This window comes from Polaribacter irgensii 23-P, from assembly GCF_000153225.1.
Lineage (GTDB): Bacteria > Bacteroidota > Bacteroidia > Flavobacteriales > Flavobacteriaceae > Polaribacter > Polaribacter irgensii.
Genome location: NZ_CH724148.1, coordinates 2,598,968 through 2,714,310, shown reverse-complemented (window position 1 = coordinate 2,714,310; position 115,343 = coordinate 2,598,968). Strand labels below are relative to the sequence as shown.

The following is a 115,343-nucleotide window of genomic DNA, read 5'->3' as shown; positions in this document are numbered from 1 at the left end:
CTCATAACGGTGTCTATGGCGTTCGCTGATAAATTCAGATTGATACGCATTGTATATTTTAGAATCTTTTTTCAACTCACAATCCCAAGCACCCAGGCGCATGGTTCCCCCTTTTTCTGTGATTCCTTTTTGGCTTTCCATTAAATTTATCACAGGATGTTTTGTGTTCTTGTTCATTTCTGTTGAGCTCGCATTTTCTAGTTTTAAAATAGTTCTAGAAAACTCTATAACAGCCATTTGCATCCCAAGACAGATTCCGAAGAACGGAATGTTCTGTTCTCTTGCATATCTTACCGCTCTTATTTTTCCTTCAATTCCGCGATCTCCAAAACCAGGAGCCACTAAAATTCCGTTGACACCTGCTAGTTTTTTTTCAGCATTTTTTGGCGTCAACTCTTCGGAGTGCACCCAGCGTACTTTTACTTTCGTTTCGTTTGAGGATCCCGCATGAATAAATGCTTCGGTAATCGATTTGTAAGCGTCGTGTAATTCTACATATTTACCAATTAAGGCTATTTCTACTTCAGATTTTGGATTTTTATGCTTTTTTAAAAATTCATTCCAAACTTTCAGTTCTGGTTCTCCTTTTGATGACAGTTTTAGCTTGTTCAAAACAACGGTATCTAAACCTTGTGCCAACATAAGATTTGGTACGTCGTAAATAGTTTCAGCATCTATGGATTGGATCACATCCTCTTGTTTTACATTGCAAAATAAAGCAAGCTTTCGTTTGATATCGTCAGAAATTTCGTGCTCCGTTCTACACACTAAAATGTCTGGACTAACACCACTTTGCATCAACATTTTTACCGAGTGTTGTGTTGGTTTTGTTTTTAATTCTCCTGCAGCAGCTAAATAAGGTACAAGTGTCAAGTGAATTACAATGGCATTTTCAGAGCCTTTTTCCCATAGTAATTGACGCACAGATTCTACATACGGCAACGATTCGATATCGCCAACAGTTCCACCAATCTCTGTAATTACAATATCATACTCACCAGTTTCGCCCAAAAGCTGCACTCTTCGTTTGATTTCGTCTGTAATGTGCGGAATTACTTGTACTGTTTTTCCTAAAAACTCTCCTTTGCGCTCTTTGTTGATCACAGATTGGTAAATTCTACCCGTGGTCACATTGTTCGCCTGCGAAGTAGGGATGTTTAAAAAACGCTCGTAATGACCCAAATCTAAATCGGTTTCTGCACCATCATCCGTTACATAACATTCACCATGTTCGTATGGATTTAAAGTTCCTGGATCTATATTAATGTAGGGATCTAATTTTTGAATCGTTACAGAAAAACCTCTTTCCTGTAATAGTTTTGCTAAAGATGCTGCAATAATTCCTTTGCCAAGGGATGAAGTTACGCCTCCTGTAACAAAAACGTATTTAGTGTTGCTCATGGTGTTGTTAGGTTTGGGCAAAAGTACTAACTCTAATATTTATCACAAGTAAAAAAGGTAAAAACATTTGTATTTTGTCTTTTTTTATAAAATTTAGTAAAAGTACGCGCTAGGATAAAGGACAATGATTTTTTTTAAATTCAAATTAGGCAAATGGATATTAGTGAATTTTGATCCTTCTACAAATACTTTTTTTACATTTACAATAATTGAATTCAGGAGGTAAAGAATTGCATTATTTAGTAAATTTACTTTTTGTTAAACTATTTAAAAAGGTACATACTTCGTTATTTATTAGACTGGAAATACAGTAAAATTGGGGTTTTTTATGAATGTTTTTAGAGCCAAAAAGAGCAGAAATAAGGAAAGTATTTTTTTTTATTTTTTTTTCAAATAGTGTTTGCCAAAAATAAAAACAATTGTATATTTGCCCACGCTTAAAAGAAGTATTGTTCTTTAAGCAATAAATAGTAATTAAAAAGACATTTTTAAAAATACACATAATGCCAAAAAGAACGTACCAACCATCAAAGAGAAAGAGAAGAAACAAACACGGTTTCAGAGAAAGAATGGCATCCGCTAACGGGAGAAAAGTATTAGCAAGAAGAAGAGCTAAAGGAAGAAAGAAAGTATCTGTGTCTTCAGAATTTAGACCAAAGAAATAATATAATGATTAACAATTGTTAATGATTAAGGTGTTACTATTTTTAGTAACACCTTTTTTTGTATCCAAGCGCTAATTATTTTTACAAACGAATAAAATACAATTACCTACCATGCCAAAAAGAAAAGATCTTAATTCTGTGCTAATTATTGGGTCTGGTCCTATAGTTATAGGTCAAGCGTGCGAGTTTGATTATGCAGGTTCACAATCTTTACGTTCTTTGAGAGAAGACGGGATTGAAACCATTTTAATCAATTCCAATCCTGCAACTATTATGACAGATCCGTCGATGGCGGATCATATTTATCTACTGCCTTTAACAACAAAATCAATTATTCAAATTTTAAAAGAACATCCTCAAATTGATGCTGTATTGCCAACAATGGGAGGTCAAACGGCCTTAAATCTTTGTATTGAGGCAGATGTCAAAGGAATTTGGAAAGATTTTGATGTAACGCTTATTGGGGTAGATATTGCTGCGATTAACGTAACGGAAGATCGGGAGCAGTTTCGGGAGTTAATGTTGAAAATTGGGGTTCCAATGGCACCGCAAGCAACGGCGACTTCTTTCTTAAAAGGAAAAGAGATTGCGCAAGAGTTTGGTTTTCCTTTAGTGATACGCTCTTCTTATACTCTAGGTGGAGCAGGAGCTTCTATTGTTTATAAAGCAGAAGATTTTGATAACTTATTAAGTTATGGTTTAGAGGCATCACCAATTCATGAGGTGATGATTGACAAAGCTATGATGGGGTGGAAAGAATATGAGTTAGAATTATTGCGTGATAAAAATGACAATGTAGTAATTATTTGTTCCATTGAAAATATGGACCCTATGGGAATTCATACTGGCGATTCTATCACAGTAGCGCCAGCAATGACACTTTCTGATAAAACATATCAGAAAATGCGAGACATGGCGATTCACATGATGCGCTCTATTGGCGACTTTGAAGGAGGGTGTAATGTACAGTTTGCAGTTTCACCAGATGAGAAGGAAGATATTATTGCGATTGAAATCAATCCAAGAGTTTCTCGTTCATCAGCATTGGCGTCAAAAGCAACGGGATATCCAATAGCGAAAGTAGCTACAAAACTGGCAATTGGGTACTCTTTGGATGAGTTAGACAACGTAATCACGAAATCTACTTCTGCTTTATTTGAGCCGACTTTAGATTATGTAATTGTAAAGATACCACGGTGGAATTTTGATAAATTTGAAGGTTCAGACAGAACTTTAGGATTGCAAATGAAGTCCGTTGGTGAGGTGATGGGAATTGGTCGTTGTTTCCAAGAAGCATTGCACAAAGCAACGCAATCTCTAGAAATAAAGAGAAACGGATTGGGTGCAGACGGGAAAGGATATACGGATTACCATCAAATTATAGAAAAATTAACCAATGCAAGTTGGGATCGTGTGTTTGCAATTTACGATGCGGTTGCCATCGGAATTCCGCTAAGTCAAATTCATGATATTACAAGAATTGACATGTGGTATTTAAAGCAATATGAAGAATTATTTCAACTTCAAAAAGAAATTGCTACTTACACAATAGAGACTATTCAAAGAGACTTACTGCTAGAGGCCAAACAAAAAGGGTATGGAGATAGACAAATAGCACATATGTTGCGTTGTCTGGAAAGTGCGGTTTTTGCGAAGAGAGAAGAGCTAAAAGTACAGCGCGTATTTAAGTTAGTAGATACTTGTGCCGCAGAATTTAAAGCAAAAACACCTTATTATTATTCAACTTTTGAAAACGAGATTGAAAGTGCAACGGGAGAAATTATTATTGCAAATGAGAGTATTGTAACAGATAAGAAGAAAATTATAGTTTTAGGTTCTGGCCCAAACAGAATTGGACAAGGAATTGAGTTTGATTATTGTTGTGTGCACGGCGTTTTAGCAGCAGCAGAGTGTGGTTACGAAACCATTATGATTAATTGCAATCCTGAAACAGTTTCTACCGATTTTGATACCGCAGACAAATTATATTTTGAACCCGTTTTTTGGGAACATATATATGACATTATTCGGCATGAGAAACCCGAAGGTGTTATCGTACAATTAGGCGGTCAAACAGCACTTAAATTAGCAGAAAAATTAACTAAATATGGCGTTAAAATTATAGGGACTTCTTTTGAAGCTCTTGATTTAGCAGAAGATAGAGGAAATTTCTCTACCTTATTAAAAGACAATAATATTCCATATCCAGAGTTTGGAATTGCAGAATCTGCAGACGAAGCTTTGGTTTTAGCAGACGAATTAGACTTTCCAATTTTAGTTAGACCTTCTTATGTTTTAGGTGGACAAGGAATGAAAATTGTTATCAACAAGGAAGAATTAGTTGTCCATGTGGTAGATTTATTAGGAAGAATGCCAGGAAACAAACTATTGTTAGATCATTACTTAGATGGTGCAATAGAAGCGGAGGCAGACGCAATTTGTGATGCCGATGGGAATGTATATATTATAGGAATTATGGAGCATATCGAGCCTTGTGGTATTCATTCTGGAGATTCTAATGCGATGTTGCCAGTTTTCAATCTTGGTGATTTGGTCATGCAGCAAATTAAAGATCATACGCACACCATTGCTAGAGAGTTAAAAACAGTTGGACTGATAAATGTTCAGTTTGCAGTTAAAGACGAACTTGTCTATATTATTGAAGCAAACCCAAGAGCCTCTAGAACGGTTCCTTTTATCGCCAAGGCGTACAAAGAACCGTACGTGAATTACGCTACAAAAGTAATGTTAGGCCATAATAAGGTAACAGATTTTAATTTCAACCCGCAGTTAGACGGGTATGCTATTAAGCAACCTGTATTTTCTTTTAACAAATTCCCGAATGTAGATAAAAAATTGGGGCCTGAGATGAAGTCTACGGGGGAAAGTATTTTATTTATCGACAGTTTGAAAGACGACGCTTTTTATGACTTGTATGCAAGACGTAAAATGTATTTGAATAAGTAATAATTTACAGATTGGTTCAAAAAAAACTTCCAATTCTCTAATGAGATTTGGAAGTTTTTTTTGAAGTTGAATTTGCTTATTTATTTTGTCTATTAAATTTAACATTACTTTAAACAAAATTAATGTTCAAGTAACAATTTAAAAAATATCTTTGAATTCAATTAATAACTAAACTATATATTATGAAGACTAAGAATTTATATTTAGCGGCTGTAGCCATCGGATTTTTTGCAATGACATCATGTAAATCTACAAAAACTGAAGAGGCAAAAGATGAAACAGTAGCAGTAGTTACAGTAGTACAAGGACCTAATATTGTTGGAGTAGCGGCAGGAAACGAGAATTTTTCGACTTTAGTAGCGGCAGTGAAAGCGGCAGATTTAGTTGAAACCTTAAGTAGTGAAGGGCCTTTCACGGTATTTGCTCCTACGAATGCTGCTTTCGCAAAATTACCTGAAGGAACAGTAGCTAGTCTACTAGAGCCTGCAAACAAAGGAACTTTAACAGGGATACTAACACATCACGTGGTTGCAGGAAAGTTTGATGCAGCAGCTGTTATCGCAGCGATTAAGGCAAATGAAGGAGCTTTTAAGGTAACAACAGTTCAAGGAGGAACACTAGTAGCTTCTTTAGATGGTGCAAATGTTATTTTAACGGATGAAAATGGAAACGTTGCAACTGTAGTGATTGCAGATGTAGCAGCTTCAAATGGTGTGATACATGCAATTGATAGTGTTGTAATGCCTAAATAAGGTATCGTATTTTAAAATTTTAAAAAAGTCTTCAAGAAATTGAAGACTTTTTTTTGTTTACAGCACAATCAATAGTAAATGTAAGAAGCAGCAATCGAGTTATTTACTTAGGAAATTCAATTTTAGCGTTACTCTTAGCCAAAAGTGGCAAGTAGTCTTCGGTTTTGAATGCTTCGCTGCTAAAACGAGAAGTTCTGTGGCTCCCTTCTTTTTGTCGTGTAATTGATCTTGCATAGCGCCTAATCTCATCTTTGTTCGTTAAAATTATTCCAGGTATCGGAGTGCTTTTTCCATGATCATCTTTTGCCACCATGGTGAAATAAGAAGAATTGCAGTGTTTGGTTTCTCCGGTTCTAATATTTTCAGATTCTACACGCAATCCAACAACCATAGAGGTACGACCCGTATAGTTTATTGAAGCCTTTAAGGTTAATAATTCTCCTACATCAATGGGATTTAAAAAGTCTACCTTGTTAACGGAAGCCGTGACACAATAATTGCTAGAGTGTTTAGATGCGCAGGCAAAAGCAATTTGATCCATTAGATTTAAAATATGACCACCATGTATTTTTCCTCTAAAATTAGAATGAGAGGGCAGCATCAACTCTGTAATTGTTAATTGTGATGCTTCGATACTTTTGAATTTTTTAATCATTTATGTGTTTTTGCAGTGATACTGACGTTAGAGCACTTCTTTTTTGTACAAGAAGTTGGCAGACTCATTTTAGGATTGTTAAGAACTGAGTGCCTTTTATGCATCGCATTCTTTGTTACTCAAAAATACGAATCTATTTTTCATAAAAGATAAAATTCCATTTCCTTCTCAGGAAATTTTTAGACGAGGTAAAATTCGGAAATTGTTTCTTTAATCGAGTTCTTTTTTTTTGATAAAATAGTCAATACATTGCTTTTTAAAAGTTTGTAGGTTAGACATGATGTTTTTATCCCTTACAAGTGATGTTCTTTTTCTCTTTAAGTCTATATAGTTCTCGTATAAAATTATAGTTTAAAAACTACTTTTTATTTAATTATTTATATTTTCTTTTAGTACAAATACGCAGAAAAATATGGTAAAAATCGATTGGAATTATAATTTAAATCCAATTGCAACTGCAATTCGTGCACTAAATGCAAGCAGAGCACTAAGGATTGTAGATATTGTAAATTGGACTTGTAGTAGTGTTCACAATTTGGCACGTAAAAATGTTGCTAGCGAAGAATTTAACAGTGGATTGGCTTCAAATACTATATCAGATCTATTTTATTACACAATTTTTGTAATCGGTTCAGGCCATTATGTTCGCATTTCCATTATATAAACATGTACGGAACGATTACCTTAGTAGTTGAGGGATCCCTAAGTATTTACTCTTTCGAGATATTGGGAACGATTGACATATCCAAATTCATCTGAAACGATACTTTCGATCGCCTTTGAAATTCGAGATGTGGAAAAACATAATATTTAAGTTTACAATTTTTTAGGTAAACAATTGTGAGCAAAGCGAATGTCTAAAGAAGATACTTCTTTAATCGCCTCAGAACTAAACAATAGAATTAATGTGGCTAGAATTACCTCTTTTGAACGGTGAAAATGCTATTACAAGGCGTTCTATTAAATTCTACTTTAAACAGACAAACAACTATTGTTTCGCTTTAAAGAGAGGAAAGAGATGAAAACTATATTTTTAAAATAGGTCAGAAGGCCACACAGATACGTTTTAGAATATCAAAAGCTGATTGTATTTTTTTGCAATCGGTTTTTTTTATTCGCATTTTAGAGTAAATTTGTAAGCTTTAAAAAAAAACAAAATGAATTATGTGTTATTCGATAGTGATGTAAGAACAGCACTATTACCCTTTACCCATACTAGACCTGTTGGAGATATTAGAATCGGTATTCTAACTATTAGAGAAAAATGGGAAAAATATTTAGGTTTGACAACAACAACAATTACTGCAGCACATTTAGAGGAAAAGTATCCAATGGTAGAAATGGAAGAAAACATTCTTATCAATGCTTCTTTTTGTCCCACAGCAGCTTTGGTTGATATGGTGAAAAAGCTCGCTAAGAATGAAGCCATTTTTAAAGGAGAGGATGTCATTGCTTTTTATACTACAGACCAACAAGAAGAAGTGAATTTTGACAGCTACACGCAATTTGAGTTTGAAGAAGAGTTGATTCAAATAAAAAATACGTGGGATATTTTTTCAAATAATGGAAAAGCAATTCAGCAAGATTATGAGTTGGTTACTGAAGATAGAACTTCAGAACCGATACCAGCGGGAGTGCAAGTTTTGAATAAAGAAAATATTTTTATAGAAGTTGGCGCAGAAATATTGTTCGCAACCTTAAACGCTTCTGAAGGACCAATTTATATTGGTAAAAATGCACAAATTATGGAAGGGGCGAGCATTCGCGGCCCTTTTGCAATGGGGGAAAATTCTGTCCTGAAAATGGGTGCAAAAATTTACAAAGACACAACACTTGGACCGTATTGTAAAATTGGAGGTGAGGTAAGCAATGCTGTTATTTTTGGATATTCCAGCAAAGGACATGATGGATATCTAGGTAATTCGGTGATTGGCGAATGGTGCAATATTGGCGCTGGGACAAGTACTTCGAATTTAAAAAACAACTATGCTGAGGTAAAGTTATGGGATTACGAAACTGGACGCTTTGCAAAAACAGGATTACAGTTTTGTGGTTTAATGATGGGAGACCACTCTAAGTGCGCTATTAATACGATGTTCAATACAGGAACTGTAATAGGAGTAAGTGCTAATATTTTTGGGAGTGGCTTCCCTAGAAATTTTGTTCCTTCTTATAGTTGGGGCGGTGCTGCTGGTTTTGTAACCTTTCAGATGGTCAAAGTATACGAGGTAGTGATTGCTGTAATGCAGCGAAAAAGCCTGACTTTTGAAGAAATAGATCAAAAAATATTGGATGCTGTTTTCGAAGAAACAAAGCAATACCGGACTTATTAATCTTCTAAATTTAGAAGTACATCGAATTTATATTAAAAACCCTCAAGCTTCTGCTTGAGGGTTTTTAAGTTTATAAGTAGTCGTGTTTATAATGCCCCCCATTCTTTTAAAGAGGCAGTATTCATTTTGACATAATCTTCATTATTTGCAATTTTAGCATATTTTATAGATGCCTTCGCAGCAGAAATTGCAGTTTTAGTTTTTCCTGCTTTTGCATGAATTAGAGATTGTTGTCTTAAATACCAAAATTTAGGGGCGTCAGCGGTCATTTCAACAGCTTTGTCAATCCATACCTGTGCCATATTCATGTCTTTATCTGTTTGTAGGTAGTACACAGCTGCACCAAACATATCGTTAGCAGAAGGTCCGTTCATTACTTGGGTAATACTTTTTGAAACCATCATATCTGTGGGTGTTTCGAGTTTGAGCCCCACATACGTATTTTCCCACATAATCCCTAAAATTGCAGAACTGTTTGTTAAATTATCAAAACCAATGGTGAGTGTCTCAATATTCATAGTGAGGTTCTGAGTAGGAACATTTACTTGAGCAGCTACTTTTGTTCTATCCCAGTTTTCTGGGTTTCCCCAATTACCAGCATCTTTATATAAAATAATATCCCAGGTTTCCTTGCCAGGAATAGTATACAAAGCATAGGTCCCTTTTTCTAAAGAATTTCCATCGATGATGAAGTCCGTAGAAAACGTTAATTTGGTATTTTCATTTGCGCCTGTTCTCCATACTTTTCCATATGCTGCCAAATTGCCAAAGATGGTTCTGCCTTTCATGCTGGGTCTTGAATATTCTAATGTAATGTCTGTCAAACCAACTTTTTGTTCTATTTTTTGTCCAGGACTTGGTGCTGGAGTTTCAATTTGTGCGCTTGAAATTGAACTGATGCCAATTGCAAATAAGCATGCTATTATTTTTTTCATAAGATGTTGTTTTTTAATTAATATTCTCAAAATTAAGCTTTCATAAAACGATAAATGTTAACGATATCTTAAAGTAAAGCGCAGTATCTTTGTATTTCTTGTGGTTAGAAGGCTTTATTATTGCAGTCTAAAGACATTCGAATCTGACATCTAGGCTTAAAAAATATTTAAAATAATGTTGAAAATGAAAAAATATATTTCGGAATTTATAGGTACGTTTTCCATGATTTTTTGTGGTACTGGCGCTATGACGGTAAATGAAGTAACTGGTGGCGAAGTTACACATGTAGGAATTGCAATTACTTGGGGTTTGATTGTAATGGCGATGATTTATGCTTTTGGAGAAACTTCAGGAGCTCATTTTAATCCAGCGGTAACAATCGCTTTTGCTTTTGCCAAAAAGTTCTCTTGGAAGGAAGTACCGAGTTATATTATTGCGCAGCTTTTAGGTGCTTTTGCTGCGAGTATGGTCTTGTGGTACTTATTTCCAGGGAGTGAGACACTTGGAGCCACCATTCCTACTGTTGATGTTGGTAGGGCTTTTGTCTTAGAGTTGCTGCTTACTTTTTTCTTGATGGTTGTAATTATCAATGTATCTACTGGAAGTAAAGAAATAGGAATTATTGCAGGAATTGCCGTTGGAGCAGTGGTGCTTTTAGAAGCCATGTTTGCAGGGCCAATTACCAATGCTTCTATGAATCCAGTGCGTTCAATTGCGCCAAATGTTCTTTCTGGAAATACAGCAGGACTTTGGTTGTATATTGTGGCTCCAATATTAGGGGCAATACTTGCAGTAGTCTCTTGTAAACTAATAAAACACGACAATTGTTGTGATGAAGTAGCTTGCTAGTGCAGGTTTAAGTGTAATTTATTTTAAGAAATGAGAAATGTTAGTATTTTAGGTTGCGGCTGGTTGGGAGTTCCTTTGGCAATGTCGTTTTTAGAGGCTGGTTTTCAAGTCAAAGGTTCTACTACTTCAGAAAAAAAAATTAGTGATTTAGAGCTTTTGGGAATTGAAATGCATTTGTTGAATATTTCTGAATTCAAGGGGTTTGACACTTTTTTAGAAACAGATATTTTAATTATTGCAATTACGTCTAAAGATATCGACGCATTTAAAAATTTGATTTCTCAAATTCAGAATTCAGCCGTTCAGAAAGTTATTTTTATTAGCTCTACGTCTGTTTATGGGAGTTTGAATCGAGTCATGACGGAGGAAGATGCGGTCTTAATAAACCCACTCACAACCATTGAGAACCTATTTAGAGAAAATACTTTTTTTGAAACAACAATTCTTCGTTTTGCTGGGCTATTCGGAGGTGATCGACATCCTGCAAATTGGTTCAAAGACGGCCGAAAAATTTCACAGCCAGAAGGATTTGTAAACATGATTCATCGGGAAGATTGCATTGAAATAATTCATTTGATTATTGTTCAAAATTGTTGGGGTACGGTATTCAATGCTTGTGCTAATCACCATCCTACAAGAAGGGCATTTTATACAAATGCAAAGTTAAGTAGAGGTTTTAAAGCTCCAGAATTTGAAGAAAATCAAGAGTTCCAGTGGAAAATAGTTTCTGCTGAGAAAGTACAATTGCTACTCAATTATACTTTTATCCATGATAGCTTATTGACCCTAAAAGAGTGAGATACTGCTCTTGAATAAGGGGGCGCTTTTAAAAGTGCATGGAAATACATATTTCCTAAAAGATAGGATTTTTATTTTGAGGAACTCCAGTCTTCGTTTCAGAAAAGAAAGTACTGCGCTTTTATCGACAATAGTGTTTTTTAAGGCTTTATAAAGCCATATTTTCGTTTTCGTATGTATCTGAAACAAAGACCAAAAGCACCTAATATGGCCAGCGGTAAGAACACATTTAAAAATTGCCAAAAAAAGCGTTCTTTATAGGCTATTTGTTTATCCAACATGCGTATTTGTAAAGACCTATTTCTAAGATTTAACAAACCGATATCGTCTAATAAGTAGTCTACAGCATTTAATAAGAAGTCTTTATTTCCAAATTGTTGATTTGTCCATTTGTCACGGGACAAACTGTAAGGTTGCTCTTTTAGTATTTGATTCCTCCCAACATCACCGTCTGAAATAACAATCATTTTATTAAATTTAGATTGAATTTTAAAAAGGGAAGTTCCAAAGGGTTTTATTCTGTTGCTATAAGCAGAATTAAAGTTTCCGGATAAAAGCACCCCAAATAATTGATTTCCGCTGTTATAATCGCTTTCAACAACTTCTTCGGCAATTGCTTGTATTGCAATTATTTTTGGAGTCCCAACTTTCTGTGTTAAAGGGGAACTTACCAATAACGGAGTTTTAATAATGTTATTTTTTAAAGTATCTATTTGATTCGCAAATTGTAAACGCACGGGCAAAATATTTTTTGTGATGGGACTGTCGGGGTTGCCTTGCGCTAGTGGATGGTAGTACCAATCTAAATTTTTAAATTGTGCCTGTTTGCCAATGTTGCCTGTTGCCACTGGGATTTTTGCAGCATATAAATCCTTAATAATGCTATTGTTTATTCGAATTCCGTACGAAAATAGCAAGTCAGTAAGCCCAAGATCTATCGGGTATGCCAACATATTACCAGTATTTTCCAAATTATCTTGATCTGCTTGCACGTTGTCAAGCATCCACAATGTTTTCCCGCCGTTTACAATGAATTGATCGATAATAAATTTCTCTTTTTCTGTGAATTTTTCAGTTGGTTTTGCGATGATGGCCAGGTCAAAATTTGACAAGTTTTTTAAAGTTTGAGGCGCCGTTATGGAGTGGGCATCTAAAGAGAATTTTGCCAAGTTGTGTTTTTTTGCAACGGCACTTAAAAAGCTGTATTGGTATCGGTCCGTCAATTCTCCGTTTCCTGAGAGAATGGCTATATTTTTACGCTTTTTCTGTGTTACTGTTTGTATGGCACTTGAAAATTCATATTCTAAATTATCAATAGCTTTTTGCAGTTGTTCGTCTTGGGATGCCACAATAGAGGAGGGCAATAGTGAAACTAGGGTTGTTTTTTTTCCAAAGCTTATCTCTGCCCATGGGAAGATGATCGCTTCAGACATTTTACCATCTTCTTCTATGGTTAATTGACTCGGGAGCATTCCTTTTTTTATTAAGGCCGCTCGTTGGTTATCTGGGTTTTTAAAATTAATTTTAATTTTTTGATTTAAAGAGGCTAATTCTTCCAGATATTGTTTTGTTTCTGCTTGCAACCTTTTAAATTCTGACGGAAAATCACCTTCTAAATATACCTGAATAAAAAGGGTTTCATCCACTTGAGAAACAAGAGTTTTTGTCGTTTCAGAAAGGGTATATCTTTGGTCGGAAGTAAAGTCAAATCGTTTGTAATGGGAGTGACTGAGAATGTTTAAGATTAGTAAACTGACAATTAAAAGCGCTATTGTTTTTGTGTTTTTATTCGTTTCTAAATGCCTTTTAGTTAAGAATAAAAAGAAAGTGGTGATACTTACAAAATAGAGTAGGTCTCGCGTGTCTAAAACGCCAAGAGAAATACTTTTATAATGTGCATGAATACCAATTTGTTGCAGTACTGTATTTTGGTCCAAGGAGTTTGCAGCGCTATCGAAACCATAATACAAGACAAAAGTGCTCAAGACAGCAAGAATAAACGCTACAATTTGGTTTTTAGAGAGTATGGAAGTAAAGATACCAATTGCAGTATAGGTGCTAACTAAAAAAAACAAACCGATATAAGAACCTAGGGTGCTTGCGAAGTCAAGATTTCCAATTGGATTGCCCAATTGTGATACGGTAAATGCGTAGGTAAGTGTTGGAATGATCGCTGTTAAGACTAAAAGAAGTACAGCTGCAAATTTCTCCAAAACAATGTGCCAGTGGGATATTGGTTTTGTCTTTAAAAGTTCGATGGTTCCTGTGCTATACTCCTCTGCAAAACTTTTCATGGTGATTGCAGGAATGAGAAATAAAAAGATCCAAGGTGCTAAAGAGAAAAAAGCGTTTAAATCTGCAAAGCCGGCATTTAATATGTTAAAATCGTTTTTAAAAATCCATAAAAATAAACCGTTCAGTAACAAGAATACACCAATTACTAAATACGCAATAGCACTTGCAAAAAACGAGTTGAATTCTTTTTTTAAAATGGCAAACATTTCTATTATTTTAACGGTGTACTTTTTTCTTGAAGGTTTCTTTATTTTCTATCGAGTAATATCCAGCACTTTTTAATTGTTATGTAAGGCAGGGTTTTCAAGGCGATAAATCCTATTATTTTCAAAGCCAACATCGCTTCTTTCTATCTGGAGTTTAAAAGCGTGTTTCTGTAACAACGCAATAGAGGCACTATTATTTTTATCGGTAAAAGCTTCGATCGTTTTTAAATTCATTTTTTGAGAAGTGAATTCTAAGACTTTTTGAAAAGCCTCACTCATAAAGCCTCTTTCTTGGAAGTTGGGATGCAGATCATACCCAATTTCCGCATACTTTTCTTCAATATTAAAATTTTGTAAACCAATACTTCCTATGATTTCATTGTTTTCTTTAGTAGCAAGACCCCAAAAGATACCGACAGCTTTTTGCGATAAGTTTGTTGTGAAATCGACAAAAGCTCTTGCCTCAGAAAGGTTATTTAGGAGTTTTCGGGTAATAAAAGTATTCACTTCTTTGTTGGTTCTAAGTCCAAAAATTGCTTTTGCGTCGGAGATTTTTAATGCTCGTAGGACTAATCTTTCTGATGTCAACTCAGGAAAAGGACTAAAATCTAAGTTCATGTATTGTTTTTAAATTTACGGTAAACATACTTTTTTGTCAACACTCCAAGCTTCTGGTTTGGCATTAAACATTACCTTGATTTTTGTCCATACCCCTGTAAATAATTCAGATTTTCGGTATTGTTCTAAGTCATCGGTTGTATTCCAGTAAGAATAGGTAAAAAAAATTTCGGGATTATTTTTGTCTTGATAGAGCTCTAACAATTGACAGCCTTTAGAGGCGCTGATCGCTTTCTTTTTTTCTTCAAAGATTGCTGAAAAGGTTGTGATATATTCTTGATGAAATTGCATCTTTACAATTCGTACAAACATATGTTAGTTTAAGATGGTGAATTCTGGATCTGGTGCATTCGTAAAGTCAATGGTGACGGTATCTCTGTATTCTAATCCTAGCAAGGAGCAAGCGCCGCCGACTGTTTTTAAATTACTTCTGTATATTGCAATTTCGATGTAAGAAGCGGAGTTGAAAAGGGCCAGCTTATGTCCTTCATATTGTTGATTGCTATAGGTCTTGTTGCTGACTACCTCGTTATATTTTGTGAATATTTTAGAAAAAGAATGCTTCTTTGCACTCATTTTAAAGTTTCTTCCTTTTCCAATTTCTACGAACATTTTTTTGCTAATATTGGTAATTACATTTCCATAATTATCGATGGAAACAATGCCTCCTATGATTTGATTTTGTTTTTGATTTGTCTTGGGTTGAATTTCTGTAATTTTTTTAAAATCCTTAATTTCTTTGCCAATTACCGTTAAGTTTCCCCCTCTGGCGATAAAACAAGCCACTTGCACAAAAACATCTAAAACTGGAAAGCTACTTTCGACTCTGTCGTGAATATTAATTTCTACTATTTTGCTCGGTTTTATTTCTGAGGTAATCATCGATACAATACCATTGTCTGGGCATACAAAAAAATGACCATCTAGTTCTAAAGCAATGTGTCTGTGTTCTTCGCTTAATTCAGAATCTACTCCAACAATATGTATGGTTCCCTTTGGAAAGCTCTTGTAGGAGTTTTTTAGAACATAGGCAGTTTCAGTAATATTGAACGGAGATATTTCATGGGTTATGTCTACAATTTTAGCATCGGCAAGTTCTGTGTAGATGGCTCCTTTTACAGCACCAACAAAGTGATCTTTTGTTCCGAAATCTGTGGTTAAAGTGATTAGTGCCATGGATTCATTACTGTGGATTAAGGGTGTAAACTTTTACAAACATTTAACGCAAATCTAATCAATTTAGAAATTTAATTCGTTATTTTTATTTGAAATAAACTTGGTATTAATCTATAAAAAACAAACATTTGAACGAACGCGTTATAGCATTAGAAGAAATCAATCCAACAGACTTTTTTGGAGCGCAAAATAGTACCATTGAACAGCTTAAAAAATACTTTCCTAAAATTAAAATTGTTGCACGAGGGTCTCAGTTAAAGATTTATGGAGCAGCAGATCTCTTAGATGAATTTGAAATTCGCGTTGAGCGCCTCATAAAATACTACAATCGCTACAACAAGCTAGATGAAAATAGTATCGAACAGATTTTGACCTCCACGGGGAATGAAGAAAAGTCATCAGCCTCTAAAAACATAAAAGATGTTTTGGTGCACGGTGTCAACGGGAAGTTGATAAAGCCGCTAACATCAAATCAACGTAAAATGGTAACGTTGATGGGTAAAAATGACATGCTGTTTGCAGTGGGGCCAGCTGGAACGGGCAAGACATATACTGCGGTTGCATTGGCAGTAAAAGCGCTGAAAGAGAAAGAAGTTCGGAAAATTATATTGACAAGACCTGCTGTGGAATCTGGTGAAAACTTAGGGTTTTTACCAGGAGATTTGAAGGAAAAATTAGATCCCTATATGCAGCCTCTGTACGATGCATTAAGAGACATGATTCCGCATGAAAGGTTAGAGTCGCATATAGAGAAAGGCATCATACAAATTGCTCCTTTGGCTTTTATGCGCGGCAGAACTTTAGACAATGCTTTTGTTATTTTAGATGAAGCGCAGAATACGACGCACAACCAGATGAAGATGTTTCTAACACGAATGGGTAAAAGTGCAAAATTCATTATTACCGGAGATCCAGGCCAGATTGACCTGCCAAGAAAGCAGGTTTCGGGCTTAAAAGAGTCTTTATTGGTTTTAAAAGATGTAGAAGGAATAGCACAGGTATATCTCGATGATAAAGATGTGGTACGCCATAAGTTGGTAAAGCGCATCTTGAGCGCTTACAAAAGCATAGAAACAGAATAGTAAGTTGTTTTTAGTTGTTGGTTTATAGTCTTTAGACTATTTTTGCCTTCGACAACAAAGAACCAACAACTAACAACACGGTATTCATGAATACAATTAATGAAACTAATTTTAAGTTTCCCAATCAAAAGTCAGTTTACAGAGGCAAGGTCAGAGAGGTGTACAATATTAATGATTCACTTTTAGTGATGGTTGCAACCGATCGTCTTTCTGCTTTTGATGTTATTTTACCGAAACAAATTCCGTTTAAAGGTCAAATATTAAATCAGATTGCAACAAGAATGATGAATGATACAGCAGCGATCGTTCCAAACTGGTTGTTGGCAAATCCAGATGAAAATGTTGCAGTGGGCCAATTGTGCACTCCTTTTAAAGTAGAGATGGTAATTCGTGGTTATATGTCTGGTCATGCGGCCAGAGAATATGCCGCAGGAAAAAGAATGCTTTGTGGCGTTCCAATGCCAGAGGGATTGAAAGAAAATGATCAATTTCCGTTCCCAATAATTACGCCTTCTACAAAAGCAGATAATGGCGATCATGACGAGGATATTTCAAGGGAAGCGATTTTAGCACAAGGAATTGTTATTGAAGCTGATTATCTTATTTTGGAGAACTACACCCGCGCCTTATTTACAAAAGGCACTGAAATTGCCGCAAAAAGGGGGCTTATTTTAGTAGATACGAAATACGAATTTGGGAAGACAAACGAAGGTGAAATTGTGTTGATAGATGAGATACACACACCAGATTCTTCTCGTTATTTTTATGCGGAAGGGTACCAAGAAAGACAAAATACAGGTGGATCTCAAAAACAATTGTCAAAGGAATTTGTAAGACAGTGGTTGATAGAAAACGGATTTCAAGGGCTAGAGGGACAAAAAATACCCGAAATGTCTGATGCTAAAATCATCGAAATTTCTAACAGATATATAGAGTTATACGAACAAATTGTTGGAGAACCTTTTGTAAAGGCAGCAACAGAAAATGTGTTGGATAGAATTGAAAAGAATATCAACTCTTTTCTATCAAACTAAAAAAATAAGTATTATGATTATAGAACCAAGAACGAGAGGATTTATCTGTCTAACTTCGCATCCAACGGGGTGTGAGCAAAACGTGATCAATCAAATAGCACATATTACATCCAAAGGAAAAATTGACGGCGCTAAAAAAGTACTTGTATTAGGCGCTTCTACCGGTTTTGGATTGGCATCAAGAATTACAAGTGCCTTTGGGTCGGAAGCAGCAACAATTGGTGTTTTCTTTGACAAGCAACCAACAGTAGGAAGACCAGGTTCTCCTGGATATTACAACACTGCCGCTTTTGAAAAGCATGCACATGCTGCAGGTTTGTACGCAAAAAGCGTGAATGGAGATGCTTTTTCAAATGAAATAAAGGACCAGGTAGTGCAATTGATTAAAGAGGATCTTGGCCAGATTGATTTGGTCATTTATAGTTTGGCATCGCCAGTAAGAACACATCCAAACACTGGAAAAAGATTCAAGTCGGTATTGAAACCTATTGGAGAAGTTTTTACAAATAAAACCGTGGATTTCCATACAGGGGCGGTCTCAGAAATTTCTATAAACCCTGCGGAAGGAGACGATATTGAAAATACGGTTACCGTAATGGGAGGTGAAGATTGGAAAATGTGGATGGATGCTTTACAAGCTGAAAATTTACTTTCTGAGGGAGCTATCACAGTTGCATACTCATATATAGGTCCAGACGTTACTAGACCTGTATACAGAAATGGAACGATAGGTGCTGCTAAAGATCATTTAGAAGCTACTGCTTTTGCTATTACAGATGATTTAAAGTCGATTGGAGGAAAGGCTTATGTTTCTGTGAACAAAGCATTAGTGACACAAGCTAGTTCTGCAATTCCAGTCATTCCTTTATACATTTCTTTATTGTATAAGATTATGAAAGCCAAAGGAATTCACGAGGGCTGTATTGAACAAATGCAACGTTTGTTTAGCCAGCGTTTGTTTGGAGGTGATTTAGCGCTGGACGAAAAAGGAAGAATTAGAGTAGATGATTGGGAAATGCGCGCAGATGTACAAGCAGAAATTGCGGAACTTTGGAAAAAAGCAACTTCAGAGAATCTTCCAGAGATTGGAGATTTGCAAGGGTACAGCGACGAGTTTTTTAGCTTATTTGGTTTTAAAGTGTTGGGAGTAGATTATGACGCAGATGTAAACGAAGTGGTTGTAATTCCGAGTGAACAATAATTTTAAGAACCTACAAGTCGGAACTATTTTAAAAAAAACAGTTCCGACTTGTAGTATAGATATCAGAATTTGAAAGCAGTCACGATCAAACAACTCAAAGATGAATTATCTCATAAATCGACTTTAGATTTAAAGGAGTTGTGTTTGCATTTGGCGCGCTTTAAGAAGGAAAATAAGGAGTTACTGACCTATTTGTTGTTTGAATCTCAAGATGAAGAAACATATATTCAGACGATAAAAGAAGAGGTATCTATTCAATTCTCTGAAATCAATACAAATAGTTTTTTTTACATTAGAAAAAGTACGCGAAAGATTTTAACAGCGATAAAAAAACACATTCGCTATTCAAAAAAAAAGGAAACAGAAACAGAGTTATTACTCTATTTTTGTAAACAGTTGAAAGAATTTAATCCCTCTATAAGTCGAAGTACCCGACTTCAAAGTATTTTTGATACGCAGGTGCGCATGATTAAAAAAGCAATTGAAAAGTTACATGAAGATTTGCAATATGATTTTCAGTTAGAACTCGATGAATTATTAGAAAATGAATAAAGAAAGACCCATTTTACAAGATTTAATTAAAGAGAATATGTCTGCAGTTGAGTTGTTTCAAAATCAAACATTGCGGCCGATTATTAAGATGCAACACGATTTGTTGATTTCCGCTTTTAAAAATTATATCGCTAAAAGAAAAATAGATTTTTTGAGTCTTACAGCCCAGAAACAGCGCAGTAAAACAAAAGCAATTTTCGTAAAAGATATCAATTATAAAAACCTGACTTTAGGAATGATTATTGGTTCTTTTTCGGCGGATGAATTTGCGCATTACAGTACAACTTCTTCAGAATATAACAAAAGAATTATACAAATTGTAATTCAAAGAATGCAAGACAGTTTGGCGGAGATCGTGTAAGGAAAAAAGATGTTTTTATACAACAGCTATTTTTTTAGTTTCCTACGTAGCCTTGTTTTTTTTGGCTAGAAGTTGCTTTTGGTATTTTCCTTGTACGATGTCTACAAGAATTAAGATAGCCAATACAAAATAAAAAGTTGTGTTACTCATGGGCACAATTTCGTTTCCAAAAGATGGAGATGTGCTTAATGACCACCTTCGGTCACTAGCATAATGCCAACAATAAATAAGATAAACAGTCCGAGAACTTCATACATTCTACTTTTTGTTAAAAATACGGAGATTCTATCTGCCAGCAGAAGCATTAATAGTCCACTGATGATAATCGCAATTGCCATTACAATAAATGCTATCGTTGCGTTTTCGATTTCATTTATCAGTCCAATTGCAGCTAGGATAGAGTCAAAAGAAAAGACTAAATTCATCAAAACGATGCTGGTAATTGCAGCATTTGATGACTTTTTGTTTTCAGAATCTGCGATGTGATGGTGCTCTAAATCTACAGCGCTAATCATATGCCAAATTTCCTTGATAGCCGTATAAATTATAAAACCTCTTCCTAACAACACAATGATGCTGTGTCCATTAAAAGCAAATTATACAATGTTTTTAATGTATCCTGTTAAAAAAGAAAAGGGCTCTTGGAAAAAATCAATGATAGACACAAGTTTAAACAGGAGCACAATGCGCAATACAATTGCAATTAAAATTCCGTTTTTCCTTACTTTTTTTTGAGCTTCTTCAGGTGCTTTTTTTGATTCTAAAGAAATATACAGTAAGTTATCGAAGCTAAGAACAGCTTGCAGTAAAATCAACATGATCAGTGTGAAAATAATTTCTAACAGATCTCTTTATTGTTTTGCTATTTTTAGAACTCAATTATATTTGAATTGTTGAAATTGTGCAATTTTTAATAGGTGCGTTTAAAGAAAAGATAAGAAGCACACGCAATGGTTAGCGGTTGAGTTTTTTTTAGTTTCAATACTTGCTAAAAAAGATATTTCCATAAAATGCGAAGCGCAACAAAAGCAATGAGTAGTGCTGTTGCTCTTTTGAGTTGAACAGGCGTGTAGTATGTATTGCGAATTCTCCCGCCAATTTGTCCGCCAATAAAAACCGTAACTAATAAAATAGCAGTTAGGTTTCCATCTAAATAAAAGTCAGGATTCGCATATTGACCGAATACGCCAGCCAATGAATTTACTAAAATAAAGACACTGGCAGTTGCTGCTATCTTTTTTGGACTGTCCCAGTTTGTGAGGTGTAATAATGGGGCTAAAAAAATACCACCGCCAATACCTACCATTCCAGAAATAAAACCAATAACACCGCCTAAGCCAATATTTTTCAATGGTCTTGAAGGGGCATGTTCGTTTTTTGAAAGGATAATTTGTTTTAAAAGCCACATAGAACTTGCGGCAAACAGAAGGGTGCTTCCTAATAAAATAAAAAAGAATTGTTGATTTATTTTCACATATCCACCGAGGAAGGCAAAGGGAACACTGCAAAGCACTAAAGGAAAGATTTTTCTCCAATTTATCTGTTTCTGTTGGGAGAAGAAGAAAACATTGCTAGAAACCACAACGATATTGCAGAGTAAAGCCGTTGCTCTTATTTGTGTAAAGACAATACCTGTAAACGCTAAAATTGCCAAGTAACTAGAACCTCCGCCAAAACCGATCGTTGCATATAAAATTGCCACAATAAAAAACAGTAAAATTACAGCCCAATTATTTAAAATTGATTCAAAAATGATTTGAATATCCATAAAGCAAATATAATTTTCTATTTTTAAAAATTATTAGAATCAACGAAACTAATTATGAGTAATTACCACATCAAACATTTAGAGGAATATTATCAAGTATATCGGAAGTCTATAAGAGAACCTGAGAATTTTTGGGAAGAAATTGCGGAAGAGCACTTTGTGTGGCGCAAGAAATGGAATTCTGTTTTGGAGTGGGATTTTAAAATACCGGAAGTAAAATGGTTTTCAGGTGCAAAATTAAATATTACAGAAAACTGCATCGATAGGCATTTGGCAACAAGAGGAGATAAAACCGCTATTTTATTTGAGCCTAATGATCCGAAGGAAGCAGCAGAGCACATTAGCTATACAGAGCTTTCTAAACGTGTCAATCAGTTTGCAAATGTTTTAAAAGATAAAGGCATTCAAAAAGGAGACCGGGTTTGTATTTATGTTCCCATGATTCCAGAATTAGCCATTGCAACTTTGGCATGTGCAAGAATTGGAGCCATTCACTCTGTTGTGTTTGCAGGTTTTTCAGCTGTGGCGCTGGCCACAAGAATAAATGATTCAGATTGCAAGATGGTGATTACCAGTGATGGTTCGTATCGGGGTGCAAAAATCATCGATTTAAAAGGTATTGTAGACGAGGCTTTAGAGCATTGTCCTGGCGTATCCACTGTTTTGGTAGCAAAGAGAATTCATTCAGAAATTTATATGAAAGAAGGTCGTGATCAGTGGTTGCAACCTTTGTTAGACACTGCCTCGAATGTATGTGAAGCAGAAATAATGGACGCAGAAGATCCGTTATTTATTTTATACACTTCAGGTTCAACAGGGACGCCAAAAGGAATGGTACACACCACTGCAGGGTACATGGTGTACACTGCCTATACTTTCAAAAATGCTTTTCAATACAAAGAAAATGATGTGTATTGGTGCACGGCTGATATCGGCTGGATTACAGGGCACAGTTATATTGTTTACGGACCATTAGCAAATGGTGCCACGACCCTTCTGTTTGAAGGCGTTCCAAGTTATCCTGATTTTGGACGTTTCTGGGAAATTGTAGAAAAGCACAAGGTGAGTCAATTTTATACAGCACCCACCGCAATTAGAGCTTTGGCAAAGCACGGCACTGAAGTTGTAGATGCTTACGACCTTTCTTCCTTAAAGGTTTTAGGCTCCGTAGGGGAGCCAATAAATGAAGAAGCTTGGCATTGGTATAACGACAATATTGGAAAGAAGAAAAGTCCGATTATAGATACCTGGTGGCAAACAGAAACAGGAGGGATGATGATTACTCCAATTCCATATGTTACGCCTACAAAACCAACCTATGCAACCTTGCCTTTTATTGGCATTCAACCCGCGATTGTGGATGAAAAAGGAAACGAGTTATCGGGAAATCAAGTAGAGGGACGACTGTGTATTAAATTTCCATGGCCAAGTATTGCAAGAACTATTTGGGGAAACCACCAAAGGTATAAAGAAACCTATTTTTCAGCATATAAAAACATGTACTTTACAGGAGATGGTGCATTGAGAGATGAGGTAGGGTATTACCGAATAACGGGTAGGGTAGACGATGTAATTATTGTTTCTGGGCACAATTTAGGTACGGCGCCAATAGAAGATGCTATTAACGAACATCCCGCGGTTGCAGAATCTGCAATCGTAGGTTTTCCGCACGATATTAAAGGAAGTGCATTGTATGGGTATATTACACTAAAAGATATCGGAGAAAGCAGGAGCCAAGATAATTTGCGAAAGGAGATCAACCAATTGATTACAGATCGTATTGGTCCGATAGCCAAGTTGGATAAAATTCAGTTTTCAGAGGGATTGCCAAAAACGCGTTCCGGAAAAATTATGCGCCGTATTTTGCGTAAAATTGCCTGCAATGAAATGGATAATTTAGGCGATGTTTCTACCTTGTTAAATCCTGAGGTTGTGCAGAGTATCATTGACAATCGTTTGTAGAGGTGTTTAAGTATAATAATCTGTTGAGAACGTTATTGCTGTCACAAATATTGTAGCTTTTTATCGCACATATTTTATAGCAGCACATAATTGACAATTTTTTGTAAAAATGTCAGAATTCTTTTGATTGGCATGTATATTGATTTGTAATTTAAAGTAATTTTAAACTACATCATGCAACATTTAAAAGAGACAAAACAAGATAAAAAGAAACCAAAAATTTCAATTCTTAAAGCGTTTAAAACAATTATTTGGCCAAAACGGAAATTGGTATTTATAGGCTTGATATTAATTGTATTGAGCAGGCTTTCAAGTTTAGTGGCACCTTTAAAAATAAAAGAATTATTAGATGAGGTCATTCCTAATAAAGATTATGAGGCTTTGTATGCCTTATTGTTGGTTGTTGGAGCGGCAATATTGCTGCAATCGGTAACTTCCTTTTTATTGACGCGTATTTTAAGTGTACAAGCACAATATTTAATATCAGAATTAAGAGCACAAGTTCAAAAGAAAGTACTGTCTTTGCCCATTCGTTTTTTTGACAATACAAAATCTGGCGCATTGGTTTCTAGAATTATGACCGATGTAGAGGGCGTTCGGAATCTAATTGGTACGGGTTTAGTGCAGTTAGTAGGAGGTACAATAACGGCGATAATTTCTATGTTTTTGTTAATTAAAATTAGTCCTTCCATGACCTTTTTTGTGCTCGTTCCTATCGCAGTTTTTGGGGTAGTTGCTTTAAAGGCCTTTAAATACATTCGTCCGATTTTTAGAAATCGAGGGGTAATTAATGCGGAAGTAAACGGAAGATTGGTAGAAACCTTGTCTGGAGTGCGGGTGATTAAAGCTTTTAATGCAGAAGCGCAGGAAAACGAAACTTTTGAAAAAGGTGTAGATAAATTATTTCAGAATGTAAAAAAGAGTTTGACAGCAACTGCAATTATGACAAGCTCTGCAACTTTTCTGTTAGGGATTGCTTCTACGGGAATTATGGGAATTGGTGGTTATAAAATTATGTCAGGTGAACTGACGTTTGGGGATTTCTTATCGTTTACTTTTCTATTGGGCTTAATGATTGCTCCGATCTTACAAATGAGTAATATCGGAAGTCAATTGACAGAAGCGTTGGCTGGTTTAGATCGAACCGAAGAGCTTATGAACATGCCAGCTGAAGAAGATGATGAAAATAGAACAATAAATTTAAAAACGATTCAGGGAGAAATTATTTTCGACAATGTTTGTTTTTCATATGAGGCAGGAAAAGAGGTGTTGAACAATATTAGTTTTCAAGTTCCCGCAGGATCGGTAACCGCATTGGTTGGTAGTTCTGGTTCTGGGAAATCTACAATTGCTGGGTTGTCAGCTACCTTTTTAAATCCAGAATCAGGTAAAATAACCATCGACAATCAGGACATTGCGCAAGTAAAACTCTCGAGTTACCGAAAGCATTTAGGAGTTGTATTGCAAGATGAATTTTTATTTGAGGGAACCATTAGAGAAAATATTTTATTTCCAAGGCCAGATGCAACTGAGCAAGAACTGCAAAGTGCAGTGAAAGCTGCCTATGTAAACGAGTTTACAGATCGATTTGATGACGGGTTGGATACATTGATAGGAGAGCGTGGCGTAAAGCTCTCTGGAGGACAGCGGCAAAGATTGGCAATTGCAAGAGCAATTTTAGCCGATCCAAAAATTATAATCCTAGATGAAGCAACTTCTAGTTTAGATACTGAAAGTGAGTCTTTAATTCAGCAAAGTTTGTCAAAATTGGTGAAAGACAGAACTACGATTGTGATTGCGCACAGATTGAGCACGATAAAACAGGCAGATCAGATTCTAGTAGTAGAGGCAGGTAGTATTGTAGAAAGAGGAACCCATGACGAGTTGATTGCAGCTGCTGGGCGGTATTTTGATTTATTCACCTATCAATCAAAAATATAAAGGGTCTTCTTTTTGTAAGTAGTGCTTTTATAAGCGACCTAGAATATTAAACAGACTCAAGAAATGAAAAAGGTACTTTTATTAGCCTGCATAATTATTGCATTCTCTTGTAAAAAAGAAACTACAAAGGCAGCTGAGAATAAGTTTTCAATAGCAGGAGCGCCCAATGCATTCCCAATTGAGCTTGGCAAGGTTTTTAAAAAGCACGGGAGCTTGAATGCTTGGAAGGAAGCACAAACACTTTCCTTTAATAAAGGAGAGGAAGTGCACATAGCAGATCTAAGGTCTCGAAAAACAGTGGTGACTGCGCCTAATTATTCTATGGGTTTTGACGGCAGAATTGTTTGGCTAGACGAGCTTGAAAAGGGAATGTATAAAGGAAACCCTGCTTTTTACTACAATTTATATTTTTATTTTTATGCAATGCCCTTTGTATTGGCAGACAATGGGATCAGATACGAGAAAGTGTCAGACTTGTCGTTTGAAGGGGTGCAATATCCTGGATACAAAATTTCATATAAGGGGAACATTGGATCTTCTCCAGATGACAATTATATCGTGTATTACCATCCAGAAACCTTTCAGATGGAGTGGTTGAAATACACGGTTACGTTTAATTCTAAAGAAGTAAATACAGAATATCACTTGATCAAGTATGATGTATGGGAAAATACAGGAGGTTTGGTATTGCCAAGCGAAATAACTTGGTATCAAATGGATGCTCGCGGGATGCCTTCAGAAGCTGCAAGAGCTCCTGTGAAATTTACATTTCCATTGATTAGTAAAGCAAAACTAGCAAACTCTTTTTTTGAAAAACCAGTGGGTGTTCAAAAGTAATTTGTACGTATTCTGAATAACTGTGTCTATCCCTTAGAAGCTTACTTGTTCTCTATGGAGCGTGTACTCATGCTAAATGCTTTATGATTTTATCATAAACAGCAGCATAATAGCCATGAAACTGAGGCAATAAGACGTTTTTAAAGTTATTTGTTTTTTTTAAAACGTCAAGATCCCACAATTCTAAACCGTCAACTTCTTCCTTTTGCATGGTTAAAGAAGCAATATCAACTTTTAATTCTGCAATAAAAACATGATGGTGCTCGTTGTCTTGAATTCCGTTTTTGTGCTTTACTTGATGAATTCTAGTCGCAATTTTAAACAAGTCTTCATTTTCTAGCTTTAAACCGATTTCTTCTAAAATTTCTCTTTTTGCGCCTTCTAAAACGGCTTCCCCTGCGCCAATATGTCCCGCAACAGAAATATCCCAAATGCCTGGAAATACCTTTTTAGTGAGGGCTCTTTTTTGCAGTAGTACTTTTTTATCGGATGTAAAGAACCAAATATGTGCTGTAGCATGAAACCACCCGTTCTTATGTGCTTCCGATTTTAAGGCCGTTTTTCCAGTTGGTTGGCCGTCAGGAGTCAATATATCTATAAGTTCATCCATTTTAAAGGCAAGATAAAATACAATTGGTTAGTTTTTTAAAGTCTTCTTTTGTATTGTATAAATGACAAGAGAGACGAATATAATTTCCTCTAAAAGAGATAAAAATTTGTTCTTTTAGTAACTCTTTTTTTAACTGTTCAACATCTAATTTACTGGGCAATTCTACGCCAAATAAATGATGGGAACGAAAATTACTATCTTCAATAAAACAGCCATTTTCTTTTAATGTAATTATTGCTTCAGAAGTAATTTCTTGGCAATATGCATGAATCCTTTCGGGTATCCAAATCAAAATTTGCTTCAGCGCTTCAATTTGCATTTTTATATAAATAAAACTTGCGTGTTCTCCTGTAGAATATCTATTTGCTAAAGGTTTGTATTGCGGCTCATAAGTAGCTAGATTGCCCATGTTTTCGCTATTCAATCGATTGGACCAGTTCTCTTCAATTGGACTTCCGTTATCGAAGTATTCTCCAAAATATGCATAGCCACAACCATAAGGTCCAAACAACCATTTATAGCCAGCACAAATTAATGCATCTGGTTTTATTTCTTTCACAGAAAAAGGCAATACGCCTACGGATTGACTCCCGTCAACAATTAGTAAAGCTTTGTATTTTGTTGTTTTTCTTCTAACGGACTTTAGATCAAATAAGGTTCCATTAGCCCAGTGAATATTTCCTAAAGTAACAACAGCAGTCGCGTCAGAGATCGATTCTAAAATAGCCTTATTCCAGTTTTCACCTCTGTTTAATTTTGAATCAGGCATGGAAACTATTTTAACTTTTGCACCAAATTTCTTTGCTAATTTTTCCCAGACATAATAATTACTAGGAAATTGTGCGTCAATTAGAAGAATCTCATCGTTCTTTTTTAAGGTGATATTATTAGCTACGGTTGCAAACCCGTAAGAGGCGGAAGGAATATTTGCAATTCTGTTATAATCAAAAACATCAACGAGCTCTGCAAAGAGTTTCTTTACCTCTTTTACAGGTTCGAAATAACTGTTTCCAATAATTTTATAGGGATGGCTTTTTTCTAAAACACCTTCAATTCCTGCTTTTTCGATTGCTTTGAAAGAGGGTGATTGACTTGCAATATTTAAATACGTTATTTCTTCTGGTACACTAAAGAGATGTTTTTGGTTGTTTAGTTTCATTAATTACGAAATAATTACGTTGAGCGTTCTGCTCTTTGTCATGAAGCATACTATAAGTAAAAAGTACATCGAGAACATTAAATGCAAACGTTCTCGATGTACTTTTTTCTGTCTTTAACGTTTACTTAAACCGACAGTATCTAATAAGTTTACTATTCAAAATAAGAGAAAGTCTCTCCGCCTTTGATATTCAATAGTGTTTCATAGATCATTTTAATTACATTTTCTACATCTTCTCGATGTACCATTTCTACAGTGGTGTGCATGTATCTTAATGGCAACGAGATTAACGCAGAGGCAACACCGCCATTGCTATATGCAAACGCATCTGTATCCGTTCCTGTTGCTCTCGACAACGCAGAGCGCTGAAAAGGAATTTTATTTGCTTCTGCAGTTTCTGTAATTAAATCTCTCAATTTTTGTTGTACGGCTGGTGCATATGCAATTACGGGTCCTTTTCCTAATTCTAAAAGTCCTGCTTTTTTGACATCGATCATTGGGGTTGTAGTGTCATGGGTAACATCGGTAACAATAGCAACATTAGGCTTTATAGTTTGTGTAATCATTTCAGCTCCACGCAGTCCAATTTCTTCCTGAACAGAATTTGTGATGTACAATCCAAAAGGCAATTCCTTTTTATTTTCTTTCAACAAGCGAGCGACCTCGGCAATCATAAAACCTCCCATTCTGTTGTCCAAAGCTCTGCAAACAAACTTATCTCCGTTTAAGATGTGAAATTCATCTGGATAGGTAATGACACATCCTACGTGCACGCCTAACTTCTCAACCTCTGATTTTGTGGCACATCCTGTATCGATAAAAATATTTTCTGGTTTTGGAGCTTCTTCATGCGCTTTGTCTCGTGTATGAATTGCTGGCCATCCAAAAACACCTTTTACAATGCCTTTTTTAGTATGAATATTCACGATTTTACTGGGTGCAATCTGATGATCTGAACCCCCATTTCTAATCACGTATATCAATCCATTATCAGAAATATAATTTACATACCAAGAAATCTCATCTGCATGTCCTTCAATAACTACTTTGTATTTTGCTTCTGGGTTGATCACACCAACAGCAGATCCATAGGTATCTGTAATAAAAGTATCAACATACGGTTTTAGGTATTCCATCCAAATTTTTTGACCTTCCCACTCGTATCCTGTAGGAGCAGCATTATTCAAATATTTTTCTAAAAATGAAAGCGATTCTTTATTTAGTATTGTTTTTTTTGCCATTGTATTTTTTGTAAAATTGATTAATTGCTTCAATTGCGTAAAATTAAAGCGATTTTTTGTGATTTCTATTAAAAAAATCACAAAAAAATGTAACAAAAGAGCTTACTTTTGTACTTATTGCCAAAGTCAAAACTATAAAAAAAAACCAGATGAAATTAGTAATTAAGAATCTAACGAAAACATACAAAAATGGTGTGAAAGCCATTGATGATTTAAGCATAGAAATTGGTACTGGAATGTTTGGTTTATTGGGTCCTAATGGAGCTGGAAAGTCTTCATTGATGCGAACGATTGCCACTTTACAAAGCCCAGATTCGGGTATTATTACTTTTGGAGATATTGATGTTTTGGAAGACAACATGTCCTTGAGAAAAGTGCTGGGTTATCTGCCACAGTCTTTTGGTGTATATCCAAAAATGTCTGCAGAAGAGTTGTTAGATTATTTTGCAACATTGAAAGGAATTTCAAATAAGGTGGAGAGAAAAGCGATTGTTAAAGAAGTTTTAGAAATCACGAATTTATACGAGGTAAGGCATAAAAATGTTGCTGGGTATTCTGGCGGAATGAAACAGCGTTTTGGCATTGCACAATTACTTTTAAACAACCCAAAGTTAATTATTGTAGATGAGCCAACAGCAGGCTTAGATCCGGCAGAGAGACAGCGTTTTTTAAATGTTTTGCGCGAAGTGGGCAGCAACTGTACGGTAATTTTTTCAACGCATATTGTCGAAGATGTTAAGGAATTGTGCAATGAAATGGCCATTTTGAATGGAGGGAAGATTCTCAAGCATGCTACACCGCAACAAGCTACAAAAGAGCTAGAAAATACTATTTGGACAAAAATTATTGAGAAAGATGATTTAGAGGAAAATATGAAGTTATACAATGTCTTATCTCGCAACTTTAATCCAAACAACACGCTAAATATTAGGGTGCATGCAGTAGTAAGACCTTCTGACGACTTTGTGGTGTCAGCACCACAATTAGACGACGTGTATTTTATAGCTTTAAAACAAGATGAGCCCGTTTTAACCAGTTAAAAGCAGTTCTTAAAAATTCAGAATTTTAACTTTTAATCAGATTTTAGTTTTACCGGCCTACGCACATTTCCTAATACTTCTATTTATGTTTTCAATTATTTTCAAACAAGAACTCAAATATTGGTTTAACAAGCCTGTATTTTACATTTATGCAATTATATTTTTGTTGTTATCATTTTTGATATCTGCAACAACCGCCGGTATTTGGGACGGTATTACAGGCACAACGGGATCTTCTCAGATCGTAAATTCTCCAATTAAGGTAAATGGCCTGTTGAATGCATTTACTGTTTTCATCTTTTTTTTATTTCCTTCTATTATCGGAGTTTCTATTTATCGAGATTTTAAAAGCGAAATGCACACGATACTATATTCCTATCCATTTACAAAAATGGATTATTTATTCGCTAAGTTTTTTAGTGGAATCGCAGTGGTCTCTATTATTGTTTTTGGAATTGCATTGGGAATGATTATCGGCTTTCGTTTTCCTGGCACCAATAGTGCTATTGTGGGTGACTTTAGTTTGATGCCGTATGTACAATCCTATATCGTTTACATTATTCCGAATGTGCTCTTTTTTGGTGCAGTAGTTTTTGCAGTGGTTACTTTTTCTAGAAATATAGCTGCAGGTTTTATTACGGTCATTTTATTATTATTTGTGCAAGGTGCGATTTCTAGTATTTTCTCAGAGCCAGAACATGCAACTTTATTAGCTTTTTTAGATCCTTTTGGGACTTCAGCTGCGAGTTATTACACGAAATATTGGACAGTATTTGAGCAAAATGAATTGCAAGTTCCTATTAAAGAACTTATTGTTTATAATCGGTTATTGTGGTTGGTTATCTCCTCTTTGATTTTTGGGTTGGTGTATAGATATTTTAAATTTAATCAAAATGCCGTTGTAATTTCACTGAGAAAAACAAGCGGAAAAAGGTTGATTAAAACAAATTTTAGTGGAATTACTAAAATAAAGTTGCCAAAAGTAACTCAAAATTACTCCTTTATTCAGAATTTAAAAACGATGTGGCGTTTGTCTAACCTCGATTTTAAATATATTTTTCGGAGTTTACCATTCCTCTGTATTCTTGTTGTGGGCGTATTATTGTTGGTGGGTACGTTGTTTAGTTCTGGCCAAATTTTTGGAACAAATACGCTACCAGTAACTTGGCAAATGTTAGCTGGTGGAGACGTTTTTAGCCTATTAGTTTTAAATGTTTGTACTTTTTTATACACAGGCATATTGGTGCAAAGAGCCAGAACGGCGCGCATCAATCATTTGGTTGATACTACACCGATACCAAATTGGACTTTATTGTTCTCTAAACTCATTGCTGTATTAAAAATGCAATTTGTTTTATTAGCGGTCATAATGGTTTCTGGAATGCTGTTTCAAATCTATCAAGGATATTTTGACTTTGAAATCGGTCATTATTTAAAGGAATTGTATGGTTTGAAGTTCTTGAACTATTTAATTTGGGCACTGTTGGCAATTTTTATACAAACATTGGTTAAAAATCAATATTTAGGGTTCTTTATTTTATTGATAATCGCGATTGGAATTCCGTTTTTATCGCTTGTTGGAATTGAAAGTTCTGTTTTAAAATACAATGAAGGTCCTGGTTTCAGCTATTCAGATATGAATGGGTATGGCTCTGCATTGTCAAGATATCTATGGTATAAGTTGTACTGGGTTTTAGGAGGTAGTGTTCTTTTAATTTTAAGTATCCTGATGTGGGTAAGAGGATTGCCAAATTCTTTTGCAGAGCGCGTATATATTGCAAAAGAAAGATTTACAGTAGCAAATAAGGTAAGTTTAGCGCTTGTTTTAAGTGCTTTTTTAAGCTTGGGGATTGTTATTTTTATAAAAACAAAGCCGGACAGAAAAAATTCAGCTTCTAAACAAGCAGAGTTAAATGCAGTACAGTGGGAAAAAACTTACAAAAGGTATGAAACTTACAAACAACCGAGGGTGGTTGCAGTAAATGCTGAAGTCGCTCTTTTTCCAAAACAAAAAACATATGAGGCAAGTGCCGTATTTACTTTGGTGAATAAAACAAACGAGGCTATAGACAGTCTCTTTTTAAATCACAATGCTTTAGAAAGTTCATTTGAATTCAACAGGCCAAACACATTAGTTTTGGAAGATACAGTATTTCATTTTGACATCTACGCGTTTGACAAGCGGATACCTCCTGGAGACTCTTTGCAACTTACGGTGCATGTTAAGAGCCAAAAGAACACCATGTTTGAGCGAAAATCTCCGATTATAGCGAATGGAACATTTATAAATAATGCGTCCATGTTTCCTACCTTAGGGTATACCTCTAGGGGAGAGCTAAGAGACAATAAAACACGAAGAAAATACAACTTAGCACCGAATAACCTACGTCCGAGTCCTTCAGACTCTACAGCTTTAGGAAATACGTATATTTCTAAAGATTCTGATTGGATTGATTTTGAAGCTACGGTATCAACATCAGAAGATCAGATCGCAATTGCTCCGGGTTATTTGCAAAAAGAATGGGTGAAAAACGGACGTAAATATTTCCATTACAAGATGGACAGCAAAATTTTGAACTTTTACGCGTTCAATTCGGCAAGATATGAGGTTAAAAAAGAGCTTTGGCAAGGCATCAGTTTGGAAATTTATTACCACAAGCCACATGCTTATAATTTGGACAGAATGTTTAAAGGGATGAAAGCTTCACTTGCTTATAATGCCAAGAATTTTAGTCCATATACACACAAACAGCTTAGAATTATTGAGTTTCCGAGAACTGCCGGTACTTTCGCTCAAGCTTTTGCAAATACAATTCCATTTTCTGAGGGCTTTGGTTTTATTGCAGATGTAGCAGAAGATAATGAAGATGGGGTTGATTATCCTTTTGCCGTTACAGTGCACGAAGTAGCACACCAGTGGTGGGCGCACCAAGTAATTGGAGCCGATGTTTTAGGCGCAACTATGTTGTCTGAAAGCATGTCTGAATATGTTTCTTTAAAGGTTTTAGAGCACCAGCACGGGAAAGCGAAAATGCGTACCTTTCTAAAAGAGGCATTAGACGGATATTTATTGCAGAGAACGGGCGAAACAAAAAGAGAAAAGCCGCTCATGTATAACGATGGTCAAGGATATATTCACTACCAAAAGGGGTCGATGGTTTTTTATGCTTTAAGTGATTATATAGGAGAAGAAAAGTTAAACGCAGCCTTAAAAGAGTACGTTCAAAAAGTAAAGTTTCAAGAGCCACCGTATACAACTTCTATTGAGATGTTGGAATATATTAGAGCAGTGACACCCGATTCTCTGCAGTATGTTATTAAAGATATGTTTGAAACCATAACGCTTTATAAGAATAGAATTGTGGAAGTGAAGTCTACAAAATTAGAAAATGATACCTATCAAGTAGATATTGAATTTGAAGTGTCTAAGTATAGAAATGATGAAAAAGGGAAGAAGTATTATGGAGAAAAAGTAGGAGATACTTTAAGTTATCAATCCGCTCAGATGAGCACTGCGCTTTTGTCGGTTCCTTTGGCAGATTATATAGATGTTGGTGTTTTCTCAGAAGAAGAAGTAGCTGGTAAAAAGAAAGAGAAGCAACTCTATTTTAAAAAGCATAAGATAACCCAAATTCACAATAAAATTACGCTCATCGTTGCTGAAGAGCCTTTGGAAGTTGGAATAGATCCGTTTAATAAATTAATAGATACCAAGTCTGATGACAATCGCAAGAAGTTCTAATTTATTTTGTCATTATAGGAGCTCGCTTTTTAAGCAGTTGTAAGAGAATGGTATGCAAGTGCAGGTATTTTTAGACTCGGACAATTAAACGAATAGAGAAACTATGAAATCAGTTTATGTCATGAACAATAGTAACAAAATAAATGTTATTTTTATATTTTAAATTCCACTACAAATGATATTTAAAAGACTGAAGCATGCCGTCCTAAAAAATAAATTTGATACTTTATTAGCGCAAACTGAGGTTGATCGAACCATTTCTTCATATAAAATTCAATCTGTTGGAATTATTACTTTAGAAGAAATTTCGTCAAAAATAGATTTAGAGCGTGAAATAGCCGCTGTCTTAGGTATTAAAAATGCAAAGATATACAGTTTTCGTAAATTTAGTAAGACGGATGTGTTTTCATACAAACACTTTACCGAAAATGACATGAGTTGGAGCGGGAGGTTTACAAACACTAATTTCCAGGTTTTTTTAGAGGAGCCTTTAGATTTGATAATTGGGTATTTTCAAAGGCATAATATTTTTTTAGAAACTGCTATATTACAATCCAAGGCGCATTTTAAAGTTGGTTTTTCGGGAGTAAATTCTCAGCTATATGAAATAGAAATATCGGAGAAAATAGAAAACACGATGGCTTATACTTCAGAGTTGAAAAGGTATTTGAAAATTGTGAATAAACTTTAAAATTAAACTTTCCTTTCAAAATTGTGTATTCTTCCGATCCTCTGATAAATCCATTCAAAAATCAATCTTAATAGTGTAGTTTTGTCCCTCTAAATAATCAGTACGATGCAAAAATTTGTAGGAATGGGAGTTGCTTTAGTGACCCCTTTTAAAGAAGATTTAAGTGTAGATTTTAAAGCACTCACACATTTGGTAAATTTCAATATTGAAAATGGAACGCGCTATTTAGTGATCAATGGTACTACTGCAGAAAGTGCCACTATTAGTTTAGAAGAAAAATTACAAATTACAGCATGTATTGTAGCGGCGACGGCAAATAGAGTTCCTTTAGTTTTAGGGATTGGTGGAAACAATACGTTGGCAGTTATTGAGGAAATAAAAACACTAGATTTAACTCATATTGATGGTGTTTTATCGGTTGTACCATACTACACTAAACCTACCCAAGAGGGGTTTTATCAGCATTTTAAAGCCATTTCTGAAGCTACTGAAAAACCAATTATCTTGTATAATGTTCCTGGAAGAACTGCAAAAAACATGGATGCGTTCACAACAATTCGTCTGGCAAAGGATTTTAAAAATATTGTAGGGGTAAAGGAAGCGGGCAATAATATGCAACAATATTTAGAGTTGTTAAAAAACAAGCCAGCTGGTTTTTTGGTGATTTCTGGAGACGATGATTTGGCATTAGGCATCACATTGGCAGGTGGAGCAGGTGTGATTTCTGTAATTGGACAAGCGTATCCAAAAGAGTTTTCTCAGTTAATTAATTGTGGTCTGAAAGGTGAAAATAAAGAGGGATATGCCATTCATTTTAGGTTGATGACCATTATCGATGCAATTTTTGAGGAAAATAATCCTGCTGGAGTAAAGACAGTGTTAAAAGAATTAGGAATTTGTGGCAATGAAGTTCGCTTACCATTGGTAAAGGCATCTGCACAACTTGGTGAGAATATTGCTAATTTTGTGAGCTCTTTTAAAGCTTAATGATCTCAAAAAAACGGGAATTTCTTTTTGTTTTGTTTGAAAAGTAACAACCTTACAGCGGTGAATTTAACTTTTAGGTTTGTTTTTAAAAGATTTTCGCAAAGTGAAAGTAACTGTATCAGAAAACCTTTTATTAATCCATATTTAATTACTAATTTTGCAAGATGCATAAATTTAAAACTTTAGCGTATTTTCTAGTATGTTGTTCACTTATGTATTCCTGTAGTGAATATCAAAAGGTATTGAATAAAGGGGCAACAGAAGAGCAGTATAAAATGGCTGTAAAAATGTATGAAACTCAGAATTATGACAAAGCGATTCGTTTGTTTGAGAAAGTCACACCTTCATACAGGGGAAAGCCTCAGATGGAGCGCATTGAATTTATGGTTGCACAATCCAATTTTAACGAAAAAAATTACAGCATAGCGGGCTTTTATTTTAATCGTTTTACAAACAACTTCACCAAAAGCTCAAAAAAAGAGGAAGCAGCTTTCTTAGCGGCGTATAGTTATAAATTAGCATCTCCAAGGTTTAGTATAGATCCAACAGAGACCAACAAAGCATTGGACGCTTTTCAAAGTTTTATTAATACATATCCGAATTCAGATAAAATAATAGAGGCAAACAAATACTATGCTGAAATTAGATCAAAGCTAGAGAAGAAGTACTTTGAAATAGCAAAAACGTACTACAAAACAGCTGATTATGATTTAAGAAATTACAAAGCGGCAATTCAAGCTTTTGATAATTTATTAGAAGATTTTTTAGGAACGAAATATAAGGAAGAAGCATTGTATTTTCAATTAAAAGCGGCACACGATTTTGTTTTGAAAAGCACTGATAGACGAAAACTAGAAAGAATTGAAAGTGCTGTAGAGGCGCATGAAAGGTTGCAAAAGAGCTTTCCAGAATCTATATATACGGAAGATGCAAACGCAATGTTAGCAACGTTACAAATCGAGAAAACAAGAATTGATGTCATCGCTGCAGAGCGTGAAACATCGCAAAATTTATTAAAGCAATAATTAACTAGAGATGGATTATAAAGAAACAAAAGCACCGTTAAGCACAATTACATACGACAAGAATGAAATTGAAGCGCCAACACAGAACATCTATGAAGCAATTTCGATTATCGCAAAAAGAGCAAATCAAATTAATTCTGATATTAAAAATGAATTAGTTGAGAAACTAGAAGAATTTGCTACGTACAACGATTCTTTAGAAGAGGTTTTCGAAAATAAGGAGCAGATTGAAGTTTCTAAGTTTTATGAAAGGTTACCAAAACCAACTGCAATGGCTGTTGAGGAATGGTTAAAGGGTAAAGTATACCACAGAACACCAGAAACAGAGTAATGTCTGTCTTAAAAGAAAAGAAAATTCTTTTAGGAATCACTGCAGGAATTGCAGCATATAAAACGGCTAGTTTGGTCCGTTTATTTATAAAATTGGGCGCAGAAGTCAAAGTTATTATGACTCCTGCGGCTAAAGATTTTATAACACCTCTCACTCTTTCTACTCTTTCGAAAAATCCTGTTCACTCATCTTTTTATCGTTTAGAAGATAAAAACGAAGTTTGGAACAATCACGTAGAATTAGGACTTTGGGCAGATTATATGCTCATTGCACCTGCCACAGCAAATACCTTATCAAAAATGGCAAGCGGTACCTGCAATAATTTGTTGTTAGCGACCTACTTGTCAGCGAAATGCCCAGTCTATTTTGCGCCTGCCATGGACTTAGACATGTATGCACATCCCTCATCCAAAGAAAGTTTGAAAAAATTACATTCTTTCGGTAACGTGATAATTCCCCCAACATCGGGTGCGCTTGCAAGTGGTTTAGAGGGAGAAGGTAGAATGGCTGAACCCGAAGATATTGTATCGTTTATAGAATACGATATTCTTGACAAGTTGCCCTTCAAAGGAAAGAAGATATTGATTACTGCGGGCCCTACTTATGAAGCCATAGATCCAGTTCGTTATATCGGAAATCACTCTTCAGGGAAAATGGGCTTTGCAATTGCAAATGCTGCAGCCAACTTGGGTGCGCACGTATATTTGGTCTCAGGACCTACAAATCAGCAGATACAGCATGCGAGAATTCATAAAGTGGATGTCGTTTCTGCTGAAGAAATGTATCTTGCTGTTCATGCGTGTTTTAAAGAAATGGATGTTGCGATATGTGCTGCTGCTGTAGCCGATTACAAACCAAAAATTACGGCCACTAAGAAAATAAAAAAGACTGCTGAACCGTTAGAGATTCAGCTAACCCCTACAAAAGATATATTGGCTTCTTTAGGTGTCCTTAAGGAGCACCAATTTTTGGTAGGTTTTGCGCTAGAAACAGACAATGCGCTAGAAAATGCAAAAGCAAAGCTAAAAAAGAAAAATCTAGATTTAATTATTTTAAACTGTTTGCAGGATAAAGGTGCAGGTTTTGCAACAGACACCAATAAAATTACTATAATTGATCAGAATTTGAACACTATAAACTTTGAATTAAAGTCAAAGTTGGCCGTTGCTGAGGATATTATGAATGAGATTGTTTTGAGGGTATTAAAATAATATGCTTAAATGAGGGGTTTATTTCCTGAAAGAAGTTTCGTTCTTAAATAATTAGAAGCCAATCTAATTTAAGAATTTATGCATAAAATAGCAGTACTTTTTATCGTATTACTTTCAGCTTTTCGCTTAAGTGGTCAAGAACTAAATTGTTTAGTTACCGTTAATTCAGAACAGATCGCTGGATCAAATAAACAGGTATTTTCAACACTACAGCGGGCGTTAAATGAATATATAAATCAAACTGAGTGGACGGATAGGGCGGTAAAACCAGAAGAGCGCGTAAATTGTGCAATGACAATTATTATTACTGCGAGAAACAACAATAACTTTTCAGCCACATTACAAGTGCAGTCGACAAGGCCAATCTACGAATCTAGTTATGCATCGCCAATATTGAATATTAAGGACAGCGATTTCAATTTTAAATACAACGAATTTGATCCTTTAATCTATAATAAAAATACTTTTGATAGTAATTTAGTTTCTACGATTGTATTTTATGCACATATAATTTTAGGGATTGATGCAGATACTTTTGCTTTAAATGGTGGAGAGAAAGAGTTAGAAGAAGCGCAGAATGCAATGTTGCAAGCACAGCAAAGTGGTCTTGCTGCTTGGCAAAATGTGGTTGGTAAGCAAAATAGATACGCATTAATTGATAATTTATTAGCGCCAAAATTGAAAGAGTATCGGCGTGTATTGTACGGGTATCATCGAAAAGGCTTTGACAATCTAATCCATTCAAAACCAAATGCAAAGCAGAATATTGAAGATAGTATTATTGCACTAGAAGAACTTTATAATAAAACGGTAGGTAATTACTTAATCCGATTGTTTTTTGATGCGAAATCCGACGAGATTGCAAGTGTCTATTCTGAGGTTTCTAAAACTAGGAAAAAACAACGTTTAATTGCAGTATTGCGAAAAATCTCTCCAAACAATAATTCGAAATGGAGAAAATTAGAATAAAATCGGAAATTTAAGGCGTCTTTAAGTTCAAAGGATAAGAAAATAATGGGCTATCTTCAAGGCCTTTATTTGTCTTGTTTGGAGTCTCATACTCAGTTTATATAGGAGTAAATATGGGCAGAAAAGATTATTTAATAGAGATGTTAGGGTATGAACTATATGTTGTTCTTCTTTACTTCTATATCAGTAAAATCCTAAAAGAAATTAGAAGACCAAAGTAAACTCGTCGATATCCCATAATTTGTTCTCGAATTCTAATTCAAACTTTGTTTAATAGTATTAAAATTTTCATTAATTTTATCTTCTAAAAATAAGCCAACTTGCTCACACAACTTTCTATCAATAATTACGCATTAATCGATCATTTAAGTATTGATTTCTCTTCAGGGTTATCTATAATCACAGGAGAAACAGGTGCGGGTAAATCTATTTTATTAGGCGCATTAGGCTTAGTTTTAGGAAATAGAGCCGATTTATCTTCTTTAAAAGATACAGCTACAAAATGTGTAGTAGAGGCAAAAGTGGCGATTTTAAATTATGATTTAAAAGATTTTTTCAACGCCGTAGATCTAGACTACGAAGCAGAAACCATTATCCGTAGAGAAATTCTTCCTTCGGGGAAATCTAGGGCTTTTGTGAACGATACACCTGTTACGCTGGCTGTGCTCAATGAATTAAGATCGAAGTTGATAGATGTGCATTCGCAGCACCAAACCATGCAATTATCAGATGCAAAGTTTCAATTTGATATTTTAGATGCATTGGCTAAAAATACAAGTCGATTGGTTACTTATCAAACAGATTTTATGCAGTTGGCGTTGCTTAGAAAGGAGTTACTAGTTATAGAGACTTCCCAAAAAGAAGCAAATCAGCAGTATGACTATAATTTACATTTATTTACAGAATTAGAAGAGGCCGCTATTAAAGTATCAGAACAAGCAGCGCTTGAAGAGAAATTAGATAAATTAAATAATATAGAGGATATTAAATTAAATCTATCTGAAAGTTTAGCGCTTTCTATAAATGAAGAAGTTGGCATTCAAAATTCGTTGAGTTCTTTAGTGTTTAAAATTTCTAAAATAGCCTCTTTTTCAAAAGAATATCTAGCTTTAGCTGATAGGGTAACCTCTGTTAAAATCGAAATGGATGATATCGTATCTGAATTAGAAAGTGCAAATGAAAATGTTTCCTTTGATCCAGAGGAGGCTGAAAAAATTAACGACCGATTGCAGTTATTGTACAACCTTCAAAAGAAGCATTATGTAAATTCAAATGAAGAACTGTTGATTGTTTATGAGGAATTATCTGACAAAGTGAGGCAGGTAGAGTCCGCGGAAAGTGATCTTCATCAGAAGAGATTAGAGATTGAAGCGGTTTCAAAAAAATTAGATCATGTCGCAGAAAAAATTTCAAAAGCACGGACAGTCGCAATTCCTAAATTAACAAAGGCATTGGAATTTTTATTAAGTGATTTAGGAATGGGCAATGCACGCTTTTCAATTAAAGCAATAGCTACGAGCTCTTATTTCACGAATGGTAAAGATACTTTAGAATTTCTTTTTTCCGCAAATAAAGGAGGTAATTTTGGGGAGCTTAAGAAAGTTGCTTCGGGGGGAGAATTGTCGCGAATCATGTTGTCTGTAAAAAAGGTTCTTTCAGAAAATATTCAATTACCCACCATCATTTTTGATGAGATCGATACAGGGGTTTCAGGAGAGGTTTCTAACAAAATTGCCGCCATCATGCAACAAATGAGTTCGAATATGCAGGTGATAGCCATTACCCATTTACCTCAAATTGCCGCAAAAGGAAGCAGTCATTACAAGGTGTATAAAGAGGAGATAAATGGAATAACAACTACTAATTTAAAACAATTGTCTGCTGAAGAACGCATTATTGAGATAGCAGAGATGTTGAGTGGAAAAGAGATTTCTGACACAGCACTGACGCATGCCAAAGAACTGCTGAATTAGGCATTATTTTGTGAAAGCGGCAAATAGGATAATAAATCGTTTTTGCATTTTAACGAAATAAGCAAGGTACCCGATGGCATGAAGGAAGAAAGCAATGCGATTAAGACTACAAAACAAATATCTACAAACTAAAAATTAATAAATTGTATAATTTACTAAAAGGGAAAAAAGGCATTATTTTTGGCGCTTTAAATGAGCATTCTATTGCTTGGAAGACAGCTGAACGCGCACATGAAGAAGGAGCGAAGTTTGTATTAACAAATGCACCAGCATCTATAAGAATGGGAGAATTAGACGTTCTAGCAAAAAAAACAGGTTCACAAATCATTGCCGCTGATGCAACCTCCATTCGTGATTTAGAACACCTTGTAGAGAAATCAATGGACATTTTGGGAGGTAAAATTGACTTTGTTTTGCATTCCATAGGCATGTCGGTAAATGTTAGAAAAGGAAAATCCTATACAGATCCAAACTATGACTTTACTACAAAAGGATGGGACGTGTCTGCAGTTTCTTTTCATAAAATGTTGAATGTGCTATATAAAAAAGAGGCTATGAACGATTGGGGAAGCATTGTCGCTTTAACGTATATGGCCGCACAAAGAGTTTTTCCAGATTATAACGATATGGCGGATAATAAAGCTTATTTAGAGAGTGTTGCACGCAGTTTTGGTTATTTTTTTGGAAGGGATTATAAAGTACGTGTAAATACAATTTCACAGTCTCCAACGCCAACAACAGCAGGGAAAGGGGTGAAGGGCTTTGATGGTTTTATTGCGTATTCAGAGAAGATGAGTCCCTTAGGAAATGCAACTGCCTTAGAATGCGCAGATTATACCATTTCTATGTTTTCAGATTTAACTAAAAAAGTAACTTTGCAAAATTTATTTCATGATGGAGGGTTTTCTAATATGGGAGTTAGTGATGCTGTTCTAGAAAATTTTGAGTAGTATTCTTTAAAAGTTGTGAGAAATTATTTCTTATTAAAAATTATAAAATGCACATCTGTATAGGTTTGCATTTTTTCTTTTTTTACATTTACTAACTCATTTTAAAATTAGCGAATTCTGAAACTTAACTTTTCCATAATCATTCCAGTGTTCAATCGTCCAAAGGAAGTGGAGGAGTTGTTAGAGAGTCTTGTAGCACAAACGTTTTTAGATGATTTTGAAGTGTTAATCATCGAAGATGGTTCAACTGAAAAAAGTGAGGATGCGATCGCTAAATATAAGAAACGATTGCGTTTACGATATTTCTTTAAAGAGAATAGTGGTGCTGGAGCAAGTCGGAATTTTGGGATGCAAAAGGCATCTGGAAATTATTATATTATTTTGGATTCTGATGTTATTTTGCCAAAACACTATTTATCAGAAATAAAAGAAATATTAGAAAGCGCTTTTACAGATGCATTTGGTGGTCCAGATGCGGCGCATACTAGTTTTACCACCCTACAAAAAGCAATTAATTATGCCATGACTGCTGTCTTAACAACAGGAGGAATTCGTGGAAAGAAAAGTAGTGTTGTAAAATTTCAACCAAGAAGCTTCAATTTCGGACTTTCGAAGGCTGCCTTTGAAAAGACAGGTGGGTTTTCTAGAATGAAAAATGGAGAAGATATCGATTTAACTTTTAGACTTTGGCAAAAAGGATTTGAAACGCAATTGATAGAAAGAGCATTTGTGTATCACAAACGCAGAGCTTCAGTTCAACAGTTCTTAGAACAGACCTATGGTTTTGGCACTGCAAGACCGCTTTTAAATAAAAAATATCCGCAAACAGCTAAGCTTACTTATTGGTTTCCTAGTTTATTTATTATCGGGCTGTATGCAAGTCTTATAGTAGTTTTCTTTGGGTATCCGCAGACACTTGGTTTCTACTGTTTATACTTTTTCACGATTTTTTTGGATTCCTTACTTCAAAACAGAAATTTAAAAGTCGCTTTTTTGAGTATTATCGCAACGTATATTCAATTTTTGGGTTACGGTTTAGGCTACTTAAAGTCTCAATTTTTGTCTAAAAATACAGGGTTTTAGTTAACCGACACCTTTCTTAAATATTTATTCACCTTTTTTGTATCGTTTGTGTTTCGGTAAAGGCCTCGATATTTGAGTTGCTGTTATAAAACTTTTTAAATTCTACAAAATGCAATGTGTACATTTTTTCAGCTATCTTAAGGAAGGTTCGTGATAAAGTTAGATTGCTATTGCGCTAATCTTTTGTTACTTTATTGTATTCATTGATCATGAAATATGCCCATACAACCACGCACACAATAACGAAAGCTGAAAAACAGAGTACAATTTTATCTATGGTCATTGTGTATGAGTTTTATATAAATCATTACGCCTAGCAAAGTGGGGGCCCAAAGTCCAATAAAAAGGCCACGAAGTCTATCTCCTGACAAAAAGAAATATTCTGCAACAATAATGATTACAACGCACAAGCTGAGCATTATGAAGTTGGAGATACCTAATTTTCTAATAAATTTCATGAAATTTTTATTTTTTATAAAAATAATTTAAATTCTTTCATTTTTAGAGTAATTGGAGTACTAAGTTTTAAAAAATAATTTTTTTTAATGGTTATTTAAGATTAAATTGTGAACCAGAACAATACAGCCTGCTTTTTTTTAATTGTAAATATCTGAATATTAAGTTTTTAATATGTATAAATACCAAACAACTTATTTCGATGAATAGATATATTCAAACACTCTTAATCGCATTTGCATTGGTACCTGTAGCTTTGGACTGTAGTGCTCAAGAAGTGCCACCTATTGATGTATTTTCTACTGAAGATTATGGGGGTGGAAATCAAAATTGGTCGGTTTCGCAAGCAAATAACAAATATATCTATGTTGCAAATAATAAGGGTTTATTAGAATATAATGGTTCCAATTGGGAATTGTATCCCACACCCAATGAAACCATCATGAGGTCTATAAAATGTATCGGTGATAAGGTATTTACAGGTTTCTATAGAGATTTTGGTTTTTGGAAAAAAAACAAACATGGTTTTCTAGAGTACACGTCATTGGTGAAAAAGAAGAGCATAGAGATGTTCGAGGATGAACAAATTTGGGAGATTATAGAATCAGATGGATGGGTATTATTTAAATCTTTGCAACGTATTTATTTATATAATCTTAAAAATAGTTCTTTCAAAATTTTAGAGGGTACTGGTGTGTTGGCTAAAATTGCTAAAGTAAAGGATGTGGTCTATTTTCAAGACATGGATACCGGTGTCTATAAAATTGAAAATGGAGCGCCTGTATTAGTTTCTAATGACGCAGTGTTTAAGGAAAATAAACTTACAGAAATTTTTTACAAAAAGAATAAGATCTTTTTTTTAACACAAAAACAGGGTTTTTATTTTTTAGAGAACAACAAGCTTAAACAATGGGATATTGCAGCAAACTTTTATTTACAGAGCAAAACAATTTACAGTGCAGAAGTGTTGGATGACGGAAGTATTATTTTAGGTTCAATTTCTAATGGTCTTATTTACTTAACAAGTTCGGGGGAGATAGATGTTCAAATAAATCAAAATTTAGGCTTGAGCAATAACACTGTATTAACTGTTTTTGAAGATATAGACAAGAATATTTGGTTGGGTTTAGATGACGGAATTAATCTTGTTAATTTTGATTCTTTTCTTAGAGTATACGTCAATCAAAAAGTTTTTTTAGGAACTATTTATACTGCTATTATTTTTGAGGGATCTTTGTATTTAGGAACGAATCAGGGCTTATTCTTTAAAGAATACAATACGAAAGATCCATTTAAACTTATAAGCAATACACAGGGCCAAGTATGGAACTTAAGGGTGCTTGATGGCACACTTTTTTGTGGACATGATTCAGGTACTTTTATCGTAAAAAATCATAAGGCGAATTTAATTTTTAGCGTCCAGGGAACTTGGGATTTTAAAAAATTGGGTGAAAATTTGATAATTCAAGGCAATTATGACGGTTTATATATTTTAGAGAAAGAAAAAAATACTTGGCGTCTTCGTAATAAAATCAAAGGTTTTACAAATTCAGCTCAATATTTTATTGTCGCGCAAGATGGAGATATTTTTGTAAATCACGAATACAAAGGTGTCTATAAACTAGAGACAGATGCTGCATATACAGTAGTATTAAAAACGGAAAAAGATACGTCTGTAGAAAAAGGAATTCACTCAAGTATTTTAAAACACAATAATGATGTGTTTTATGCGACTAAAAAAGGAGTCTATAAATACGACTTTGAAAAGAGTGCGTTTACTTTAGACAAGAGCTACAGCGCGCTAATACCTCAGGACATTTTCGTTTCAGGTAAGCTAATTTTAGATGGCTATTCCAACAAGTTATGGTCCGTGACCAATGCGGGTTTGCGGTTTTTAAAGCCAGGTAAATTGAGTGATAAAGCAGTGTTAGTAAGTATCCCTATTAAAAGGGCTTTATTTAGAGGGCCTGCGGGGTTTGAAAGCATTATTCATTTAGAAAATGAAAAGTATCTTGTTGGTACGATAACGGGGTATTTAGTGGTGGATTTAAATCAGATTACGCGCGCGAATAATTTAGAAATTAATATTACACACATTGTTAATTATGAATTAAACGAGTCTCGAGTGAATAGCTTCTTGCACAAAGATGTGAGTTATGAGAATAAGGATAATAATTTAAAATTTTTCTATAGTGTCCCTTATTTCGATAAAACTTCGAATATTTTATTTCAACACAAGCTTGAAGGGTATAATAGTAAGTGGAGTGCTTTTGAAAGTTCAAATTCTACTTTGTTTGAAAACTTGCCCTTTGGAGATTATAAATTTATGGTAAGGTCAATGGTAGCAGGGAATTTAACTTCCAATGTAGCAGCATTTAAATTTAGTATTGAAAAGCCTTGGTTTTTATCAAATATTGCAGTTTTTTGTTACGTCATTCTTTTTTTGACTTTCATATTTATTTGGTATGTTTTATCAAAAAAATATTATAATAATAAACAAGGAAAATTGCTTTTTAAGGCAAAAAAGGAATTAGAATTAAAAGAGTTAGAAAGTTCGCAGAAAATCATTAAACTAAATAATGATAAATTAAGGAGCGACATTGAAACCAAAAACAGAGAGTTAGCTACTTCTACAATGAGTATTATTAAAAAGAACGAATTTTTGAGTTCTATAAAAAATGAGCTTCTTGAGACTTCAGAAAAAGACTTTTCGAAGGTGGTTACTATTATCGACAAAAACTTGAACAATACAGACGACTGGAAATTATTTCAAGAGGCTTTCAATAATGCAGATCGAAAGTTTTTAGATAAAGTAACAGAAAAGCATCCCGGTCTAACGCCAAACGACTTGCGATTGTGCGCTTATTTGCGCTTGAACCTTTCCTCTAAAGAAATTGCCCCTCTTTTAAATATTTCTCCAAGAAGCGTTGAAGTTAAAAGGTATCGATTGCGTAAAAAAATGAATCTTAACCACGATGCGAATCTAGCGAATTATATTATTGAGATATAATCTTATTATAGCGCTTCTTAGAACCATACATTAACAATACAACGACCTTTTATTTTTATTTTTACGTCAATTAAATTTTCAAAAAAAAATAGATAACTTATTGTATTTTAGATATTAACGTGCGTTGTATGTTTTTTGTATTGGTTGTGTTTATAGATTTTACAATTATTTAGCATTAAATTTATGAAAAATATAAATTTCTTTATGAAAGGACAAATTATAGGTTTACTCGCTCTTGCCATGAGCTTTGTAACAGCTGCACAAACTATTAATATCGAGGGAGTAGTTAAAGATGCGGCCAATGGAGACGTACTTCCAGGAGTAAGCATCACAGTGAAAGGTACCGTTAGAGGAACGCAGACTGATTTTGACGGTTTTTATAGTCTGAAAGGCGTTGAAAAAGGGGTAATTCTACAATTTAGATATTTAGGCTACAAGCTGAAGGAGGTATCAGCAGTTGTTACCTTGACAAATGTTTCTATGCAAATAGAGGCAGAGTCTCTAGACGAAATTGTAATCATAGGGTACGGTAAGCAACGTAAAAAAGAGTCTACAGGAGCAGTTTCTGTGGTGGATGCAAAAGCGATTGCAAAACTAAATCCTACAAGAATTGAGCAAGCTTTGCAAGGACAAGTTGCAGGTGTTAATATTACGTCTTCATCGGGAGCTCCAGGTAGCGGTTTGAATATTAGAATTAGAGGAGTTTCTACGAACGGGGACAACAGACCCCTCATACTCGTGGATGGAAATCCAATTACAGATTTGTCTGTGATTAATCCAAGTGATATAAAGAGCATCAACATATTGAAAGATGCTACTGCTGGTATTTATGGTGTGCGGGCAGCAAATGGCGTTATTCTAATAGAGACTAAAACGGGTAGAAAGAAAGCACCTCTTAAAATAAACATTGAAAATTATTTCGCATTTCAACAGACAAGTAAAAAATTGGATCTTTTAAACGGTGTTGAATTTGCAAATTATGTGAATGAAGCAACTGGGAAAGGTATTTATTTTATACAACCAGCTTCAGGAGAGATTTACAATACAAAGCAGAGTGCTACAGTGCCGCTTTCGACCACGGATTGGCAGAACGAGGTTTTTCAAACAGCACCTATGTTCAATACCAATGTAAGTGCAAATGGAGGTACAGAAAAATTAGCTTATTCTTTTGGAGTATCTTATTTAAATCAAGAGGGTGTTGTTGGGTTGGAAAAGTCAAACTTTAATAGATTGACAGCGAGAACAAGTCTGCAGTATAGTGTTACAGATAGGTTGAAGATTTCGGCGACAGCAATTTATACCCATTCTAAGAAAAATAATTTACCCGAGGGTGGTATTGGAGCGATCCTTTACAATGCTGTGAATTCAGATCCATTAACAGGGGTAAATGATCCAACTGAACTTGCAGATGCTGGCTTTGAAATCTTAAGAAATGGGTATGGAATTGTAAATACAACGGCCATTGAGGTTTCTAATCCAATAGCCCAAATATCAAATGCTTACAATATTGCTTTGGTCGATAGAATTAGTCCTACCTATGGAGTTGAATATAGTTTTTTAAATAATTTTACATTCAATTCTAAAAATCAATTTAATCATACAAAGGTGTATAGCGATATCTTTAATCCTTTGGCTTACTATGGTGTTGGAAAATCAATTAATAGAACCACGACCAATGAGGTGATAAAGAATGTAGACATTTATGAAGATTACACGTTGAGTAATTTTATTACTTACACGAATTCTTTTAATGATGCACACAATGTAACCGCTTTATTTGGTTACGAAGTTTTAAATACAAAAGGACAATTTACTGGTAATACAGGACAAACTTTACGAAACGGTAGTAACGATTTTAACGACGCACAGTTAGAGAATTCAGAAGTAGTTTTACCGCGTTTTCAGCCTGATGTGATTGAGAGAGGTGGCGATATTTTCGAAAATCGCTTGTCTTCTTTTTTTACTAGAGTTCAATACAATTACAAAGAAAAGTATTTACTTTCCGTTGTTTTTCGTAGAGATGCTTCGTCAAAGTTTGGCCCTAATAACAGGGTGGGCTATTTTCCATCAGCTTCTTTTGGATGGAATGTTTCAGATGAATCTTTTCTTAAAGACAATTCAGTTATTAGCTCTTTAAAGTTAAGAGGAAGTTATGGAACGATTGGAAATGATAGAATTTCAGACTTTGGTTTTGTTGCAAGACTAGACGGAGAAGGAACATATAGCAATAATAATGAGGAAACTATTGAAGACCTGTTGGTCGGTGTTGCTGAAGGTAGATTAGCAAATCCAGGAATTAAATGGGAAAACCAAATTACTGGAAATATCGGTTTTGATATGGGTTTGTTCAGTAATAAAGTTCGGATCACGGTAGATGCCTATAATAAAAAGACAGAAGACTTATTAATTGCAGCGCAAATATCGGGATTAACAGGTGTTGCAGGGAACGGCGCCTCTGCTCCGTTTATCAATGCAGGAGATGTTGTAAACAGGGGGTTGGAATTTCAAATAGCTTACAATAGCAACCTTAGTGAAGATTTTAATTTGAATTCAAGTTTCAATTTTTCAACTTTAGAAAATGAAGTCACTTTTGTAGGTGGATCCTCTGGTTTTGAACAAGGTGGTGCATTTGGTGTGGGAACCGGTATTATTACTTCAAGAATGGAAGTAGGATTGCCAATTGGGTATTTCTATGGGTATAAAACCAACGGAATTTTTCAGAATCAAGAAGAAATAGACGTGTTAGACGCAGCGTCTGCAGACAACCTATACCATAAAGGAGCGGGAGTAGGAGATCTAAAGTTTGTAGATACCAACAAAGATGGGGAAATAACAGAAGCGGATAGAACCTATATTGGAGACTACCTTCCAGATGTTACATTGGGATTTAATCTTGGATTTACTTATAAGAATTTCGATTTCAATAGTGCTGCTTTTGCGTCCGTGGGCAATGATATGGTACGTGATTACGAGCGTTTAAATGTGTATGCAAATAAAAGCAGTGTGGTATTAAATAGATGGACTCCAAACAATCCTAGCAATACGGTTCCAAGGGCAACCTCTGGTGCCTCTATTAATACTGATAATTTTTCTGACTATTTTGTCGAAGATGCTTCCTATCTAAGAATTCAAAATATACAAGTAGGGTATACTTTTTCTGAAAGTATCGTTTCTAAAATAGGTTTGGATAAATTGAGATTATACGCTTCGGCAAACAACATTCATACGTTTACAAATTATACGGGTTTTGATCCCTCTGCAGGTTCTGGCGCTCCTATTGGAGGCGGAATTGATAGAGGTTTTTACCCAGTTGCGAAAACATATATACTAGGACTTAATTTAAATTTTTAATTAGCGATTTATGAATAAAATAAAAAATAAAATACGTTTTTCGAGTGTATTAATTCTTTTACTGATGATGGGTTGCGATAGTTATGTGGAGCTAGAGCCTCGAGGAGAAATTTCTTCGAATTACTTTAACAGTGAAGAGGAATACGAAAAAGCGCTAATAGGAGCGTATGACATGTTGCAAATTACTTTTTGGAATACACTTTCAGCAACAATGGCTTCTGACGATATTATCGCTGGTGGTGATCCTTCTAATGAAGACCAACCGACTTTGCAGCGAATTGATAAAATGGGGCAAACACAGGAAGATAATAATCAGTTAAGAGATATTTGGGGCTTTATGTATGCAGGTATTAATAGAGCGAACTATATCTTAGAATTTAAAGATAAAACAGCATTCAGTGGCAGGGACGAAATTATTGCGCAAGCTTATTTTTTAAGAGCTTATTTTACTTTTGAGTTGGCAAAGTGGTTTGGAGACATCCCATTATCCACGGAAAAGCGCGATGGTGTAGAGAGAATTTTAAACAAACGTACGTTTGTAGGGGAGGAATATACAATCAATCGAGTGGGAAGTATTGCCGCAGTATATAGTTTGATCGAGGAGGACTTAAAAGAGGCTATCGTAAACTTACCAGAAAGTCAAGTAGAGAAATACGAGATTACTAAAGGCGCAGCACAAGCTTTATTAGGAAAGATTTACTTGTATCACGGAAAATTCGACAACAGTAAATTTTCAAAAGCAGCTGTCGTATTTAATCAAGTTATTAATAGTGCCAAATACCAATTGGCAGACTATAATGTCTTGTTCACACCTGCAGGAGAAAATGGGGTAGAGGCTGTATTTGAAATACAATACACAAATGTTGAAGGTGCGAGTTGGGCTTGTATTCAGTGTAGTGAGGGAAATTATATGCCAAAGTTTAATGCGCCAAGAGATTTTTCAAATGCAACTTATATGAATGGTTGGGGTTTTAGTTTGCCTACACAAGCACTTTTTAATGCTTTTAAGTCAGGAGACAAACGCAGGGATGTAACGATTTTAGACTTAAGAGGAGAGACTACATATGCTCTCAGTAGAGAAAATACAGGGTTTTTTACAAAAAAATACCTCCCTACAAAAATTGATGAGGCGGATCGTAACGGAAGTGATCCCTTAAATTTCCAAAATAACTACAGGTCCATTCGATATGCAGATGTTCTGTTAATGCAAGCAGAAGCTGTTGTGCAAAGTGGTGGTGCAAGTGGTGAAGTTTCTTTAAATAAGGTAAGAGCAAGAGCTTTTGGCAACAGTAGCCATGACTTTCCATATAATGGTGAAAGTAATTTGTTGGATGCCATCTATGCAGAACGAAGAGTAGAATTGGCTGGTGAAGGACACCGTTTTTTCGACTTGGTAAGAACAGGCAGAGCAAAAACGGCTTTTGATGCGTATAATAGTTCGAAGGCATCAAATGCTAACGCTATTAATTATGTAGAAAATAAAAATGAAATTTTTCCAATACCATTAGTTGAATTAGAATTGGCGAATGCTGTTGCGCGCTGGGGGCAAAACCCTGGTTATTAGAAGTTATTTAAATACGTGAGTAATAGATTGGTAAATAAATAAGTATTAATTTAAAATTAAAATCGATGAGTTTTTTAAAAAAAGGGATGTACGCATTATTATTTGTAGGATTAGTGACTGCCTGTGGGGGAAGTGACGACGAACCAATGCCACTAGTAGCTCCGACAATTACAGTTTTAGATTTCACCGCAACGGCGAGTGGAGATGGTACCATTATTTCAGTTTTACCGAGTTCTGTAGGAGGGACCTCTTATGCTGTAGATTTTGGAACTGATGCTACGGATGACGTGATTGAAACAGCAGGTGCGGCTGTAGAGTATGATTATCCAAATGTAGATGGTTCAACAAGCTATAGTATTGTAGTAACTGCTTCTGCAGTTGGAATGGCTGATGTCTCAAAGACAACGCAGGTTGCTGTTGTATTTGTGGCACCTACATCACTTGTTAACTTTGAAGATGACGCAGCGGTTGCAGTAGCGCCTAAGGTTAAAGATGGTATTACAATGGTTATTGGAGCAGCAACAATGGGTTCAGATTATGGGAACGTAGGAAAAATAACGTATCCAGAGGATGCAGGAGGTTACCAGCAGGTGTATTTGAGATTGGCAAAGCATGTTGATTTGTCAACTGAGAGCACGCTTTCTTTAGATATTTACCAGGAAGCAAATACTGCGGCGACAAAGGTTTTGTTAAAATTAGAAGATATAAATGTAGCAACCAAAGCGGAAACAGCTTGGGATAAAATAGAGGTTGAAGTGATGACCGTTGCTTCAACAGAGGCAGGATGGCAAACAGTATCGTTTGATTTTACAGAAGCGATAAGATCAGGTGATGGTGCGGGTGATGTATTAGATTTAACACAATTTGCTACGATTGGTCTTTTTATTGGAGTGGATCTTACAGATGGATCTTCAGTTGCTGGTACATATGAAGTAGACAATATAAGAGGAGGGGTATTTGGTTCTGCAGTATTAGATACTGACGGTGACGGTGTACTCGATAATTCTGATGATTGTGCTACAGAAAGTGGTACATTGGATAATGGATGTAATGCTCCAACCGGTCCAGAAGAGTTTGCAATGCTAGATTTTGAAGATTTTACGCTGCAAGGTGGAGGTTTTGGTGGTGCTAAATTTGATGTTATAGACAATCCAGATACATCTAACACATTAAATACATCAGCTAAAGTGCTCAGGTACATTAAAAATTCAGATGAGACTTATGGAGGTTTTGCTATTCTTTTAAAGAATCCGATAGATATGACTGTAAAGAAGAAATTTTCTTTAAAGGTAAAGGCACCGGCAGCAAGAGCAGGAGATGAGTTTTTATTTAAACTTGAAAATAAGGATGATCCGGCTATAAATAGTGAAGTTAGAGTAGCTATTGCGGCAGATTCAGATTGGCAAACAATTACTTTTGATCATACTGCAGGAACAGGATCATATCAAAAGTTAGTTGTAATAATTGCTAACGGAGTTGCTGCAGACGGTTCAGAGGATTGGACTTTTCTTATAGATGACATGCAACAATTAGATTAATTTTTATAAAGTTTTTAAATCACCTATATTTAGAAGTATAGGTGATTTTTAATAAAAAGACATCTGGTAAAGATTCTTTTTTAAAATATGTTTAAATGAAACACTACAAACAACTTTTAATTGCATCAATCATTATAATTACTTTTTCTTATTGTTCAGAAAATAGTGAAATAAAGGAAGAAGAAGAAGAAGAAGAAACCACCTATGCAGCAGTTGCACCTTTTTATCCAATTGATTTTGAAATAATGGGATTTGGATCAGATTGGGTCTGGAATATTTTTGAAAATGGCAAAAATAATACGTTAGAAATAGCAGACAATCCAGATACATCGGGTATTAACAGTTCTGCAAAAGTAGCAAAATTCACTGCTTTAAAGGCCGGTGAAATGTATGCAGGTTGCGAGACGAAACACGGTGAGGGTATTGGTTCTTTTAGATTTGATAGTACAAACAGTATTGTAAAAATTTTAGTATACAAAACAAGTATAAGTGATGTTGCTTTAAAGTTTGCAGAATATGCTGCACCTGGTCAAGGAGCAGAAGCGCAGCCACCAGTGAAGGTTGCGAATACAAAAATTAACGAGTGGGAAGAATTAACTTTTGATTTATCAGGAAGCATTGGAAAAGGAGCAACCTTGATTATTGATCAAATTATCATTTTTCCAGACTGGACATCCAGAACGTCAGATACTATTATCTATTTTGATAATATAACGTTTGGAAGTAATTAAAACATTAGAAATTGAAATACAAATTAACTTACTATGTCATTTTATTGATGCTAATTTCTTGCGGTAATAGCGAAGAAATCATTCAAGAACAACCTGAAAGTTATGATCCAATAACAGCAGATGCAAGAAATCTTATTTGGTCAGACGAGTTTGATACAGATGGCAGTCCATCCTCAAAAAACTGGACTTATGATATTGGAAACGGCAATAATGGTTGGGGAAATGGAGAACGTCAGTTTTATACAAGAGCAAACGCTTCTTTAACACATGGAGTATTAAAAGTTACTGCGAAAAAAGAGACCTATCAGGGTTTTAAATATACTTCAGCAAGATTAAAAACACAAAATAAGTTCTCCTTTACCTATGGAAGTATTGAGGTACGTGCAAAATTACCAAGTGGTGGTGGAACATGGCCCGCAATATGGATGTTGGGTGATAATATTACGTCGGCGGGTTGGCCATCTTGTGGAGAGATCGATATCATGGAGCACACGGGTAATAATCAAGGAGTGACTTCCAGTGCGATACACAACGCGTCTGGATATGGAGACACACCGTATGTGCATCATTTAGAAAGGGTAAGCGACGTGTCAACAAATTTTCATGTTTACGGGCTAGAATGGACCCAAGACAAAATTGATTTTATAATAGATGGTGTTGTCCATTACACGTACAATCCAATAAACAAAACAAACGCTAATTGGCCTTTTAATAAACCTCAATTTATAATTTTAAATGTAGCCATGGGGGGTGCTTTAGGTGGAACAATTTCCGGAGATTTCACAGAAAGTGCTATGGAAATAGATTACGTAAGGGTGTATCAATAACCTTTTCTTCTAACTATTTATTTTAAAAATTAGGAAAATAATAAAAGTAAAGGTTCAAATAATTTATTTGATTGGTATGCTTAGTGCTAAAAAATGATGCTATTTTTATGAAGAGTAATTTTCTTGTTTTTTTAACTTTTTTACTTGTGTTCTCGTCGTGTGAGCAGAAAAAAACGGTGGTTATTTTAAAAAGTAATCTCGGTACAAAACTTCAAGTAAATGGTGAGGATTTTATTGTTAACGGAATGAATTGGGACTATTTTCCAATAGGAACAAACCATACTTATAGTCTATGGAAACAAACAGATTCTTTTATAAAAAGAGCTCTAAGTGAAGAAATGACTTTACTGAAAGAGATGGGGGTCAACACGATTCGGGTATATACAGGCATACAACCGAAGTGGATTCGATACATTTATGAGAACTATGGTATCCATACAATGTTAAACCATCCTTTTGGTAGATACGGCGTTTTGGTAGATGCAAAGTGGCTAGAGGTGACGGATTACAGCAGTATTGCAGTGCAAGAAGTATTGCTTGCAGAAGTAACACAGCTTGCAGAAGAATATAACAATACACCGGGTTTACTACTATACCTTTTGGGGAACGAAAATAATTACGGTCTTTTTTGGGCGGGTTCAGCAACAGAGGATTTTCCTGAAGGTGACGAGGCTAAAAGAAAAATAGGAGAGAGAAGAGGCAGGCCTATGTATAAATTAATGAATGAAGCTGCTGTTATAATGAAGCGTAAAGATAAAAATCATCCTATTGCGATTTGCAATGGAGATTTATTATTTCTAGATATTATTGCAGCGGAATGTGAGAATGTTGACATTTTAGGAATTAATATGTATCGTGGAAAATCTTTTGGAGATACTTTTCAAAGAGTAAAAGAGGAATTAGACAAACCGATTTTATTTACAGAGTTCGGTGCAGATGCCTTTAATGCTGTTACCAGCTTAGAAGACCAGAAAATGCAAGCTTTTTACTTAGTAGAAAATTGGAGAGAGATTTATGAGAATACCGCTGGTATGGGCAACGCGAGTAATACGATCGGGGGCTTTACTTTTCAGTTTAGTGATGGGTGGTGGAAATACGGCCAGACCATAAATTTAAGTATTCATGATCAAAATGCATCTTGGTTAGGTGCAGGTTACGATTTAGATTTACAAGAAGAGCAAAACAATATGAATGAAGAGTGGTTTGGTATTTGCGCTAAAGGACCATTGAATAAAGAGGGATTATGCACTTTATACCCAAGAGCAGCCTACTATGCGTTGCAAGATGTTCATAAACTAAATCCTTACGCTTCTAAAATAGATTCAAATAGCATCTCTAAACATTTTAATACCATACAATTAGAAAAATATGTATTAAAAGTAAATAAGCACGTAGATATTGTAAAAAGAGAAGAACTGAAGTAAAGAACAGGTTTAAGATATAAAAGGATAAAACATATTAATTAGAGACTCTTCAAAATACGATTAGGGTTTCGTTGAATAAAAATTTTAATGACAAAAAAGACTATTTTTTTAGGGAAAAATAAAGCAGATTTTCAATCTCAAGAGGTGACAGGTAAAATGATTCATTTTGAAAATGAATCTTATTATAAGATTGCTAATAGTAATGAAATGAGACCTTTTTTTATGAGTCTAGTTTCAGATTCCAATCACTGGATGTTCATTTCTAGTAACGGTGGATTAACTGCTGGAAGAAAAAACAGCGAATATTCGCTGTTTCCATATTACACAGACGATAAAATTACAGAAGCTGCAGACAGCACAGGTAGCAAGTCTATCTTTCAAGTTGTAAAAAATGGAAACGTTTACTTGTGGGAACCTTTTTCTCAGCGTCAAGTTGGTTTGTATGCAACAAGACAAAACTTATATAAAAATAGTTTTGGTAATAAGGTTGTTTTTGAAGAAGTGAATGAAGATTTAGGAATTACTTTTAGATATCAGTGGAGTTCTACAGACACTTTTGGTTTTGTAAAAAAGTCTACGTTAATAAACCATTCTTTAGAGAAACTAGCCGTTACTTTTTTAGATGGATTACAGAATATTATTCCTTCAGATGTTGAGACAGACTTACAGAATTCTAGAAGTAATTTAGTGGATGCCTATAAGAAGAGTGAACTGCAATTGCCATCAGGTATGGGTGTATTTGCCTTAAGTGCAATAATTGTAGATAAAGCAGAACCTAGTGAAGCTTTAAAGGCAAATATTGTATGGTCTTTGGGTGTGAAAAATGCAACTTACTTGCTATCCTCACTACAGTTAGATAATTTTAGAAGAGGGGAAGAGATACACCAAGAAGTGGACATAAAGGCAGAAAAAGGAGCCTATTTTATTAGTGCTGATATCAGCCTAGAACCCAACGAAACCAAGGAATGGCATTTTATTGCCAATGTTAATCAAACCATTGGTGATATTCAACGGATTTCGAAAGCAATTCTTCATGATCAAAATTTAGGGAACAGCATTCAAGAAGATATTGCGTTGGGAACTAAAAGATTAATTGCGTTAACAGGAGCTGCAGACGGTCTGCAGGTAACTGAAGATCCATTAGTTAGTACAAGACATTTTGCAAACACACTTTTTAATCTAATGAGAGGTGGAACTTTTGATGACGATTATAATATTGAAAAGCAAGATTTTATAAAATACATTGCAAAGGCGAATAAGAAAGTTATTAAGAAGAAAGAAGAGCTATTAAATGATTTACCAGAATTATTTAAACTAAATGCGATTCTTGAAATTGCAGAAAATGACGAAGATCAAAATTTTAAGAGACTTTGTTTTGAGTATTTACCATTAAAATTTAGTAGAAGACACGGAGATCCAAGCAGGCCATGGAACAAGTTTTCTATCAATACGAAAAATGAAATAGATGGTTCTAAAGTTTTAGATTACGAAGGGAATTGGCGAGATATTTTCCAAAATTGGGAAACATTAGCACATTCGTATCCTGCCTTTATAGAAAGTATGATTCATAAATTTTTGAATGCAACAACTTTTGATGGTTACAATCCGTATCGCGTAACAAAAGATGGTTTTGACTGGGAGATTATTGAAGAAAATGATCCGTGGTCTTATATCGGGTATTGGGGAGATCATCAAATAATTTACCTCTTAAAGTTTTTAGAGTTTATTGAAAATCATTATCCAAATCAGTTAGAAAAAAGGTTTGCTGAAGATATTTTTGTGTATGCGAATGTGCCCTATAAGATAAAAGATTATCAAAGCATCTTAGCCAATCCAAAAGACACCATTGAATTTGATCATGAGTTGGATGCGAAAATTCACCAAAAGAAAGAAGAACTAGGAGCAGATGGGGCCTTGTTAAGAGACGAAAATTTCTTTATTTACAAAGTAAATTTAATAGAGAAATTACTAGCAACGGTATTAGCGAAGGTATCTAACTTTATTCCTGAAGCAGGTATTTGGATGAACACGCAACGCCCGGAATGGAATGATGCAAACAATGCGCTCGTAGGGAACGGTGTCTCTATGGTGACCCTTTATTATTTAAATCGGTTTATCAATTTCTTTGAAAAGTTAGTCTTAAAATCAGCAACCGAAGAAGTTGAAATTTCATCAGAGTTGGCAACTTTCTTTAATGAAGTAGTAACAACATTCAATTTAAATAAAAATATATTGACTGGTGCTGTTTCAAATGTGCAAAGAAAGACCGTGTTAGACGGTTTAGGGGAAGCTGGAAGTGCGTATCGAGCTGCGATCTATGAAAACGGATTTTCGAGTAACCGAAGTACCATTAAAAAAACTGCGTTGGTAGCTTTCTTTTCGATCACAAAAGAATATCTAGAACATACTATTAAAGCAAACAAACGTTCAGACAATTTATACCATGCCTATAATTTAATGACGGTAGAAAATGATTCAGAAGTTTCTGTTTCGTATTTGCCAGAAATGTTAGAAGGTCAGGTGGCCGTTTTGAGTTCGGGATATCTATCATCTCAAGAAGTCTTAGATGTTTTAGACGGAATGAAGTCGAGTGCTTTGTTTCGCAAAGATCAATACAGTTATATTCTATATCCAAATAAAGAATTGGCGCGTTTTGATGAGAAAAATGTAATTTCTAAAACTTCTGTAGACAATTCTCAACTATTAACAAGGCTGATCAGTAACCACAATACTCAAATAATCAATCAGGATGCTTCAGGTAAATATCATTTTAACGCGAATTTTAATAATGCAGCTAGAGTAAAAGAAGCTTTTGAGGAATTGCCGGAAGAGTATGCAAGCTTATTAGAACATGATTCGAAATTAGTGTTAGACATTTTTGAAGAGGTTTTTAATCACAAAGCATTTACGGGTCGTTCTGGAACCTTCTTTGGGTATGAAGGTTTAGGATCTATCTATTGGCACATGGTTTCAAAACTATTACTAGCGGTGCAAGAAAATTGTTTGATAGCAGTTCAAAATAATGAAAGTGATACTTTAATAGGAAAACTTTTTGATCATTATTATGAAATGCAAGCAGGTGTTGGGGTGCATAAGTCTCCCCAGTTATACGGTGCCTTCCCTACAGATCCGTATTCACATACTCCAGCAGGAAAAGGAGCACAGCAGCCAGGAATGACTGGTCAAGTGAAAGAAGATGTGTTATGTAGAATAGGAGAGTTGGGTGTTTTTGTAAGAGTAGGTAAAATTATTTTTAATCCAAGATTGCTAAAAGTATCCGAGTTTGTAACGGTTTCTAAAAATTTCAAGTATACCGCAATTAATAAAGAAGAGCATACTATCGAGTTATCTGAAGGCACACTTGGTTTTACGTATTGTCAGGTACCTATTGTGTATATAAATACGGCAATACAAGGCGTTAAAATATATTATAGTGATGGAATTATAAAAGAAACTAAAGAGCTTGTTCTTGACGAAAAGGACTCGAAAATAATTTTCGAGAGAACAGGAAAAATTGCCAAAATTGAAGTTGCTGTTACCAAATAAGCGACCGTTGTATAAAATATGAAGATGTGTTTTAAAATATTTATAGCTGTATTTGCTTTCATTTTTGTTGTGGGATGTAATTCTAAAAAGAAGGCCAAGTCGGCATCTGCTTCTAGCGGAACAATGTCTGCAGCCACTATTTTAGGGAATCCGGAATATCTAGCAATTTCTTATGGAGGCTATCGGTATATAAATCACGATTTAGAACCTACAATAGCAGAGCTGAAAGAAGATATGACATTGTTAGCAGCAATGGGGGTGAAAATTCTTAGAACGTATAAAGTGCATCTACCACAAGCAGGAAATATACTAAAGGCTATTTCAGAATTAAAAAAGAAAGATGCTAGTTTTGAAATGTATGTAATGTTAGGAGCTTGGATAGATTGCAAAAATGCGTGGACTGAAAGAGCACCAGATCATGAAAATGAAAGTGAAAGAAATGCAATCGAAATTGCAACTGCCGTGGCACTGGCAAAACAATATCCAGACATTGTTAAAGTAATTGCAGTGGGTAATGAAGCCATGGTAAAATGGGCCACAAGTTATTACGTGCAGCCGAGGGTTATTTTAAAATGGGTGCAGTACTTGCAGCAGTTAAAAAAATCTAAAGTGCTTTCTAGAGATGTATGGATTACTAGTTCAGATGATTTTGCTGCTTGGGGTGGTGGAAGTGTGGATTACCACACGCCAGATTTAGAAAAATTAATAAATGCAGTAGATTATATCTCGATGCATACCTATGCATTTCACAATTCTCATTACAACCCGTCTTTTTGGGAAGTTCCTGAATTTGAAAAAGGACTTTCAGATATTGAAAAAGTGGATGCCGCAATGTTGCGCGCAAAATTATTCGCGATGACACAATACAAAAATGTGAAAAATTACATGCTTTCTTTAGGATTAGAAAAGCCAATACATATTGGCGAGTCGGGATGGGCAACTAAATCAAACGGTTTTTATGGCGAGCAAGGCTCCAATGCAACAGACGAATACAAGCAGGGTTTGTTCTATCAGCATATAAGAGATTGGACAAAAGAAGAGGGTATTTCTTGTTTTTATTTTGAAGCCTTTGACGAGCAGTGGAAAGATGCAGAAAATCCTTTAGGTTCGGAAAACCATTTTGGTTTAATCAATTTAAAAGGAGAAGCTAAATATCCACTTTGGGATGCAGTAGATGCTGGGTGTTTTAAAGGATTGACTAGAAATGGAAAACACATTACAAAAACATATAACGGAGATGAAACTCTATTATTAAAAGGTGTTTTAGTTCCTAATATTAAGTACAAACGAGAGAATTAATGTCGATAAAGTCTCCATATTCATCTTGTTTTATGTGTCTGTGCCTTCTGATATCGGCGTTGAAAGTTACTCCAATTCTGGACGTGTGGGATTGTCATAAACTAAGGATGTCTTTCAAATTAACGGTTCTGGAAAATACAATTGAAATGAGTTTGTTTCCATACAAAAAAAGACAAATAATCAATAGCTTTCAGGGCTACTTATCGGATTGTTATGTCTCCTTATGAAATCTACACTGTAAAAGAAGCAGCAAATTATATCAATTTATATCAATCTAAAAGCTATCCAATCAATAGTGATATCCTTTAAAAATAATTAAAAATGTCAAATACAAATACAGTTCATTTTGGTCAAAAAGTAGCATTTGGTTTAGGAATGCTTGCCAACCAGATGTTTCCCGCAGCCATGGGGATATTTTTTGTTGTTCTGGTAGAAGATCTTGGTTTTTCCACAACCATGTGGGCCGTTTTATATTTTGCACCTAGATTGTTTGATGCGATTACAGATCCGATAATGGGCTTTATTTCAGACAATACGAAGTCGCGGTGGGGGAGAAGAAGACAATATGTATTTATAGGTGCCTTACTTATGGGGATTACCTTTACAATTATGTGGCAATTGTATAAAGACAACGGATTGGAATACAATTTCTATTATTTTCTCTTTTTTTCAATAATTTTTTACTTTGGAATGACAATTTTTAGTGTTCCCTTTGTTGCCATGGGGTACGAAATGAGTGATGATTTTCACGAGCGTACTAATATCATGGCTGTTTCTCAATGGATTGGACAATGGGCCTGGGTAATAGCACCATGGTTTTGGGTGGTAATGTATGATCCAGATTGGTTTGTTTCAGGAGAAGTGGCAACCAGGTCTTTAGCTGCGTGGGTTGGTATCATTTGTATGATAGCAGCAATGATTCCAGCGCTATTTATAAAAAGTAAATCAACTTTAGAAGAAGATTATGCGCCTTTAAATACTAAGAATATTGGAAATAGTTTAAAATATATTCGAGACGGTTTTAAGGAAGCTTTCAAAATACCACAATTTAAAAAGTTGTGTTATGCTACTTTTTTAATATACAATGCTTTTAACACCATTGCGGGATTTTCATTTTTCATTATCGTGTATTATATGTTCAACGGGGATTCAGGAGCAGCGGGCCTATGGCCTACTTTAAATGGCTGTATCGGTGCGTTGATTACTACTTTTGCTGTAATTCCAATAATTACTAGAATGTCAAAGAAAATGGGTAAAAAGAGGGCCTTTCTAGTTTCTCAAGCTATTTCAATAGTTGGATATATTTTATTTTGGTTTCTATTTGTTCCGGGAAAGCCCTATTTATTTTTAATTGCATTGCCTTTCTTTTCGTTCGGAATTGGAGGATTATTTACGCTGATGATGTCAATGACTTCTGATGTAATCGATTTAGATGAGTTGAATACAGGAAAACGAAGAGAGGGAACTTTTGGCGCGATCTATTGGTGGATGGTGAAATTTGGTTTTGCAATTGCAGGCTTACTCACCGGTGCAATTATGGGGTTTGTAGGTTTTGATCCAGGTGCGGAAATACAATCGGAAGGGGCCATCACAGGACTTCGACTGTTCTATTCGGGATTGCCCATAACAGGGACTTTATTGGCAATTTATATCATGCGAAATTATGATTTAACTGAGGATCGGGCGCGCGAGGTAAGTGCTGCGTTGGAGAAGAGAAGATCTAAATAAAGTACGAAATACATTTTTAAAGTAGACTTGGTCAATTATTAATTTATCTCAAGAGTTTTTAAACTTTAAAAATATTTCTTTTTAATAATATTTAAGCGTCTCAAGAGTAGTTTATACTTAAAAGCTGTAAAATATTTTATATCCTGCCATTTTCAATGTTTGCGGCAGTTGTTTGTCTTCGTAAACAAGCGATTCTTGCGAAATCAAGCAAGGTTTAAACTCAGGAATTTAACCGGTATGTATTTCAGCACCTTTTCGCTTGAGAAATTCAAGCACTCCGATATACAGGAATTTACTAAAGAACAGATTCAATTTTTTACCATTGCATGAGGCGAGTGCATTGCGCAGTGTGAGCGAACAATGAAAGAAAAAACTTCGAGAATCATCGTATTGATATAATTATGAATGAAAATATATCAACATCAAGCTGGGTACACCAGAACCTAAAAAATACAGAACGAACTTAAAAAACACGAGAAATAAAAGAAGTTCGTTAGCTGGATTGGATTTTTGAAACTTGCTAGTGGTACAGGCCTAAAAATAGATATGCCTATAATTTTTTGCTAAAGTTTTTTAAGAAAGTATATGAATAAATAAGTCATTTGAAACAAATTCAGGATAAAGAACGTATTTTTGTAGTGTAGATTAGAGAGTCTCCTTGCAAACACTTCATCATGAGATGTACGGATGCACTTTTTTAAAAACATGAAAGTAAATAATTAAAAGAGACACATGGGGACACCAACACATAATTATGTTTTTAAGGCACTAGAATGTTATCCTTACGATTTGGAAGAGGTGATGGAAGCTTTAAATTACGCCCTTTCCTACGACGAAAAAGACACGATGGCATTGACTTTGTTAGGAAGAGTCTACGCCGAAAAGTTGTATAAATATGATGAAGCTATTGTCTATTTTAAGCAGGCTTTAGCAGAAAACATACGGGCTTTTGAGGCCTATGTTCCTTATATTAATACTTTATTGTGGAACGAAGATTATAAAGAGGTAGCGGATTTTATTGATTTTGGACTTACAGTAAAAGGCAGTGACAAAGCTCTTTTGTACTTAAAAAAAGCTAATTTACACGAGCAATTAAAAGAATACGATAAAGCTTTAGAATGTGTAGCGTTCGCCAAAGAATACACATTCAATACTGATTTTATGGCAGATATTCTTATTGAAAAAGACAGAATAAAAGGGAAGATGCCTAAAAAAATAAAAGAAAGTTTGAAAGGTGAAGAAAAAGTAAAGGCTAAAACCGCTAAAAAATTGAATAAAAGTAAGAAATAACAGTTTTTTTAGATTTAATAGTTCGATTATTTAAAACATTTTGTACTCCATTATATTTATATCAATTCAATACTTGGTTCTCTTGCATCCGAAAACACCGTTCTTCACCCAAATAGAGAGGATTGCCATATTCTTCAGACCAAAAACCATCTAGGATATCTCTAGAGATACATCGATATACAACGACTCCTTTGTACATATTATTTTCATCTCCTTGGTATTGAAAGTTGATGACTAAGGTATTGTCTTTAAAAAAGCCAGTTCCAAATTGTAATTGACTTTTGTTTATGGTCCATTTTGCAGAAATCCTAAAGTGTTCGTCTAATGTTAGGTCTAAAATTCCTGAATACGTGTTTTCAGTTTCATCTTGGTTGCTTCCAAGAATTTGAAATTGTCCTACTAAATCTTCAATGCACATAGTACTTCCCATAATTTAAGGCAAAGATATAAGATTGTATTTGTTTGTGCGCTTTCTGATGTTCTTTTTATATGGCTTCATAGATTAGATTTCTCAGAAATACAGTTCGTATAAACAAAACAGATTAGGTTTAATTATCGAAGTGTTCATTATTTTAAGAGGCATTATATTCAACTGGGATTTCTTATCTTTGATTTCATAAAACCACCTATATAATGGCTGGTAATGCGAATGAAAATAATTAGAAAATTAATCTTACTATATACTCTGTGTTTTGGGATTTCCACCGCGTCTCAATTTTCGGAGGCGCCAGGGAAACCGATCATTATAAATTATACTGAAGAAGGGGTACACAACGATTTAATTGCTTTTGATATTTCCCAAAATGAGAATGGAATTATGTACTTCGCTACCCAAGGCGGATTGTTAGAGTTCGATGGAGTTCGGTGGAAAAATTATGCACACGCATTAGAATCTGATTTACGGGCAGTATTGTACAAGGATTCTTCCCACATTTACACTGCGGGCCACGGAGGTTTTGGGTATTGGACCGTAAATAATTTTGGGGTATTAGAGTATACCCGTCTTTTTCTTAAGTTGCCTGAGAAAAAAGCACCATTGCTCCCCGTATTCTCTAGAATTATAGAAATTAATGGGAAAATTATTTTTCAATCTTTCCAGCAAATATTTATATACAATCCAATTACTGAAGCGTTGAATATCGTCAACGCAAAAAAAGGTTTTAATTTCCTTTTTACTTCCAAAGGAAGGGCTTTTATTCAAGAGACAGGAATTGGTCTTTTTGAATTAATAGGAAACGAATTAGTTCTATTGAAAGGTACAGAGAACACCACTTTACATATTTTAAATGTATTTATAAAAAAAGACGAAGAATTGTTAGTAGTGTCCAAAAACAAGGGATTTTGGTCTTTTAGAGCTGGTGTTCTTGCAAAAAAAAAATGGAGAATAAATACAGTTATTGAGAAACATTTAGTCAATGACGTCCAGGAGTTCCAAAGTAATAAATTTGTAATAGGGACTTTAAGAAAAGGGGTGTATATCGTTTCTGCACAAGGAGAAATTTTAATACATCAGGAAAAAAGCAGTGGGTTGTTAGACAACACGATCCGGAAAGTGTTCGTAGACAACAATGAAAATGTTTGGCTAGGAATGGAAAATGGTATAAGTTATCTTCAAATTAGTAGCAATACTAGTTATTTGTTTGATTATGAAGGTTCTTTTGGAACAGTATATACGAGTCATTTAGATGGAAACTCTTTATATTTAGGTACCAATCAGGGGCTTTTTGTAAAAGACGTTCGGCGGCCAAACGCAAAGATAAATTTAATAGATAACAGCATCGGGCAAATTTGGGAAATAGAAAAGATTGATGATCAAATTTTAGTGGGCTCTCACGAGGGAGTATCCGTTTTAGAAAACAAACAATTAAAGTTACTGCACAAACAAGGAGGAGCTTGGGTTTTTAAAAAGCATCCAAAATTAAAAGAAATACTCTACGTTGGTTTTTATTCAGGAATAGCAGTTTTTACGCGCAAAAATGGAAATTGGGTGTTTGAAAAGAAATGGAATGATTACGGAGAATCCTCACGTTTTATGGCCTTTGATAAGTTTGGTGATTTATGGGTTACACACCCAACGAAAGGATATTACCGACTAAGCTTATCCGATGACGGCTTAGATCTTGAGAGCTATCAATTTTATGGAACAAGCAATGATCAGGTTGCTACCTACGCGTATATCTGTGAAATTGACGAAGATTTAGTGTTTTATAATCCGAAAGGATATTTTAGTTATGATCGGATTGATAATTCTTTTGTACCGCAAAAATATACGGCCCAACTTTTCAAGGATATAAAAGGTATCAATAGTATTGTCCAAAGTGGAAATATATTTTGGTACTCTACTCAAAAAGAAATAGGATATATCTCAAGAGCTGGAAATCGTTTTAGTAATGTGTACCACCCATTTTATTCGATACGAAACAAACATTTAAACGATTTTAATAAATTTGAAAAAGTCAACGATTCTGTTTTTGGACTCGGAATTAATAATGGAATTGTTTTTCATACTGTTAATAAGGCAGATATTAAATTAGAAAAAGAGATTCCAGCGATAAGATCTATTGATTTTATCAGCAAGACAGATACTGTTAGTTCGGTTTTAAGTACGTCTGAAGTAGTAAACATCCCAAACAATAATAATTTTTTAAAAATAGCCATCGCATTGCCAAAAACACCAGTAGCGAACTCGTACAAAATCCAGTACAAGTTAGATGGATTGCATACAATGTGGTCGGATTGGCAATATGTGTCAGAACTAAGTTTCCCAGGCTTAACACCTGGCAATTATTCTTTAGAGTTGAGATCCGGTGGCGAAGGAGGTATTATATCAGATATTGTTCGCAAAGAATTTCGTATTAAATCTCCATGGTACTTTACAAAGTTAATGTTTGTGTTTTATATGATTTTGTTGCTGGTGGCCCATGGACTGTATAGATTGTATTTTAAAAATAAAAATTTAAGACAGATTTGTGCCTTAAAACAAATAGAATCAGATAAAAGAAAGTCTCAAGAGGAAAAATTTAAACTCGATAAATTAGAATCTGAACGAGCACTTTTTTTATTGAGGGAAGAGAATTTAGGGTTGGAGATAAAAAAGAAAGATGCAGCATTGGCATCGGCGACATTAAATAATATTAAAAAAAATGAACTGCTTACAGATCTGGTAGGTGATATTGGCAAAATTGATAATGAGTTATTAAATTCAGCCTTGTATCTTCCAGTAAAAAAGGTAATAAAAAAGATAAAAAATAACCTAATAGATAAAGAGGATTGGCTTACTTTTCAGTTACACTTTAACAATTTACATGCTCACTTTTTCGAGAAGTTAAGAGAAAAACATCCCGACTTATCTTCTAATGAGATTAAATTAAGTGCGTACCTGAAATTAAATCTTTCCTCTAAAGAAATTGCTGCGCTCATGCATGTGGCAATTACAAGTGTAGAGCAGGGTCGTTATAGGTTGCGTAAAAAAATTAATTTAGACAAAGATGCCAATCTTGTCAACTATATCCAGGACTTATCTTAATATTTTAAAATTATCTTATCAAATCATTTTAAATTGTAGTTGTACGTATTAAACCTTCCATTTTAGCGGTGCTATCAGCTTGATTCTTTTAAATTAATTAAAAGAAAATCTCATTTTGTATCCGCGTATTCCGTCTAATCTTAAGTTCAATTCAATAGTGTATTATATCCATTTTATCCAGAGATGTTGTAATGAATAGAAGGTGATTTAACTGTAAATAAGTGATTTGTAATTTTTAACAAAGATTTTGTAGAGGTGTGTTTTTAGTCCTAGTAGTTTTTGTAGAGGTAATTATATTGCGAAATACTGGTTTTCGTTGCAAATTTGGTAAAACAAAATTAAAGGTAAAAATTAATTGAGACAACATCAGGATTAACAAATATCTATTTTATTTTAACCCAGTTTCTTTACTGAAGAACAAAACTACTGCAGTTTACTGGTTTTATCTTTTTTTGTTTGTTTTCAAATTTTAATTTTTGGATTTGGACAAATTTAAGTTCAATAATACTGTGAGCGTTTTATTGTTTTGATTGGGTTTTGTGCAGACACATGCAAACGTTCAAGTAAAATTTCAAGGTGTACTATTTTTAAAATTGAACCCACTTAAGCAAGGCTTTAAAAAAAGTTTTCGGTGCTAACATCGGAGGAATACATTAAATTAAAATTATATAATCATATGAAAACATTGTTTTTAAATTGTTCGAAAAAACGTAGAAAAGTTACTTTTCTTACGTTTGCATTATTTTTGTGCTCTAGTATGACGAGTATCGCTCAGATGTCAGTTACAGGGCTGGTCACCGACAGTGAAAGTCAACCTTTGCCCAATGCAAGTATTTTTGTGAAAGGAACCAGTATTGGAGTTCAGTCCGATTTTGATGGAAATTTTTCAGTGCAGGCTTCTAAAGGGGATATTTTAGTAATATCTTACTTGGGCTTTTTTACGAGAGAAGTGACCATATTAGATGCGAAACGTTTAGAGATTGTGTTAAAGGAAGATGCCGCATCTCTAGATGAAATCGTGGTTGTTGGATATGGGACTAAATCGAAAACAAAATTGATTTCAGCGGTTTCTACGATCAATGCAAAAGCACTAAAAGACCAACCTGTCGCGAATGTGAGTAATGCTTTAGAGGGTTTGGCTTCTGGATTGTTTGTAACTCAAAGCTCGGGAGAACCAGGGTTTAGCAACTCGAGTTTTGAAGTTCGGAATTTTGGAGCAGCTCTTGTTATAATTGACGGTGCTCCTGGAGATTTAAATCAGTTGGATCCTAACGAAATTGATAACATATCGGTTTTAAAAGATGCAGCAGCAGCGGCCGTTTATGGTGTCCAAGGAGGTAATGGGGTTGTTTTAATAACTACTAAAAAAGGAAAAATAGGAAAGCCTAAGCTTTCTTACAGTAATCAATTCACCTTTACTGCATTTACAGCATATCCAGAGTATTTAAGTTCTGCGGAACGCGGTGAGGTCTTAAATGAAGGTCTCAGAAACTCTAATCAAAATCCTTTTTATACAGAAGAAGAAATAGCGTTGTTTAAAGACGGTACAGATCCTATTAATTATCCAAATACAGATTGGAGAGGTTTAGTTTTAAAAGACTGGGGCTTCCAACAACAGCACAATTTAAATCTTTCAGGTGGAACTGAAAAAGTAAAATATTTTGTTTCTACAGGGTATGTATCTCAAGGATCCAATTACAATGCGGATGTGCTTTCTTTTCAAAGGTTTAATTTGCGTGCAAATGTAAATGCTGCGATTACAGATGAATTAAATTTAACGGTAAACATGGGTGCTCGTAGACAGTTAAATGAAGCACCAGCATATTCTGCTTACAATGTATTTAGAGAATTAAGCAGGTCGTTACCTAATGATTTAGCGTATTATCCTGACGGCACGCCGGCAAGACTTAGTGTAACTCCCAATCATATTGTTGAAGGCATAAATGATTTTAATGCAGGATATTACAGAGCTAGAAATAATAATTTTGATGCAAAGATCTCTCTTAAATGGGATGTCAAACAGGTAGAAGGCTTAAGTTTCAAGTCTTACGCCTCCATCGTTTACAACAATAATTTCAGCAAAAACTGGGGTAAAAGTTACGACCTTTTTACATTAAATAGACAAACAGGAAATTATGATGCGTTTTCAGCAATGCCAGAAGGAGCTGTTAGTGAAACCGTTTTATTGCAAACCACCAATTATACCAATCATTATGTATTACAAGAATCTGCGATGTACGATCGTACTTTTGGGTCTCATAATGTATCTGGCTTATTCCTTGCCGAAATACAAAAAATACAAGGTCAAGATTTTAGTGCAAGTCGCCAGGATTTCCAGTCTACTTTAATCGATCAACTTTTTGCAGGTTCGTTAGAAAATCAAATTGCTAATGGGGGTGAGTTTCGTCAAAATCGTTTGGGTTTTGTAGGTAGATTGAGTTATGATTATCAGTCAAAATACTTTTTTGAATCCACATATAGATATGATGGCTCTTCAAGATTTGCGCCAGGAAACGAATGGGGGTTATTTCCATCGGTTTCTGCAGGTTGGAGAATTTCAGAAGAAGCTTTTTTTACACCTTTAAAAAATACTATTTCGAATTTAAAACTAAGAGCATCTGTGGGTACAGCCGGTAATGACGGTACTTCAGCTTATCAGTGGTTGAGTGGTTTTAATTATAATTTATTTTATGCAATAAATGATACTGCGATTCCGACAATAGACAATACTGCACTTCCAAATAAAGACATTACTTGGGAAACCAATACTACGTATGATGTGGGTTTAGATGTTGATTTATTTGGTCGTGACCTCAAGTTTTCTTTTGATTATTTTTTCAGAAAAAGAGAAGATGTCATTGCAGGTGCAAATGCAAGCGTACCTAGCACTTTGGGTGTAGCCTTAGCGGATCAAAATTTCTATGAATTTTCAAATGAAGGTTTCGAGTTTTCATTAAATTATAACAAACAGATAAATGATAACTTTAAAGTTAGCTCTATATTAAATTTTTCAAAATCTAGAGAGAAGGCAGTTTTTATTGATGAAACGCTTCAAGAAGACTTGTTTATGCGAGGAAACTTAACAGAAACAGGAGGCTATACAGGACTTCGAAGAGGTTATATTTCTGATGGATTTTTTCAAAGTCCAGAAGAAATAACACAATATGCTATTCAAGATAACAATGGGAATTCTAGTTTACAGCCAGGAGATATTAAGTATGTCGATTTGAACGGTGACAATGTGATTGATGTAAAAGATCAAAAAGTATTTGGGAATGGTAGTAAGGCAACGACCAACTATTCACTAAACTTCGGGGTTGAGTATAAAAACTTTGCGCTATCTGTTTTATTAACAGGGGCAGCAGGCTATGATATTTATCTGGAAGGAGAGGCACAAAGTCCATTGCGTAACGGTTTTAACGGTTATGATTATCAATTAGACTATTGGACACCAGAAAATACAGGTGCAAGGTTCCCTAGAATATCAAATGGTGGTTTTAATGAGAATAATTATAGATATTCTGACTTTTGGATCAGGCAGGGAAAACACATACGCTTTAAAAATATTAACTTTAGTTATACCCTACCAAAGCGCACAGAGAATTCGACATTCGATGAAATTAAATTTTTCTGCACGGGACAAAATTTATTTGTCATAAAAGATTTTGAAGAGGATTTTGATCCACAAACTGGATCGGGTCTAGGGTGGTATTATCCGCAAACAAAATCGATCACATTTGGTATAAACGTTTCACTTTAAAAAAAATCGAATCATGAAAAAATATATAAATATAATAGTAGTTATACTCACTTTCACGATCACAGTCTCTTGTAGTGATGATTTTTTAAACGAGCCTCCTTTAGATAGAATTACAGAAAATGATGTCTGGAATGATAAGAACCTAATGGATGCGTATCTATTTAAAATATATGATAGAATGCCTTGGGATTATTTAGCGGATTTTGGAGGTCCAGGATTTGGTACTCAAAGAGATGCCATTTCAGACCTTGCAAGAAGTACGTACTCTTGGACACAAGCTACAAATACTTACCGCACAGGAAATTGGGGAACAGTAAACAATACATGGCCTTTAGATTGGTGGGGTTACGATCTTATTTGGAAAATTAATTATTCTATAGAAAAGATAGCTTCAGCACCAGAAAATATATTAACGGTTGAAGAGCGTGATGAACGTTTAGGAGAATTGTATTTTTTAAGAGGGTATAGTTATTTCGCTTTAGTAAAGCGTTATGGCGGTGTTCCAATAATTTTAAATGCGCAGAACCCCGAGACAACTCCAGCAGCGGAGTACTATCCGGCAAGAAATACAGAAAAGGAAGTCTATGATCAAGTTATTTCTGACGCGCAAGCAGCCTTTACTTTATTACCAAATAGATGGTCTTCTCAAAAAGGAAGAGCTCCTAAATGGGCAGCCAAATCTTTAGAATCCAGAGCGGCGTTGTACGCAGCAAGTATCGCAAAGTATGGAACTGTTGCGTTAGAAGGCTTGGTGGGAATTCCGAATGCAGCAGCAAACGGATATTACCAAATCTCGTTGAGTGCTTCTCAGCAATTGATTACAGAGGCAGGCTACACATTGTTTGATAAATATCCAAATGCAGCAGATAATTATGCAAATTTATTTTTGGATGAAACGGATGATGAAACTATTTTTAGCAAAGTCTGGATTCCTTTTGAAAAAGGACATTCGTATGATTTACATAATGTACCGTTCAGTTATCGCGTGGATTGGGGTGGAAGTATGTCTCCAACAAAACAACTTTTAGATAGTTATGAAATGATAAGTACAGGTCTTTTGCCGAGTGAGCCAGGTTCAGGTTACGACGAAAGCAATCCTTTTGAGAACCGTGATCCCCGTTTGAAGGGCACGCTATTGACAAATAATGACGTTTTTCAAGGTGCGCCAGTAGAGCTCTGGTATGGGACAGAAACAGCTGGTGTTCTTGACACAGATAAAGGAACGGGAGTAGGAAAAGACGGCATTGGCGTGCATCCAGATGCAACTAAAACTGGGTTTTATATCAGAAAACACTTACAAGATGGTGTATCTCCACTCTTAATAACAGAGTACTATTCTGGTACAGATTGTGTTTTGTTTAGACTTGGGGAGATCTATTTAAACGCTGCTGAAGCTGCCGTAGAATTAGGATTGGAAACTTCCGCTCGTGATTATATAGCACCGATCAGAAGCAGAGCAGGTTTGCAACAAAATTTACGTTTAGATAGTTATTCAGGAGATGCGTTAAGAGATCGCATTCGGAACGAAAGAAAAGTAGAATTAGCTTTTGAAGATCAGCGTTATTGGGATGTTAGAAGATGGCGTATTGCAACGGAAGTGTTGAGTGTCCAGGTCGAAGGTTTAAAGACGAAAAGAACTATAGATGGTTTTGGAAATGCAACGTTTACTTTTGAAACTTTTGATGCAGAAGCAAGTAAAATGAACTTCTTTGAACGTCATTATTATTTGCCAATTGGTCAAGATAGAACAAACAACAATAACAAGCTTAAAGAGAATCCAGGGTACTAATGTCAATAAAAGTCAATAAAAATATAAGATATGAAAGCAATAAAATTTAGAAGTAAGTTTTTAATATTAGGGTTAATTTTAATTTTTTTGAGCTGTAATGAGCAGGCCGACGTTGTGGTTCCTCCACAAAGCGAAGATGCTGCGTACTTATTCTCATTTGACACTACGAACCCTAATAAGGTATTATTTACAGCAAATCCGGATGTAAAAACGTGGTATACACATTGGGATTTTGGTGATAATTCTTCGTCGGAGGGCGTAGAAGCTAGCAAAATATATTTAAAAAAAGGAGACTACAACGTGAGGTTCAAAGTTTTTACAGAAGGAGGGGAGGCTGAATCTACACAAACAATTGTTATTAATGAAGACTTTCAAGGTCCAAACATCCTTAAAAATGGTGCGTTTGATGGTTCAAATTCATGGAATGTTTTATCAATTTCTGACGGTGTAGCGGTTTCTTTTGATAATGACAATGCGCACTTTACTGGAGGCAGTTGGGGACAAGTGGGAATTTATCAAGCAGTGGATATCGTAGCCAACAATTTATACCAAATATCGATGGATATAAAAGGAGGTCCTTTATCGGATTCTTGGTTTGAAGTTTATGTTGGAATGGCAGTTCCTGAGCAAGGATCAGAATATGCAGGTGGCGGTATCAGAATGGGATTAAATACTTGGGGAGGATGTGGAAATGATCCTTTTGAGGGTGACTTTTCTGAGGTTAGTTGTGGTGGAACAGGAGCTACATTTAAGTTTCCTACTGCAGGAACTGCTTATTTAGTAATAAGAGGTGGTGGAAGTGATTATGGCGATAATGGGGTTATGATAGACAACATAGCGATTCGTTCACTTGAATAATTAGGGCAATTAAGAAATATATTTAGGAATGGTTGCCCTGTTTTGAGGGACTTATAAATAAAATTGAAACTAAAAGAAATTTACATTTTTTGAATATAGCTTTTCGATACAATGGGGTTGCAGTGCGATGGTGTGTCAAAAGAGCATGTATTAGCGAGTAGTCGATATGTATATTATAGTTTTAGTGAAGCGCAAGAAGTCCGCTGGTGGTATATTTTGTCGTACTTAAACACATATCTTTTTTAGATTACAAAGCGAATAGGGAATTAAAATAGGTTTAAATAAAAAAATACACATCTTAATTTAGATGTGTATTTTAAAATAAGCAGTACTTACACTTACTATGAAAAAACAGTTTTTTTTTATCGGCTTGCTATTTATATCCGTATTGGGTTTGAGTCAAGGTTTAAAAACTGATGGACAAAAAATTGTAAATTCAAACGGAGAAGAAGTCCTTTTAAGAGGAATGGGGCCTGGAGGATGGCAGATCATGGAGGGCTACATGATGAATACTTCTGGAGTGGCTGGTTCCCAGCACGCGATTAAAGAGAAATTAATCGATTTGATGGGTGAGCCGAATACAGAAACCTTTTTTAAGAAATGGAGAAAAAATCATTTTACAAAACGGGATGTAGATTCTCTAGCAGCCTGGGGTTTTAATAGTATTCGCATTCCGATGCACTACAACTTGTTTACATTACCTATAGAAGAGGAACCGATCACAGGTGAAAATACTTGGAGGGAAACCGGTTTTGAGTTAATCGACAATGTACTCGAATGGGCTGCACCTTATAATATGTATGTTATTCTTGATATGCATGCAACCCCCGGGGGGCAAGGGACAGGTTCAGAAATTAATGATTACGACCCTTCAAAACCGTCCTTGTGGGAACTTCAAGAAAACAGAGATAAGTTAGTGGCCTTATGGACCAGAATTGCAGCGCGATATAAAAACAACCAATGGATTGGAGGGTATGATTTAATCAATGAAACACATTGGGATTTAGGAAGTGAAAATGCTTTATTGAGAGCTGTTTTTGAAGATATTACTGCGGGCATTAGAGGCGAAGGTGATGATCATATTCTGTATATAGAGGGGAATGCTTATGCCAATGATTATAGAGGTTTATTGCCTCCATGGGATGATAATTTAGTATATAGTTTCCACAAGTATTGGAGCTTTAATACGAAACATGATCTAGATTGGATACTGCCATTGCGAGAAAAACACAATGTACCTTTATGGATGGGAGAGTCTGGAGAGAATTCTAATACCTGGTTTACAGACGCAATATCTCTTTTTGAAAACAATAATATTGGTTGGGCTTGGTGGACGATGCGTAAAGTTGGAGACATTGACAGTCCATATGCAATCGATATCAATCCAGGATATCAAAAAATAGTAGATTATTGGAAAGGGGAAGGGTTAAAGCCCACAGCGGAGGAAACCTTTGACGGTATGATGCAATTAGCTGAGAACTTGTTGGTTGAAAATAGTACATACAGAAAAGATGTTCCAGATGCAATAATTCGGCAAGCACAAACAGATGCAACGATTCCATACCACAGAAAGCCTACTGCGATCCCTGGGATACTATATGTTTCAGATTTTGATTTAGGTCAAAATAATTTTGCCTATTACGACACGGATGTTGCTGATTATAATCTTTCTACAGGGGAATACAAATCTTGGAACAGCGGTTGGTCTTATCGAAATGATGGAGTGGATATTGAAAAAAACAATGAAACTTCGAGTAGTAATGGATTCAATATCGGCTTTGTGCACAAAGGAGAGTGGACCAAATATACTGTTCAGGTTGATGAAACTGCAGTATATACAGCTCAGGTAAGGTTGGCTTCACAAGAAAGTGGAGGGGAGTTTTTTCTTGCTATGGATGATCAAGAGGTAACCATGAATCAAACCGTAAATTCAACAGGAGGTTGGACGGAATATAGCACTTTTGAAGTTGTCGATATTGCCCTCGAAGCGGGGGAGCACCGTTTAAAATTGCATTTTAACAACGATACTCCTTTTAATATTACTAGTATTGAATTTGAAAAAACAGGAACGGTTGCCAATCTTCAATTAAATGCATTAAATGGGAAGACAGGTATTGATGAAAAATCTATTGAACTCGCAATTAGTGAAACTGTTTCAGAGGCATTATTAGAGAGTTCTTTAAACCAGTTTACAGTGCTTGTCAATGGAGAAAAAAGAAGCATTATTTCGATTAATAAAGATGTGTTAAATGAGCGGTTTGTGGTATTAAATCTAGCTAAATTTTTAATTAAGACGGACACTATTAGTCTTAGCTATTCTGGAGCCATCATCCAGTCGAAATCTAAGAAGATATTGAATACGTTTGTAGATTTACCAATAAATAATATGTCTCCAAATCGGGTTGTGATTCCTGGGCTCATCGAAGTAGAGGATTATAACTATATGCTTGGGATGGGTTTAGAAGATTCGGAAGATCTTGGCGGAGGTAAAAATTTTGGATTTACAGACCCTGGTGATTATGCTGATTATTCAATTTTTGCTCCCAAAACAGGAAATTATGGCATTAAATTTCGAGTAGCGGGATATAGTGAAGGTAAGATTGGATTGTATTGGATAGATGAAAATGGCACTGAGCACGAGTTGGCAGTGGTTAGTACAGTAATTACGAATGGATGGCAAACTTGGGAAACAGTTTCTGATAACTTATTTATTAAGGAAGGACCTCATATTTTAAGAATGAAGATTCTAGCAGGCGGATTTAATTTTAATTGGATACGCTTTGAAAGTCCAGACCTAGATAATGACGGCGTTTTAGATGATGATGACTTGTGTCCAAATACCCCTGAGAATAAAATTGTAGATGTATTTGGGTGTGAAATATTTTCGCTACCCGCAGACAATTTTGCTATCACAGTAAAAGGTGAAACTTGCCGGGCTCAAAACAATGGAAGTATTTTTATTGCAGCCATAGAAAATAAAGATTACATCGCAACGATCGCAAAGAATGATTATGTAAGCACAAAAACATTTACGTCAGAAGTTGTTTTTGAGAATTTAACCTCTGGAATTTATACCGTTTGTATCACTATAAGCGGAAATGCTACATACACGCAATGCGCGGCAGTTATTGTAACAGAGCCAGTAGAGTTGTCAGTGATTGCTGCACTAAAAAAGGGTAGTATGCATAATGTTTCGGTAAGTTTAGGAGGTGGGAAATTATATTACGTAACTTTAAATGATGAAACTACAATTACGAATGAAAGCAAAATTGAGTTAGAGCTTGCAGCAGGAATCAATACTTTAAGTGTAAAAACGAGTACAGATTGTCAAGGTATCTACAAAGAAAGCATTTTGCTGAATAGTAAACCATATATATATCCTAACCCCATAAAAAATAATACGATTCATATTAACGCCATTTCATTTTATGGAAATCAAATTCTTGTTGAAATTTACGATTTGAAAGGGCAGTTGGTGTTTTCGAAACTTTATGAGATTACAAGCAGCCAATTAAATGTGGATGTATCAAATCTGCCAGAAGGTATTTATATGTTAAAAATGATATCAAAAGAAGAAATATTTCACTACAAAATTTTAAAATAATGGGTAGGTTTAAAAAAATAGTGGTCTTCTTTTTATTGATAGGTGGTCTTGCAATTTCTTGTAGTGAAAAAGAGAGCACCACAGAGGTTATTATGGATTCCCCAACCGCAGCAATGCTTATCTTTCCAGATAAGAATACAGAATGTAATGAGGGTGTTATCGTATCAAAGACAGAAACAGATGTATTATTTAAATGGGGAGAAACAGCCAATACAAGCGCTTATAGAATAACAATTACGAACTTAAATGACGCGACTTCACGAGCAATTAGAACGACGAAGAATGAGTTCTTGGTTCGGAGTCTAAGAGGAACTCCTTATTCTTGGGTTGTAAAGTCTGAGGCAATTATTGGTGATGAAACAGCTGATAGTGAGACATGGAAATTTTACAATGCAGGATTACCAGAAGAGAGTCATCCGCCATTCCCTGCAGAGGTTATTAGTCCGCAGATAGGTATGCGGTTAGATCCAGGAGAGATTGTGTTGCAATGGGAGGCATCTGACATTGACAATGATATTGCTTTTTATACTATTCTGTTGGATACGAGTAATTCGCCCGAAACAGTAATAGGAGCTACAGGTACAAATAGAGTAAAGGCGACCGTGGCATCAGGATTAATATATTATTGGAAAGTAATTACAACAGACGCATTAGGAAATGTATCCTATTCACAAACTTTTCAATTTAGAGTAAATTAAAAAATTAATTGCAAATTAAAATAAATTAAAATTATGAAAAAAAGATATTATCAATATTTGTTAAGTTTTTTCCTATTGGGAGTTCTTGTAATGTCATTTAAAACAAAAGAAAAAGAGGCCGTGGGTGTGCCTATATCTGAGTCTTGGGAAATCGATTTTCAAGATGATTTTGACACTTTTAATACTGAGAATTGGCAAGACCAGCGCATTTGGGTAAATAATGAAACGCATTGTTATGTTCCAGATAACAAATATGGAACTCGGGAAGTAAGTGACGGTACATTAAAATTAAAAGTGATAAACACAGGAGCGCAAAAACCTTGTGACAACTTTGATAAAAATGGAGTACAACATCCAGATACCCAATATGTAGCAGGTAGGATTACCACAAAAAATAAGCACGAATTTATAAAAGGAAAATGGACAGCGCGACTTAGATTATCTAGTAATGGAGAGCCAAGTATGTTTCCTGCATGGTGGCTTTTAGGTGCTGAAAACAATGAATCTCCTGTGCAAGAAGCCAATGAAAATGTGTGTTGGCCGTTAACGGGATCTGGTGAAATTGATATTTTTGAACATCACGGAGATCACCAGAAAAATCATTATACTACAGGAGCTATAAAGAGTTTAGGCGAATGCGATAAAGGAGATTGGTGGAGTTTACGAAAAGGTTTTGACGTGAGTTTAAATGAATATCATGAATACTCTGTTGAATGGGAAAATAGCGACTTGGTGTATCGAGTAGACGCAAAAGAAGTATATAGAAATGTAGGTCAAGGAGATCAATATCCTGAAAAGATGTTTGCTATATTAAATTTTGCTAAAATTACAGATGCACCAATGAAGGGCGAATGGGTAATGGAAGTAGCTTGGGTAAAGCACGAGTTCAGAAAGTAAAAAGATTTAATCATTGAAAGTTCACAACATGTCTATTAAAAAACATCAAATTATACTTTTCTTTGCAGTGCACGCAATGTTTTATTCTTGCCAAGTGCAAACTAATATCAATGCAGATGCAAGTATTGAAAAAAAAGTAGATTCTATATTGTCTTTGATGACGCTTGAAGAAAAAATAGGGCAAATGTCGCAAGTGAGACATTTTGATGACCTTGTATCAGATATAGATATTGCAACAAAGTTCATCGGTTCGGTAATTCATACACAAGGGCCTGCTCCGGGAAGTGAAGCTATAGGATGGCAAAATAGATTTAGAGCATTGCAGGAAAAAGCACTGTCTACGCGTTTAGGAATTCCCTTAATTTTTGCCGTGGATGCTGTACATGGTCAAAATACTTTTCAAGGAGCTACTATATTTCCTCACAATATTGGAATGGGAGCAACTGGAAATAGTACTTTAGTTAAAGAGGCTGCTGCAATCACCGCCATAGAGACGCAGGCAACAGGGTTTAACTGGACTTTTTCTCCATGCATTGCCATTCCCTATAATGAAAAGTGGGGCAGAGTATATGAGGCATATTCTGAAAGCACTGCACTTACAACCGAAATGGCAACAGCATCGATAGAAGGACATCAAGGCGATTTGAAATCGAATCGTACCGTGATGGCTACAGCAAAACATTTTGTGGGAGACGGTGCTACTGATTATGGAGTTGAAGGAGGTGACACTTCGCTTTCAATGAATGAAATTTCAGAAAGGTTACTCCCTCCATATAGGGCGGCTGTTGCTGCAAAAGTAGGTGCCGTTATGGCGTCTTTTAATACTTTGTCGGGAATTCCAATGCATTCAAATAAAACTTTAATTAATGACACATTAAAAGCAAGTATGGGCTTTGATGGTATCGTAGTTACAGACTGGAAAGGGTATTCTCGTTTCGGAGGTAGAGCTGTGATAAATGCGGGCGTTGATATGGTTATGGCTGTAGATGGCGACTTAGATTTTTTTCAAAAAGATGTGCTTGTTGCCGTGGCTGATAAAACAATTGCTTTGAGCAGAATTGATGATGCAGTTCGAAGAATATTAAGACAAAAATTTAGATTGGGTTTGTTTGAAAATCCGTTTCCAGACGCTTCTTTAATTTCAGAGATAGGAAAGCAGGCTCACCGAAACAAAGCAAGACAAGCGGTTCGTGAGTCTTTAGTACTGTTAAAGAATAATAAAAATATATTGCCAATAGATAAAAAAATTCATAAAATTGTAGTCGTTGGAGAACATGCGAACAATTCGGGATTACAGTCGGGAGGCTGGACTATAAATTGGCAAGGTACTGGGGAAAATTACAAAGGAGCAACTACTATTTTAGAGGGTATTAAGGCAGTTACTTCTGCAGAAGTAGTGTATGACAAAGAAGCTTCAGAGGATCATTTTGATGCCGATATTGCGATTATTGTGGTTGGGGAAACTCCTTATGCAGAAATGTTTGGAGATATAAATGAAGGTTCAACAGATCGAAAATTGACTTTAAGCGAGGCACATCAAAAGTACATCGCAACGTTTAGCGATAAGGGCATAAAAACGGTTGTTGTTTTAATTTCGGGAAGACCTTTAGTAGTTACAGAGCAATTGCAACAGGCAGACGCGTTTGTGGCTGCATGGCTCCCAGGTTCAGAAGGAGATGGAATTGCAGAGGTGCTCTTTGGAGATTATAATTTTAAAGGTAAATTGCCGCATTCGTGGCCAAAATCTACTGCAGATTTTAAAGGAAAGTACGGTATCAATTTTTGGGATACATCCAGAAAACCACTTTTTGAATTTGGATATGGTTTAAAATATTAAAAAAAAATGCAATGATACATAAAAGGCACTTCTCACTATTGGCATTAATTGTTGTTTGCGCAACGATACTTCAGTGTAAAAACAAAACAAATGATGTCGAAACAAACGTTTATAATTCAGAAATTATAAAAGGGAAAGTATACACAACTTCGCACAAGTCGGAATTAAAACTTTCTTTAACATCTGAAATTATGTTTTCAAAATTTAAACAACCTTTAGAGACTGATATTGATATCGTAGTAAGTCCAAATAAAGAATTTCAGGAGTTTGTGGGTATTGGAGCAGCTTTAACTGATGCTGCCGCTGAAACATTTTATAAGTTATCAGACAAAAATCAGAAGTTATTTTTAGAGGCTTACTTTGACACCGAGAAGGGTATTGGGTACTCTTTGGCAAGAACCATTATACATAGTTGTGACTTTTCAACGGAAAGCTATACTTATGTAGAAGAGGGAGATACAGACTTGAAAACATTTTCTATAGCACACGACAGAAAGTATAGAATTCCATTTACAAAAAGAGCAATTCAGGCTGCAGGAGGAAGTTTGACAATGTATGCTAGTCCATGGAGTCCACCAGCGTTTATGAAAACGAACAATAGTATGCTAAAAGGAGGAAAGCTGAAAAAAGAATTTTATCAACCTTGGGCAAACTATTATTCAAAATTTATAAAGGCCTATGAAAAAGAGGGAATTCCTATTTGGGGTCTTTCCATTCAAAATGAACCGATGGCAGTGCAGCGTTGGGAGTCTTGTATTTATACGGCAGCGGAAGAACGCGATTTTTTAAAATATTATTTAGGCCCCACCTTAGAAAAAGACGGTTTAGGAGACAAAAAAATCATCATTTGGGATCACAATAGAGATTTGTTATTTCAACGTGCAAGTACAATTTTAAATGATCCAGAGGCTGCAAAATATGTATGGGGAACAGGTTTTCATTGGTATGAAGATTGGAAAGATGATACGCCAATGTTTAAGAATGTAGCCAGTGTAAATGAGGCATATCCTGATAAAAAGTTAATATTTACCGAAGGGTGTAATGAGGGCTATGATCTCGAAAGGTTAGCGAATGAAGATCCAAAGTTAGCAGAGCGCTATGGAAAATCGATGATCAATGATTTTAACAACGGCACAGCCGCATGGACAGATTGGAACATACTTTTAGACGAAACTGGAGGTCCAAACCACGTGGGTAATTTATGCTTTGCCCCAGTGCATGGAAATACGAAAACAGATGAATTGACATTTACAAATACGTTTTACTACATTGGTCATTTTTCTAAATTTATTCGACCAGGAGCAAAGAGAATTAGTAGTGTTTCTAGCTCTAATAGTATTATTTCTACAGCTTTTAAGAATGAAAATAACACGATCGCAGTCATTGCGATGAATACAGCTGATCAACCTTTAGAGTATACCATTACGATTGACTTAAAAACTGCAAAATTAAAGTTAGCAGCGCATTCCATACAAACTATTGTTTTAAATTAATTTGTCATTATGAGTAAAAAACTAACTTTTATAGCACTTGTAGTTTCCCTAGGAGGCTTTCTTTTTGGATTTGACGCAGGAATCATCTCTGGAGTGATGTCTTTTGCGGGTCCTGAATTTGATTTAAATGAAATTCAGTCAGGATGGGTGGTAAGTGCGCCTTCATTTGCAGCAATGTTTGCGATGTTATTTTCAGGGAGAATAAGTGACTTTATTGGAAGAAAGAAAACACTTCTTTTTGTAGCTTTTCTATACGCTATTTCTGCAGTATCGTCCGCATTGGCGATCTCGTATGAAATGTTATATTTTGCTCGGATCATAGGAGGTGTTGCTTTTGGAGCAGCCTTGGTTTTAGCACCCATTTACATCGCTGAAATTTCAACTTCAGAGAACAGGGGCAAGTTGGTCTCTTTACAGCAATTAAACATTGTGTTTGGTTTTTTTGCTGCCTTTTTGAGTAATTATTTCTTCAACAAATACAATGGTGTTGAAAGTAGTTCTCTAACGGATGAAACCGTGTGGAGATGGATGTTAGGCGTGGAGTTATTGCCTGCAATATTGTATTTTGTTTTCTTGTTTTTTGTTCCTAAAAGTCCGCGTTGGTTGTATTTAAAAGGAAGATTCGACGAAGCGAAAGAAGTATTGACATTAATTCATGGAAGTGAACGAGGGGCTTTAGAAATTGAAGCGATTGAAAAAAACATTGTCGCAGACAAACACAGGGCTCCTTTAAAGATGAAAGATGTTTTAAAGCCATCACTGCGCTTTATATTGGTGGTTGGATTAATTGTGGGGGTTTTGCAGCAAATTACAGGAATAAATGCCGTATATTTTTATGCTACTTCTATTTTTAAACAGACAGGAATTGGCACGGATGCTGCTTTTTCATCTGGGGTTTTATTAAGCACAATTTCAGTTGTTTTTACTTTTGTTGCCATTTATTTAATAGATAGAATGGGAAGGAGACCACTACTTTTAGTAGGCACTGCTGGGATAGCAGTGAGTCTACTGCTCTGCGCGTACGGCTTTCGTCAAGCAACATATCAAGTCTCTAAAGAAAATATCAATCAGTTCGAATTCTCTGACGCTCAGAAACTACTGCCTTTAGCCGATATAGTATATGACAACGATGTTGCTTTTAAAAGTGCTGCGAAAGAGGCTCTGGGCAATAAGGTGTATGCCAAAAACGACGGAGCTATCTTAGAGGCTGCAACGACGATAAATGCCAATTTAATATTGATTGGTATTTTAGGTTTTATTGCCTGTTTTGCATTTTCTTTAGGTCCCGTAATGTGGGTGTTGTTGTCCGAGTTGTATCCTATCAAATATCGCGGTTTGGCAATCGGGGTCATTGCTTTTATTAATTCTTTAATTAGTTCACTAGTACAATTAGTTTTTCCTTGGGAGTTGTCAAATTTGGGAAATGCTCTAAGCTTTTTTATCTTCGGTGCGATTGCATTGGTCGGATTTTTTATCCTCTTGAAAATACTACCGGAGACGAAAGGAAAGTCTTTAGAGGAGCTAGAATTGGAGTTTGTTAAAAATTAAGGGATCTCATAATGTTTAACAAACGCTAGTTTTCAGTAGATTTATATTGATCTTTTTAGCACTTCTAAAATTGCTTTGAATAAGAAACGAAGTAATTTATTTTATCAAAGTATAATTAAAGTTGTAGAATGGATAACAATAGTTACTTTTAATTCAGAAAGTAATGGGAGTCATAAAAATAATTGATTTTAAGTACTTTATGTTATATTTTTAATAAATAAGTATAAAATTAACAACAAATAAGTGTTAAATACTCTTAAATGGTGTGCCGATAATAGTGTTTAAATAACCTAAAGCACCAGCCGTCCAAAATAGCTGGCTTTTTTTATGCCTTAATTTTAATTAACTAATTTAGCATTTTACAAAAACAATGAAAACAATGAAAACAATGAAAACTATTAAAAAATTTGGAATTTTACTTTTAACAGTATTAATCGTTGCTTGTAGTAGTGATGATGATAACACGTGTAATGTTTCAGATGCTTCTCTTGTAGGAACTTGGGTTGGTACTGATAATGATGGTATGGGTCCTTACGCTATTACATTTGTATTTAAAGATAATGGAACGGGTAGTCTTGATGATAGTGAAGAAATTACTGCTTTTGATTACACATCAAACGATTCACAAATAAATTTGTCAATTTCAGGTAGCGATATTGTTACCTTCAATTATGAATTTGATACTTGTGATCAAGTAAGTATTGACAAATCACGTGATCCTGGTGAGGAGGCAGACATAGTAGTTTTTACTAGACAATAATAGTTAATTTGATATAAAGTATAAAAAGGTTATCATTTTGATAGCCTTTTTTTTAACAACAAAAGCATCCTTCATTTTACATTACCTCAACCTAAATAACAATCTTTACTATTTAACTATTTAAGATTACAAGCCATTCTATTACTTTAGGATGTTTTTTTTATGACCAATCCAAAGGTTCATTAATATTACGTGATATGCTTGTAGTTTTAAGTAAAGCATAAGGCATTAACTTTATAAACAGTCCTAACCTTTTTTTAGGTTCTAATAATTCTAATCTTTCTTGTATTTCTTCCAGTTCCTGATATAATATATCTTTTAATAAAGTTCTTAATTCTTTTGTCAATCTATTAGGTGTACCCTTCTCTCTTCCTTCGTATTTATTACCTGTTGTATTTGCCATACTATTTAATACTACTATAGTTTATAATTTTCAGAATAAGAAATACCATACTTTATATTATCTGATTTAATGAATTTATTTACGTGAAAAGTTGCACCTAAACGGTAAACAATTTGCCAAATACACAAATCACCATTTTCATCAAAGACTACACTCTCGGCTTCTGTCCATCTAAAAATAGCTGTTTGACCTTCTTTCGTTTTTGATGGTTCAAAACTAATACCTTTTATTTCAACTAATGCTGTATCTATATCTTTGGCATAACCTACCGCTAAATTTAAGAATATCACATCTTTAGGCATATAGAGGTAAACGCCGTTATTCCATATCATTGGGTCATTATCGCTATTAGAAATTAGAGAAATCTCCACTTTTTTGTCATAAAATTCAATAACTTCATCTTATCCTTCTCTTCAAAAATTCAAGTATTTTTTAAATGTAGTCTCTTTAATTTCTCGATACTCTTTTGTTTTTTCACCTTTTAAAATTGCATTAAAATACAACTGTATAATTGGTAAATACAGTGTGTTTTCTTTTATTTGTTTTATAGTTTTGTTAGTCTTTTAGAAATACAAAACTATTTATTTATTTATTACGCCGCTCAAAAAAAAGAAGTCAAAATTTTGATGTCAATATTGATTATTAACGATCCATCTCGTTAATAAAAGTTTCTATAATGTTTACTATTTCACTTAAGATTCTATTTTCAATTGATTAATGTTTTCAAATAATAGGCTTTCTATCTGTTATAAAATTTAACTATTTATCACGCAATATTTATCTTTCTTTATGGATAAAATTTTTATGGTATTTGGTATTTTTTATGATGATGGTTTAATTTTTTTACAAATACTTTGATCCTTGAACGAATACAAAAATAAGACCGCATAAACTTGCTGTTTCGTTTTCAAGTTACGGTCTTTTTAATTCGCCTAGATTTTTACACGTTTCTTTTAGCTAATCAATAGTCCTCTTTTAACTTTCTTTCTGACTTATGCTATCAATTTCTCAAACCATAATTTAGGCCCAATATCTTCTGAATTATGAGTATTTCAAATTTAAAAATTAGAAGTATAAATAGTATGAAATAAATTTTTAAGCAATTGAATTAATTGTTTTGAGGTGAATTTTTATTACCAATAGTTTAAAGTGATAAAAATTTAAATTATTATGTATTTTGTTCAAGCTATAGCCAATATTATGAGCGAAAATAAATATATTGATGATTTAGGGGTTGAATATGATACGCAGGCGGATTATTGTAACTCCCCAAATTTAGATTTTGATATAATTTACAACTATCTCGCTAGAGGTAAACGAACACCGCAAAACATCGAGGAGAAAACATGGCAAAAAGGAGGTAAACAGCCGTTAAGAAATGGTGGTGACGATATTTCTTTTGACTAGTCCAATTAAAATTACAGATAATAAAAAATATAAGTTACCCTAAATTTTTGTTTTCACTAAATATTCTGCAGTGTTGTAAACTTGTTATATTTTTGTTGGTGTTGCTTTTTCTTTTAAAGGATTAGCGATTTTAAAGTTAATCAACCTAGTTCGTTGCCGCATTTATTATGCCATACCTCATAACATTTAAGGTTGGGAAACAATATTTCATTAGATTTTTTAATTCTTCAATTTTCTTTTTTTTTTCAGGTTGTAAACATTTTCAACTTCTAACCCAATGAAATCTGGTAAATAAATATTTGAAATAATTGCGTTCTTTCCATTTCAACTAGTGTGATTAGCTTACTTGATCTTTATTTAATAATGTCTGACAAAATAGCATGGCTATAAATTAAAACGGTTTAATTTTAAAGCTTAATTAATGTGATTTTAAAGCTCTTTTATTTTTTTGCCATTAAAAGCCATGGTAAGCATTTTTTTATTTCTCACCTCGTTATCCTTATATGATCGCTCAAATACAGATGTGCCTGTTCAATGTTTAGAAACTCCAACATTATATTTTTTTAATAAATATTTTACGATCTTACAATTTCATCAACTAACAAAATAATAAATAAATAATTTTGTGTTATAGTTGATACTTTTTTATGTGAACTCAACATTTATAAAACTGTTTGGTGTTGGTTTCATCAGGGGTTTTATTAAGTACAATTTCGGTTGATTTTACTTTTGTTGCCATTTATTTAATAGATAGAATGGACAGGAGACCACTACTTTTAGTATTCACTGCTGGAATTGCAGTGAGTCTGCTGTTATGCGCGTACGGCTTTCATCAAGCAACATATCAAGTCTTTAAAGAAATATCCATCAGTTCGAATTCTCTGACGCTTAAAAACTATTGTCCTTAGTGTATATTTCATATGACAACGATGTTGCTTTTAAAAAGGCTGTAAAAGAGGCTTTGGGCATTACGGTATATGCCAAAAATGACGGAACTATCTTAGAGGTTGCAACGACGATAAGTGCCAATGTATATTGGTTTTTTTAGTACTTCTAAAATTGCTTTGAATAAAAAACGAAGTAATTTTACTATAGTACGATTAAGGCGAAATTATTGTTAGAGGTATTTACTTTCCAATACAAAAATTAGAAAAAATATGTCCTAAAATATCTTTGTCAACGTCATAATCACCAGTGATGGCTCCTAAGTGACGCAGGCATTCTCGGATATCTATTGAAAATAAATCCGTAGAAATTTCCAATTCGATTCCCTGTTGTACAGAGCTGATAGCTCTTAGAGCATTATTCAAGGCTTCAAAATGCCGAGAATTGGTTACAATCGTTTCATTATTGCTCAAGGCACCAATATTTACCAAATCGGTCAGCTCAGATTTCAACGCTTCAACGCCCGTATTATTTTTTGCAGAGAGTAAAATTAGGTTTTCAATTTCAGTTTGCAGCTCTGCTTTTTCTGAAGCCAATAAAGTGTCTATTTTGTTTGCAATAACCAGTACTCTTTTCGTCGGGAAGCGGCTTTTTATAGTGTCAATTTCAGTTAAAAATTGGGGTTGATTGTGATTGAATTTATTGGCATCAATTAGGAAAACAATGAGCTGGGCATTGTCCGCTTTTTCATACGCTTTTTTAATACCAATACTTTCTATAATGTCTATGGTCTCTCTAATCCCTGCAGTATCTATAAAACGAAACGCAACACCTGCAATGATTAATTCATCTTCAATGGCATCCCGCGTAGTTCCCGCAATTTCAGAAACAATGGCTTTTTCTTCGTTTAGCAACGTGTTTAATAAGGTCGATTTCCCAACGTTAGGTTCACCAATAATAGCTACAGGAATTCCATTTTTCATCGCATTACCGAAAGAAAAAGAATCGATTAAACGTTTTAATACAAAGGTTATCTGCACCACTAGCTCTTTGAATTTCGTTCGGTCTGCAAACTCCACATCCTCCCCAGAAAAATCTAATTCTAACTCAATTAAAGCGGCGAAATCTAATAATTGGGCACGCAACTCTTTTAGTTCATTGGTGATACCACCACGCATCTGTTGAATGGCCATTTGGTGACTCGCAGCAGAATTAGAAGCAATGACATCAGCAACAGCTTCTGCTTGGCTTAAATCCATCTTAGCGTTTAGGAAGGCACGCATTGTGAACTCTCCATTATTTGCCATTCTGCAACCTTTTCGGAGAAATAATTGTATAATTTCTTGTTGAATAAAACTAGAGCCATGACAGGAAATTTCAACAACATTTTCACCTGTATACGATTTTGGATTTTTGAAAATAGAGACTAGAACTTCATCCAATACACTTTTATTATCAACGATATGTCCGAGGTGAATGGTATGTGTTTTCTGATCTTTTAGATATTTGTTTTTTTGAATAGACTTAAAATTTGCTTCAACTATCGGAATGGCTTGTTCTCCAGAAAGTCTAATTACAGAAATTGCACCAACACCAGAAGGCGTAGCCAAAGCAATAATGGTATCGTTTTGAATCATACAACAAATATACGCCGCATAATTAAGCTGAAAAACTCTTTTTATTTTAAAGTTTTCACAATCTAAAATGTACAGATACTGGGGAGATAGATTTTATAGATACAGTTGGTTTAGCCAAGTGTCAAGTTGAATTGCGCTTTTTTTGAAATGTAAGATTTAAAAACGCGCAGAGTTGAGGCTTATATATTTTTAATAATATCTTCATATTCATAGAAAAAATCCTCAAATTTTGGCATTGTTTTTAGAAAGAACTGAAAACAGTCACTCCATGTATTCTTGTCATGAATGCTAAATTTTTTTTCAAAAGGAACATAAATTCTATGAATTTTTTTACCCGATTCAAGTTCAAAAGCGTCGTTGAAGAGAATGTCTGGAATTTCAGCGGTGATCAGTAATTTTAGAGAAAGCAATTGATCATAGTAGAGAAGATTTACCAATTCATCTGGGTTCTCAATATCGAGACATACGGCCGCATTTTTTCGATCAGCTACAAATTTAAAAGAGACTCCTTTCATTTCGGTGTTGTATAGAAGCCATTTTCTTGGAAAGGATTTCCCAAAGCTTATCCAAAATTCTTTGCGTAATAAAGTAGCTTCTTCTTTGCTAAACATTGAGTCTAAAGATCGGTTTTTAAGGATTTAATAATGCAAATAGAGTTTGCTTACAAGCTATATCGAAGTGTGTTTTGGATTACCCATGAATTTTAGCAAGATTTCCACGTTCGCGCATCATCTCCCCTTCAAATATTAATAGGGCACTCCACTTTTCGTCAACAACAGCCCTGTCTTGGTATGTTCTTGCAAGCTGTAAGAAGGTGGTATAGTGGTTGGCTTCAGAAATCATTAAATTTTTATAAAATTTCGACAATTCTTCATCTTCCATATTTTCTGAAAACACCTTAAAACGCTCGCAACTTCGCGCTTCGATAAGTGCAGCAACAAGTAAGCGTTGTACAAGTGCATTTGTGCGGTCGTTTGTTTTCGTAAAGAATTTTTGCAGTCGAATGGCGTAATCGTTTTTTTGCTCCCTTCCGAGAACCATGCCTCTTTTAACCATTAAAAGATGAACCATTTTAAAGTGTTGCATTTCTTCAATTGCGATATTGCTCATTTCCTTTACCAATTCCGTTTCCTCAGAGTAATTGATAATAATAGAAACGGCATTTGAAGCTGCCTTTTGCTCTAAAAAAGCATGATCTGTTAATATTTGTTCTAAATTTACTTTGGCGATGTCTGCCCACGAAGTGGTAGTTTCAAATTGTAGTCCTAACATTTTTCTATAATTTTTTGCAAACCAGCGCCAAAGTAGGCAAGGGCTTTGATTTCGTTTACACTGGCTAACCGCTCTTTACTAAGAATTAAAAGACCTGTATTTGTAGCTTCTATGTGATATTGTCTATTACTTTCTAAAAACAAAATTAGTTCATCTGTGAAAAATGCTCTAATTTTTTCTTCTTTTTTTCCGGATAAATAAAAGCGTCTGTTAAAATCAGGATGTTTCTTAATTTCAATGTCTTTATATCCAGCGAAATGTAAAAGATATTCAAATACGCCTTCCTTGTCTAGGGTAAATTTAGGAAGGTTTTTTTGAGTTTGAATGTGAAACATTGTCGTTTTAATTACTTGTTTTGCGATCATTTCTCCCTCTGAGAACTGCACATCAAACAACGTGCAGTTATTTTTTGTTAAGACATTGGAAATCTTATTAATTTTCCGCATTTTAAAATATCCAAAGCTTGGTAATTCTTCTATTTTTAGGTCAGAAAAAGCATCATACGAATATTTCATTTCTTCGCTTATATGTTGAATAGATTTTTGCCTTTTTGTTAAAATGCCCTCTTTTGAAGACATGTTTTTTGGCAATGTTTTACGAAGCGCAAAGGGATGTGCGCTGCCTGGTTTAGAATCATCTAAACCGATTACTTCGAAGTGTCCTCCTTTTCTCTCGAAAGTTTCAGAGTAGTTGTTCATGTTTTCCATCACAGAGTGATCTACGAAATCACATAATGAGAAATCTACAATGGCTTCTTTTGTCTCTGGAATTTGATCAAGCTTGGATTTTAATTTTGTGTAATTTAAAAAGCTAGAAAAATTCTTGACACTCACATAATACTTTTCATCTTCGGTAAACATAAGAACATTTGGTTTCAACGTATTTTTAATAAATAACAAACCATTTTTGTTGATTATCATGTGAATTACAAACGTGATACCGATGCCTGCTAAGATTCCGGAAATAAGATTGCTAGCGATGGTTACAAAGAGAGTAACGGTAAATATGATTAACTGCTCAGATCCAATTTTTAAAACTTTTTTTATATTCTCTGGAGCTGCTAATTTATACCCGGTAAATACTAAAATAGCCGCAAGTGCAGCCAGCGGAATTTTGCGCAATTCAGTAGCAAAGAGTAAAATAAAAGCAACTAAGAAGAGGGCATGGAAAAAGTTAGCAGATCTGTTACTTCCTTTATTGTTTACGTTTACAGAGCTTCTAGCGATTACCGTAACTACATTCAGTCCACCTAAAAAACCGCTAATAATGGTGGCAAGTCCTAGGGCTCTAATGTCTTTATTAATGTTTGAGCGTCTTTTTAAGGGATCTAATTTGTCAACGGCTTTGATACTTAGCAAACTTTCGATACTGGAAATTAAAGTAATTGAGATAACGGCACCTATAAATTCTAGTTTGTATATTTTTCCAAAATCAGGAAACGCAAAATTTGCGAATACATCATTTGGTAAATCAATGAGTAAACTTTTATCGATGGGATATTCGGCAATCGCAAAGAGGTCAAAATAATAATACAATCCTACACTTAAAACTACAATCCACATAGGAGCAGGGATGAGTTGAAAGTATCGATTTCTAATTTTACTATAAAAAATCATAATCAGTAAGCTAACAATACCAACCAAACCTGCGTAAAACGAACTTTTGTCAGAGGTACTCACAAAGTGTACGATTCCCTCGGGAATTTGGATGAGTAGTTCAATAATACTTCCTTTAGCATTTAAGTTTCCAAACATTACGTGGATCTGCTTTGCAAAGATACCAATGCCAATGGCTGCCAGCATTCCTTGTATTGCGGAAGAAGGAAAGAAGTCGCCCAAAGCACCCATCCTTAAAAAACCCAAGATTACAAGTAGGACGCCAGAAATAACAATTGCAGCGAGGGTAAACAAGTACCCTTGATACGCATTTCCTTCTCCCAAAATGGTGATTGCGGAAAGGATTACAACAACCAACCCATTTCCAGGGCCTGTGATTGTTACCTTGGACCCTCCAATTAAAGAAACCACGATTCCACCAACTATTGCTGCAATTATCCCAGAAATTGGCGGTGCGCCAGAGGCTAAAGCAAGTCCTAAGCCTAATGGAAGCGCAATTAAAGAAACCACAAATCCAGAAAAAAGGTTTTGCGGAATTTCTCCTAAAAATGTTTTAAAAGGGGTTGTTTTTTGCATTTATTTTACGATTAAAACATCTGTTGGTAATTCTGATAAAATATATTCGATATCGTGAGGGAAAATGCGGTCTAAAAGCCCAAGTTTAAGCGGTGCATTCATGATTAGTAAATCGGCTCTTTTAACTTTTGCATAGTGTCCAATGGAGTAGCCCCTTCTGCCAAAAATACTTTGTGTTTTTATCGTGATATCGTCACAAGGAATCCCTTTTAAAATGGTTTTGATACGCTGGTCTTCTCTGTTTTTTAGACGCTCTTTTTCTATGGTAGCTCTTCTTAAACTTTTGTCATCGTTTACTTGAATTTGCAATTCACTTTGACTTATTTCTTCTACAATCGTCATTTTTTTACAGAGTAAGTGGGTGCAAAATAAGACAGATGTTCGAATAGTTTCTGCGGTATTTTTGTCTTTTAATCCGTTCACAACAATGTGCTTGCAGATTTGTCTTTCAATAGAAGGCTTGATAAGTAACAAAATAGAGCAGCCTATTTTTCTCGTGATTTTCCGTGCGATAGAACCCACGTAGTATTTTAATAAATTTTCTTTTTGTAATGCTCCTAAAATAAGCAGGTCCGCACGTTCAACTTCAGCAGTTTTTAGAATAACAGCAACGGGTTCTCCTTTTTGCCATATTGTTTTTAGTGCGATATTTAATGGATCGGCCTCGGCAACAATACGATTTAAATCGGTTTCCTTTTGAGCTGTTTTTTCACCTACATGAACGCCAATTAATTCGGCATTAAACATATTTGCGATGCGTATTGCTTCGAATAAATTAGGTTTTAAATTGGGAGAAAATGCGATACCGATTAATATTTTATGGATCTTTTGCAAGGCGTGTCTTTAAAAGTGAACGAATAAGCACAAGATACCAAACTTTATAAGAAACAAAAAAACTAATTTTAAATATTTAATTTGATTAAACATCCTTAGTTTTACTTTCATAAAGAAAATAGGTAAGATGTTAGAGTTATCAGGAATCATCATTTTAGGGATATTAGCTCAGTGGGTGGCATGGAAATTTAAAATCCCTGCAATTTTACCTTTAATTCTAATTGGTTTACTGGTTGGGCCAATTGCTGCTGCATATTTGAGTGAGGATGGTTCTAAGTGGATCGAACCAGTATGGAATGGAACCAAAGGTTTATTTCCTGGGGATGGTTTGTATTATTTTGTTTCTTTAGCAATTAGTATCATACTTTTTGAGGGAGGTCTTACGCTTAAGAGAAGTGAAATTAAGAACGTAGGACCCGTAATCACCAAATTAATTACTTTTGGTGCTGCGATTACATTTTTTGGAGCGGGTGTGGTAGCGCATTATGTCTTTCACTTAGGATGGGAAATTTCTTTTCTTTTTTCGGGTTTAATTATTGTTACGGGGCCTACCGTTATTACGCCAATTCTTAGAAATGTACCACTTAAAAAAGATGTCTCTACCGTTTTAAAATGGGAAGGTATTCTAATAGATCCAATTGGGGCTTTGGTTGCTGTACTAGTTTTTGAGTTTATTAGTGTTGGGGGTGGAGGTGGCTTTACAAAAACAGCCTTAATGGAGTTTGGTAAAATTATTTTATTTGGAACCAGTTTCGGGTTTACATTTGCACATGCATTAGCGTATGCAGTCAACAAGAAAATGATTCCACATTATTTACTGAACGTAGCTTCACTATCTACTGTTTTATTCGTTTTTGTAGAGTCAGAGGTTTTTGCGCATGAATCCGGTTTGTTAGCAGTGGTAGTAATGGGCATGGTTTTGGGAAATGGAAAGTTGAAAAATTTAAAAGAGTTGCTGTATTTCAAGGAGTCTTTGAGCATCTTATTAATCTCTATTTTATTTATTTTGTTAGCTGCAAACATCAATATTGAGGAAATGATGCTGCTCTATACATGGAAAACAATAGTATTATTTGCAATGGTAGTTTTTATAATCCGACCTTTAGCGGTGTTTTCAAGTACGTATAAATCTAAGTTGAATGTTCGTGAAAAATTATTTATTAGTTGGGTAGGCCCTAGAGGTATTGTTGCTGCGGGTATTGCTTCTTTATTCGGAAGTAAATTATTAAAGCAGGGTGTAGCAGGTGCAGAGTATATTACACCTTTGGTATTTATGATTGTTTTAGGAACGGTTTTATTAAATGCCACAACGGCAAGACTATTTGCTAAAATGGTAGGTGTTTTCTTAAAAACATCAGATTCTATTTTATTTGTAGGCGCTTCAAACCCAGCCCGGTTAATTGCAAAATACTTAAAAGATAAGGGGAAACGCGTAATTTTAATAGATGCGAACAGCACCTTTATAGCGCAAGCTCTTAATGACGGTTTAGAGGCTTTTAAAGCAGATGTGTACGATGAAGATCTTACCGATAATATTGAGTTGAATGATGTAGGTTATTTAATCGCTTTAACAGGGAGTGATGTGGTTAATTCATACGCCGTCGATCGTTTTTCTAAAGATTTTGGAGAACACGGTACTTATAAGTTGGCATCTTCTAAAGAGATTCGGGAAGCTACCGATTTGGAGCGAAAGAGCTTTTTTACTCCAAGCGACGACTATATTAATTTGAGTGAGGCATATCGTGAAAATCCTAGGATTACAGAAATTAAGATTGAATCAGCAACGGAATATGAAGTGCTTTTTAAAATGTTTTCTAAAGAAGAAAAATCCATTCCTTTATTTATTCAGAAGGGCAAAGCAATTTATTTAATTTCAGAGTTTGAGAATACATCTGAGATTAAAGAGCACTTGACGCTCTCCTATTTCGGTAAAACTATTGGAGATACTTATAAATCCAGTTCAAAAGCTTGACGTAGTTTTTCTAAAAGTGGATTTTTTTCATTTAGTTTTTTGTACTTCTCTTCAGGGGTATAAGCAAATTTCTTCTCTATGGCTTCATTTAGCTGCACGGTTATTGAAATTCCATAGTTATTTAACTTCTCTCGAAGAAACTTCATAATTTGGGGTCTTCCTTTTCTGAATTGATCTTCCATTAGTTTGTTGGGGACTGTAAACGAAATTTTAAAGTCAGCTCCCAAGGAGGGAATATCAGTACCCATAATAGAAGCCATACTGCGCTCTCCTTTTGTGTTTAGCAGGTGCACATAAGCTTTCCATAGTTCTTGCAGTTTTTCTTCTGTAAAATTAGTTTTTGGATGTTGATCAAAATTTTCTTCTACAACTGCTTTTTTTACCTCTTTTTGCTGATTAAATCCCTTTAAGGAATATTTACCCGGTTGTGTGTGCAGGCGACCAATATTTTTAAGGACTGGTTTTTTTAGTGGAAGTTGCTCAGCAACGGTTTTTTGAATTTCTTGTTGTGGCTCGGAAACTAAAGGAGTTGCTTCCTTTTCAGGTTTGTTGACAACGACAACTGGTCCTTTCTTAGCTGCAGGTGAGAGTGCCTGAAAAAATGTTGCAGGAATTATGTAGTTAGCTGGTTTTTTTTTTTCTCCATCAAAAGTGATAGAGGCAATTTGCATGATATTTAGTTCTACCAGGAGGCGTTGATTTTTAGAAGCACGATAATTTAAATCGCAATTGTTCGCCTTTTCAATAGCTTGCAGTAAGAAAGGGATACTTGCCCTCGTGGCTTGTGTTAAGTACTTTTTTTTAGCACTGTCACCCACTTCTAATAAGTCTAAAGTAGCTTTGTCTTTAGCAACTAAGAGATCTCTGAAATGACTTGCCAACCCATTTATAAAGTGATGACCCTCAAATCCTTTGTTTAAGACCACGTTGAAAGCATTTAAAACATCGGGTATTTTGTTGTCTAATAGCAAATCTGTCATTTCAAAATACGTGTCGTAATCTAATACATTTAAGTTTTCTGTAACCGCTTCCCTTGTAAGCTTCTTTCCCGAAAAACTAACAACTCTGTCAAAAATGGAGAGGGCATCTCGCATTGCACCGTCCGCCTTTTGAGCTATTATATGCAAGGCATCATCATCAGCGGTGATGTTTTCTTTCACACTAATTTCTTTCAGGTAATTTTTTGCATCTAAAACACCAATTCTTTTAAAATCAAAAATTTGACAGCGAGATAAAATAGTGGGAATTATTTTGTGTTTTTCGGTCGTGGCTAAAATGAATATTGCGTGTGCTGGTGGTTCTTCGAGTGTTTTTAAAAACGCATTAAAGGCCGCCTGCGACAGCATGTGTACCTCATCTATAATATATACCTTGTATTTACCCGTTTGTGGTGGAATGCGAACTTGATCGGTCAAACTTCGGATATCATCAACAGAATTGTTAGAAGCTGCATCTAACTCGAAAATATTGAAAGCAAAGTCTTCTTCTTCCAAGTTTTCTGTATCTTGTTGATTTATTCTTTTTGCTAAAATTCGTGCACAGGAAGTTTTACCAACACCTCTTGGACCTGTAAATAGTAATGCCTGTGCTAAATGATTGTTTTTTATTGCATTTTCTAACGTATTTGTGATGGCCTGTTGCCCAACAACATCCTGAAAATTTTTCGGACGGTATTTACGTGCTGATACTATAAAATGCTCCATTTAAAATTACGTACTATTTTGATTATTTATATGAGTGTAGCAGAGAGATTTAAATCTATGCAAGCAGAATAATTTAAAAATACAATTGTTCTCTAAATTAGCATTGCAAAAATAACTATCTGAGGCTTTGAAAACAAAAAGGATTCTTAACAAAATGCTAAAGTTGTAAACAACGGTAAAAAGATATGTAATTTTGCAAAGCAATTGTAAGGAGAATATTTGTTAAACGACATTATAAATCCTGAAAAAGGTTTTTGGGGATGCTGTTCAATCATTAGTGTCTTTCTAAATAAATAAATAAATAAATAAAAATGAAAATTTTAAAAGGAGTTTTAGTCGTATTTGGCTTTGTTGTATTGGTTTCTTGCTTCGGATTTGCGGATAAAAAAGATTCTAAAAAAGGGACTGCAACGCATGAGTTTGTTCCACGAGAGAGCACACAAGTAGCTTATTTTGCAAGCGGATGTTTTTGGTGTGTAGAGGCTATTTTCGAAAGTTTAACTGGAGTAGAGGAAGCGGTGTCCGGATATGCAGGAGGTGAAACATTAAATCCAACGTACAAGAAAATAGGGACTGGGAAAACAGGGCATGCAGAAACTGTAGCGGTATATTATAATCCTAAAAAAGTAAGTTTTGAGACATTGGTAACTGTTTTCTTTGGTTCTCATGATCCAACAACGGTCAACGGGCAAGATCCTGATTACGGCACGCAATATCGCTCCATTGCTTTTTATAAAACCGCAAAAGAAAAGAAGATTATAGAGGAAGTAATTAATTCATTAAGCAAGACTGTCTATAAAAGTAAGATTGCAACAGAGGTTACAGCATTTACTAAATTTTATAAAGCAGAAGATTATCATCAAGACTTTGAGCGAAAAAATCCAAACCAAGGGTATGTAAAAGCAGTTTCGGTGCCTCGCCTAAACAAGTTTAAAAAGAAGTTTCCAGGACTTTTAAAAAGTGAGAAACATTAAGTCGATTCTTTAAATAAAAAAAAACCAAGCGAAAGCTTGGTTTTTTTATTTAAATAAAAAAGTTTTATTTAGAAGGCGCTTCTTTTACAACTGCCTTGTCTGCAACAATTCTTTTCTCCATATTCGCAACTTCCCACGCTGTATGAAATACCAAGCGAGTTCTATTTTCTAAAAGGGAGTAATTAATTTTATCTGGAGTATCGGAAGGTTGATGATAATCTGCGTGTGTGCCATTAAAATAGAAAATAATTGGCACATTGTTTTTAGCAAAATTATAATGATCTGATCGATAGTAAAATTTATTAGGATCATTTTCATCATTGTATTTATAATCTAAATTGATGTTCATGTATTTTTTATTCACAGCCTCAGAGATATTGTGTAGCTCTGTGCTTAATTTGTCTGAACCTATTAAGTAGACAAAATTAGGATCTTTTTTATGACGGCTGTCAATTCTACCAATCATATCAATATTCAAATCGCAAACAGTATTAACTAATGGGAATAAAGGTGCTACATCAGTATAATACTTTGAGCCTAGTAATCCTTTCTCTTCACCTGTTACATGTAAAAATAAGATAGAACGTTTCGGTCCTTTACCCGCTTTTACAGCCATTTGAAAAGCTTGTGCAATTTCTAAAATTGCCACGGTTCCAGACCCGTCGTCATCAGCTCCATTGTAAATTTCACCATTTTTAATACCCTCGTGATCTAGGTGTGCAGAAATTACTACAATTTCATCGGGTTTTTCACTTCCTTTGATAAATGCAACTACATTTTCAGAGGCTTTTAAGTTGCCTCTAGAATTTTCTGATAACCAATCTGAAGGCACTTCTTGAAAATAATCATCACCCCCTAAAGGAGAGATAATATTTTCTGATACATAAAAGCTTTTTAAATATTCAACTGCTTTTTTTTGTCCAGCTTCTCCTGTGTTTCTGCCTTCAAATTCGTCTGAGGCATAAATAAATAAGTGCTGTCCTAAATCTTTAGCGGTAATAGAGGCAGCATATTTCGCAGCTTGATCTAAGGGTGCATTTTCTTCAGGAGTCTTTTTAACCGATCCACACGCCATAAACGTAAGCGCACTTGCAATGTAAAGTGTTTTTTTTATCATTTTAATAGTTTTTTTTGGTATTACCTGTTTCCAAAAGTAACAAAAAGTTCTTCTTATTTTGAAGTTATGAGCTTTTAATTACAAACTGTTCTAAGGATTTATCAAATTTAAGTAGTGTATCAGGAAAGATAGTGTCAAAAATATTTTGCGATACCAATGCGGCTGTAGTTCCAAACTGAAGGTTGTTTTCTGTCATTAATATAATTTGATCAGAAAGTTTTAAGGCTAAATTAATTTCATGAGAGGAGATAATAATCGTCTTATTCGTTTCTTTTACGAGTTTTTGTAAAAGCGTAAAAATATTTATCGTTTGGTACATGTCTAAATGTGCTGTCGGCTCATCGAGAATAATTACGGCAGTGTCTTGTGCCAAAGCTCTTGCGATTAAAACACGTTGTAGTTGTCCATCGCTTAGTTCATAAAAGAGCTCGTTTTTTAAATGAGTTATTTCTGTTTGTTTTATGGCAGTATCGATTTTTTCTAGATCAACGCGAGATAAGGTATCAATCCAATTTGTGTACGGTTGTCTCCCTAGGGCAATTAATTCAAAAACGGTTAATTGGCTTTCAGGCAAGCGCTCTGTGAGTACAAGGCTGAGTCTTTTAGAAAGCGCACTCTCAGAGTAGCTGTCTAAAGATTGTTCGTCTAAATAAACAAAACCAGAAATAGGTTTTTGTACTTTAGAAAGTGTTCTAAGTAGGGTTGATTTTCCAATACCATTTTTTCCTAAAACACTGATTAATGTTCCGCTTTCGATGGCTATATTTATCTTAGATAAGACAATTTTATTTCTTTTTTTTTGAGAATATCCGATAGTGAGATTATCGGTTTTTAGGATGATATTTTTTGTGTTTTTAATCATTAAACAAATAGTTTTTTCTTTCTAATCAGTAGCCAAATAACAATAGGAGCACCGAATAAAGAAGTAATTGCGTTTATTGGGAGGGTGAACTCACTTGCGGGTAATTGTGCAATAGTGTCACAAATCAGCATCACAATAGCTCCTAGAAGAAGTACTGCAGGGATTAATACTTTATGGTTGGCAGTGCTAAAAATTATTCTTGCAATGTGCGGAACTGCAAGTCCTATAAAGGCAATTGGTCCGGCGAAAGCAGTAATAACTCCAGTTAAGATGCTCGTAATTAACAAAATAATATTTCTGCTTTTTTTGATATTAATTCCGGTACTTTTTGCATAATTTTCACCCAAAAGCAAGCTGTTTAGTGGCTTTATTATAGTTAATGTTGCTAGAATTGAAATTCCGTAAATGGAAGAAAAAATGAAGAGTTCATTCCAGGAAAGATTCCCTAAACTTCCAAAACTCCAAAATAGGAATTGTTGAATTTGCGATGCTTCACTAAAATAAGTTAAAATACTTATTAAAGCTGCAGTTAGACTGCCAAACATCAGTCCTATTATTAAAATAGACATGGTGTTTTTTACTTTATTAGCCGCTACAATTACTGCTGATAAGACAAAAAAGGCACCCAAACTAGATGCGATTGGCAGAGACCAATAGGAAATTGAATTGGTTAAAAGGAAACCACTAAAAAGAGAACCTCCTAGAATAAATAAGGCAACTCCGAAACTTGCGCCAGAAGAAATACCCAGAACAAAAGGGCCAGCTAAAGGGTTTCTAAATAAAGTCTGCATTAGCAGACCTGCAACAGATAAGCCAGAGCCTACTAAAATTGCTGTGATCGCCTTAGGTACGCGAAAATTTAGAATAATGGTTAGCCAACTTTCTTTGATGCTAATATTACCCGTCAATATGTCTAAAATATCGTAAAAAGGAATGGACACCGAGCCCAAGCTTATATTTAATAAGCCTAAAATTAAAAGGAGCACGAATAAAAGAAGAAATTTTTTTTTAGGTGTTTGTTTTAACATTTTTTAGTGCTCATTAAAAATAATTTAGTCTGCTAGCCATTACTTATAATGTGGTAATTTTTTGGATAAAAAGATGACTTGGCTCATGAATACTTATCCTTCAAAAAACTGACTAATTTTTTGATTGCAATTCCTCTGTGAGAAATGTTGTTTTTTTCTAAAGAGTCCATTTCTGCAAAAGATTTTGTAAATCCTTCTGGAATGAAAATTGGGTCATATCCGAAGCCTTTAGTTCCTTGTTTTTTAATTAAAATTTCACCTTTACAAATTCCTTCAAATAAAAATTCTTGTCCATTTGTATGTAGGCAAATAACCGTTCTAAACTGGGCTTTTCTGTTTTTATGAGGTTGTAGGTCTTTTAATAACTTTTGCATGTTGTTTTCAGGATTATACGGTGTTCCAGCAAATCGAGCAGAATAAACTCCCGGCTTGCCGTCTAAACTTTCTACCTCTAAACCCGTATCATCTGCAAAGCAATCCAATTTAAAAACCTGTGTAATATAAGATGCTTTTAATATTGCATTTCCTTGAAGGGTTGTGGATGTTTCTTCAACTTCTTCCTTACAATTAATGTCTTTTAAACCTAAAAGCTGTATTGATTCTGGCAACATCTCTTGCACTTCTTTTAATTTATTGCTGTTGTTTGTGGCAAATACTAATTTCATTAAAAAGATATAGTTTTACGTAAATGTAACTCTTTCTATCTTGTATCCTTAAGTTTTCGTTTGAGAGAATAAATGACGAGCAATAGAAGTAAAGCGTAGTATTCTGAAAATATATTTTAGGTGTTAAGAAACTTTGTCACTCAGAAAGAAGAAAATTTTTTTGAGGTAGTAGGTCTTGTGTTCAAGTTCTGTTATTAGAGCTGCTTAATTAGAAGCTAATGGAAGACTTGGTTGTGTCGTCTAAAAATTATTAGTTTAAAAATAACCTGTCAACTATATTCAAAAAGATTTAAAAGCCCTTAATTATATTTTCCCCAAAAAACAAATAATTACTTTACCACCAAAATTGAATAATCAACATCAACAGGTATTTTATTTTTTCTTTCCTATTTAATTTGTCTAACAAACTTAATAAAAAACCAAACATCTTTTGTGCATAAACCTATTAGATTGACATTATTTTAACCTAATCAGTAAGAGTTTAATGTAATCAGTAAGATCTAATGGTGTTTTTACGATAATTTTATTACTTTTACTTCCTAATTGTAATTTATAAAATTTGTTAGAATCCTTTTTATTTTTAGTGACAAGCATTGTTGGGTTCATAACCTTTTTTTTAATGATAAGGGTTTACCGCTCTAATCCTTTTTGTAATTTTTATTTGATATTAAATATTGGAATTATTTCTTTCCGATTTTTTGTTCATGGTACGTATGGTGTTGGTTTTCAATCGATATTAGAGCCAACTGCGGGTGTATCTTCAATACTATATTTAATAATTATCCCCAGTGCTTATCTGTATTATAAAAACTTAATATTACAGAATAAGAGATATGATCTTGAAGACTTAAAACACCTTTCTTTCCTACTTTTTTTATTTACTATAAATACAAATGACTTTTTAAAACAAAGTTTTCTCTTTTACTTTGGCGAGATGACCAATGCTATTTTTATCACTATGCACATATTTTTTTATTTAATACTGACGTTCAATCTTTTAAAAAACAAAGTATGGTTTCGAAAAGGGGTAACTTTCAATAACGAACATTTCAACTTGATAAAAAATTGGACTGTTTTTTTTTATTTAATTAATGTATTATGTGGTTGTATGGTAATTGTTTCTGTGTATAACGAATCATATACCGGAGTGCAGCTTTCTGGTAAAACAGCAGTATTGTTTTCATTAGTTTTTTGGCTACTTAGTTTCTTGAAAATTTTAGTTTCTCCCGAGATATTATTTGGTTTACCGGAGCTTAATAAAACGTTGTCAAAGTTTCATTCTTCTGCACTAAAGAATATAGAAGCTATTGTAAATGATAATAATTGGATCAAAGTGTCCAGTAGTGTAAAGAATGCGCAAGACAGAGTTTTACAAGAAAATATAAAGGATCAGATTTCAGATTACATACAGGAAGTTAATAAGTTAAGTACGAAATCTTTGTTTTTTCGCAATCAAAAAGCATCACAAAGCGATATTGCAGCGGACATCGGTATTCCGAAAAGCCATATTGTGTTCTTATTTAAGTATCACTCTAATTTATCTTTTTCTGAATTCCGAATGAATAGTAGGATACAAGACGCTATTGGGCTAATTGAAGGAAGTTTTTTAAACACAGAAACTTTAGAATCATTGGCATATACTACCGGATTTGCCTCTTACAATCCTTTTTTTACAGCTTTTAAGAAAATCACCAATTATGCACCTCAAGAATATGTGAAAGTGAAAAAAGATTTGAAATCCTTTAGTCGTGGTGATAAGGTTCATTCTTTAAAATCGTAAATCCACGATACAGTTGTTCGATAATAAAAAGACGAATCATTTGATGTGAAAAAGTCATTTTAGACAGAGACATTTTTTCATTTGCTTTTTTATATACGTCATCAGAAAAACCATAAGGTCCACCAATAACGAATACGAGTTGCTTAATACCTGCGTTCATTTTTTTCTGCAGATATTCTGAAAATTCAACAGAGCTATAGTGTTTTCCCTTGTCGTCTAGCAGAACTAGTTGGTCTGTATTTTGTAATTTGGATAAAATCAAAGTGCCCTCCTTTTCTTTTTGCTGAATTTCACTTAAATTTTTGACGTTTTTAATATCAGGAATTGTCTCTATCTCGAATTTTATGTAGTGTTTTAAACGATTCTTATATTCTTCAATTAACTGAAGCAAGCTTTTGTGATCTGTTTTTCCAATAACTAAAAGTTTTATTTTCATAATAAATAGGTGGTTTTTCGCAGTGGAGACTTTGTTAAAATTATCGTTTAGATGCGCGCTAGCAGGTATGAGTATTTCCACAAATTTATTAGTTTTAAAGTATAAATTACACAGAAGTCATAAAAAGTTAAAAATCATTGTTATTTTTACAGTAGAATTCGCAAAATATGATATCAAAGGAACAGTTTGAAAAGGAATTAGATCTTATTATTGCCAACGCAATTAGAGAAGATATCGGAGATGGTGATCACACATCACTTTCTTGTATTCCGAAAGGAGCTAAGGGGAAGGCCAAATTACTTGTAAAAGATGAAGGTATTATTGCGGGAGTTGAATTTGCAAAACAAGTTTTTTCATTTGTGGATGCAGACTTGATAGTAGAGACTTTTATTCAGGACGGTGAGAGAGTGACCTATGGTGATGTTGTTTTTATTGTTTCTGGTAGATCGCAATCCATTCTTATGGCAGAACGATTAGTCTTAAATGCCATGCAAAGGATGTCGGCAATTGCCACAAAAACTGCGTTTTTCACCAGTCTATTAAAGGGAACAAAAACCAAGGTTTTAGATACTCGGAAAACAACACCTGGAGTGAGAGCAATCGAAAAATGGGCGGTAAAAATTGGAGGAGGTGTAAACCATAGATTTGCACTTTATGATATGATGATGATTAAAGACAATCATATTGATTTTGCTGGAGGAGTTACTGCAGCAATTACAAAGGCTAAGAAATATTTAATTGAAAAGAAAATTGATATTAAGATAATTGTCGAAGCAAGAAGTCTCGAAGAAGTGAAGGAGATTCTTGAGAATAAGGGAGTATATAGAATTCTAATAGACAACTTTAATTATAAGGACACCAGAAGTGCGGTTGCTTTAATTGGAACCTCTTGTTTGACGGAGTCCTCTGGTGGTATTAATGAAAAGACTATTAGAAAATATGCAGATTGTGGTGTTGATTTTATCTCCTCAGGAGCACTAACACATGCCGTTTCTAATATTGATTTGAGTTTAAAAGCAGTATAACTATTTACTGTAGATAAATTAATTTTTAAAGAAATTATGAATGATAATTATTTTAATAGCATTGAATATTTAAAAGTAGACTTCACGAAAGTAAGTATTGAAAAAGGCGAATATGATAATTGTACTTTTATAAATTGTAATTTTCAAAACACGCATGTCTCAAATTTTCAATTTTTAGAATGCCAATTTTTAGACTGTAATTTTAGCAATGCGAGTCTAAATGACAGTGGTTTTAAAAATGTAACTTTTATTGGGTGTAAAATGATTGGAGTCCAATTTCACGAAGCAAACACCTTTCTTTTACAATTTTTTTTTAAAGAATGTCAGCTAAATTTTTCATCTTTTTATCAGTTAAAAATATCAAACACATCTTTTATATCTTGTAATTTAGAGCAAGTAGATTTTACAGAAACAGATGCAAGCAAAACTGTTTTTGAAGACTGTGATTTAAGAGGAGCAATTTTTGAGGATTCAAATTTAGAGAAAGCAAATTTTAGAACGGCAAAGAATTTTATGATTAATCCATCAAAAAACAGACTACAGAAGGCTAAATTTAGTAGAAATAGTATTGAAGGTTTATTGTCAAACTATCAAATTATTATAGAATGAAATACACGAAATTTTATTTTTTAGGATTCATATTATTTTGGTACTCTTGCGCTAGCAAAGAAACAAAGTTTTCAATTTATAAGTATTCATTAGAAGCACGTGTAGCAGAAAACTTTATTTTAAATACACGGGAAAAGGACTCTTTAATGCTTTATGAATACACCTCGGCTAAGGATTCGGTATTACCAAATACGTATCGTTATTTAGCGGATAAAGAAATGTTGAAATTTAAATCTAGAACGTTCATATCGACCAGAATGAAGTATCGTTTTGACAATTATGTGTTTACAATATATCAAGAAGAAACAGTTCAAGATACCGCAGTTACTTTAGTGTTTAATAAAGATTATGGACTTTTTGCCAGCTTAGGTTTTGGTGAAAATTTTATTTTTACAAAAGAAGAGATGTTGCCAAAAATAGAAGAGTATAATTTTAAGAGGCTTTTTAGAAGTTTAAACAGTGTAAGAACGGAGTAACTCCTCAACTAGCAGGAAAAGCTCGGAGATAAAACGACCATGACTAAAGAAATAGAACACAGGCTGTCAAAAGTGCCTATTGTAAATGTTTTTGTAAAATCAGGAAAGAGAATAAAAGTTCCAGGAATGGAAGGGATGTCTTTGTATGACATTTTAGAAATGTACTTTATAGGCATTGTCGAAGGAGCTCTAAGCACAAGAGCTGGTGGCATTGCCTACAGTTTTTTCATGGCAATTTTCCCGTTTTTATTATTTGTACTTACCTTAATTCCATTTTTACCAATTGAAGGAGCGCAAGAGGGCTTGTTGTCTATCATTTCAGACGTCCTACCTCCGAAAACTTTTGACGCGGTGCATGCGGTTTTATTGGATATTATTAAAAACCAATATGGCGGTTTATTATCTTTTGGTTTTATAGGTTCTATCTTTTTGATGTCAAATGGCGTGAATGCTATTTTTGGTGGTTTTGAGTATTCATACCATATAAAAGAGGCAAGGAATATCTTTAAAGCTTACTTCATAGCAATGTTAGTGTCGGTTGTCATTGTAATTTTTGTGATTGTAGCGATTACTTTAATTATATTCTTTGATTTATTTTTGTTAGATATGGTTTCTTTAGGGTGGTTGAACGACAATTTAATTTGGCTTCAACTTGGTCGGGGTTTGATCTTTTTAATAATGCTCCACTTAACAGTTTCTATGTTATACCATTACGGTGTTAAGGAAGGAAAACAGTCTGGGTTTTTCTCTCCTGGAGCTGTTTTTACCACAATTCTATCAATTTTAACATTTTACTTGTTTGGATATTACGTGACAGAATTCGCAAAATATAATGAGTTGTACGGTTCTATAGGAACCCTTTTAATATTGATGCTGTTTATTTGGTTGAACGCTATCATATTGTTATTAGGCTTTGAACTTAATGCTGCTATTTATGCTTTAAGAGGTAGAAATAAAACTGATAGAACTCTTATAAAATAACAACTTTTTCACGATATTTGTAAATGCATTTTTTAAAGGTGTATTTTTAAGTAACTGGTTTTAAGTGATATTACTAAAAGCTACTAGCTAAGAACTAAAAAAAAAGTAATGAAACCAAGTATTCCAAAAGGAACCAGAGATTTTTCACCTATCGAAGTAGCCAATCGCAGTTACATTATGAACGCCATTAAAATGGCTTTCGAAACTTTTGGATTTCAGCCGATAGAAACACCAAGTTTTGAAAACTCAGCGACGCTAATGGGTAAATACGGTGAGGAAGGGGACCGCTTAATTTTTAAAATATTAAATTCAGGCGACTATTTAGCGAAAGCTGAGGAAATAGTGTTGTCAAAAAAAGACAGCTTAAAACTTACTTCGCAAATCTCGGAAAAAGCGCTGAGATATGATCTAACAGTGCCATTTGCGCGGTATGTAGTCCAGCATCAAAATGAAATTACCTTTCCTTTTAAAAGGTATCAAATTCAACCTGTCTGGAGAGCAGACAGACCACAAAGAGGTCGTTTTAGAGAGTTTGTTCAATGTGACGCAGATGTTGTAGGAAGCCCCTCTTTATGGCAAGAAGTAGATTTTATTCAATTATATGACACTGTTTTTACCAAGCTTGGCTTGGTGGGAACCTTGATTAAAATAAACAATCGAAAAATACTATCTGGAATTGCCGAAGTTATAGGTGCTCAAGATAAATTAATTGATTTTACGGTTGCCTTAGATAAGCTAGACAAAATTGGAAAAGAAGGTGTTGTAACAGAAATGCTGTCGAAAGGAATTACGAACGAGGCTATTGAGAAAGTGCAGCCTTTGTTTGATTTCTCTGGATCTAATAGTGAGAAATTATCTTCTTTACATTCCATGCTAGAAACTTCTGAAGAGGGAATAAAAGGGGTGGAAGAGTTGCGGTTTGTAATTGACACCATTGCTCAGTTAGGTTTAGAAACAGCCAGTTTAGAAGTAGATGTCACCTTAGCAAGGGGGCTAAATTATTATACAGGAGCAATTTTTGAGGTAGCTGCGCCAAAAAGTGTAAAAATGGGATCTATTGGAGGAGGCGGAAGATATGACGATTTAACAGGGATCTTTGGTTTAAAAGAAGTTTCTGGTGTGGGAGTTTCTTTTGGTTTGGATAGGATTTACCTTGTTTTAGAGGAGTTAGGTTTGTTCAAAACAGTTGATTTGCCTACTCCAAAGGTAATTTTCCTAAATTTTGACGCTACTTCGGATATCATGAAAATGAAAGCATTAAAAGAATTGAGAAAGCAAGGTGTGAAAAGTGAACTTTATCCAGATCTTGGAACAAGTAATAAGCAACAAAAGCGACAGTGGAAATATGTTGCAAGTAGAGAAATAGCTTTTGTGGTTTCTGAAATTTCAAACGATATGTATACCCTAAAGAATATGGGCACAGGTGAACAAGAGGCATGCGATTTAAGAGCATTAATAGAAAAATTAAAATAGGAAAAGTATTGTAATTTTGAGGTTGCACGGCTAAATATAGAGGTAGGTTTCCAGTATTTGGCTTTGGAGGTTGAAATGATATTTATAGAAGTATCACGATAATTGATACAAAAGGTAAAATAGTACGTCGCAAAAACGTAAATTTGCATACTAATTAAGAACGAAATGTTTGAATTGAACAGCAAAATGAATGACGATAGGATTGACGAGTTAGGAGAAAATCATGTGGCAACATCGGCAAAAAATCCGATACGGTCAGATGCTTTTGATATTTCTAACGAAGAAAAAATAGCAAAAATTGAAAAGAGTGTACAGGATATTTTACACACTTTAGGAATGGATTTAACGGATGACAGTATTCAGGGGACTCCCAAAAGAGTTGCGAAGGCGTTCATTAATGAAATGTTTATGGGATTAGATCCTAAAAATATGCCGAAAGCTTCTACGTTTGACAACAACTATAATTATGGTGAAATGTTGGTGGAAAAAAATATCGTGGTATATTCTACTTGTGAGCACCATTTGTTGCCAATTATTGGAAGAGCGCATGTCGCTTATATCTCGAGCGGTAAAGTAATTGGTCTTTCTAAAATGAATAGAATTGTGGAATATTATTCAAAAAGGCCACAAGTGCAAGAGCGCTTAACGATGCAAATTGTGCAAGCAATGCAAGAAGCTTTAGGTACAAAAGATGTTGCCTGTGTAATTGATGCAAAACATTTGTGTGTAAATTCTCGGGGGATTAAAGACATTGAAAGCTCTACAGTAACCTCAGAGTTTGGTGGTAAGTTCAAAGAAAAAGAAACCAAGAAGGAGTTTTTGCAATATTTACAAATGCCTACAATTTTTTAAGATATAAAATTTAAGATATAAAAAAACCGTTTAGAATGTCTAAACGGTTTTTTTATGAAAACTAATGGCGGATCTAATTTAATTATTTACCAAAACCCATTCTCCTTTTTCTATTAGCGGAATGGCTTGTTTAAATTTCACTTCTTTTTGCTCACCACTCATCACATTTTTTATCGTAATTCGCTCATTTCTGCCAATTTTTGGTTGCTCTCGCACCATTGTTTCAACAGGTTCAGATTGCTGTCTAGCTTTTGAAATTGATTGCTCAGTTGAGTTTTGAACAGCTGCTTTACTTGTATTTAAACTTTCTTTTCTTTGGTTTCTTGCTTCAGAAATTTGGTTTGATTGCGCTGGCAATTCTCCTTTGAATAAGAAAGACAATACTTCTTTGTTAATCTCATCTACGGTCTTTTTAAACAATTCAAAAGCTTCAAATTTATAAACTAATAAGGGATCTTTCTGCTCATAAGAGGCGTTTTGAACAGAATTCTTTAACTCATCCATTTTACGCAGGTGCTCTTTCCAGTTTTCATCTATAATAGCAAGTGTAATATTTTTTTCAAAGTCTGTTACTAAACTTTTACCTTCCGTTTCATAAGCTTCTTTTAAGTTGGTAACTACTTGCAAAGATTTAACACCGTCTGTAAAAGGTACAACAATGCGCTCATATTTATCTCCTTCGTTTTCGAAAACATCTTTAATTACTGGGTATGCTAAAACGGCATTTCTTTCAATTTTGTTTTTGTAGTGTACCGCAATGATATCATATAACTTGTCTATTAATTCATTTTCTGATAATTTCTCAAATTCTTCTTCTGAGAAAGGAGAAGTCATGGAAGAAAACTTAATCAGTTCAAACTCGAAATTTTGAAAATCTTTAGCGGGTTTGTTACTGTTAATAATAGAAGCACAAGTCTCATAAATCATGTTTGCAATGTCAACTTGCAAACGTTTTCCATCTAAAGCATTTTTCCTTCGTTTATAAACAAACTCTCTTTGAGCGTTCATAATATCGTCGTACTCTAACAAGCGTTTACGAATTCCAAAGTTATTTTCTTCAACTTTCTTTTGAGCTCTTTCAATAGATTTAGAGATCATAGAGTGTTGAATTACCTCTCCTTCTTTTAACCCCATTCTATCCATCATTTTGGCAATTCTGTCTGATCCAAAAAGACGCATCAGGTTGTCATCTAAAGCAACGTAGAATTGTGTTGATCCAACATCACCTTGTCTACCAGCTCGTCCTCTAAGTTGTCTGTCTACACGTCTAGAGTCGTGTCTTTCAGTACCTATAATTGCCAAACCACCCACTTCTTTCACTTCTTTGGTTAGTTTAATATCAGTACCACGACCTGCCATGTTTGTTGCGATAGTCACTACACCGGGCTTTCCTGCTTCTGCAACAACATTTGCTTCACGTTTGTGAAGCTTCGCGTTTAAGATATTGTGTGGAATTTTTCGCATTTGAAGCATTCTTCCCAGTAATTCAGATATTTCAACAGAGGTTGTTCCTACCAGAACAGGACGCTTTTGCTCTACTAAAATTACAATGTCTTCGATTACTGCATTGTATTTTTCTCGGGCAGTTTTATAGACTAAATCTTCTTTGTCATCTCTTTGTATGGGTCTGTTCGTTGGGATTTCTACGACATCTAATTTATAAATTTCCCATAATTCACCCGCTTCTGTAACCGCAGTTCCTGTCATTCCAGAAAGTTTGCGATACATTCTAAAGTAATTTTGCAGTGTTACCGTTGCAAAGGTCTGTGTAGCGTCTTCAATCTTAACATTTTCTTTCGCCTCAATTGCTTGGTGCAGTCCATCAGAATAACGACGACCATCCATAATACGACCCGTCTGTTCGTCAACAATCATTACTTTATTTTCCATTACCACGTATTCAACATCTTTTTCAAAAACAGTATATGCTTTCAAGAGTTGATTCATGGTGTGGATGCGCTCACTTTTAATATTAAAGTCTTTGTACAATTCTTCTTTTTGTTTTGACTTTTCTTCGGGTAACATTTCTGAAGTATCAATTTCTCCAAATTTTACACCGATATCTGGCAATATAAAAAAGTTATCATTGTCTGTCTTTTCTGATAAGTGTGCAATTCCTTTGTCTGTTAAATCAATTTGATTATTTTTTTCCTCGATCACAAACCACAAGGTTTCGTCTACTTCGGGCATTAATTTATTATTGTCTGCCATGTAGTAGTTTTCTGTTTTTTGAAGAATTTGTTTCATTCCTTCAAGAGATAAAAACTTTATCAAAGCTTTGTTTTTTGGCAGACCTCTATAGACTCTTAACAGTTGAAAGCCCCCTTCTTTTGTATCCCCACTTGCAATTATTTTTTTTGCATCTGCTAAGACTCCAAGTAAATATTTACTTTGAATTCCAACGATATCACTTACAAGTGGCTTTAGTTCATTAAATTCATGTCTGTCTCCCTGTGGAACGGGGCCTGAGATAATCAAAGGAGTTCTAGCGTCATCAATTAATACTGAATCAACTTCGTCAATAATGGCATAATTTGGTGCTCTTTGTACTAAATCATCTTTGGAGCTTGCCATATTATCACGTAAATAATCAAATCCGAATTCATTATTCGTTCCATAGGTGATATCGGCATTGTATGCTTTTCTTCTTGCGTCTGAGTTTGGTTGGTGATAATCGATACAGTCGGTCGTAAAACCATGAAATTCAAAAATGGGACCCATCCAAGCTTTGTCACGTTTCGCTAGATAGTCATTTACGGTGACTAAATGCACCCCATTTCCTGTTAAAGCGTTTAGATATACGGGTAGGGTTGAAACTAATGTTTTTCCTTCACCAGTCATCATTTCTGCAATTTTCCCTTGATGCAAAACAGAACCACCGATTAATTGTACATCGTAATGCACCATATCCCAAGTAACTGGTTTCCCAGCAGCATCCCAAGAATTTAACCATAACGCTTTGTCATTTTGGAGGAGTACATGCTCCCGTTCCCCTGACAATGTTCTGTCAAAAGCAGTTGCGGTTACTTCAATTTCTTTGTTTTCAACAAAACGTTTTGCGGTTTCTTTTACTACTGCAAAAGCTTCTGGCATAATTTGTAGCAATGCATCTTCAGAAACTTTGTAAGCTTCATCTTTTAGACGGTCAATTTCTGCATAAATAGCTTCCTGCCTGTCGATATTTGCGGTGGTAGCCTCTTTCTCCAAGGCTTCAATATTAGTGTCAAATTCTTTTGTAGCTACTTTAATCCTTGCTTTAAACTCAATAGTTTTTGCCCTCAATGCATCGTGAGAAAGTTTAGAAATTGCAGCCTCAAATGCATTGACATCGGTCACTATCGGTTGTAAAATTTTTAAATCTTTTTGTTGTTTGTCACCCACAAAAAGTTTGATTACTGAATTTAAAACATTCATTTTCTATTTATCTTTAGTGGCGATAAAAGATCGCCGAATTATTTACTTGCATTACAGAGTTTTAGCTACCTCATAAAAAATATTTTTTTTGTTTAAAATAAAACAAAAAAAAAGCCTCGTTTGAGACTTTTTATATTTAATATTTTTTAGTATTCATCCTCGTTCCAAAGGTAATCATCTTCCGTCGGATAATCTGGCCAAATCTCTACAATTGAGTCATATGAATCACCTTCATCTTCTATATCTTGTAAGTTTTCAACAACTTCTAAGGGAGATCCAGTTCTGATAGCATAATCTATTAACTCATCTTTGGTTGCTGGCCAAGGCGCATCTGCTAAATAAGATGCCAATTCTAAAGTCCAATACATTTCTTATTGTTTAATTTTGTGCAAAAATAATTTTTTTACTGAATTACGCAAGTCTTTTTTAAGAAATTTATTGTGAAGAAAATCATAATTTTTTTCAAGTGTTTAAAATCAATCTTTAAAATAAACAAATAAGGACTATAAACTTCTTCAATGCGATAAAAAAAGAACGTATTAATTTTTTTTAGGAATCCATTTGAATTCTTCTATTTGTAAATCTTGTGACAACTTTCGTGCCAATACAAAAAGATAGTCAGAAAGGCGGTTTAGGTATTTTAAAATGTCATTATTTATTGCTTCTTGATCGTTTAACTCTACAGATAATCTTTCTGCACGCCTACAAACGCACCTTGCTATGTGACAAAATGATACCGCTTGATGCCCTCCAGGAAGTATAAAATGCGTCATCTGAGGAAGAGTTAGCTCCATTTTATCAATTTCATTTTCTAAGAATAAAATCGAGTCTTCGTCAATTTTCGGAATATTTAAGCGATCTTTTCCTGATTTTAACATTTCTTTATCTGGAGGTGTTGCCAACATCGCACCCAAAGTAAACAGTTCATTTTGAACTTTTAAAAGCCCTTCTTTGTGGTCCTCTGAAATCTGCTGATCTTTAATCAATCCGATGTAGGAGTTTAGTTCATCTACCGTTCCATAACTATTGATGCGCAGATTGTATTTTTTTACTCTTGTACCACCAAATAATGCAGTAGTTCCTCGATCTCCAGTTTTTGTATATATTTTCATCTAATTTATTTCTAAAGTTTTACCTCTCAAAGTTACAAAGTTTATCTTTTAAGAAGGTGTTAAACTCTTATTTTAAAATTTTCTTTGGCTTGTTCCTTTCTAAAAAAAACGATTCCGAAGTAAAAGATATCAATTGTAACACGAACTTTTGGATGCTTTTTAATTTGAGACCACGCTGCTTGCATTTCAGCATTCTTATAAATTGAATTGAAGATGAAAAAAGAATCGTTGTGAATGCCTTGTATTCCTATTTTAAAGAAGGCGAGAGTTGCTTCTTTTGTGGGGTTGCTATCAAAGTATATAAAATCGAATTGTTTTTTTTGCACGGTTGTTAGAAGTGTTTCTGAAAAATTTCCAGCAATTATTTCGCTAGCATTTAATTTATTTTCCAGAAATAATGCGCGTGCAATTTTAATTTTCTCTGGACAGCCTTCTATGGTTGTTATTGAAGAATTTTTATTTGCTATTTTTATTGCAGTAGTTCCCAAGCCTATTGAAGTGCCAATTTCTAATATGTTTTTCGGTTTCAGGTATTGGATAATTTTAATTAAAAGCTTGGCATTTTTATTTGAAATCCCCTCCAGTTTTCCGAGCTCAGAAATTTTAAGAAGCTTTTTCTCAAAAACATTAGAAGTGCTATCAAAATTCAAAGTTTTAATTTTGTGATGATTTTTTGCAGTAGAACTTTTTGCATTTAAAAATTTATTCCATAGGGTATTTTCAAGCTTTACATAGAAACACTTGGTTACCAGGAGGAACACAAAAGGGGAGTGTACGCCGTGCTGATTGGTTGCTTTTAGCAAAAATTGAATGTATTTTTTTTGTCGAAATAGCATGTCTTGCGATGAAATACAAAATTAATTTAAAATAATAGCTTAACCGGCATAAAAGCTATATTTGTTCCTGTTGGCTTTGTTTTTAAAACTTATTTTCTTTTCATTGCTGAGGGCTAGCTTTGATTTCAAAAGTTTTTTAACGCAACAGTGAATCTGAAAAGTCCGATAAATTTTTCAAAATTAAAATAAAATGATATCAAAAACAGAATACGCTCCCTATTTTGAACAATACATACAGTTGATTTCGATGGAGGAAAAGTCAATTATAGACAATTTAGAAAGCGCTCAAGTAGCATTTAACCAATTGTTACATACTGTATCTAAAGACAAACACAGCTTTTCTTATGCCGCTGGAAAGTGGACATTAAAAGAGGTCATACAACATATTATAGATACAGAAAGAATTTTTTGTTATCGAGCTTTATGCTTTGCCAGAAATGATAAAACTGCTTTGCCTGGATAT

General features: G+C 34.6%; 91 protein-coding genes and 1 pseudogene (2 of these 92 running past the window's edge). 61 read left to right on the top strand and 31 right to left on the bottom strand.

Going from position 1 to position 115,343, the window contains the following annotated elements; genetic code table 11:
• Nucleotides 1-1,401, bottom strand: the 5' portion of a protein-coding gene (gene pyrG, locus PI23P_RS12045; RefSeq protein ID WP_004571157.1) for a CTP synthase. Its footprint begins 213 nt before the window's first position; only the first 1,401 of its 1,614 coding nucleotides appear in the window; it begins with the start codon at nucleotides 1,399-1,401; its stop codon lies beyond the left edge, outside the window.
• A 503-nt stretch (nucleotides 1,402-1,904) separates the two neighbouring features.
• Here pyrG and rpmH point away from each other — a divergent pair.
• The 3 genes from rpmH to PI23P_RS12025 all read left to right on the top strand — a co-directional run bounded on the left by rpmH (nucleotide 1,905) and on the right by PI23P_RS12025 (nucleotide 5,785).
• Complete coding sequence (gene rpmH / locus PI23P_RS12035) at nucleotides 1,905-2,066, top strand: 50S ribosomal protein L34 (protein WP_004571155.1); 162 nt, start codon at nucleotides 1,905-1,907, stop codon at nucleotides 2,064-2,066.
• Between the two features lie 111 nt (nucleotides 2,067-2,177).
• Nucleotides 2,178-5,033: a carbamoyl-phosphate synthase large subunit gene (carB, locus tag PI23P_RS12030; protein WP_004571154.1), complete on the top strand. Its 2,856-nt coding sequence runs from the start codon at nucleotides 2,178-2,180 to the stop codon at nucleotides 5,031-5,033.
• 182 nt (nucleotides 5,034-5,215) lie between these two features.
• The gene (locus tag PI23P_RS12025; protein WP_004571153.1) at nucleotides 5,216-5,785 is read left to right on the top strand and encodes a fasciclin domain-containing protein; all 570 of its coding nucleotides are present in this window, start codon (nucleotides 5,216-5,218) and stop codon (nucleotides 5,783-5,785) included.
• Between the two features lie 103 nt (nucleotides 5,786-5,888).
• Here PI23P_RS12025 and PI23P_RS12020 read toward each other — a convergent pair whose 3' ends face one another.
• Nucleotides 5,889-6,440 (bottom strand): acyl-CoA thioesterase, encoded by a 552-nt coding sequence (locus PI23P_RS12020; protein ID WP_004571152.1) that lies wholly within the window; start codon nucleotides 6,438-6,440, stop codon nucleotides 5,889-5,891.
• Nucleotides 6,441-6,852: 412 nt separating this feature from the next.
• Between PI23P_RS12020 and PI23P_RS12015 the strand changes: the two genes are divergently transcribed.
• Nucleotides 6,853-7,104: a hypothetical protein gene (locus PI23P_RS12015; protein WP_004571151.1), complete on the top strand. Its 252-nt coding sequence runs from the start codon at nucleotides 6,853-6,855 to the stop codon at nucleotides 7,102-7,104.
• 493 nt (nucleotides 7,105-7,597) lie between these two features.
• The gene (locus PI23P_RS12010; protein ID WP_004571149.1) at nucleotides 7,598-8,773 is read left to right on the top strand and encodes a GlmU family protein; all 1,176 of its coding nucleotides are present in this window, start codon (nucleotides 7,598-7,600) and stop codon (nucleotides 8,771-8,773) included.
• An 86-nt stretch (nucleotides 8,774-8,859) separates the two neighbouring features.
• Here PI23P_RS12010 and PI23P_RS12005 read toward each other — a convergent pair whose 3' ends face one another.
• A complete protein-coding gene (locus PI23P_RS12005; RefSeq protein ID WP_004571148.1) occupies nucleotides 8,860-9,708 on the bottom strand; it encodes a DUF2911 domain-containing protein in 849 nt (282 codons plus the stop codon).
• 175 nt (nucleotides 9,709-9,883) lie between these two features.
• On the opposite strand from PI23P_RS12005, the gene PI23P_RS12000 reads away from it, so the two are divergent.
• Both PI23P_RS12000 and PI23P_RS11995 read left to right on the top strand, forming a co-directional pair.
• Nucleotides 9,884-10,558 (top strand): MIP/aquaporin family protein, encoded by a 675-nt coding sequence (locus tag PI23P_RS12000; protein ID WP_004571147.1) that lies wholly within the window; start codon nucleotides 9,884-9,886, stop codon nucleotides 10,556-10,558.
• 30 nt (nucleotides 10,559-10,588) lie between these two features.
• Complete coding sequence (locus PI23P_RS11995) at nucleotides 10,589-11,356, top strand: Rossmann-fold NAD(P)-binding domain-containing protein (RefSeq protein ID WP_004571146.1); 768 nt, start codon at nucleotides 10,589-10,591, stop codon at nucleotides 11,354-11,356.
• A gap of 140 nt (nucleotides 11,357-11,496) precedes the next feature.
• Here the strand turns inward: PI23P_RS11995 and gldG are convergent, their stop codons facing one another.
• From gldG to PI23P_RS11975, 4 genes are all read right to left on the bottom strand, one after another.
• Nucleotides 11,497-13,857, bottom strand: coding sequence for a gliding motility-associated ABC transporter substrate-binding protein GldG (gldG, locus tag PI23P_RS11990; protein ID WP_018942490.1), 2,361 nt, complete (start codon nucleotides 13,855-13,857; stop codon nucleotides 11,497-11,499).
• Between the two features lie 72 nt (nucleotides 13,858-13,929).
• Nucleotides 13,930-14,475: a GNAT family N-acetyltransferase gene (locus PI23P_RS11985; RefSeq protein WP_004571142.1), complete on the bottom strand. Its 546-nt coding sequence runs from the start codon at nucleotides 14,473-14,475 to the stop codon at nucleotides 13,930-13,932.
• A 15-nt stretch (nucleotides 14,476-14,490) separates the two neighbouring features.
• Complete coding sequence (locus tag PI23P_RS11980; protein WP_026288482.1) at nucleotides 14,491-14,787, bottom strand: putative quinol monooxygenase; 297 nt, start codon at nucleotides 14,785-14,787, stop codon at nucleotides 14,491-14,493.
• A gap of 3 nt (nucleotides 14,788-14,790) precedes the next feature.
• The gene (locus tag PI23P_RS11975; protein ID WP_004571140.1) at nucleotides 14,791-15,651 is read right to left on the bottom strand and encodes an SAM hydrolase/SAM-dependent halogenase family protein; all 861 of its coding nucleotides are present in this window, start codon (nucleotides 15,649-15,651) and stop codon (nucleotides 14,791-14,793) included.
• 128 nt (nucleotides 15,652-15,779) lie between these two features.
• Between PI23P_RS11975 and PI23P_RS11970 the strand changes: the two genes are divergently transcribed.
• The 5 genes from PI23P_RS11970 to PI23P_RS11950 all read left to right on the top strand — a co-directional run bounded on the left by PI23P_RS11970 (nucleotide 15,780) and on the right by PI23P_RS11950 (nucleotide 19,881).
• Nucleotides 15,780-16,733 (top strand): PhoH family protein, encoded by a 954-nt coding sequence (locus tag PI23P_RS11970; RefSeq protein ID WP_004571139.1) that lies wholly within the window; start codon nucleotides 15,780-15,782, stop codon nucleotides 16,731-16,733.
• A gap of 86 nt (nucleotides 16,734-16,819) precedes the next feature.
• Nucleotides 16,820-17,767, top strand: a complete 948-nt coding sequence (locus PI23P_RS11965) for a phosphoribosylaminoimidazolesuccinocarboxamide synthase (protein WP_004571138.1) — start codon at nucleotides 16,820-16,822, stop codon at nucleotides 17,765-17,767.
• A 13-nt stretch (nucleotides 17,768-17,780) separates the two neighbouring features.
• Nucleotides 17,781-18,968, top strand: a complete 1,188-nt coding sequence (gene fabV, locus PI23P_RS11960) for an enoyl-ACP reductase FabV (RefSeq protein WP_026288483.1) — start codon at nucleotides 17,781-17,783, stop codon at nucleotides 18,966-18,968.
• Between the two features lie 69 nt (nucleotides 18,969-19,037).
• The gene (locus tag PI23P_RS11955) at nucleotides 19,038-19,520 is read left to right on the top strand and encodes a hypothetical protein (RefSeq protein WP_004571136.1); all 483 of its coding nucleotides are present in this window, start codon (nucleotides 19,038-19,040) and stop codon (nucleotides 19,518-19,520) included.
• Nucleotides 19,513-19,881 carry a hypothetical protein gene (locus PI23P_RS11950; protein WP_004571135.1) on the top strand — a complete coding sequence of 123 codons (369 nt, stop codon included), beginning with the start codon at nucleotides 19,513-19,515 and terminating at the stop codon, nucleotides 19,879-19,881. The genes PI23P_RS11955 and PI23P_RS11950 overlap by 8 nt, the downstream gene beginning before the upstream one ends.
• A gap of 185 nt (nucleotides 19,882-20,066) precedes the next feature.
• Here PI23P_RS11950 and PI23P_RS12810 read toward each other — a convergent pair.
• Together PI23P_RS12810 and PI23P_RS11935 are read right to left on the bottom strand one after the other, a co-directional pair.
• Nucleotides 20,067-20,699, bottom strand: a pseudogene (locus PI23P_RS12810) (TerC family protein).
• Between the two features lie 170 nt (nucleotides 20,700-20,869).
• A complete protein-coding gene (locus tag PI23P_RS11935; RefSeq protein WP_004571131.1) occupies nucleotides 20,870-21,649 on the bottom strand; it encodes a sulfite exporter TauE/SafE family protein in 780 nt (259 codons plus the stop codon).
• 54 nt (nucleotides 21,650-21,703) lie between these two features.
• Between PI23P_RS11935 and acs the strand changes: the two genes are divergently transcribed.
• The 3 genes from acs to PI23P_RS11920 all read left to right on the top strand — a co-directional run bounded on the left by acs (nucleotide 21,704) and on the right by PI23P_RS11920 (nucleotide 26,389).
• A complete protein-coding gene (gene acs, locus PI23P_RS11930; protein ID WP_004571130.1) occupies nucleotides 21,704-23,611 on the top strand; it encodes an acetate--CoA ligase in 1,908 nt (635 codons plus the stop codon).
• Between the two features lie 174 nt (nucleotides 23,612-23,785).
• On the top strand, nucleotides 23,786-25,552 hold the full coding sequence (locus PI23P_RS11925) for an ABC transporter ATP-binding protein (RefSeq protein WP_004571129.1): 1,767 nt from the start codon (nucleotides 23,786-23,788) through the stop codon (nucleotides 25,550-25,552).
• A 63-nt stretch (nucleotides 25,553-25,615) separates the two neighbouring features.
• Nucleotides 25,616-26,389 (top strand): DUF6503 family protein, encoded by a 774-nt coding sequence (locus PI23P_RS11920; protein ID WP_004571128.1) that lies wholly within the window; start codon nucleotides 25,616-25,618, stop codon nucleotides 26,387-26,389.
• Between the two features lie 67 nt (nucleotides 26,390-26,456).
• Here PI23P_RS11920 and PI23P_RS11915 read toward each other — a convergent pair whose 3' ends face one another.
• From PI23P_RS11915 to PI23P_RS11905, 3 genes are all read right to left on the bottom strand, one after another.
• Complete coding sequence (locus tag PI23P_RS11915; protein ID WP_004571127.1) at nucleotides 26,457-26,999, bottom strand: NUDIX hydrolase; 543 nt, start codon at nucleotides 26,997-26,999, stop codon at nucleotides 26,457-26,459.
• A gap of 1 nt (nucleotide 27,000) precedes the next feature.
• Nucleotides 27,001-28,158, bottom strand: coding sequence for an aminotransferase class V-fold PLP-dependent enzyme (locus PI23P_RS11910; RefSeq protein WP_004571126.1), 1,158 nt, complete (start codon nucleotides 28,156-28,158; stop codon nucleotides 27,001-27,003).
• A gap of 152 nt (nucleotides 28,159-28,310) precedes the next feature.
• Nucleotides 28,311-29,399, bottom strand: coding sequence for a M42 family metallopeptidase (locus PI23P_RS11905; RefSeq protein WP_026288484.1), 1,089 nt, complete (start codon nucleotides 29,397-29,399; stop codon nucleotides 28,311-28,313).
• Between the two features lie 149 nt (nucleotides 29,400-29,548).
• Between PI23P_RS11905 and PI23P_RS11900 the strand changes: the two genes are divergently transcribed.
• From PI23P_RS11900 to PI23P_RS11850, 11 genes are all read left to right on the top strand, one after another.
• Complete coding sequence (locus PI23P_RS11900; protein WP_004571124.1) at nucleotides 29,549-30,439, top strand: ABC transporter ATP-binding protein; 891 nt, start codon at nucleotides 29,549-29,551, stop codon at nucleotides 30,437-30,439.
• A gap of 85 nt (nucleotides 30,440-30,524) precedes the next feature.
• The gene (locus tag PI23P_RS11895) at nucleotides 30,525-34,181 is read left to right on the top strand and encodes an ABC transporter permease/M1 family aminopeptidase (RefSeq protein ID WP_004571123.1); all 3,657 of its coding nucleotides are present in this window, start codon (nucleotides 30,525-30,527) and stop codon (nucleotides 34,179-34,181) included.
• 175 nt (nucleotides 34,182-34,356) lie between these two features.
• On the top strand, nucleotides 34,357-34,872 hold the full coding sequence (locus PI23P_RS11890) for a DUF6913 domain-containing protein (protein WP_004571122.1): 516 nt from the start codon (nucleotides 34,357-34,359) through the stop codon (nucleotides 34,870-34,872).
• 105 nt (nucleotides 34,873-34,977) lie between these two features.
• The gene (gene dapA, locus PI23P_RS11885) at nucleotides 34,978-35,859 is read left to right on the top strand and encodes a 4-hydroxy-tetrahydrodipicolinate synthase (RefSeq protein ID WP_004571121.1); all 882 of its coding nucleotides are present in this window, start codon (nucleotides 34,978-34,980) and stop codon (nucleotides 35,857-35,859) included.
• Between the two features lie 164 nt (nucleotides 35,860-36,023).
• Nucleotides 36,024-36,884, top strand: coding sequence for an outer membrane protein assembly factor BamD (locus tag PI23P_RS11880; RefSeq protein WP_018942492.1), 861 nt, complete (start codon nucleotides 36,024-36,026; stop codon nucleotides 36,882-36,884).
• Between the two features lie 10 nt (nucleotides 36,885-36,894).
• Nucleotides 36,895-37,215 (top strand): DNA-directed RNA polymerase subunit omega, encoded by a 321-nt coding sequence (locus tag PI23P_RS11875; protein WP_004571118.1) that lies wholly within the window; start codon nucleotides 36,895-36,897, stop codon nucleotides 37,213-37,215.
• Nucleotides 37,215-38,426 (top strand): bifunctional phosphopantothenoylcysteine decarboxylase/phosphopantothenate--cysteine ligase CoaBC, encoded by a 1,212-nt coding sequence (coaBC, locus tag PI23P_RS11870; protein WP_004571117.1) that lies wholly within the window; start codon nucleotides 37,215-37,217, stop codon nucleotides 38,424-38,426. The genes PI23P_RS11875 and coaBC overlap by 1 nt, the downstream gene beginning before the upstream one ends.
• A 78-nt stretch (nucleotides 38,427-38,504) precedes the next feature.
• Nucleotides 38,505-39,395: a type IX secretion system protein PorD gene (gene porD, locus PI23P_RS11865; protein WP_004571116.1), complete on the top strand. Its 891-nt coding sequence runs from the start codon at nucleotides 38,505-38,507 to the stop codon at nucleotides 39,393-39,395.
• 320 nt (nucleotides 39,396-39,715) lie between these two features.
• Entirely contained in the window at nucleotides 39,716-41,368 is a 1,653-nt protein-coding gene (gene recN / locus PI23P_RS11860; RefSeq protein WP_004571115.1) for a DNA repair protein RecN, read from the top strand.
• A 143-nt stretch (nucleotides 41,369-41,511) separates the two neighbouring features.
• Nucleotides 41,512-42,318, top strand: coding sequence for an enoyl-ACP reductase FabI (locus PI23P_RS11855; protein WP_004571114.1), 807 nt, complete (start codon nucleotides 41,512-41,514; stop codon nucleotides 42,316-42,318).
• A gap of 117 nt (nucleotides 42,319-42,435) precedes the next feature.
• Entirely contained in the window at nucleotides 42,436-43,401 is a 966-nt protein-coding gene (locus tag PI23P_RS11850; protein WP_026288485.1) for a glycosyltransferase family 2 protein, read from the top strand.
• A gap of 269 nt (nucleotides 43,402-43,670) precedes the next feature.
• On the opposite strand, the gene PI23P_RS12465 is transcribed toward PI23P_RS11850, so the two are convergent.
• Nucleotides 43,671-43,859 carry a hypothetical protein gene (locus PI23P_RS12465; RefSeq protein WP_081439197.1) on the bottom strand — a complete coding sequence of 63 codons (189 nt, stop codon included), beginning with the start codon at nucleotides 43,857-43,859 and terminating at the stop codon, nucleotides 43,671-43,673.
• Between the two features lie 200 nt (nucleotides 43,860-44,059).
• Here PI23P_RS12465 and PI23P_RS11845 point away from each other — a divergent pair, with 200 nt between their 5' ends.
• The 11 genes from PI23P_RS11845 (at nucleotide 44,060) to PI23P_RS11795 (ending at nucleotide 64,165) form a co-directional block, all read left to right on the top strand.
• Entirely contained in the window at nucleotides 44,060-46,867 is a 2,808-nt protein-coding gene (locus tag PI23P_RS11845) for a helix-turn-helix and ligand-binding sensor domain-containing protein (protein ID WP_004571112.1), read from the top strand.
• A gap of 183 nt (nucleotides 46,868-47,050) precedes the next feature.
• Entirely contained in the window at nucleotides 47,051-50,218 is a 3,168-nt protein-coding gene (locus PI23P_RS11840; protein ID WP_004571111.1) for a SusC/RagA family TonB-linked outer membrane protein, read from the top strand.
• Nucleotides 50,219-50,228: 10 nt separating this feature from the next.
• Complete coding sequence (locus PI23P_RS11835) at nucleotides 50,229-51,782, top strand: RagB/SusD family nutrient uptake outer membrane protein (RefSeq protein ID WP_238300034.1); 1,554 nt, start codon at nucleotides 50,229-50,231, stop codon at nucleotides 51,780-51,782.
• A gap of 65 nt (nucleotides 51,783-51,847) precedes the next feature.
• Nucleotides 51,848-53,320 (top strand): hypothetical protein, encoded by a 1,473-nt coding sequence (locus PI23P_RS11830; RefSeq protein ID WP_004571109.1) that lies wholly within the window; start codon nucleotides 51,848-51,850, stop codon nucleotides 53,318-53,320.
• Between the two features lie 95 nt (nucleotides 53,321-53,415).
• Nucleotides 53,416-54,051, top strand: coding sequence for a hypothetical protein (locus tag PI23P_RS11825; protein WP_004571108.1), 636 nt, complete (start codon nucleotides 53,416-53,418; stop codon nucleotides 54,049-54,051).
• An 11-nt stretch (nucleotides 54,052-54,062) separates the two neighbouring features.
• Complete coding sequence (locus PI23P_RS11820; RefSeq protein WP_238300033.1) at nucleotides 54,063-54,878, top strand: glycoside hydrolase family 16 protein; 816 nt, start codon at nucleotides 54,063-54,065, stop codon at nucleotides 54,876-54,878.
• 107 nt (nucleotides 54,879-54,985) lie between these two features.
• Nucleotides 54,986-56,302, top strand: coding sequence for a glycoside hydrolase 5 family protein (locus PI23P_RS11815; RefSeq protein WP_004571106.1), 1,317 nt, complete (start codon nucleotides 54,986-54,988; stop codon nucleotides 56,300-56,302).
• An 87-nt stretch (nucleotides 56,303-56,389) separates the two neighbouring features.
• On the top strand, nucleotides 56,390-59,848 hold the full coding sequence (locus PI23P_RS11810) for a 1,3-beta-D-glucan phosphorylase, GH149 family (protein WP_004571105.1): 3,459 nt from the start codon (nucleotides 56,390-56,392) through the stop codon (nucleotides 59,846-59,848).
• 24 nt (nucleotides 59,849-59,872) lie between these two features.
• Nucleotides 59,873-61,147 (top strand): glycoside hydrolase family 17 protein, encoded by a 1,275-nt coding sequence (locus PI23P_RS11805; protein WP_004571104.1) that lies wholly within the window; start codon nucleotides 59,873-59,875, stop codon nucleotides 61,145-61,147.
• Between the two features lie 321 nt (nucleotides 61,148-61,468).
• Nucleotides 61,469-62,875, top strand: coding sequence for an MFS transporter (locus tag PI23P_RS11800; protein WP_004571103.1), 1,407 nt, complete (start codon nucleotides 61,469-61,471; stop codon nucleotides 62,873-62,875).
• Nucleotides 62,876-63,607: 732 nt separating this feature from the next.
• Entirely contained in the window at nucleotides 63,608-64,165 is a 558-nt protein-coding gene (locus PI23P_RS11795; RefSeq protein ID WP_004571102.1) for a hypothetical protein, read from the top strand.
• 61 nt (nucleotides 64,166-64,226) lie between these two features.
• Here PI23P_RS11795 and PI23P_RS11790 read toward each other — a convergent pair whose 3' ends face one another.
• Nucleotides 64,227-64,583 (bottom strand): hypothetical protein, encoded by a 357-nt coding sequence (locus PI23P_RS11790; RefSeq protein WP_004571101.1) that lies wholly within the window; start codon nucleotides 64,581-64,583, stop codon nucleotides 64,227-64,229.
• 231 nt (nucleotides 64,584-64,814) lie between these two features.
• Between PI23P_RS11790 and PI23P_RS11785 the strand changes: the two genes are divergently transcribed.
• The 11 genes from PI23P_RS11785 (at nucleotide 64,815) to PI23P_RS11735 (ending at nucleotide 84,935) form a co-directional block, all read left to right on the top strand.
• Nucleotides 64,815-67,691 carry a ligand-binding sensor domain-containing protein gene (locus PI23P_RS11785; protein WP_004571100.1) on the top strand — a complete coding sequence of 959 codons (2,877 nt, stop codon included), beginning with the start codon at nucleotides 64,815-64,817 and terminating at the stop codon, nucleotides 67,689-67,691.
• A gap of 676 nt (nucleotides 67,692-68,367) precedes the next feature.
• Complete coding sequence (locus tag PI23P_RS11780; protein ID WP_081439196.1) at nucleotides 68,368-71,451, top strand: SusC/RagA family TonB-linked outer membrane protein; 3,084 nt, start codon at nucleotides 68,368-68,370, stop codon at nucleotides 71,449-71,451.
• A gap of 13 nt (nucleotides 71,452-71,464) precedes the next feature.
• Entirely contained in the window at nucleotides 71,465-73,240 is a 1,776-nt protein-coding gene (locus PI23P_RS11775) for a RagB/SusD family nutrient uptake outer membrane protein (RefSeq protein WP_004571098.1), read from the top strand.
• Nucleotides 73,241-73,270: 30 nt separating this feature from the next.
• Nucleotides 73,271-74,098, top strand: a complete 828-nt coding sequence (locus PI23P_RS11770; protein ID WP_004571097.1) for a PKD domain-containing protein — start codon at nucleotides 73,271-73,273, stop codon at nucleotides 74,096-74,098.
• Nucleotides 74,099-74,441: 343 nt separating this feature from the next.
• Complete coding sequence (locus tag PI23P_RS11765; protein WP_004571096.1) at nucleotides 74,442-77,702, top strand: carbohydrate-binding protein; 3,261 nt, start codon at nucleotides 74,442-74,444, stop codon at nucleotides 77,700-77,702.
• The gene (locus tag PI23P_RS11760) at nucleotides 77,702-78,400 is read left to right on the top strand and encodes a fibronectin type III domain-containing protein (protein WP_004571095.1); all 699 of its coding nucleotides are present in this window, start codon (nucleotides 77,702-77,704) and stop codon (nucleotides 78,398-78,400) included. The genes PI23P_RS11765 and PI23P_RS11760 overlap by 1 nt, the downstream gene beginning before the upstream one ends.
• Before the next feature lie 33 nt (nucleotides 78,401-78,433).
• Complete coding sequence (locus tag PI23P_RS11755) at nucleotides 78,434-79,297, top strand: glycoside hydrolase family 16 protein (RefSeq protein ID WP_238300032.1); 864 nt, start codon at nucleotides 78,434-78,436, stop codon at nucleotides 79,295-79,297.
• Nucleotides 79,298-79,325: 28 nt separating this feature from the next.
• Nucleotides 79,326-81,134 carry a glycoside hydrolase family 3 protein gene (locus PI23P_RS11750; protein ID WP_004571093.1) on the top strand — a complete coding sequence of 603 codons (1,809 nt, stop codon included), beginning with the start codon at nucleotides 79,326-79,328 and terminating at the stop codon, nucleotides 81,132-81,134.
• A gap of 11 nt (nucleotides 81,135-81,145) precedes the next feature.
• Entirely contained in the window at nucleotides 81,146-82,627 is a 1,482-nt protein-coding gene (locus PI23P_RS11745) for a glycoside hydrolase family 30 protein (RefSeq protein ID WP_238300031.1), read from the top strand.
• Nucleotides 82,628-82,636: 9 nt separating this feature from the next.
• Nucleotides 82,637-84,175 carry a sugar porter family MFS transporter gene (locus PI23P_RS11740; protein ID WP_004571091.1) on the top strand — a complete coding sequence of 513 codons (1,539 nt, stop codon included), beginning with the start codon at nucleotides 82,637-82,639 and terminating at the stop codon, nucleotides 84,173-84,175.
• Nucleotides 84,176-84,545: 370 nt separating this feature from the next.
• Nucleotides 84,546-84,935, top strand: a complete 390-nt coding sequence (locus PI23P_RS11735) for a hypothetical protein (protein WP_004571090.1) — start codon at nucleotides 84,546-84,548, stop codon at nucleotides 84,933-84,935.
• A 160-nt stretch (nucleotides 84,936-85,095) separates the two neighbouring features.
• Here the strand turns inward: PI23P_RS11735 and PI23P_RS11730 are convergent, their stop codons facing one another.
• Complete coding sequence (locus tag PI23P_RS11730; protein ID WP_004571089.1) at nucleotides 85,096-85,338, bottom strand: hypothetical protein; 243 nt, start codon at nucleotides 85,336-85,338, stop codon at nucleotides 85,096-85,098.
• 14 nt (nucleotides 85,339-85,352) lie between these two features.
• Nucleotides 85,353-85,709, bottom strand: a complete 357-nt coding sequence (locus PI23P_RS12705) for a hypothetical protein (RefSeq protein WP_004571088.1) — start codon at nucleotides 85,707-85,709, stop codon at nucleotides 85,353-85,355.
• A gap of 829 nt (nucleotides 85,710-86,538) precedes the next feature.
• Here PI23P_RS12705 and PI23P_RS11715 point away from each other — a divergent pair.
• From PI23P_RS11715 to PI23P_RS12800, 3 genes are all read left to right on the top strand, one after another.
• Nucleotides 86,539-86,745 (top strand): hypothetical protein, encoded by a 207-nt coding sequence (locus PI23P_RS11715; RefSeq protein ID WP_238300030.1) that lies wholly within the window; start codon nucleotides 86,539-86,541, stop codon nucleotides 86,743-86,745.
• Nucleotides 86,746-87,500: 755 nt separating this feature from the next.
• Entirely contained in the window at nucleotides 87,501-87,653 is a 153-nt protein-coding gene (locus PI23P_RS12805) for a hypothetical protein (RefSeq protein ID WP_238300048.1), read from the top strand.
• On the top strand, nucleotides 87,644-87,793 hold the full coding sequence (locus tag PI23P_RS12800; protein ID WP_004571086.1) for a hypothetical protein: 150 nt from the start codon (nucleotides 87,644-87,646) through the stop codon (nucleotides 87,791-87,793). The genes PI23P_RS12805 and PI23P_RS12800 overlap by 10 nt, the downstream gene beginning before the upstream one ends.
• A gap of 79 nt (nucleotides 87,794-87,872) precedes the next feature.
• Here PI23P_RS12800 and mnmE read toward each other — a convergent pair whose 3' ends face one another.
• The 5 genes from mnmE to PI23P_RS11690 form a co-directional block, all read right to left on the bottom strand.
• Nucleotides 87,873-89,267 (bottom strand): tRNA uridine-5-carboxymethylaminomethyl(34) synthesis GTPase MnmE, encoded by a 1,395-nt coding sequence (mnmE, locus tag PI23P_RS11710; RefSeq protein ID WP_004571085.1) that lies wholly within the window; start codon nucleotides 89,265-89,267, stop codon nucleotides 87,873-87,875.
• A 179-nt stretch (nucleotides 89,268-89,446) separates the two neighbouring features.
• On the bottom strand, nucleotides 89,447-89,878 hold the full coding sequence (locus PI23P_RS11705) for a DUF4268 domain-containing protein (RefSeq protein ID WP_004571084.1): 432 nt from the start codon (nucleotides 89,876-89,878) through the stop codon (nucleotides 89,447-89,449).
• A 79-nt stretch (nucleotides 89,879-89,957) separates the two neighbouring features.
• Nucleotides 89,958-90,539, bottom strand: coding sequence for a tRNA-(ms[2]io[6]A)-hydroxylase (locus PI23P_RS11700; protein ID WP_004571083.1), 582 nt, complete (start codon nucleotides 90,537-90,539; stop codon nucleotides 89,958-89,960).
• Nucleotides 90,533-92,731: a SulP family inorganic anion transporter gene (locus tag PI23P_RS11695; RefSeq protein WP_004571082.1), complete on the bottom strand. Its 2,199-nt coding sequence runs from the start codon at nucleotides 92,729-92,731 to the stop codon at nucleotides 90,533-90,535. The genes PI23P_RS11700 and PI23P_RS11695 overlap by 7 nt, the downstream gene beginning before the upstream one ends.
• Nucleotides 92,732-93,565, bottom strand: a complete 834-nt coding sequence (locus PI23P_RS11690; protein ID WP_018942499.1) for a universal stress protein — start codon at nucleotides 93,563-93,565, stop codon at nucleotides 92,732-92,734.
• A 127-nt stretch (nucleotides 93,566-93,692) separates the two neighbouring features.
• Between PI23P_RS11690 and PI23P_RS11685 the strand changes: the two genes are divergently transcribed.
• Nucleotides 93,693-95,537, top strand: coding sequence for a cation:proton antiporter (locus tag PI23P_RS11685; RefSeq protein ID WP_004571080.1), 1,845 nt, complete (start codon nucleotides 93,693-93,695; stop codon nucleotides 95,535-95,537).
• On the opposite strand, the gene PI23P_RS11680 is transcribed toward PI23P_RS11685, so the two are convergent.
• Nucleotides 95,513-97,240 carry a DNA polymerase III subunit gamma/tau gene (locus PI23P_RS11680; RefSeq protein ID WP_004571079.1) on the bottom strand — a complete coding sequence of 576 codons (1,728 nt, stop codon included), beginning with the start codon at nucleotides 97,238-97,240 and terminating at the stop codon, nucleotides 95,513-95,515. The genes PI23P_RS11685 and PI23P_RS11680 overlap by 25 nt on opposite strands.
• Before the next feature lie 311 nt (nucleotides 97,241-97,551).
• On the opposite strand from PI23P_RS11680, the gene msrA reads away from it, so the two are divergent.
• Entirely contained in the window at nucleotides 97,552-98,214 is a 663-nt protein-coding gene (gene msrA, locus PI23P_RS11675) for a peptide-methionine (S)-S-oxide reductase MsrA (protein ID WP_004571078.1), read from the top strand.
• Nucleotides 98,215-98,278: 64 nt separating this feature from the next.
• Here the strand turns inward: msrA and PI23P_RS11670 are convergent, their stop codons facing one another.
• From PI23P_RS11670 to PI23P_RS11655, 4 genes are all read right to left on the bottom strand, one after another.
• On the bottom strand, nucleotides 98,279-99,331 hold the full coding sequence (locus tag PI23P_RS11670) for a M28 family metallopeptidase (RefSeq protein WP_004571077.1): 1,053 nt from the start codon (nucleotides 99,329-99,331) through the stop codon (nucleotides 98,279-98,281).
• Nucleotides 99,332-99,395: 64 nt separating this feature from the next.
• A complete protein-coding gene (locus PI23P_RS11665; RefSeq protein ID WP_004571076.1) occupies nucleotides 99,396-100,193 on the bottom strand; it encodes an ABC transporter ATP-binding protein in 798 nt (265 codons plus the stop codon).
• Nucleotides 100,193-101,221, bottom strand: coding sequence for an iron chelate uptake ABC transporter family permease subunit (locus PI23P_RS11660; protein ID WP_004571075.1), 1,029 nt, complete (start codon nucleotides 101,219-101,221; stop codon nucleotides 100,193-100,195). Before PI23P_RS11660 ends, PI23P_RS11665 begins: the two co-directional genes overlap by 1 nt.
• Nucleotides 101,222-101,304: 83 nt before the next feature.
• On the bottom strand, nucleotides 101,305-101,886 hold the full coding sequence (locus PI23P_RS11655; protein WP_004571074.1) for a non-canonical purine NTP diphosphatase: 582 nt from the start codon (nucleotides 101,884-101,886) through the stop codon (nucleotides 101,305-101,307).
• A gap of 661 nt (nucleotides 101,887-102,547) precedes the next feature.
• Here PI23P_RS11655 and PI23P_RS11650 point away from each other — a divergent pair.
• Nucleotides 102,548-103,666 (top strand): helix-turn-helix domain-containing protein, encoded by a 1,119-nt coding sequence (locus PI23P_RS11650; RefSeq protein ID WP_018942500.1) that lies wholly within the window; start codon nucleotides 102,548-102,550, stop codon nucleotides 103,664-103,666.
• Here PI23P_RS11650 and rlmH read toward each other — a convergent pair.
• Nucleotides 103,629-104,102, bottom strand: a complete 474-nt coding sequence (rlmH, locus tag PI23P_RS11645) for a 23S rRNA (pseudouridine(1915)-N(3))-methyltransferase RlmH (RefSeq protein ID WP_004571072.1) — start codon at nucleotides 104,100-104,102, stop codon at nucleotides 103,629-103,631. The genes PI23P_RS11650 and rlmH overlap by 38 nt on opposite strands.
• 167 nt (nucleotides 104,103-104,269) lie before the next feature.
• Here rlmH and nadC point away from each other — a divergent pair, with 167 nt between their 5' ends.
• The 6 genes from nadC (at nucleotide 104,270) to folE (ending at nucleotide 109,518) form a co-directional block, all read left to right on the top strand.
• Nucleotides 104,270-105,127: a carboxylating nicotinate-nucleotide diphosphorylase gene (gene nadC, locus PI23P_RS11640; RefSeq protein ID WP_004571070.1), complete on the top strand. Its 858-nt coding sequence runs from the start codon at nucleotides 104,270-104,272 to the stop codon at nucleotides 105,125-105,127.
• A gap of 36 nt (nucleotides 105,128-105,163) precedes the next feature.
• A complete protein-coding gene (locus tag PI23P_RS11635; protein WP_004571069.1) occupies nucleotides 105,164-105,736 on the top strand; it encodes a pentapeptide repeat-containing protein in 573 nt (190 codons plus the stop codon).
• Entirely contained in the window at nucleotides 105,733-106,212 is a 480-nt protein-coding gene (locus tag PI23P_RS11630) for a hypothetical protein (RefSeq protein ID WP_004571068.1), read from the top strand. The genes PI23P_RS11635 and PI23P_RS11630 overlap by 4 nt, the downstream gene beginning before the upstream one ends.
• 39 nt (nucleotides 106,213-106,251) lie before the next feature.
• On the top strand, nucleotides 106,252-107,193 hold the full coding sequence (locus PI23P_RS11625; RefSeq protein WP_004571067.1) for a YihY/virulence factor BrkB family protein: 942 nt from the start codon (nucleotides 106,252-106,254) through the stop codon (nucleotides 107,191-107,193).
• A gap of 108 nt (nucleotides 107,194-107,301) precedes the next feature.
• Entirely contained in the window at nucleotides 107,302-108,666 is a 1,365-nt protein-coding gene (gene hisS, locus PI23P_RS11620; RefSeq protein WP_004571066.1) for a histidine--tRNA ligase, read from the top strand.
• A gap of 165 nt (nucleotides 108,667-108,831) precedes the next feature.
• The gene (folE, locus tag PI23P_RS11615) at nucleotides 108,832-109,518 is read left to right on the top strand and encodes a GTP cyclohydrolase I FolE (protein ID WP_004571065.1); all 687 of its coding nucleotides are present in this window, start codon (nucleotides 108,832-108,834) and stop codon (nucleotides 109,516-109,518) included.
• A 78-nt stretch (nucleotides 109,519-109,596) separates the two neighbouring features.
• On the opposite strand, the gene secA is transcribed toward folE, so the two are convergent.
• From secA to PI23P_RS11595, 4 genes are all read right to left on the bottom strand, one after another.
• On the bottom strand, nucleotides 109,597-112,932 hold the full coding sequence (secA, locus tag PI23P_RS11610) for a preprotein translocase subunit SecA (RefSeq protein ID WP_004571064.1): 3,336 nt from the start codon (nucleotides 112,930-112,932) through the stop codon (nucleotides 109,597-109,599).
• A 146-nt stretch (nucleotides 112,933-113,078) separates the two neighbouring features.
• Complete coding sequence (locus PI23P_RS11605; protein WP_004571063.1) at nucleotides 113,079-113,300, bottom strand: DUF2795 domain-containing protein; 222 nt, start codon at nucleotides 113,298-113,300, stop codon at nucleotides 113,079-113,081.
• Nucleotides 113,301-113,471: 171 nt separating this feature from the next.
• Nucleotides 113,472-114,044, bottom strand: coding sequence for a cob(I)yrinic acid a,c-diamide adenosyltransferase (locus PI23P_RS11600; protein ID WP_004571062.1), 573 nt, complete (start codon nucleotides 114,042-114,044; stop codon nucleotides 113,472-113,474).
• Nucleotides 114,045-114,103: 59 nt separating this feature from the next.
• Nucleotides 114,104-114,694, bottom strand: coding sequence for an O-methyltransferase (locus PI23P_RS11595; protein WP_238300029.1), 591 nt, complete (start codon nucleotides 114,692-114,694; stop codon nucleotides 114,104-114,106).
• Between the two features lie 376 nt (nucleotides 114,695-115,070).
• Here PI23P_RS11595 and PI23P_RS11590 point away from each other — a divergent pair, with 376 nt between their 5' ends.
• Nucleotides 115,071-115,343 carry the 5' portion of a DinB family protein gene (locus PI23P_RS11590; RefSeq protein WP_004571060.1) on the top strand. The gene runs 237 nt beyond the window's last position, so only the first 273 of its 510 coding nucleotides appear in the window; the start codon lies at nucleotides 115,071-115,073; the stop codon falls past the right edge of the window.

What these genes read in the sequence shown, in the direction of transcription:
- rpmH (WP_004571155.1), top strand. Translation starts at nt 1,905, where the DNA reads ATGCCAAAAAGAACGTACCAACCATCAAAGAGAAAGAGAAGAAACAAA.
- carB (WP_004571154.1), top strand. Translation starts at nt 2,178, where the DNA reads ATGCCAAAAAGAAAAGATCTTAATTCTGTGCTAATTATTGGGTCTGGT.
- PI23P_RS12025 (WP_004571153.1), top strand. Translation starts at nt 5,216, where the DNA reads ATGAAGACTAAGAATTTATATTTAGCGGCTGTAGCCATCGGATTTTTT.
- PI23P_RS12020 (WP_004571152.1), bottom strand. Translation starts at nt 6,440, where the DNA reads ATGATTAAAAAATTCAAAAGTATCGAAGCATCACAATTAACAATTACA.
- PI23P_RS12015 (WP_004571151.1), top strand. Translation starts at nt 6,853, where the DNA reads ATGGTAAAAATCGATTGGAATTATAATTTAAATCCAATTGCAACTGCA.
- PI23P_RS12010 (WP_004571149.1), top strand. Translation starts at nt 7,598, where the DNA reads ATGAATTATGTGTTATTCGATAGTGATGTAAGAACAGCACTATTACCC.
- PI23P_RS12005 (WP_004571148.1), bottom strand. Translation starts at nt 9,708, where the DNA reads ATGAAAAAAATAATAGCATGCTTATTTGCAATTGGCATCAGTTCAATT.
- PI23P_RS12000 (WP_004571147.1), top strand. Translation starts at nt 9,884, where the DNA reads ATGTTGAAAATGAAAAAATATATTTCGGAATTTATAGGTACGTTTTCC.
- PI23P_RS11995 (WP_004571146.1), top strand. Translation starts at nt 10,589, where the DNA reads ATGAGAAATGTTAGTATTTTAGGTTGCGGCTGGTTGGGAGTTCCTTTG.
- gldG (WP_018942490.1), bottom strand. Translation starts at nt 13,857, where the DNA reads ATGTTTGCCATTTTAAAAAAAGAATTCAACTCGTTTTTTGCAAGTGCT.
- PI23P_RS11985 (WP_004571142.1), bottom strand. Translation starts at nt 14,475, where the DNA reads ATGAACTTAGATTTTAGTCCTTTTCCTGAGTTGACATCAGAAAGATTA.
- PI23P_RS11980 (WP_026288482.1), bottom strand. Translation starts at nt 14,787, where the DNA reads ATGTTTGTACGAATTGTAAAGATGCAATTTCATCAAGAATATATCACA.
- PI23P_RS11975 (WP_004571140.1), bottom strand. Translation starts at nt 15,651, where the DNA reads ATGGCACTAATCACTTTAACCACAGATTTCGGAACAAAAGATCACTTT.
- PI23P_RS11965 (WP_004571138.1), top strand. Translation starts at nt 16,820, where the DNA reads ATGAATACAATTAATGAAACTAATTTTAAGTTTCCCAATCAAAAGTCA.
- fabV (WP_026288483.1), top strand. Translation starts at nt 17,781, where the DNA reads ATGATTATAGAACCAAGAACGAGAGGATTTATCTGTCTAACTTCGCAT.
- PI23P_RS11950 (WP_004571135.1), top strand. Translation starts at nt 19,513, where the DNA reads ATGAATAAAGAAAGACCCATTTTACAAGATTTAATTAAAGAGAATATG.
- PI23P_RS11935 (WP_004571131.1), bottom strand. Translation starts at nt 21,649, where the DNA reads ATGGATATTCAAATCATTTTTGAATCAATTTTAAATAATTGGGCTGTA.
- acs (WP_004571130.1), top strand. Translation starts at nt 21,704, where the DNA reads ATGAGTAATTACCACATCAAACATTTAGAGGAATATTATCAAGTATAT.
- PI23P_RS11925 (WP_004571129.1), top strand. Translation starts at nt 23,786, where the DNA reads ATGCAACATTTAAAAGAGACAAAACAAGATAAAAAGAAACCAAAAATT.
- PI23P_RS11920 (WP_004571128.1), top strand. Translation starts at nt 25,616, where the DNA reads ATGAAAAAGGTACTTTTATTAGCCTGCATAATTATTGCATTCTCTTGT.
- PI23P_RS11915 (WP_004571127.1), bottom strand. Translation starts at nt 26,999, where the DNA reads ATGGATGAACTTATAGATATATTGACTCCTGACGGCCAACCAACTGGA.
- PI23P_RS11910 (WP_004571126.1), bottom strand. Translation starts at nt 28,158, where the DNA reads ATGAAACTAAACAACCAAAAACATCTCTTTAGTGTACCAGAAGAAATA.
- PI23P_RS11905 (WP_026288484.1), bottom strand. Translation starts at nt 29,399, where the DNA reads ATGGCAAAAAAAACAATACTAAATAAAGAATCGCTTTCATTTTTAGAA.
- PI23P_RS11900 (WP_004571124.1), top strand. Translation starts at nt 29,549, where the DNA reads ATGAAATTAGTAATTAAGAATCTAACGAAAACATACAAAAATGGTGTG.
- PI23P_RS11895 (WP_004571123.1), top strand. Translation starts at nt 30,525, where the DNA reads ATGTTTTCAATTATTTTCAAACAAGAACTCAAATATTGGTTTAACAAG.
- PI23P_RS11890 (WP_004571122.1), top strand. Translation starts at nt 34,357, where the DNA reads ATGATATTTAAAAGACTGAAGCATGCCGTCCTAAAAAATAAATTTGAT.
- dapA (WP_004571121.1), top strand. Translation starts at nt 34,978, where the DNA reads ATGCAAAAATTTGTAGGAATGGGAGTTGCTTTAGTGACCCCTTTTAAA.
- PI23P_RS11880 (WP_018942492.1), top strand. Translation starts at nt 36,024, where the DNA reads ATGCATAAATTTAAAACTTTAGCGTATTTTCTAGTATGTTGTTCACTT.
- PI23P_RS11875 (WP_004571118.1), top strand. Translation starts at nt 36,895, where the DNA reads ATGGATTATAAAGAAACAAAAGCACCGTTAAGCACAATTACATACGAC.
- coaBC (WP_004571117.1), top strand. Translation starts at nt 37,215, where the DNA reads ATGTCTGTCTTAAAAGAAAAGAAAATTCTTTTAGGAATCACTGCAGGA.
- porD (WP_004571116.1), top strand. Translation starts at nt 38,505, where the DNA reads ATGCATAAAATAGCAGTACTTTTTATCGTATTACTTTCAGCTTTTCGC.
- PI23P_RS12465 (WP_081439197.1), bottom strand. Translation starts at nt 43,859, where the DNA reads ATGAAATTTATTAGAAAATTAGGTATCTCCAACTTCATAATGCTCAGC.
- PI23P_RS11845 (WP_004571112.1), top strand. Translation starts at nt 44,060, where the DNA reads ATGAATAGATATATTCAAACACTCTTAATCGCATTTGCATTGGTACCT.
- PI23P_RS11840 (WP_004571111.1), top strand. Translation starts at nt 47,051, where the DNA reads ATGAAAAATATAAATTTCTTTATGAAAGGACAAATTATAGGTTTACTC.
- PI23P_RS11835 (WP_238300034.1), top strand. Translation starts at nt 50,229, where the DNA reads ATGAATAAAATAAAAAATAAAATACGTTTTTCGAGTGTATTAATTCTT.
- PI23P_RS11830 (WP_004571109.1), top strand. Translation starts at nt 51,848, where the DNA reads ATGAGTTTTTTAAAAAAAGGGATGTACGCATTATTATTTGTAGGATTA.
- PI23P_RS11825 (WP_004571108.1), top strand. Translation starts at nt 53,416, where the DNA reads ATGAAACACTACAAACAACTTTTAATTGCATCAATCATTATAATTACT.
- PI23P_RS11815 (WP_004571106.1), top strand. Translation starts at nt 54,986, where the DNA reads ATGAAGAGTAATTTTCTTGTTTTTTTAACTTTTTTACTTGTGTTCTCG.
- PI23P_RS11810 (WP_004571105.1), top strand. Translation starts at nt 56,390, where the DNA reads ATGACAAAAAAGACTATTTTTTTAGGGAAAAATAAAGCAGATTTTCAA.
- PI23P_RS11805 (WP_004571104.1), top strand. Translation starts at nt 59,873, where the DNA reads ATGTGTTTTAAAATATTTATAGCTGTATTTGCTTTCATTTTTGTTGTG.
- PI23P_RS11800 (WP_004571103.1), top strand. Translation starts at nt 61,469, where the DNA reads ATGTCAAATACAAATACAGTTCATTTTGGTCAAAAAGTAGCATTTGGT.
- PI23P_RS11795 (WP_004571102.1), top strand. Translation starts at nt 63,608, where the DNA reads ATGGGGACACCAACACATAATTATGTTTTTAAGGCACTAGAATGTTAT.
- PI23P_RS11790 (WP_004571101.1), bottom strand. Translation starts at nt 64,583, where the DNA reads ATGTGCATTGAAGATTTAGTAGGACAATTTCAAATTCTTGGAAGCAAC.
- PI23P_RS11785 (WP_004571100.1), top strand. Translation starts at nt 64,815, where the DNA reads ATGAAAATAATTAGAAAATTAATCTTACTATATACTCTGTGTTTTGGG.
- PI23P_RS11780 (WP_081439196.1), top strand. Translation starts at nt 68,368, where the DNA reads ATGAAAACATTGTTTTTAAATTGTTCGAAAAAACGTAGAAAAGTTACT.
- PI23P_RS11775 (WP_004571098.1), top strand. Translation starts at nt 71,465, where the DNA reads ATGAAAAAATATATAAATATAATAGTAGTTATACTCACTTTCACGATC.
- PI23P_RS11770 (WP_004571097.1), top strand. Translation starts at nt 73,271, where the DNA reads ATGAAAGCAATAAAATTTAGAAGTAAGTTTTTAATATTAGGGTTAATT.
- PI23P_RS11765 (WP_004571096.1), top strand. Translation starts at nt 74,442, where the DNA reads ATGAAAAAACAGTTTTTTTTTATCGGCTTGCTATTTATATCCGTATTG.
- PI23P_RS11760 (WP_004571095.1), top strand. Translation starts at nt 77,702, where the DNA reads ATGGGTAGGTTTAAAAAAATAGTGGTCTTCTTTTTATTGATAGGTGGT.
- PI23P_RS11755 (WP_238300032.1), top strand. Translation starts at nt 78,434, where the DNA reads ATGAAAAAAAGATATTATCAATATTTGTTAAGTTTTTTCCTATTGGGA.
- PI23P_RS11750 (WP_004571093.1), top strand. Translation starts at nt 79,326, where the DNA reads ATGTCTATTAAAAAACATCAAATTATACTTTTCTTTGCAGTGCACGCA.
- PI23P_RS11745 (WP_238300031.1), top strand. Translation starts at nt 81,146, where the DNA reads ATGATACATAAAAGGCACTTCTCACTATTGGCATTAATTGTTGTTTGC.
- PI23P_RS11740 (WP_004571091.1), top strand. Translation starts at nt 82,637, where the DNA reads ATGAGTAAAAAACTAACTTTTATAGCACTTGTAGTTTCCCTAGGAGGC.
- PI23P_RS11735 (WP_004571090.1), top strand. Translation starts at nt 84,546, where the DNA reads ATGAAAACAATGAAAACAATGAAAACTATTAAAAAATTTGGAATTTTA.
- PI23P_RS11730 (WP_004571089.1), bottom strand. Translation starts at nt 85,338, where the DNA reads ATGGCAAATACAACAGGTAATAAATACGAAGGAAGAGAGAAGGGTACA.
- PI23P_RS11715 (WP_238300030.1), top strand. Translation starts at nt 86,539, where the DNA reads ATGAGCGAAAATAAATATATTGATGATTTAGGGGTTGAATATGATACG.
- PI23P_RS12805 (WP_238300048.1), top strand. Translation starts at nt 87,501, where the DNA reads ATGGACAGGAGACCACTACTTTTAGTATTCACTGCTGGAATTGCAGTG.
- mnmE (WP_004571085.1), bottom strand. Translation starts at nt 89,267, where the DNA reads ATGATTCAAAACGATACCATTATTGCTTTGGCTACGCCTTCTGGTGTT.
- PI23P_RS11705 (WP_004571084.1), bottom strand. Translation starts at nt 89,878, where the DNA reads ATGTTTAGCAAAGAAGAAGCTACTTTATTACGCAAAGAATTTTGGATA.
- PI23P_RS11700 (WP_004571083.1), bottom strand. Translation starts at nt 90,539, where the DNA reads ATGTTAGGACTACAATTTGAAACTACCACTTCGTGGGCAGACATCGCC.
- PI23P_RS11695 (WP_004571082.1), bottom strand. Translation starts at nt 92,731, where the DNA reads ATGCAAAAAACAACCCCTTTTAAAACATTTTTAGGAGAAATTCCGCAA.
- PI23P_RS11685 (WP_004571080.1), top strand. Translation starts at nt 93,693, where the DNA reads ATGTTAGAGTTATCAGGAATCATCATTTTAGGGATATTAGCTCAGTGG.
- PI23P_RS11680 (WP_004571079.1), bottom strand. Translation starts at nt 97,240, where the DNA reads ATGGAGCATTTTATAGTATCAGCACGTAAATACCGTCCGAAAAATTTT.
- msrA (WP_004571078.1), top strand. Translation starts at nt 97,552, where the DNA reads ATGAAAATTTTAAAAGGAGTTTTAGTCGTATTTGGCTTTGTTGTATTG.
- PI23P_RS11670 (WP_004571077.1), bottom strand. Translation starts at nt 99,331, where the DNA reads ATGATAAAAAAAACACTTTACATTGCAAGTGCGCTTACGTTTATGGCG.
- PI23P_RS11665 (WP_004571076.1), bottom strand. Translation starts at nt 100,193, where the DNA reads ATGATTAAAAACACAAAAAATATCATCCTAAAAACCGATAATCTCACT.
- PI23P_RS11660 (WP_004571075.1), bottom strand. Translation starts at nt 101,221, where the DNA reads ATGTTAAAACAAACACCTAAAAAAAAATTTCTTCTTTTATTCGTGCTC.
- PI23P_RS11655 (WP_004571074.1), bottom strand. Translation starts at nt 101,886, where the DNA reads ATGAAATTAGTATTTGCCACAAACAACAGCAATAAATTAAAAGAAGTG.
- rlmH (WP_004571072.1), bottom strand. Translation starts at nt 104,102, where the DNA reads ATGAAAATAAAACTTTTAGTTATTGGAAAAACAGATCACAAAAGCTTG.
- nadC (WP_004571070.1), top strand. Translation starts at nt 104,270, where the DNA reads ATGATATCAAAGGAACAGTTTGAAAAGGAATTAGATCTTATTATTGCC.
- PI23P_RS11635 (WP_004571069.1), top strand. Translation starts at nt 105,164, where the DNA reads ATGAATGATAATTATTTTAATAGCATTGAATATTTAAAAGTAGACTTC.
- PI23P_RS11630 (WP_004571068.1), top strand. Translation starts at nt 105,733, where the DNA reads ATGAAATACACGAAATTTTATTTTTTAGGATTCATATTATTTTGGTAC.
- PI23P_RS11625 (WP_004571067.1), top strand. Translation starts at nt 106,252, where the DNA reads ATGACTAAAGAAATAGAACACAGGCTGTCAAAAGTGCCTATTGTAAAT.
- hisS (WP_004571066.1), top strand. Translation starts at nt 107,302, where the DNA reads ATGAAACCAAGTATTCCAAAAGGAACCAGAGATTTTTCACCTATCGAA.
- folE (WP_004571065.1), top strand. Translation starts at nt 108,832, where the DNA reads ATGTTTGAATTGAACAGCAAAATGAATGACGATAGGATTGACGAGTTA.
- secA (WP_004571064.1), bottom strand. Translation starts at nt 112,932, where the DNA reads ATGAATGTTTTAAATTCAGTAATCAAACTTTTTGTGGGTGACAAACAA.
- PI23P_RS11605 (WP_004571063.1), bottom strand. Translation starts at nt 113,300, where the DNA reads ATGTATTGGACTTTAGAATTGGCATCTTATTTAGCAGATGCGCCTTGG.
- PI23P_RS11600 (WP_004571062.1), bottom strand. Translation starts at nt 114,044, where the DNA reads ATGAAAATATATACAAAAACTGGAGATCGAGGAACTACTGCATTATTT.